The following is an 89907-nucleotide window of genomic DNA, read 5'->3' on the forward strand; positions in this document are numbered from 1 at the left end:
AGGGTACGTTCCGATATATTACTCACCCGTTCGCCACTCGCCACCAGAGCAAGCTCCGTGCTGCCGTTCGACTTGCATGTGTAAGGCATGCCGCCAGCGTTCAATCTGAGCCAGGATCAAACTCTTCAGTTTAATCTCTGTTTAATGTCATTTCTGACAGGTCGGACAGTATCACTACCATCCAAATCTTTTGCATTGCAAAAGATTTGCTCACTCAAAAAACTGACAGGCTACTTCCGAAGAAGTATCCTATTTCATTATTTCTTGTGAACATTTGATATTTTAAGTTAGACGCCAATCCGAAGATTGACGCTGCACTTACATCAAATGCCCACACTTATCGACTGTTAATTGTTAAAGAACGGTATTCGGTGCTACTTTCGCGCTATCGACAAAGCGTTGTGTTTGTCAGCTGCGAAGAAGGAAGAGTATGAAGCTTTTTCAGCATTTCGTCAACCTTCTTTTTTTCCCACTTTACTCAGCATTTGCATGCATCGTTCAGCGAGGGAGCGAATTATAGCCCTGCCCCGCGCGCGCCGCAAGGGCTATTTTTCTGCTGCGGCCTCCACTCGCCGCCCAGCAAGCCTGGTCTTCACTTCAAGCGCCTTTTTGTGCAGCCTGTCGCAATCGACTGGCGCACTTCGTGGTCTTTAGGCACAGTGGCAACATCAGACTCTGACGCTACTCAACAAGGGGTTAAACTTGCCCGCTGCGTCGATTAACTCTTGTACTTGAAAGTGCCCCCATGCTTCCGATTTCCAACCTGCCCCAATTGCTGAAAACCATCCTCGCTTGGGTGCAACGGGCATTCGACGCGACGACAACCTGGGTTACCCAACTGTCTTGGTGGAAATTTTTCCTGTTCGCGGCGCTGGCCCTGATCGCCGGCTCCATTTTGCAAGATGAACTGTTCTCGTCCAGCCCGGACGAAGAAGTGGTCATCAAGTCGCATAAACGCAGCAGCAAGGGTACGGGCGAAACCAATATCCTGATCGACGATACCGGCATCCATTTCAACCCTCGCAACAGCAAGAACCGGCGCAGCAGCGCGGCCGACGCGGCCAGCGAGCCGGCCGACGCCGCCGAGGCGGACGCCCAAGCCAGCGCCGTGCCACCGGCGCCACCCGAGCCGCCCGCCGCCCCGGCCAAGCCCAGCTATCCGGTGACCACCAATGCGTCAGGCGAAGAAGTCCATATTGAATTGCCACCGCAAATCGGCGAAGAGCTGTCGAATGCCATCGAAGAAGCGGTCGATGATGCTGCGGAGCAAAAAGTGTCACGCTACCACCAGCAGGCGTCCACCTGGTTCAAGAGTTTTGTATCCTTGCTGGTGCTGGCCCTGTTCGCCATGAAAGCCCTGGTGGGCGGCAAGAAACGCGCCGAAGCGGAAACGGTCACGGCGAATGAGGCGGCCGAACGCGAATCCATGCAGCGCCAGCTCAGCGAAGCGAAGATGCAGATGATGCAGGCGCAAGTCGAGCCGCACTTCCTGTTCAACACACTCGCCTCCGTCGAACACTTGATCCAGGTCGATCCGCCGCGCGCGGCCAAGATGCAGCGCAGCCTGATCCAGTATCTGCGCGCCGTGCTGCCGCAAATGCGCGACAACGCCCTGATTACCAACCTGGGCCGTGAAGCGGACATGGTGCAAGCGTACTTGAACCTGCTGAAAATGCGCATGGAAGAACGCCTGACCGTCGACTTCCAGATTCCCGACGGCCTGCGCAGCGCCGCGTTCCCGCCCATGATGCTGCAATCGATGGTGGAAAATGCCATCAAGCACGGGCTGGAAGTCAAGCCGGAAGGCGGCACCCTGCGCATCGTGGCCGAAGTGGCGCACAGCAAGCTGCGCGTGATCGTCACCGATGACGGCCTGGGCTTTGGCGTGGTGCCCAGCGATGGCACGGGTCTGGGTTTGCCCACCATCCGCGAACGCCTGAAGCTGCTGCATGGCGACCAGGGCAGCCTGACCATCACGCCCAACCAGCCCAGCGGTGTGTGCGCCGTGATCGAAGTGCCCTATCAGCTGTCTAAATAAGACAGTTGATAAAAACGCTAAATCATTGAATAATCAATCTTCGCCTGTTCACACTTGAGACCTATGCCTACCGCTATTATTGCCGACGACGAAAGACTGATGCGCGACCAGCTGCGCCTGCGCCTGGGCCAGGCCTGGCCTGAACTGGAAATCATTGGCGAAGCCAAGAATGGCGACGAAGCGATCGAACTGGTGGAGCAACTCAAACCGGACTTTGCCTTCCTCGATATCCGCATGCCGGGCAAGACGGGCATGGAAGCGGCGCAAGTGATAGGCAGCAAGACGCATATCGTCTTTGTCACGGCCTACGATACCCACGCCGTCGAAGCCTTCGAGCGGGGCGCCGTCGATTATGTGCTCAAGCCGCCCGAGCATGAGCGCTTGCTGGTGACGGTGGAGCGCCTGAAAACGCACTTGAACAAGCCTGCGCTGGACGTCAACAGCAGCGTGACGGCCATGCTGTCGCAACTGGCGGAGAAAATCACGGCCAAGCCCACCTATTTGCAATGGATACAGGCCAGCATCGGCCAGGACTTGCGCATGATCCCCGTGGAAGAGATATTATTTTTCCGTTCGGACGAGAAATACACCTGCGTGCAGACCGCCAAGTACGAGGCACTGATCCGCAAGCCCGTGCGCGATCTGGCCGAAGAGCTCGATCCTGCGCTGTTCTGGCAAATCCACCGCGCTACCCTGGTCAACGTGAATGCCATCGAAGGCGTGACGCGCGACATCCGCGGCCGCCACCTGGTACTCATCAAAGGCAAGTCCGACAAGCTCGAAGTGAGCCGCAGTTTCTTGCACCTGTTCAAGCAAATGTAAGGCCCTCGCCGCCGCCCGGCCCATGCCGGCGCGGCGCCTTGATCTCTTCCTCCCCCCTTCCTGCGCCACATCAAGCCGCGCTGCCCCAGCAGGCATAGGCTACATGAAGTCCCGTCCATCATTCCTGCCCTGCATTCGTTCACGTTCGCAAGGAGAAGCCCGTATGCCCGACCGAGGCAGTCCCACACTGCTGCGCATCCTGCCGCTGGGCATGGCGGCGGCGCTATTGCTGTGCTTGTTTCCTCCGCTGAAAGCCCGCCGGCAACGGCAGGCGCGCGGGCAAGCCATCATCGACAGCGCCAGCGACGCCATCATCAGCATCGATAGCGGGCAATTCATTCTGCATGCGAACGCGGCGGCAGCCAGATTGTTCGACGACACGCCGGCCGGCATGCGCGGCAGGCGCCTGGGCCAGTATATCCTGCGCGACTTGCGCACCCTGGGCAGTCTGGGCCAGCACGAAGGCGATCCGCCGTTTGGCGACATCAGCCAGGAGCTGCGCCTGACGGGCCGGCGCGCCACCGACTACACCCTGACGGGACGGCGCAGCGATGGCGCCATGTTTCCCCTCGAAGGCTCGCTCTCGGCCATGCAAGAAGACGGCCATAGCGTATTTACCATCATCGTGCGCGACATCAGTGCGCGCCAGCAGATGCATGAACAGCTGGCCCGCTCCTTTTCGCAATTGCGTGAATTGTCGAGCGCTCTGCAATCGATCCGCGAAGAAGAGCGCAAGCATATCGCGCGCGAACTGCATGATGACCTGGGGCAATTGCTGGCCACCCTGCGCGGCGACCTGACCCTGGTGCGCCAGCACTCGGACACCACCGGGTCCCTGCAAGCGTTGCTGCAAAGCATGGACGGCTTGCTGGTGACGGCCATCACTTCGCTGCGGCGCATCGCCAGCAACCTGCGTCCGCGCGCGCTCGATGAAGGAGGTTTGTATTTCGCGCTGCAAAAATTGCGCCACGACTTCCTGTTGCGCCGCGCCATCCATTTTGACCTGCTGGCCGACGAGGCCGACCTCGTGCTCGACGATGCGCGCAGCACGGCCATCTACCGCATCGTGCAAGAAGCGCTGACGAATATCGCGCGCCATGCCGAGGCCAGCCACATCACCATCGCCCTGCACCGCATCGATTCCTCGCTGGCGATCACCATCCAGGATGACGGCCGCGGCATTGCCGAACATGACCTGGAAAAAGCTGCGGCCCTGGGACTGCTGGGCATGCGCGAGCGGGTGTGGGGCTTGAACGGCAGCATCCATATCGGCGCCGATAGCGAGCTGGGCGGCACACGCATCGACATCTCGCTGCCCATGCATGCCGAGGCGGCAGAAGCCGCAACGCAATAAAAAAGGCGCCCGCAGGCGCCTCCACTCCATCACATGGAATGATGCTTAGAATTTGTGTGCCAGGCCGATCTGGTACGAAGTCAGCGACTTGACGCGCTCGCGGCCAGCGTAAGCGTACACGTCGGTACGCTTCGACAGGTGGTAATCGTAGCCGACGCCGAATTCCTTGATGGTGTCCTGATCCTTGACCTTGTTGTTGCTTTGCTCTTGCTTACCGTACGACACTTTGGCATCGCCGCCGCCAACCGTGTAGTTCAGGCCGATCAGGTAGGACTTGAATTCGCCGTTGGCAGCCACCTTGGTGTCGCCTTTCGAGTAGGCGGCCGTGATCTTGGCCGGGCCGAATTTATAGCCGCCACCGATGGACCACAGGTCAGGCTTGGCGGCCGTTGCCGTTGCTTGCACGGCTTTCTCGTAGCCGGCGTGCAAGCTGATCGGGCCATTGTCGTAGGTTGCCAGGCCGATGACGCCTGCGTCAGCGCTGTTGACTTCGCTCAGTACGTATTGCAGGCTGCCCACGAAACCTTCAAAGCTTGGGCTGTTGTAAGTCACGGCATTGTTGACGCGCGACGAGCCGACGCCCGAACGCAGCAGGGTTTCATTGTTCTTGCCGACCACGCCATAGGTGTTGAATGGGTCGACGCGGGCGATGGTGCCATCGACCAGATTCTTGGTGCGGCCCAGGATGGCGGTACCGAACGCGCCTTTCAAGCCCACATACGCTTGACGGTCGAACAACACGCCTTTTTGCGCGCCGGTGTCGGCCAGGAATTCACTTTCCAGGTTGAAAATTGCGGACAGGCCGCCACCCAGATCTTCCGTACCCTTGAAACCGAGGCGCGACGCATTGTTTTCGCGTTGTACCGTCGGCTGGCCAGTGGTCTTGGCGATACCAAGGTCAACCAGACCATACACGGTAACGTTCGATTGTGCTTGCGCCGTGGCTGCTGCGAAGGTACCGATGATCAATGCTGCCAGAGTAATTTTTTTCACTTGAGATTCTCTACATTAGGTTGGACAAGTTGAGCTGCTGCTGAGCTGCTTAGCTGCTGAACCGAATCATGCCCACGAAATACTTCAACAATATGACATCGACAAGATGTTGCTTTTTGGCACAACACCGTGTCACATAAAAACAACAGGCGAAAAAAAACCGCCCGCAGGCGGTTTGTCTTGCCGCGCCGGCCTTACTTCAGGCGGCAGCTCAGCAGCCAGTAGTATTCCAGGCGCTTCATGCGGATTTCACGGGCCGAGTGGGCAAACTTCTTGCGCAGATGACTATCCGACGGGAAATTCTTCAGCACTTCATAGCGCTCGCCCGCCTCCGTCGTGCGGAACTGGTGGGTATTGCCCAGCAAGTCAGTGCGCGCGATGACCGTGCTGCTGCCGTCGACATAGGAATTGTCGATCAGCACCAGCAGGATGTCCTTGCCCAGCTTGTTGCGCAATTGCTTCAGGTATTTGTCCTGGTCTTCGCGCTTGACGTGCGACCACCAGAAACCGGCGAACACGGCCGTGAACTTGCCCAGCAAGTCATCGGGCAAGTTGAATGCGTCGAGCTTGGCGAAGGTGACGTTGTCGGGCAAGCCGCGCGCTTGGGCCAGCGCCAGCATTTCATCGTTGATATCGGTGGCCAGCACGGACTCGGCCGACTCGGCGACCACGTCCGTCCAGTAACCGGTACCGCAGGCCAGTTCCAGCACGGTGTGGCCTTCGAGCACGTCGGCAACCTTGTCGCGCAACACTTCCAGGTCTTCCTGGCGTTCGGGCTTGTCATAGACGCGCTCGTACTGCTGCGCGATGGTGGCGTAATATTTGGCAAGCTGATCGGTAATCATTGTTTCTTCTCTTCTTAAATAATCTTGGCCAGGCACATCGCCCGGCCGACTTCATGCATTGTTATAGTTCGTAGTGCTCTTTATCACCGCTCATCGCCTGCTCAATGAGCTTGCGGTTCAGGGTCGGCGTCAGCAACTCGATAAAGGTATAAATATAGCTGCGCAAATACGCGCCCTGCTTGACGGCCACGCGCGACACATTCATGCCGAACAGGTGGCCGACAGGGATGGAGCGCAAGCCTTTGTCGCGTTCGGCATCAAAGGCCATACCCGCTATGATACCAATCCCCATGCCCAACTCGACATAAGTCTTGATGACGTCGGCATCGATGGCTTCCAGCAAGATGTCCGGCTTCAGGCCGCGCAGCACGAAAGCGTGGTCGATCTTGTTGCGTCCGGCAAACGCGCTGTCATAGGTAATCAGGGGGAAGGCAGCGATTTCTTCCAGGGTCACGGACTTCGATTTGAGCAGCGGATGGTCGACCGGCACCACCACCACGTGCTCCCATTGATAGCAGGGCAAGGTAATCAGGCCATCGATGGCGGCAATCGATTCCGTGGCGATGGCAAGATCGGCCTGGTCGCGCTGCACCATCTCGGCGATCTGGCGTGGGTTGCCTTGCAGCAAAGATAAGCGTACCTTGGGGAACTTCAGCATGAAGGCTTGCACCACCTTGGGCAAGGTGTAGCGCGCCTGCGTATGCGTGGTGGCAATGGTAAAGCTGCCGCTGTCCTGCGCCGCGAATTCCTTGCCGATGCGCTTCATGCTGTCGATTTCCTGCATGATCAGCTCGACCGATTCCAGCACCAGGCGGCCCGGCTCCGTCAAGCCGCGGATGCGCTTGCCGTGGCGTGTAAAAATATCCACGCCCAGCTCTTCCTCCAGCTCGATGATGGCTTTCGATACGCCCGGTTGCGACGTAAACAAGGCCTTGGCGGCATCCGTCAGGTTATAGTTCTGACGAACCGCTTCGCGCACGAAGCGCAGTTGATGGAGATTCATTGCTGGTTTGCCCTAGATTGCCGTAATTTACCGAGTTTCCGCCCTACCCATGATTTTGCGTTCATGCATATACGCATATCGCATATAAGCAAATGCGTACTAAGTAGTTTGGAATAAACACTAAGTTTATTACTATTGCGGGTACTTTGGGGGTGCAAGCATGACTTTGTCTTATATAGTCTCAGGATTTGCCGTAGGATTACTCGTAGGAATGACCGGCGTGGGCGGCGGCTCGCTGATGACGCCGCTGTTAACCCTGCTGTTTGGCGTACCGCCTTCCGTGGCGGTGGGCACCGACCTGGCGTTCGCCTCGATCACCAAGAGCGCCGGCACCCTGACGCACCGCCTGCGTGGCACCATCCGCTGGGATATCGTCAAGCGCCTGTGCATCGGCGCCCTGCCTGCCGCCGTCGTCGCGACCCTGGCGCTGAAATCATTCGGCACCCTGTCGCCGGAAATCGGCCAGATCATCCGTTACTCGATCGCCGCCTCCGTGCTGCTGACCGTCGTGGCGCTGATCTTCAAAGGCCGCATGCTGGCCTGGATCAACGCGCACCCGGAGAAACAATTACAAGGCAACAAACTTGCCGCCGCGACCATCATCGCCGGCGCCGTGCTGGGCGTGCTGGTAACGGTCTCGTCGATCGGCGCCGGCGCCATCGGCGCGACCTTGCTGGTGATGCTGTATCCACGCATGACCTCGGCCGAAGTGGCGGGCACCGATATCGCCTATGCCGTGCCCCTGACGGCCATCGCCGCCCTCGGCCACTGGTGGCTCGGTTCCATCCACTGGGAATTGCTGGCCTCGCTGCTGGTCGGCTCCCTGCCCGGCATCACGCTCGGCTCCTGGGTGGCCCGCTCCGTGCCGGAAAAGTTTTTAAGAGTGCTGCTGGCGATGACCTTGACCGGCGTGGCAATAAAGCTAATCTATTAAAGACAAGAGCAGTATCCAGAACATCATCCCAGGCAGTCTTCCAGTACCCCGGCTTTTTTAGGAATTGATATGTACCATTACGATCAGTACGACCACCTCATCATCAAAGAGCGCATCGCCCAGTACCGAGACCAGGTTGCGCGCCGTATCGCCAATGAACTGACGGAAGAGGAATTCATCCCGCTGCGCCTGCAAAACGGCCTGTACATGCAACGCCACGCCTACATGCTGCGCATCGCCGTGCCGTACGGCTTGCTGTCGTCGACGCAGATGCGCATGTTCGCGCACATCGCGCGCAAGTATGACCGCGGCTATGGCCACTTCACGACGCGCCAGAACATCCAGTTCAACTGGATTGAACTGGAACAGACTCCCGATATCCTGACCGACCTGGCTTCCGTGGAAATGCACGCGATCCAGACATCCGGCAACTGTATCCGTAATACAACATCGGACCCGTACGCCGGTGTCGCCGCCGATGAAATCATCGATCCGCGCCCGTACGCGGAAGTGTTGCGCCAGTGGAGCACCTTCCACCCCGAGTTCATCGCCCTGCCGCGTAAATTCAAGGTCGCCATCAATGGCGCCGAGGAAGACCGCGCCGCCATCGCCGTGCACGACATCGGCTTGACGGCCGTGCGCAACGCCGCTGGCGAGGTGGGCTTCAAGGTGATGGCCGGCGGCGGCATGGGCCGCACGCCGATTCTGGGCAGCGTCGTGCGCGACTTCCTGCCATGGCAGCATTTGCTGACCTACATCCAGGCCATCATGCGCGTGTATAACCTGCACGGCCGCCGCGACAACAAATACAAGGCGCGCATCAAGATTCTGTTGAAAGCCATCGGCGTGGAAGAATTCACGCGCCAGGTGGAAGCGGAGTGGGTCGACTTGAAAGATGGTCCGGAAACCTTGACCACTGAGGAAATGCAGCGCGTGGCGGACTTTTTCAATCCGCCCGCCTACCTTGCCCTGCCGGAACTCGACTACAAGGCCGAACACGCGGACAACAAGGCATATGTGAACTGGCTGGCGCGCAACGTCAAGCCACACCAGCGCCCCGGCTATGTGGCCGTGGTGCTGTCGCTGAAAAAGACGGGCGTGCCACCGGGCGACGCGACGGCCGAGCAGATCGACTTCGCGGCCGATCTCTCCGACCGCTACAGCTTTGGCGAACTGCGCGTGACGCATGAGCAAAACCTGGTGCTGGCCGACGTGGAGCAGTCAAAACTGTTCAAGCTGTGGCAGGAAGCCAAGGCGCACGGCCTGGCCACGCCGAACATCGGCTTGCTGACGGACATGATCTGCTGCCCCGGTGGCGATTTCTGCTCGCTGGCGAACGCCAAGTCGCTGCCGATCGCGGCCGCCATCGCGGAACGCTTCGACAGCATCGACTTCCAGCACGACATCGGCGAGATCGAACTCAATATTTCCGGCTGCATCAATGCCTGCGGCCACCATCACGTGGGCAGCATCGGCATCCTCGGCGTCGACAAGGATGGCAGCGAATGGTATCAAGTGTCGATCGGCGGCGCGCAAGGCAACAACGCGGCCATCGGCAAGATCATCGGACCATCGTTCTCTTCCCTGCAGATGCCTGAAGTCATCGGCCGCCTGCTGCACGTCTACGTGCGCGACCGCCACGAAGGCGAGCGCTTCGTCGACACGGCCCAGCGCCTGGGTCTGGCGCCGTTCAAGGAACATGTCTATGCAACGCCGATCACGGTCGGCAACCTGGTGGGAGAAGACGAATATGTTTGAAGTACGCGAAGAAATCATCAAGAACGCCGCCGTGGTGCCAAATACCTGGGGCTTGCTGCGCCTCGATGAAAACGACACGCCGGAAACGGTCGTCGTGCCTGCCGGCAAGGTCATCGTACCGCTGCCCGTGTGGCAAGCCCAGCGCGACACACTGGCCGCGCGCCTGCCCGACATCGGCGTCTGGCTGGCCAGCGACGAGCGCCCGGAAGAACTGGCCGCCGACGTGGCGCAACTGCCCGTCATCGGCGTGGACTTCCCGAAATTCACCGATGGCCGCGGCTATTCCATCGCCTTCAACTTGCGCGCCCGCCTGGGTTTCCAGGGTGAATTGCGCGCCATCGGCGACGTGCTGCGCGACCAGCTGTTTTCCATGCACAGGGTCGGCTTCGACGCGTATGCGACGCGTCCGGACCGCAGCATCCATGACGCCCTGAAAGGTTTATCGGTCTTTTCGGAAACCTACCAGGCCTCGTGGGATCAGAAATCGCCGCTGTTCCGCCGCCACCAGCGCGAAGGCCAGAATCCTGACCTCGACAACGCAGCTGGCATCTGAGGCCCCATCATGAGCGATTTGACTTCTTTGATTGACGCCACCGAGCAAACGCTGACACGCATCGCCGCGGAGTTTTCGCCGGCCGTGTTCGCGTCCAGCCTGGCAGCCGAAGACATGGTGCTGACCGACATGATTCTCAAGGCGAAGCTGCCCATCGGCATCTTTTCCCTGGAAACAGGCCGGCTGCACCAGGAAACCCTGGCCGTACTCGACAAGGTCAAGGCCCGCTACGACCACGACATCACCCTGTACCGCCCGCAACCGGAAGCGGTGGCGGCCTACGTGGAACAGAACGGCCTGAACGCGTTCTACAACAGCGTCGAGATGCGCCGCGAATGCTGCCGCATCCGCAAGGTCGAGCCCCTGGGCCGCGCCCTGGCCGGCAACAAGGCGTGGGTGACGGGACAACGCCGCGCCCAGTCCACCACGCGCGCCGAATTGCACGTGCAGGAAGACGACGCGGCACATGCGATGACGAAATTTAATCCGCTGGCCGACTGGTCCGAGCAGGATGTGTGGGACTATATCCGTGCCAACGACGTGCCCTACAACGCGCTGCACGACCAGGGCTACCCATCCATCGGCTGCGAACCGTGCACGCGGGCAGTGCAACCGGGCGAAGATGTGCGCGCCGGACGCTGGTGGTGGGAAAACCCGGACTCCAAGGAATGCGGCCTGCACATGGTGGACGGCAAACTCATACGCATCAAATCCGTGGCAGCCTGAACAGAAACAATAGACTCAGCAGAACAAGAAAGCACCCATATGAGCAATATTTTGAACCAGCGTCACCTCGACAGCCTTGAATCGGAAGCCATCCACATCCTGCGCGAAGTGGCGGCCGAATCGGCCAACCCCGCGCTGCTGTTTTCTGGCGGCAAGGATTCCGTCGTCCTGCTGCGTTTGGCCGAAAAAGCCTTCCGCCCAGGCAAATTTCCATTCCCCCTCGTGCACATCGACACGGGCCACAACTTCCCGGAAGTCATCACGTTCCGCGACAAGAAAGTGGCCGAACTGGGCGAGCGCCTGATCGTCGGCTCCGTGGAAGAGTCGATCCAGCGCGGCACCGTGCGCCTGCGCAACCCGGCCACGGATTCGCGCAATGCGGCGCAAGCCGTGACCTTGCTGGAAACGATTGCCGAATACAAATTTGACGCCTGCATCGGCGGCGCGCGCCGCGATGAAGAGAAGGCCCGCGCCAAGGAACGCATCTTTTCCTTCCGCGACGAATTCGGCGCCTGGGACCCGAAAGCCCAGCGCCCCGAATTGTGGGATTTGTATAACACGCGCGTGCATCCCGGCGAAAACATGCGCGTCTTCCCCATCTCGAACTGGACCGAACTGGACGTGTGGCAATACATCGCCCGCGAGCAACTGGAATTGCCGCCGATCTACTTTGCGCACGAGCGCCAGGTGATCCCGCGCAACGGTTTACTGGTGCCGCTGACCGATCTGACGCCGCCACGCGAAGGCGAAACGGTGGAAACGCAAGTCGTGCGCTTCCGCACCGTGGGCGATATCTCGTGCACCTGCCCCGTCTCGTCGGATGCGGCAACGGTCGACGCCATCATCGCCGAGACGGCAATCACGCAAATCACGGAACGGGGCGCCACCCGCATGGATGACCAGACTTCCGAAGCCTCGATGGAAAAACGCAAGAAAGCAGGGTATTTCTAATGAACGCAGCAATCTCCAACACCACTCTCACCGACAGCGTTGAACGCGGCATGTTGCGCTTCATCACGGCCGGTTCCGTCGATGACGGCAAGAGCACCCTGATCGGCCGTTTGCTGTTCGACAGCAAGGGCATCTTCGCCGACCAGCTCGACGCCATGTCGCGCTCCAAGCACAAGCGCACGGTGGGCGACACGGTCGACCTGTCGCTGCTGACGGACGGCCTGGAAGCGGAACGCGAGCAAGGCATCACCATCGACGTGGCCTATCGTTATTTCGCCACGCCGAAACGCAAGTTCATCATCGCCGACACGCCGGGCCATGAACAGTACACGCGCAACATGGTCACGGGGGCGTCCACCGCCGACGCCGTCATCATCCTGATCGACGTGTCGAAAGTCAAACTCGGTGACGATGGCAGCGTGGAATTGCTGATCCAGACCAAGCGCCACTCCACCATCGCGCACTTGCTGCAGATCGAGCACGTGGTCGTCGCCGTCAACAAGATGGACCTGGTCGACTACGATGAGACGGTATATAACCGCATCATCGCTGCCTACCGCACATTCGCCCAGTCGCTGGGCTTGAAGGACATCACGCCGATCCCGCTGTCGGCCCTCACCGGCGACAACGTCGTCGAACGCGGCGACAAGCTGGGCTGGTACACGGGCCCGACCCTGATCGAGCTGCTTGAATCGCTGTCCGTCTACGACGAATCGCACGACACGCCATTCCGTTTCCCGGTGCAGCTGGTGGCGCGCCACAATGGCCACGAAGCGAACGACTTCCGCGGCTACATGGGCCGCATCGAGGCGGGCAAGGTCAGCATCGGCGACACCCTGGTGGTGCAGCCATCGGGCCAGACGGCCACCGTCAAGGATATCGTCACCCTGGACGGCTCGCTGAGCACCGCCGTGGTGGGCCAGTCCGTCACCCTGCTGCTCAATGAATACCTCGATATTTCGCGCGGCGACCTGCTGGCCGGAGCGGACCGCCCCGCCACCCTGCTGAAACAGGTGGTGGCCGACGTGTGCTGGCTGTCCGAAGACGCGCTGGACCTGCGCCGCAAGTACTGGATCAAGCACGGCACGAAACAGACGGCGGCCAAAGTGACGGCGATCGAGTCGATCCTCGACATCAATACGCAGCAGCGCCATCCGGCCGAAGGCTTGAAGCTGAACGACATCGCCCGCATCAGCCTGAACGTGCAGCAGGCGCTGGCAGCCGACGCGTATGCCGATATCCGCGCCACGGGCGCGTTTATCCTGATCGATGAAGTGACCCACCAGACCGTCGCGGCGGGAATGATCCGTCTCGACTAAGGAAAGCAAGCACCATGAACAACTCCACATCTCTCCCCGGCAAGGTCTATTTGATCGGCGCCGGCCCCGGCGCGCAAGACCTGATGACCTTGCGCGGCGCGCGCCTGCTGGCGCAAGCGGACGTCGTGCTGCACGACGCGCTGGTGACAAGCGAGATGCTGGAGCTGTGCCCGCAGGCGCAAAAGATTCTGGTCGGCAAGCGCTGCGGCCAGTTGTCGACGGCGCAGGCCTTCATCAACAAGCAACTGGTCGACAACGCGCGCAAGCATGCGGTCGTGGTGCGGCTGAAAGGGGGCGACCCCATGCTGTTCGGCCGTGCCGACGAAGAGCTGCGGGCGCTGGAAGAAGCGGGCATCGCCGTCGAAGTGGTGCCCGGTATTACCACGGCCCTGGCGGCCGCCGCCGCCACCTTGCAGCCGCTGACCAAGCGGGGCGTGTCGCGCAGCGTGGCCTTCTTTACCTCCAGCACGGCGCCGGGCGAACCTGAGCAGACGCGCATTCCCGACTGCGATACCCTGGTGCAATACATGGGTGGGCGCGAAGCCATCGCCACGGCGCAGCGCCTGCTGGCGCAGGGCCGCCGTGCCGACACCCCGGTAGTGGTGATTGAAAACTGCAGCCGCCCGGACCAGCGCATCGTGCGCCTGCCGCTGAGCACCCTGGCGCATGGCCTGGGCGACACCCACGGCCCCGTGCTGGTGATGCTGGGCGACGCCATGGCCATGCGCGCGCACCAGGCGATCGAAGATGCGGCTGCTGTTCTGGCGCGCCATGCCTGAATAAATACACCGTATTTTACCGACTTTAAAGTCAGTAACCGACGTCTTCAAAAGAAACATGATACGATGCACCCGCATCTTTTCTCGAGAAGTTATTGCGTAATAGCAATGAAATTCCCGCTACACCCCGCCATAGCGCTTGCTGTGCGGCCTCCCCGCTGACGGGAACCGCGCAGCAGTCTCCCCGAAAAAAGCTGCGCCCGCAGGCTGCAATACCGCGCCGCGCAACTTTAGCCTTACGATCACACATGAATTTCACTTCCATGCGCGAAGCCCTGACTTCGCTCAGCCGCAGCAATGCCGGCGTCGCCAGCGCAGTACTCCTGAGCATGGCAGCCTCCATCGCCCTGTGGACGGTGTTCCCGAATATCGACGATGAAAACCATTTACTGGAATGGTTGCAGGCGCTGTTCCTGGCCCTGGCCTGTACGGTGCACGGCGTGCGCGCGTGGCAAGAGCCTGACCGCCAGTCCCTGCGTTTCCTCATGCATGCGGGCTTGTCGGCCCTGCTGTTCGGCTTCCTGCTGCGCGAACTCGATATCGACCAGTTCGGCACGGCGCCCGCGTGGGCGCAACTGGAAAAAGCCCTGCGCGTGGTGGAATTGCTGATCCTGATACGCGTGCTGATCTTTTTTGCGCCGCGCGCGCGCAAGGTGTTTGCCCTTGCGCCGCGGATTTTCAGCATGCGCATCACCATCCTGACGGCCATCGGCGGCTTGCTGATGGTCGCCGGCTGGCCCTTCGACAAGAAGGTATTTCATGGCATGCCGGACGCCTATGCGCTGCTCGGCGAAGAAGTGCTGGAACTGGGCGCCTATCTGCTGCTGTTCCTCGCTTCGCTGTCCGACACCACGGCCGCCGCCCGCATCAGCCTGGCGCCCCGGAAGAAAGCGGCTTAACCGTCTTCAGGTTTCAAACGAAGATGGCAGCGGCAGCAGCCGCTGCAAGGTCGCGGCCACGCGCTGCAGGCGCGGATCGTCATCGTCGGCCTCGTCGCAGGTATCGTTGATGCAGAAAAACGGCAAACGGCCGAAACGCGCCGCCAGCTCCTCAAGCTGCTGCGGCGCATCCACATCGCCGCTGGCGATATGCAGCGGGTCGAGCATGTGCGAGCGCGCCAGTCCCTGATGCACCATCCAGCGCGGCACCAGGTCGGGCAGCAGTGCCGGCACCTGCCAGGAACGGAACACCGTCGCGCGCACGCTGGCAAACATGGCCGGCGCCAGCCCTTCCAGTGCTTGCAGCGCGCTTTTCAGCATGGGCCGCGGCGCATGCGCATACAGGCGCGGTTCATGCCGGTAATCGGCGTACTGCGCCGACAGCCATTGCCGCGACAGGGTGGCGCAATTGACGGGCGCCGCCACGTCGGCGCGCAAGCCCTGCAAATCGGGCTGCAGCGCACTCTCCGTAAACACACTCAGACGCCCCTCCCCTTCCGCCCCGAACCAGAATGCGGGCTCGAACGGCGCGCCAAAAAATACGTCGTCGTTCAGGTACAGGAAGCGTTCGGACAAGCCGGGAATATGGTGCAGGTACGATTCGATATGGCCGGAGTCGAACACGGGCAGGGAGGCGCCGGGCATCAGGCTGGCATGGTCGATCACCGTCAGGCGCGGCGAGGCGCGCAGCCAGTGTGGCACTTGCCGGTCCGTCAGCAGGTAGATGTGTCCGTGGCCGGGGAAGAAGCGCTCGAGCGCGCGCAGGTTGTAGCGCAGTTCGCCGTTGTCGCGATAGCGCCCCGCCACGTTGCCATGCAGGGCCAGTTGGCCGGGATGCGCCTGCGCCCAGGCGGCATAGGCGTGCTGCCGGCGCGTGCGCCAGGCGGGATCGGCGCCGTCAACCCACAGGTAGACGATGTCGATGCCGCTCAAGGGAGAATGCTGGAGCCTGGCGCCGCGACGCAGTAATCGGCGATGGCGGCCAGTACGCTGGCGTTCTCGCCCACCGCCTCGACCACCTTCAGGCGTAGTGCCGGATGCTGCTGGCGCAGCTCTTCCAGCAACAGCGGCAAGTCGCGCAGCACATGCCCGCCCTGCCCCAGGAACACGGGCACCACGGTGATGTCCAGGATGGCGCCGGCGGGCAGCTCGGCCAGCAGGGTCGCCACCAGCTCGGGCAGGCGCGGCGTCATCAGCTCCAGGAAGGCCAGGTGCACGCTGGTGCCGGGCATGCGCGCCTGGGTCAGGTCGCGCAGGCGCTCGAAGGGCGCGGCCCACGATGCGGCGCGCGCGCCATGGGCAAACAAGATCAGTGCCTGTTGCACGTTCGTCTCCATTAGTGTCTTTCCACCCACCACAAGGCGCCCAGCGCCAGCAGCAGATACAGGGTGCTCGGCGCCACCGCCGTCAGGAAGGCCGGCCAGGTGCTGAGCAGCCCAAGATGCGAAAACAGCGTGTTGACCAGCATGAAGCTCACGCCGATCATGATGCCGATGAAGATCTTCAGGCTGATGCCGCCGCTGCGCGTGTGCATGTAGGCGAACGGCAGCGCCAGCGCCATCAACACGAAGATGGCCAGTGGATCGATCAGCTTTTTCCAGAAAGCGATGCGGAAACGCTCGGTTTCCTGCTTGTTCTCGGCCAGGTGGCGCGTGTACACGGCCAGTTCGCTGGCCGACATGCGCTCGGGATCGGAAGCCGACACCGTCAGGATCTTCGGCGTCACTTCCGACGTCATGTCCTTGCTGGCGCTCTGTACCGTACGCACCAGGCTCGTTTCCTGCCCAAAGTAGTTCGCCAGCTTCGGTTCGAAGCCGGGCGAGGTCGCCGCGCTGTTCGAGAACGAGGTTTCCGTCACATCGGTCAGGCGCCAGATATTATTGCCCTGATATGTCGCCCCCTTGGCCACGGTCAGGGTGCGCAAACGCATATCGGTATCAAATTCATACAGCTTGACGTTTTTCAGCTGGCCGTCCGGACGCGCTTCGCCCACATTGAAAAAGCGCGAACCGGTGACGGTGCCCGTCAGGCCGTCGCTCTTGACCATGTCCTTGGTCCACAGGCCCGAGCGAAACTCGCTCGACACGGCCGCACCGCGCGACGTCAGCTTGAGGCGTTCGGCCAGCGGCTCGGTGCGCGGCGTGATCAGCTCACCAAAGATGAAGGTGATGACGACGAAGACGATACCGATGCGGAACAGGAAACCGGCCGCCATCGCCGTCGACATGCTCGAGGCGCGCATGATGGTAAATTCGGAACTGGCCGCAAACTGCGCCATCGTGTAGATCGTGCCGATCAGTGCCGCGATCGGCATCACCTCGTACACATGCCCCGGCACCAGCACCAGCACATACAGGAAGGCATACTGGATGGTGTAGCCGTTGCGGCCCACCTTGGGCAGCTCGCCCGTCAGGTCGATGAAGGCTTGCAGTGCCAGGAAGGCCAGCAGCACGAACAGCACCGCCTGGAATATCGAGACCGCAAAATAGCGCTGTAAAATCTTCATTTCGATACCGCTTTACTTGGTTTGCCGGCGCGGCGCGCGCGCTTGAAGGACGCCAGCAGGACCAGCGGATGATAGCGGTGATTCACATTCAGGCGCCACGCAAACAGCGCCACCACGGCCAGTGCCGCCAGCAGGTGCAGCGGCCACCAGGCCAGACCGAAGGTCAGGCGCCCCTGTTTCACGCTCGCTTCGACGACCTTGATCAGATTGCTGTAGGTGAAGAAAATCAGCAGGGCCACGATCAGGTTGGCGGAACTGCCGGCGCGCGGATTGACAAAGCCCAGCGGAATGGCCAGCAGGATCAGCATCAGGCCGATCAGCGGCGCACTGACGCGCCACAGCAATTCAGCCATGGTGTAGGGATTCGGATCGGCGATGAGCGCCATGGTGCTCATCGCGCGCACGCCCAGTTCCGCGCCCAGTTCCTGCTGCTTGCTCTCGATGCGCATGATGTACTGTTCGAATTCCATGGTCTGGAAGTCCGCCTGCGTCGGTACGCCCTGGTAGCGGCGGCCGCTCTTGAGCACCAGGAAGCGTTCGCCCTTGGCGTCGGTATTGATCACGCCTTCTTTGGCGACGACGACGACGGCGCTGCCTTTTTCATCGACGGTATTGACGAAGACGTTTTGCACCACATTCTTCTCGCCGCTGACGCCCTCGACGAAGAAGATGCGGTTGCTGCCGGCCGATTCGCGGAACTGGCCCGGCGTGACTTTCTGCAGGTCTTCGCGCTTTTCAAAGCGCGCCACATATTCATCGCTTTTCTTTTGCGCCCACGGCGTGGCGTACAGGCTCAGGACGCCGGTGGCCAGCACCAGCGGCAGGCCGAAGCTGAGCACGGGCCAGATCCAGCGCGACAGGCTCAGGCCGGAGGCAAACCACACCACCATCTCCGACTCCTTGTAGCTGCGCGTGACGACCATCAGCACCGAAATGAAACCGGTAAGGATGATGATGGTGGGCAGCTGCATCAGGGCGGAAAAAACCATCAGCGACATGACGTCGGCCGACGCAATCTTGCCGCCCGCCGCCTTGCCGAGAATACCGATCAGCATCCAGGTGAGCAGGATGCTGAATAAAACAGTGAAGGTGGCCCCGGCGGCACTAGCCAATTCACGTCGAAGGGCACGTTGAAAGATCATTCGGAGTTTATAATTCGGGTCAGTTAGTTGAGTAACACGTTACTAGTAAATGAAAACGGAGAACCAAATGGACTTTAGCATAAAAGCATTCGATACCAAGAGCACCCTCGGCACGGCCAAAAGCGGATGCATCGCGGTTGCGGTATTCGAAAACAAAAAACTGTCGCCAGCGGCAAAATCGCTGGACAGCAAGGGTGCGATTTCGGCTGCGCTGAAGTCCGGCGACATCAGCGGCAAGCCAGGCAGCACCTTGCTGCTGCGCGCAGTCGATGGCGTCGCCGCCGAACGTGTTCTGCTGGTAGGCATGGGCAGCGATGAAACTGTCAGCGAAAAAAGCTTCGCTACCGGTGTACAAGCGGCCCTCAAGGCTTTCGGCTCGCTGGGCGCTGCGGACGCCATTATCGCATTACCGCTGACGGAAGTGAAAGAGCGCGACGTAAATTGGGCAATCCGTTGCGTGGTGCAAGCCGCCCACGACAGCGAATACCGCTGCGACTCGCAAAAAAGCAAAAAAGATCCGGCGCCAGCAGGCGTGCGCAAGATCGTCCTGGCGGCGCCGGCGACAAGCGCCACGCGCGGCGCGCTGGCGCAAGCCATCGCCATTGCCAACGGTTCCGACCTGACGCGCAAGCTGGGCGACCTGCCTGCCAACGTCGCCAACCCGACCTACCTGGCCAACACGGCCAAGCAGCTGGCCAAGGATTACAAGTTTGAAGTCGAAGTGCTGGACCGCAAACAGCTCGAAGCGCTGAAAATGGGCAGCTTCCTGTCCGTCACCAACGGCAGCGAACAGCCGCCAAAATTCATCGTCCTGAAGCACATGGGCGGCAAAGCCAAGGATGCGCCAGTGGTCCTGGTTGGCAAGGGCATCACCTTCGACACGGGCGGCATTTCGATCAAAGCCGGTCCTGGCATGGATGAAATGAAGTACGACATGTGCGGCGCCGCCTCGGTACTGGGCACCTTCCGCGCCATCGGCGAAATGAACCTGAAGCTGAACGTCATCGGCGTCATCGCCGCGTGCGAAAACATGCCATCGGGCCGCGCCACCAAGCCGGGCGACATCGTCACCTCGATGAACGGACTGACCATCGAAGTGCTCAATACCGACGCCGAAGGCCGTCTGGTGCTGTGCGACGCGCTGACCTACGCCGAACGCTTCAAGCCGGCAGCCGTGGTCGATATCGCCACCCTGACGGGCGCTTGCGTCGTCGCCCTGGGCCACCACAACAGCGGCCTGTTTACGCGCAGCGATGCGGCGCATGACCTGCTGGCCAATGAACTGCTGGCAGCGGGCAAACAGTCGAGCGACACGGCATGGCGCATGCCGATCGAAGAAGCCTACAACGAGCAGCTGAAGTCGAACTTCGCCGACCTGGCCAACATCGGCACGCCAGGCGGCGGTTCGGTGACGGCAGCGGCGTTCCTGGAAAACTTCACCAAGAAGTACACCTGGGCGCATCTGGACATCGCCGGCACGGCATGGAAATCGGGCGGCGCAAAAGGCGCGACCGGCCGTCCAGTGCCGCTCTTGACGACGTTCCTGATCAACCGGGTCTAAATTGATGCCTTGCCGGTAGCGCCCTGCGCTATCGGCGTCGCAAAAAAGCCGCCATGGTCACTGACCTGGCGGCTTTTTTATGTGTAAGTGAATCAGTAGACGACGGGATTGGGCAAAGGCGATGGCGCCACCTTCGGCTGCACCACCGTTTCCGGCACGGCGGCCGCCGGCGGCGGCGCGGAAACTGGCGCGGGCGGTGGCGCCAGGCGCGCCGGGTCTTGCATGACGATGGTCAAAATCGATGGATAGTCGAAGCCGGCGCCGGTGTTGCGGTCGACGAAATAGCCGACGCCCAGGGTCAGGATGACATTGCCCCAGACGCTGGCATTGAGCTTGGGGTCGATGTGGTCGTCCGTGGCGATGGCGGGTGAACCGTACTTGCGGCAATCGACCTTCAGCGGCTCCTGGCTCTTGCGGATGGTAATGCGCCCCGGCGTGGTGACGAACCACTTGCCCACGTCGTTACTGAGGATACAGCCGGCGCCATTGAGCTCGCGGTTGTCCTGAATGGTATGCACCAGCACCATCTGCTCGGTATTGCCGGTCAAGGTGGCGCAGCCGCCCAGAGCGAACAGCAGCGCCCCGGCGGCAAAGGCGGCAAGCGGGGCAGACAGCGGCACACGCATGGGTAGCTCGCTTAACGGACGGGAATCGGCTGGTCGCCGGGCACGGCGACGGCGGTGACGCTGTTTTTCGGGCTGCCCTCGATCAGGCGGTCGGAATACACGAGGTAGACCAGCGCATTGCGTTTGCTGTCGACCATGCGCACCACGCGCACATGCTTGAAGAAGATCGAGGCGCGCTCTGTAAACACTTCTTCCTGGCGCGGCAGCTTGCCCTTGAATTGCAGCGGCCCCACCTGGCGACAGGCGACGGCCGCATCGGCCTTGTCCTCAGCCAGGCCGACGGCGCCCTTGATGCCACCGGTCTTGGCGCGCGACAGATAGCAGCTCACGCCAGCGACACGCGGATCGTCGTAGGCTTCGACGACGATCTTGTGGTCAGGGCCGATCAGTTTGAACACCGTGTCGACCGAACCGATGGTTTCGGCATGCGCCGCGGTGCAGGCAAAGCCCAGCACCAACGCGGCAGGCAGCAGTTTACGCATGAAATAATCCCGGGCACGCACGCAGGCGGCCATCAGTTGATGGGAGCGAAACGCTGGACCATGACGCCGTCGACTTCGATCAGTTGAAAGAACACGTCTTTCGGCCGGGTCCAGATGGAACCGTCCGCGGCGCGATACACGATCATCGGCGTCAGATCCGCTTCCAGCGTGGCTTCGCACACCAGTTCATAAATACCGCCCTTGTAGTGTCGATAACGCATCGCCGTCCCCTCAAGCCGTTGAATCTTCGCTCTTGTCGTCGGCCAGTGCCTTCTGCTTCATCTTCAGGCCCTGGATCACTTTCAGTATGCCTTCCATGCCGGCAGCGCCATCGGCGCCGCTGAAGGCGTCGAGCACTTCATTGAGCACCTTGTTGCGCACGGTCGCCTCATCGGAGGACATTTCCAGCGCGCGCTGGGCTTTCGCCGCCTTTTCGGCCGCGCTCACGCGCGGCTTGGCCGCCGTCTTGCCATGCGTCAGAGCTGCCTGCCAGATAACCCAGCGACGCTGGGTTTCGAAAATCAGGTACTCATCCGGTTTGTCTTCTCTTCGCCGCACAATGTGGCCGTCACGCTGCGCCCACGCTTCAAATGCAGTTCGCATTTTCTTCCTTTGCAAATGCTACGCGCAAGTCTCACTATTAAAACTGCAACATTTCAAAATAGTACCATCTATTGATGTCGCAAAACAGTCTCATAGATATAGTACTGCAATTTATATAACAAGTCTGGCGGCGCCGGAAACGGAATTGACGCTCCGCCCCGGCACAGTGGTCATGTAATCGGAATAGCAATTACAACTAATTACAACTGCTTCCTGTTCGGTTCTCAACTTGGCTGCAACAAAGCCGTGTGACACAGTTGTTACATTGTGCCATTTTAGTAGTTTTTATCGCGTTTCAGCGAGAAACTTTACACCTTTGTCGCGTTAAACGGCGAGACGCAGCCTGCCACGCCAGCCATTTATGCCAAATCAAACATAGGGGTTGATCAATCATACACAAAAACATAATATTCATGCGCTACGATTGGCTAAAAATAAATACTTTATGAGCACTCTTTTTCCCTGTAGGAAAATAAGGTGCTTGCGCGACAAGCGGCGGGCAGCACGCCGGCGACACGCATGCGGTAAGATTCGCGCTTATCGATACCTATTCAAGCAAGGATTTTTCCCATGAAACTCGCCACCTGGAACGTCAACTCACTCAAAGTGCGCCTGCCGCAAGTGCTGCAGTGGCTGACCGACAATCCGGTCGACATACTCTGCTTGCAAGAGACCAAGCTCACGGATGACAAGTTCCCCGTCGCCGAGATCGAGGCGGCTGGTTACCAGGTGGTCTTCAGCGGCCAGAAAACCTACAACGGCGTGGCCATCCTGTCGAAGCTGCCGATCACCGACGTGGTGAAGAACAATCCCCGCTATGAAGATGCGCAGCAGCGCATCCTGGCCGCGACGATCGGTGGCGTCCGCGTCGTCTGCGCCTACGTGCCGAACGGCCAGAGCGTCGACTCGGACAAGTACGAGTACAAGCTGGGCTGGCTGGCCGCCCTGCACGACTGGCTGGCCGAAGAAGCGCTGCAGCACCCGCAGCTGGCCGTCGTCGGCGACTACAATATCGCCCCCGACGACCGCGACGTGCACGACCCTGTCGCCTGGGCCGGTCAGGTGCTGGTCTCGGACCAGGAACGCGCCGCGCTGCAGCGCCTGTTCGACATCGGCCTGACGGACGCCTTCCGCCTGTTCGAACAGGCGGAAAAATCGTTCAGCTGGTGGGACTACCGCCAGTTGGGCTTCCGCCTGAACAAGGGCCTGCGCATCGACCACATCCTGCTTTCGCCCGCCCTGGCTGGCCGCTGCACGGCGTGCGTGATCGACCGCGTGCCCCGTAAATGGGAACAGCCGTCCGACCATGCGCCGGTCGTGGCGACGATTGACTAACTAACGGCAAGCCGCTCCAGCAAGGCCTGCGCGTTCACGGCAGGTACGGGCGCGGAAAACAGATAGCCCTGCGCATAGCGGCAGCCGTTCGCCTGCAGCAGGGCGAACTGTTCTTCCGTCTCCACACCCTCGGCCACGGTCGACAATTGCAGGCTGTCGGCCAGCGCGATGATGGCCGCCACGATGGCGCGGTCTTCCGCGCTGTGTTCCAGGTCCTTGATGAAGGCACGGTCGATCTTGACCTTTTTCACGGGGAAGCGCTTCAGGTAAGCCAGGCTGGAATAGCCGGTGCCGAAATCGTCGATCGACAAGCGCAGGCCCATGCCATTGATCTGCCGCAAAATCTCCAGCGTATGCTCGCCGTGCTGCATCAGCGCCGTCTCGGTGATCTCGAATTCCAGCAGCGCCGGATCGATGCCCGTTTCCCGCACCACGTCGCCGATGGCCGCCACCAGGCCCTTGTGCATGAACTGGCGCGGCGACAAGTTCACCGCCAGGGGCACGGGCTGCAAGCCCTGGCGCTGCCAGGCCATGCTTTGCTCGCATGCCTGGCGCATGACCCATTCGCCCACCGGCACGATCAAGCCGTTTTCCTCCATGATGGGAATGAAGCGGTCCGGTAGCACCAGGCCTTGGCCAGGGCGGCGCCAGCGCAGCAGCACTTCCATGCCATGCAGGCGGCGCGTGGCGATATCGATGATGGGCTGGTAAAACAGTTCGAACTGCTGCAGCGCCAGCGCCGTGCGCAAGCTGCTTTCCAGGTCGAAGTGCAGGGCCGCCGCCTGGTTCATCGTCTGTGTGAAGAACTGGTAGTTATTGCGGCCATTGCCCTTGGCGTGGTACATGGCCGCATCGGCATGGCGCATCAGGGCGTCGACATCGCCGCCATCGTCCGGATACACGCAGATGCCGATGGACGGCGTCACGTGCAGCACGTGGCCATCGAGCGGAAAGGCGGGCGTCAGCGCCTCGATGACCTTCTCGGCCACGCGCGCCGCCTCGTCGGTGTCGCGGATGCCCGGCACCAGGACGACGAATTCATCGCCGCCCAGGCGCGCCACCGTGTCGCTGGCGCGCACCGCGCGGCACAGCCGGGCGGCCACGTCCTTGAGCAGCACGTCGCCCGTCATGTGGCCCAGCGAATCGTTGATGGTCTTGAAACGGTCCAGGTCGATGAACATCACGGCCAGCTTGCGCCCGGAGCGCTGCGCGGCCAGCATGGCCCGTTCCAGCCGGTCCGACAGCAGGGCGCGGTTCGGCAAGCCCGTCAGGTTGTCGTGGTAAGCCATGTGGTGCACGCGCGCCTCGGCCTGGCGCCGCTCGGCGATCTCGCCCTGCAGCAGCAGATTGGCACCGGCCAGTTCGGCCGTGCGTTCGTGCACGCGCAGTTCCAGTTCGTCGCGCGCGCGGCGAACCGCCTCGGCCGCCTCGCGGCGCGCCGTCACGTCGTCGACCAGCCACACGGAACGGCCATGCGCATGCGCCAGGTCGAACGGCCGGCCGGACAGGCGCGCCCAGAAGCGGCTGCCATCCTTGCGCACCAGCTGGTATTCCGACATGTGCACCCTGCCGGCCGCGAAGTCGCGCGCCGTCTCGCCGCGTGCCGTCTTCCACGCGGCCACGTCCGGATACAGGGCCTGCACCGACAGGCCGTTGATCTCGCCGGGTCCATAGCCGAACAGCTCCTCCATCTTGCTGTTGGCGCGCAAATTGTAGCCGCCCTCCACCACCGAGATGCCCAGCACGGCGCTGTCGAGGATGGCCTGGTTTTCCAGCAGCGCATTGCGCAAGGATTCTTCGGCGCGCTTCGCTTCCGTGCGGTCCTCGATGATCCAGATGGTGCCGGCGGCGGGATCGTCCGGATTGACGACATAGGCGATCAGCTGCGCCCACAAGGTCGTGCCGTCGCGGCGCATCATTTCCACTTCCGTCTGGAACGGCTTGGCCACCGACAGGAAGGGGAAGGCCGCCGCGCCGAGCAACTCGTAGGACTGCTGCGACACGTACAGCGCGCGCCCGGGCAGGCCCAGCGCCTCGTCGCCGCTGTAGCCGAACATCGCGGCAAAGCCCAGGTTGTAGCGCGTGATCTGGCGGTTCTTGGTATACAGGATGCTCACCGAGGCATTCGTCATGATGGCCGCCACTTCCATCTGCGCCTGGCGGCTGTCCGTGACGTCTTCGAGTATCCAGATGGTGCCCTGCTCGCTATGCTCCTGGTCGACGGCCTTGGCGCGGATGCGGCACCAGAACAGGCTGCCATCGCGGCGGCGGAACAACGCCTCATCGCGCTCGTACGGCAAGCCCTGCCCCAGCAGCGGCCTGGCTTGCACGCCAAATGCTGCGTAGGCGGCCGGTGAGGGAAACAGCTCGGCGGCGGGCAGGCCCGTCATCTCCTCCTGCGCGTAGCCGAACATTTCAGCGAAGCGGGGATTGCAGCGCAAGACCAGGCGCGAACGCGAAAACAGGATGCCGACGGACGCATTGTCGAGGATGGCCTGCTGCTCCAGCATCAGCTGGCGCGTGGCCTCCTCGGCCGCCTTCTGTGCGCTGCGATCGTCGAACAGCCAGATCGTGTCGCGCAAGCCGCGGTCGGTCTGGCTCTCCGGGTTCAGCACGTAGCCATACGCCAGCGCCCAGAACGTGGAGCCGTCGCGGCGGCGCATCTCCATCTCGCCCTGGAACGGCTGGCCGCGCCGCAGCAGAGGCGATGCTTGCCGCACCACGTTCTCGTAGGCCGCGCGCGACGGGTACAGGTCGGCGACGGCCAGGCCCACGCCGCTGTCGCCATCAAAGCCGAAGCATTCGGCGAAGCGGCGGTTGTAGCGCAGCACGCCCTTGTCGCGCTGGAAGCCGATGGCCAGCGGCGCGTTGTCCATCACGGCCTGCATTTCCAGCATGGCGCGGCGCAGCTGGTCTTCATCGCGCCGGTGGTCGCTGATATCTTCGATGATCCAGACCGTGCCGTCATGGGTATTCAAGGGATCGACGGCGCGCCCATGCAGCCGGCTCCAGAACAGCGTGCCATCCTGGCGCCGCAATTCCAGTTCGGTGCGGTATGGCTTGCCCTTGGAGAGCAACGGCGCCGCTTCCAGCCCCAGGATGCGGCAATGCTCGGCGGAACGGTACAGCACCGCGCCCGGCATACCCGTCAACTGGTGGCGCGCATAGCCGAGCATCTCGGCGGCGCGAATATTGCACTCCTCGATGAAGCCGCCCCTGGAAAACACGATACCGACGGCCGCGCTTTCCAGGATGGCCTGCTGTTCCAGCAAGGTCTTGCGCAAGGCTTGCTGGTCGCGCTGCTGCACGCGGATGTCGGCAAACACCAGGGTCGCGCCCGGCAAGCCATCGCCCACCGGCAGCGGCTTGGCCCACACCTGCACGGCGATGGCCGCATCGATTCCCTCCAGGCTGCTGTCCCAGTGCCGCTCGCGCCCGGCCGCACCCAGCGCGCCACGCAGCATGCTGGTACTCGACGCGCGGTAGGCATCCGTAAAACAGTCGGCCAGCAGGCGGCCCGACACATCCCTGCCCAGCAAGGCGCTCAAGGCGCCATTCACCGCGACCACCACGCCGCAGGCATCGCAGGCGCAGGCGGGCAAGGCGATCAGCTGCAAGGCATCGGCGATGAAATCGGGACTGCTCGGTACGCGGTTCATGGACACCATGGGTCGGTTGGTAGCGGTCGGAATGCACCTGAACAATATATTCGTCAGGCATCATAGTGCTGTTAGATCATAAACCAGTTTCCCGGGGTTTTTTCATATTCCTTATTGGCAATACCTGAAACACCACAGACCACTTGCAACACGCTCGTTGCACCGGCGTTGCATGGCAAGAAAATGAAACAAATCGTTTAGAATAAAGCATGCGCCGCCCTCCCCAACCTCCGCTCGACCACCGCGACAAACCCGTCATCTGGACCGTCTCCGTCTCGCGGTTGTTCGACCTGTTCCGCGACATCACGCTCGAATACGACGACCTTGCGACGATTGAACCGATCAACCTGGGCTTCGACGACGCCGTGCGCCACATCCGCGAACGCATGGCCACCGAGCGCTGCGACGCCGTCATCGCGGCCGGCTCGAACGGCGCCTACCTGAAAGGCCGGCTGTCGGTACCCGTCATCATCGCCAAGGCCAGCGGCTACGACGTGATGCAGGCGCTGGCGCGCGCGCGGCGCATCTCGCCGGACATCGGCGTCGTCACCTACCAGGACCCGATGCCGGAACTGGCCGAATTTGCCGCCACCTTCGGCTTCCAGATTGCCCAGCGCACCTACGCCACCGAGGAAGACGCGCGCGCGCAGATCAACGAACTGAAGGCGGCCGGCGTCAAAGCCGTCGTCGGCGCGGGCCTCGTCACCGACCTGGCCGAGGAGGCAGGACTGGCCGCCGTCTTCGTGTATTCGGCCACGGCCATCCGGCGCGCCTTCGACGACGCGCTGGAACTGGCCCGCCTGACGCAGATCGAATCGAACCGGGGACGGCGCGCGGTGGTGGCCGACACCCTGCGCGCGCGCCACGGCTTGCACGATTTGCGCGGCGAATCGGAAGCGATGGAAGCGCTGCGCCAGTCGGTGGTGCTATACGCCCGCTCGCCGGCGACGGTGCTGATCCAGGGCGAAACGGGCAGCGGCAAGGAGCTGGTGGCGCAGGCCATCCACCGCGAAAGCCCGCGCAGCCTGGGCGCGAACCGGCCCTTCATCGCCATCAATTGCGGCGCCATCGCCGAGTCATTGCTGGAATCGGAACTGTTCGGCCACGAGGACGGGGCCTTCACGGGCGCGCGCCGGGGCGGCCACGCGGGCCTGTTCGAGGCGGCCAACCACGGCACCCTGTTCCTCGATGAAATCGGCGAAATGCCGCTGGCCCTGCAAACGCGGCTGCTGCGCGTGCTTGAAGAGCGCGAAGTGGTGCGCGTGGGCGGCACGCGGCCCATCGCCATCAACGTGCGCATCATCAGCGCCACCCACTGCGACCTGGAGCAGCGCATCCGCGAAGGACGCTTCCGCGCCGACCTGTTCTACCGCCTGGCCGTGCTGCGCCTGCATTTGCCCGCCTTGCGCGAACGCGCCAGCGATATTCCGGGCCTGACCGAATGGTCGCTGAAAAACGCGCTGGCCGCGCTGGGCGCGCGGCCGCATCCCAACCTGCACGCGGAAATCCAGGCTTGCGCACCGCTGCTGCGCCGCTACGACTGGCCCGGCAACGTGCGCGAACTGCGCAACCTGGCCGAGCGCCTGGCGCTGTTCCTGGCCGCCGAACCGCTGCAGGCGCTGACGCCCGCCTTCGTGCTGGGCGTGGCGCCGGAACTGGCCCACGGCGCCACCGCGCCCACCGTGCTGGCGGCACCGGCTGCCGCCGCACCGCCGCCCCCGGAAGACGAAAGCGCCAGCGCCGTACTGGCGCGCTTCGGCGGGCGCCGCGACGCGGCCGCCCATTACCTCGGCATCAGCCGCACCACGCTGTGGCGCCGCCTGCGCGCCGGCTGAGGAGGGGAACAGGGCCGCTCATCCCTGTCTGCCGCCGCTCATCCCGCAGTGCTGGCGGCGGGCCGCCTGGCCCGCTAGCATCGTCGTCAAGGAGGAAACACACCATGAAAAAAATGATATCCGCATTGACCTTGCTTGCCATTGCACTGCTGACAGGCGCCGCCCACGCGGCCACGCCAACGGCGTTCACGGTCGACGTCACGGGACAAGGCCGCCCGTTGATCCTGATTCCCGGCCTGGCATCCTCGGGCGAAGTCTGGCAAGGCACGGTGGCGCGCCTGTGCGGACCGAAAACAGGCCGCGCCTGCCATGTGCTGACCCTGGCCGGCTTTGCCGGCGTGGCGCCCATCGAAGGCGACCTGCTGGCGCAGGCGGAGCAGCAACTGGCCGACTACATCAGCACCCAAAAACTGGGCCGGCCGGCCATCATCGGGCATAGCCTGGGCGGCTTCCTGGCGTTGAAAATGGCCATCGACCATCCGGCCCAGACGGGCAAGCTGCTGATCGTCGACTCGCTGCCGGCGCTCGGCGCGACGCAGATGCCAAACGCCACGCCGGAACAGCTGCAAGCCATGTCAAGCCAGATGCAATCGGCCATGCGCGCGCAGGATGCGGCCAGCTCCAGCGCCAGCCAGCGCCGCACCGTCGCCGGCATGGCCAGCGCGCCGGCCGACGTGGAGCGCATCATCGGCTGGGGCCAGCGCTCGGACCGCGAGACCGTGATCAAGGCCATGGGCACCTTGATGGCCAGCGATCTGCGCCAGGACGTGGCGAAAGTGCAGTCGCCCACGCTGGTGCTGGGCACCTGGATCGCCTACAAGGATTACGCGCCGCGCGCCGCCATCGAAGCGACCTTTCAGCAACAGTATGCACAGCTGCCGGGCGTAAAAGTCGCGCTGGCCGACACGGCGCGCCACTTCATCATGTATGACCAGCCGGACTGGATGTATGCGCGCATCGAACAGTTCCTGGACTAGGCAGTGAACGCGCCCTTGCATCGGCCGCCGCCGCTGGCCCGGATCAACTGGTACTGGGCCTTCCAGCTGGCCGGCTGGGGCGCGCTCACCTTGTTCAATAGCGTGTATGGCGGCTCCACACAGCTGCGCATCGTCGTGACGATTGCCAGCTGGGGTTCCCTGGGCGGCTTGCTGCTGTCGCACCTGTGGCATGGCGTCCTGCGCCGGCGCGGCTGGGCTGCGAACGGCTTGCGCTGGAAGCGCATCGTGCCGTCACTGATCGTGCTGGCCGCCATCCAGACGGCCAGCGTGACGGCAGCCTTCCACGTCATGTATCCTCCCGACGCCATCCGCGGCATCGCCTGGCTGCCCGGCGCGCTGCTGTTCTGGTTCGGGGTATTTCTGACCTGGACGGTGTTCTACTTCACCGCGCTGTCGCTGCGCCGCGCCAGCCGCTTCGAGGCCGAGGCGCTGCGCCTGGAAGTGCTGGCCAAGGACGCCCAGTTGCGCGCACTGCAAGCGCAAGTCAATCCGCATTTTTTCTTCAACAGCCTCAATAGCGTGCGCGCCCTGATCTTCGAAGACCGCGAGGCGGCCGCGCAGATGATCGACCAGTTGGCCAACCTGATGCGCCACGCGCTGCAGTCCAGCCAGCATGCGACGGTGCCGCTGTCGGCCGAACTGGACGCCGTGCGCGCCTACCTGGCGATCGAACAGAGTCGCTTCGAGGATCGGCTGCGCGTCAGCTTCGACATCCCCCCCGGCACCGATCACGTGCAAGTGCCGCCCATGGCCCTGCAAACGCTGGTGGAAAACGCCGTCAAATATGGCGTGGAAACAAGCGCCGATGGCGGCGACATCCGCATCACGGCGCAGCGCAGCGCTGGCATGAACGCGCTGCAGATCGAGGTGGCCAACACGGGCGAGCTGCGCAGCGCGTCCGGCTCCACCGGCATCGGCTTGCGCAATGCGCGCCAGCGTTTGCAGCTGGCCTGCGGCGAGCACGCCAGCCTGGAACTGCGCCAGCAGGCGGGCTGGGTATATGCCACCATCCATTTGCCGGAGAAAATATGAACGGCCAGCCGCTCAAGGTACTGCTGGTCGATGACGAGCGCCTGGCGCGCGCCGAGCTGCGGCGGCTGCTGGCGCCGCATGTGCAGCGCGGCGCCGTGGAGATCGTCGGCGAGGCGGCCAGCGCGGCCGACGCCATCGCGCAGATCGGCAAGCTGCGGCCCGACCTGCTGCTGCTCGACGTGCAGATGCCGGGCGGCTCCGGCTTCGACCTGCTGGCCGCGCTCGATGATGCACCCGACGTCATCTTTTGCACGGCCTTCGACCAGTACGCGCTGCAGGCGTTTGAAGTGAGCGCCCTCGACTACCTGCAAAAACCCGTGCAGGCGGCACGCCTGGCCACGGCCCTGGCGCGTGCCGGCGCGCGGGCGCAAGCCATGCCGACGCCCGCGCCGCGCAAGGTTTTCATCAAGGATGGGGACCGCTGCTGGTTTGTCGCATTTGACGATATCCGCCTGCTCGAATCGGAAGGCAACTACACGCGCGTGCATTTCGGCGCGCAGCAGCCGCTGATGCTGCGCACTCTGAACCAGCTGGAAGAAAAGCTCGACCCCACCCTGTTCTTGCGCGCCAACCTGCGCCAGATCGTCAACCTGGCGCAGGTGGCGCAAGTGGCGCCGAATGCGGCCGATGGCCTCGACCTGCACCTGCTGGACGGCAGCGTGGTGGAGGTATCACGCCGCCGCGCGCAGCAGTTCAAGGCCGTCACCGGACTGTAGCCCCCTGCTTCAGCGCGGGGATAGGCTGCGCCTGGAAGGCGGGACGCGGCTGCTCCTTGAGCTTTTTCGCCAGCATGTCGAGCGCCACTTCCAGCTGGCGGTCGGCGCCGGCGAAGGTGGCGTGCGGCGGGTTCTCCACCTCGACATCCGGCACCACGCCCACGCCTTCGATCAGCCACTGGCCATCGATGCCGAACTGGCCGTTTTCCGCCACGCGCGCCATGCCATTATCGGCCAGGCGCGTATTGTCGCTCAGCCAGACGCCGGCGCCGGCCGTGCGCTTGCCTACCAGCGGCGCCAGTTTCAATGCCTTGATGCCGGCGGCGAAAGTCTCGCCATCCGAATACGTGAGTTCATCGACCAGCACCACCAGGTGGCCGCGGAAGGTGTTCTGCATGTTCGACGATGGCTGCACGCCCGGCGGCGCCCAGTAGGCCCAGGCCTTGCGCAGCAGTTTTTCGATGATCCAGCTGTCGATATTGCCGCCGTTATTGCGCCGCACGTCGATGATCAGGCCTTCGCGGTTGACGTTGGCGTAAAAATCGCGCGCGAACGAGGCGATGTCGTTCGCGCCCATGGCGCGCAGGTGCAGGTAGCCGATGCGCCCTTGCGAGGCGGCAGCCACCTGCTCGGCGCGGCTCAATTCCCAGTCGCCATAGCGCAGCGCCGTCTGTTTCGCCATGTTGACGGGCGTGACGATGACGGCGCGCAGCGCACCTTTACCTCGCTGGACCTGCAGCAGCACCTGCTTGTCGGCCTGGTTCAGCAGCAGGTCGCTGATATCGCGCGCGGCCAAGACGTCCTTGCCGTTGACGGCCGTGATCACGTCGCCCGCCTTCACGTCCACCTCGGGACGCGACAGAGGCGCGCGCGCCGAGGGCAATTCCGCTTCGCTGCGGTAGACATGCTCGACCAGATAGCCCTCGTTTGTCCGCGCCAGCACGGCGCCCAGGCCGGCCGGCGTGCCTTCCTGTTCCGTGCGGCGCAACTCGCCGGGACGGATCTGCGAATGCAGGGCGCCCACTTCGGCCACCATCATGCCCAGCACGTCATTGAGTTCGGCGCGGTCCGTGACCCGCTCGACCAGCGGCGCATATTTGTCGCGCGCCGCCTTCCAGTTCACGCCGCGCATCTTCGCGTCGTACAGGAAATCGCGGTGCAAGCGCCAGGCGTCGTTGAACATCTGCTTCCATTCCAGGCGTGGATTCGACACAAACGTCCAGTCGTCGACTTTTACTTTCGCCTTCGACAGGTCGGATGGCAGCTTGGCGCCCGCCTCGATCACCAGCATCTCGCCCGGGCCGGTGGCCGCTGCAGTACGGTAGTACAAATGCTTTTTATCCTGCGCCAGGTCGAATTCGCGCACATTGGCCACCAGCAGTTCCGGCTTGGAGCCGGTATTGCCGATGGCCAAGGTCTTCAGGCTGGACTTGTTCTCGCCGCTGTCGCGCTCAAGGAAATACAGGCGCTTGTCATCCATGGCCAGCGCACTGTAATTGCCCGCCGCCAGCGGTACTTCATACAGGCGCTCGGCCAGTCCCTTGAAGACGACGTCCGGCAGCGCCGCCGGCGCTTTCTTCACGCTCGTCTTGCCGCCGGCTTTCTCCAGCGCCTTTTCCGCCGCCAGTTCGGCCGCCTTTTCATCGTCCGTCTCGGCCGGTTTCACTCCCGGACGGCTCAGCTCATCATCGGGCTGGAACGGGAAACGGTTGCCCGGCTGCAGCGCCAGCGCATACACGCCGATGCGCTTGTCGAACACGGGCCCCATGTTGCGGTCGCCCCACGGCGACCCGTTGGCCAGCTGGAAATTGCGCGCCGACATGAAGTACAGCCAGCGCCCGTCCGGCGAAAATACGGGCGAAGCGGACGTGTAGCGGTCGCTGGTGACGAATTGCAGCTGTTTCGAGGCGAGGTTGTACAAACCGATCTGCTCGCGCTGCTCGTTGCTGGCCACGCGCACGATGGCCAGGTTGCGGCTGTCGGGCGACCATTGCACTTCGTCGTGCTTGTCCACGCCCGCCTTGCCCGCGTCGTCGATCAATTGATTGCCCCTGGTGGCCAGGTCCAGCAGCCAGAAACGGCCCTTCTTGTCCGTGTGCGCCAGCCAGCGCCCGTCCGGCGATGGGTACAGCTTCCAGCGGTGGTTGTCGCCCTGCGTCGTCAGTTGCTCGCCCTTGCCCGAACCATCGGCGGCGTACTTCCAGATTTCGTTCTCGCCGCTCGTGTCGACGATGGCGAACACGGATTTTTCGTCGCTGGAAAAGACGGCATCGCGCGCCCGCGCCCCTTCGGGAATGGCGATATCGACGCGGCGCAGGCTGCCCGTGCCGGCGATGCTGACGCGGCCTCTTGCCGTGAGGATGATGCGCTCATCCTTGCCCGACAGCTGCACGTTGCTCAAGGTATCGAGCGGCGAGCGGATCTGGCGCGCACGCTGCTGGTCGAAGTCGGACACGAGGCTGATGGCCAGCGCCTGCGACTCGCCGGCGCCGGGCGCGTTCAGGTCCAGCACATGCAGATCGGCACCCAGCTGGTAGACGATGCGACCGTCGCCCAGCGAAGCGTTGCGTACGTCCCACTGCGTGTGGCTGGTCAGCGCGCGGCGATCGGAGCCGTCGGGCAGCATGCTCCACAGGTTGTCGCTGCCGCCAGCGTCGCTGATGTACACCACGCGGCCCTGCCACCACATGGGGCGCTTGTTGTTGCCCGCCAATACAGCAGGGTCCGTGTGCATGCGCACGGACTCGCCCTTGCCGTCCAGGTCATAGCGCCACAGCGTGGCGTGCGCACCGCCCCGGTAGTTGCGCACATTGTCGTTGGTCACAGCCAGGCCGAAACGCGTGAAAAACAGCGTCTTGCCCGCATCGTCGAGCACGGCGTCGTTGGCGTCGGCCACGGGAAACACGCGCCGCGTCTGTTTCACGGGGTCGATGGCGGCGACGATGCGGCGCGAAGCGGGACCGTCCGTATTTTGCGTGCTGACCAGCACTTCGCCCTGCGCCGTCCAGCCCAGCACCAGCACGCCGCCATTATCAAAGGAAATGCGGCGCGGCAAGCCGCCCGCCAGCGGCATCACATACGCTTCCTGCGCCCCTTCATAGGCGGCGGAAAAAGCCAGCCACAGGCCGTCGCGCGAAATCGCCGCGTTCGTTTCATAGCCGGGATGCGTGGTCAGGCGCTGCGCCGCGCCACCGCGCACGCTGCTTTTCCACAAATCGCCTTCGGCCGTGAAGACGACGGTGTCGCCGCGTACGGCGGGAAAACGGAAATAGCTGCCGGCAGGCGCGGTGGCGGCAGCGGCGCTCCCCAGCAAGCCGGCGGACAACAGGAGCAAGGAAAGATTGCGGGAAATTTTCATGTGAGCATCCAGATAGCGGTCAGGGCGATAGGACGGCATGGACATCATGTCGATACCGGACAGCAATTCTGGCATAACTACGACCAAAGAAAACCTTCTTTATCGCCCACAAAAACGTAAAAAAACCCGCGCCACTTGCGTGGGCGGGTTTTTCGTTGACGACAGGAAGCTTATTCGACTTCCACCGTTTCCGGCGCTGCCGTCGGTGCCGCGTCTGGCGGTTCCGGGAATTCCAGCAAGACCTGGTCCTTGTCGTCGAGGTCGACGGTGACCCGTCCGCCGCTGACCAGGCGGCCGAACAGCAGCTCGTCGGCCAGGGCCTTGCGGATCAGATCCTGGATCAGGCGCGCCATCGGCCGCGCGCCCATCAGCGGATCGAAGCCTTTCTTGCCGAGGAAAGCACGCAGCTTCTCGGTAAACACGGCTTCGACCTTTTTCTCGTGCAACTGCTCTTCCAGCTGCATCAGGAACTTGTCGACCACGCGCAGGATGATGTCCTGGTCCAGCGCGCGGAAGCTGATGGTCGCGTCGATGCGGTTACGGAATTCCGGCGTGAACATGCGCTTGATGTCGGCCATCTCGTCGCCTGCCTGCTTGGAGTTGGTGAACCCGATCGAGGTTTTCTGCAAGCTTTCCGCGCCCGCATTGGTGGTCATGATGATGATCACGTTGCGGAAATCGGCTTTGCGGCCATTGTTATCCGTCAAGGTGCCATGGTCCATCACTTGCAGCAGGATATTGAAAATGTCCGGATGGGCTTTTTCAATTTCATCGAGCAGCAAGACCGAATGCGGCTTCTTGGTGATCGCTTCCGTCAGCAAGCCACCCTGGTCGAAACCAACGTAGCCCGGCGGCGCGCCGATCAAGCGGCTGACGGCGTGGCGTTCCATGTATTCCGACATGTCGAAACGGATCAGCTCAATGCCGAGGATGAAGGCCAGTTGCTTGGCCACCTCGGTCTTGCCGACACCGGTCGGACCGGAGAACAGGAAGGAGCCGATCGGCTTGTCCGTCTTGCCCAGGCCGGCACGCGCCATCTTGATGGCCGACGCCAGCGCGTCGATGGCGGGATCTTGCCCGAAAACAACGTTGCGCAAGTCGCGGTCGATCGTCTGCAGCTTGCTGCGGTCGTCCTGGTTGACCGTTTGCGGCGGAATGCGGGCGATCTTGGCGATGATGTCCTCGATCTCGGCCTTGCCGATGGTTTTCTTTTGCTTCGACTTCGGCAGGATGCGCTGCGCCGCGCCCGCTTCATCGATGACGTCGATCGCTTTGTCGGGCAGATGGCGGTCGTTGATGAAGCGCGCCGCCAGTTCGGCCGCCGTCGACAGGGCCGAAGCCGAGTATTTCACGCCGTGATGTTCTTCGAAGCGCGACTTGAGGCCGCGCAGAATCTGGATGGTCTGCTCGACGGTCGGCTCGTTGACGTCCACTTTCTGGAAACGGCGGGAGAGCGCATGGTCTTTCTCGAACACGCCGCGGAATTCCGTGTACGTGGTCGCGCCGATGCATTTCAGCTGGCCATTCGCCAGTGCCGGTTTCAGCAAGTTGGAGGCGTCCAGCGTGCCGCCCGACGCCGAGCCGGCACCGATGATGGTGTGGATCTCGTCGATGAACAGGATGCCGTTCGGATTGTCCTTCAATTGCTTGAGCACGGCTTTCAGGCGCTGTTCGAAGTCACCGCGGTATTTGGTACCGGCCAGCAAGGCGCCCATGTCCAGCGAATACACGACGGCATTCTGCAGGATTTCCGGCACGTCGCTTTGCGTGATGCGATAGGCCAGGCCTTCGGCGATGGCCGTCTTGCCCACGCCCGCCTCGCCGACCAGCAGCGGATTGTTCTTGCGGCGGCGGCACAGGATCTGGATCACGCGGTCGACTTCTTCCTCGCGGCCGATCAGCGGGTCGATCTTGCCTTCGGCAGCGGCCTTGTTCAGGTTTTGCGTGAACTGGTCGAGCGGGCTTTCCTTCGGCTGGCCCTCGACGGGCGCGTCTTCCACCCCTTCGGAGGCTTTCGCGCTTTCCGTCGACTGGTCCTTGCGCACGCCGTGCGATATAAAATTGACCACATCGAGGCGCGTCACGCCCTGCTGGTGCAGGTAGTAGACCGCATGCGAATCCTTTTCGCCGAAGATGGCCACCAGCACATTGGCGCCAGTGACTTCCTTCTTGCCATTCGAGGCGGACTGGACGTGCATGATGGCGCGCTGGATCACGCGCTGGAAACCAAGCGTCGGCTGGGTGTCGACTTCGCCCGTGCCAGGCACGGTCGGCGTGTTATCGCCGATGAAATTGGTGAGGGTCTTGCGCAGGTCCTCAATATTGACCGCGCAGGCACGCAACACCTCGGCAGCGGAGGGATTGTCCAGCAGTGCCAGCAGTAAATGCTCAACCGTGATGAATTCATGCCGTGCCTGCCGAGCTTCGACAAACGCCATGTGCAAACTAACTTCTAATTCCTGCGCAATCATACTTCCTCCATCACGCACTGCAGGGGGTGCCCCGCCTTGCGCGCATGCGTTAAAACGAACTCCACTTTGGTACACGCTATATCTTTAGAGAACACGCCGCACACTCCTTTGCCGTAGCGATGAACACTGAGCATGATTTGCGTCGCCGTTTCACGGTCCTTGTTGAAATACTCCTCAATGATGGCCACCACAAATTCCATCGGGGTGTAGTCATCATTGAGCAAGGCTACCTGATAGAGCGGCGGCGGCTTCAGCACTTGCCGCTCCAGCAGGGTTTCTGAGTCATGCTTGGTTGCCATACGCTTATTCTAATGCTTTCACAGTGGTTGTCATGCGCAATATCTACGCCTTTCCAATTGTTTTCAATCTTACGCGTTTTCTTAATAGTGCGCAGATGGCGACCTTGCTGTCAAAATCAAGAGTTGCTTTTTTGGTTGCCGTGAAGAATTTGGCAATATCGATGGAAAAGCGCTTGACTTCATTATTTATTCCGCCAACAATGCTGTATCGACTGTTGCAGTAATGTACAGCTTGATAAGAAGTGAGACGTCGAGGAGGGGGCAAGAAGCTTCTTGCTTTTATGGCTCGTGTGATTTGTTTTAATTTTGAAAGTTCTTTTTATGGCAACAGGTACAGTTAAGTGGTTCAATGATTCCAAAGGTTTTGGCTTCATCACTCCAGATGATGGCGGCGAAGATTTGTTTGCTCATTTCTCCGCAATCAACATGAACGGTTTCAAGACCCTCAAAGAAGGTCAAAAAGTTCAATTCGAAGTCACGCAAGGCCCTAAAGGCAAGCAAGCTTCCAACATCCAGGCAGCCTAAGCATCGCCGGCCCTCAGATGTGAAAAACCCCGTTTTCGAACGGGGTTTTTTTTCGTCCGCAGGGTGCGCTGCACCCTGCCCTGCCCCGCGTGTTACATGTGCTCGATCATCACCTGGCCGAAACCGGAGCACGACACTTGCGTCGCGCCTTCCATCAGGCGGGCGAAATCGTAGGTGACGCGCTTCGAGGCGATCGATTTTTGCATGGAAGAAATGATCAGGTCGGCCGCTTCCAGCCAGCCCATGTGGCGCAGCATCATTTCCGCCGACAGGATCAGGGAACCGGGGTTCACATAATCCTTGCCTGCATACTTCGGCGCCGTGCCGTGCGTCGCTTCGAACATGGCCACGGAATCGGACAGATTGGCGCCGGGCGCGATGCCGATGCCGCCCACTTGCGCCGCCAGCGCGTCGGAAATGTAATCGCCGTTCAGATTCAAGGTGGCGATGACGCTGTATTCGGCCGGACGCAGCAGAATCTGTTGCAGGAACGCGTCAGCAATGGAATCCTTGACGATGATGTCGCGGCCCGTCTTCGGATTCTTGAACTTGCACCATGGACCGCCATCGATCAGCTCGGCGCCGAATTCCTTTTGCGCCAGTGCATACGCCCAGTCGCGGAAGCCGCCTTCCGTGTACTTCATGATGTTGCCTTTGTGCACGATCGTCACGGATGGCTTGTCATTGTCGATCGCGTACTGGATGGCCTTGCGCACCAGGCGCTCGGTGCCTTCGATGGAGACGGGCTTGATGCCCAGGCCGGACGTGGCCGGGAAGCGGATCTTCGTCACGCCCATTTCATTGATCAGGAAATCCATCAATTTCTTCGCTTCGGGCGAACCTTGCTGGTATTCGATGCCGGCGTAGATGTCTTCCGAATTTTCGCGGAAAATCACCATGTCCGTCTTTTCCGGCTCTTTCACGGGCGACGGCACGCCCGTGAAGTAGCGCACGGGACGCAGGCAGACATACAGATCGAGCTGCTGGCGCAGGGCCACGTTCAGCGAGCGGATGCCACCGCCGACGGGCGTGGTCAGCGGGCCCTTGATGGAGACGACGTAATCTTTCAGTACGGCCAGGGTTTCTTCCGGCAGCCACACATCGGGACCGTACACATTCGTCGATTTTTCGCCCGCGTAGATTTCCATCCAGCTGATCTTGCGCGCGCCGCCATAGGCCTTGGCCACGGCAGCGTCGATCACCTTGATCATGACCGGGCTGATATCGATGCCCGTGCCATCGCCTTCAATGAAGGGAACGATGGGATTATCTGGTACATTCAGCGAAAAATCGGCGTTGACGGTGATTTTTTGGCCGTCAGCAGGTACAGTGATATGTTGATACATCGTGATCTCCGAAGTGGGACACACCGCTGGCGGGCAACACGGGCCGGCGACGCGCTCTGCGGTTGCAGAGTTTACAAAAACAAGTCCGAACAGGGTGGCAACAACGCACTTTAGCAGGGAAAGAACAGCCGGGCCATCTGCGGCGCCAAAGAACCTCGTTGCCATACCGTTTATGTCTTCTATAAGACATAAGACTGTGTTTCACATTATGCACCACTATCTTACAGGGCGCCACGCTTTTGCGGCGCCGACCAACAGCCACCACCGCTTACCTCCATTCCCCGACCAGCATGCCACTCATCCTCTTCAATAAACCATTCCAGGTCTTGTGCCAGTTTTCGCCGCAGGACGGCCGCGCCACGCTGGCCGACCATTTGACCATTCCCGGCATCTACCCGGCCGGCCGGCTCGACGCCGACAGCGAAGGCTTGCTGCTGCTGACGGACGACGGCCGCCTGCAGCACGAGATCAGCCACCCCGACCGCAAGGAAGCGAAAACCTATTTGGTGCAGGTCGACGGCGTGCCCGATGCGGCCAGCCTGGCGCGCCTGCAGGCGCCGCTGGACCTGGGCGACTTCGTCACCAAGCCGTGCAAGGCCGTGCGCATCGCCGAGCCGGACTGGCTGTGGCCGCGCAACCCACCGATCCGCGCGCGCGCCGACAAGCCGACCTCATGGCTGGCGATCACGTTGAAAGAAGGAAAAAACCGGCAAGTGCGGCGCATGACGGCTGCCGTCGGCCTGCCCACCCTGCGCCTGGTGCGCAGCGCCATCGGCCCGTTCTCGCTGGCCAGCCACCCTCTGCTGCCCGGCGAATGGTGCGAAGTGCCAGCGGAGAACATTGGCAAAGCGTGAACAGGACAAGAAAAGTGGCTTCAGCACTGAAATTTTGCCAATAAGCACTATTTATTTTTAGATAATGCATTAAAATCATCTGACCTTAACATGACGGAAAAGGAAAGATGATGACAAAAGTAATACTGATGTTGGTCGCCTCCCTGCTTGCCGGCGCCGCACTGGCGCAATCGGGCGCCAAGGTGCACGCTTCCGCAGCGACCGATGCCGTCAAGCCGCCATCGGCATCGGCATCCAGCCATGCCTCGGCTGCCACCGATGCCGTCAAGCCGGCAGCGGCCTCGGTCAACGCCTCGGCCGCAACCGATGCACCGCGCCTGATTCCGCAGCCGCGCAAGACGAAGCAGCCGGCCGCTGAAACAGGCAAGCCGGTGAAGTAGGCGTCGTTCCCGGGGTGACGGCAGCGACCATGTTGCTGTAACCCCACGCTTTCGGTACGGCCAGGCAACATGCTTGACCAGGCAGCCGCCAGCATGGCTTAATCGCCGCTTCGCAGCCACCGTCCCGCGCCATGAAAACTTTCCTTCGCCGTCTCAGCCTGTCCATCGCCCTGCTGGCGTGTGCCAGCATTGCGCAAGCGCAAACACCGCAAGGCAAGAGCGTGCAGCTCTCGGCCGGCATGCACTTGATCCAGGCGGAAGTGGCCGCTACGGAAGAGCAACGCGAACAAGGCTTGATGTACCGTGACAAGATGCCGGCGAATGCAGGCATGCTGTTCGTCTTTGGCACCGCGTCCACGCAATGCATGTGGATGAAAAACACGCCGCTGCCCCTGTCCGTGGCCTTTATCGATGCCAGCGGCAAGATCGTCAACATCGAAGACATGCAAGCGCATACGCTCGACAGCCACTGCTCGACCAAAACCGTGCCCGTGCGCTATGCGCTGGAAATGAACCTGGGCTGGTTCAGGCAAAAAAACATCAAGCCAGGCATGAACATCGGCAACTTGCCCGCAGCGCGCTAGGCAGTCGCGGCCGCAGCCAGCCGCTGGCGGGCGCAGCCGCAAAAACCGCACAAAAAATGCCCAAAAAGAACGCGAAAAAACCCGCCAGAACGAATCTGCGGGTTTTTGCTTTTCAACCAGTGCCAGCGTACTGGCACAGGCAAGGCCACCGTGGTGGCTTGCCTGCTGGCGAATATTAAGCGGACAGTGCTTTCAAGGCAGCTGCCAGACGGCTCTTATGGCGAGCTGCCTTGTTTTTGTGGATGATCTTCTTGTCAGCGATACGGTCGATGGTCGACACGGATGCTTGGAAGATTGCAGCAGCAGCTGCCTTGTCGCCGCCCTGGATCGCTTTGCGAGCAGCTTTGATAGCCGTGCGCAAGGTCGAACGTTGGGACGAATTGTGTGCGTTTTGCTTAACTGCTTGACGAGCGCGTTTGCGCGCTTGTGCGGTATTTGCCATGGAATTTCCTAAAACAGGGTCAAAGTGCGTTTGCAAACATTAGTGTTTGCCAACCGGTGCGTTCTGTGCGTCTGCCGAACCATGTGTGCCAAACCAGTGCCTGTCAAACATTAGTGTCTGCGTAACAGAATTCTGTACAGCCTTCGATTATAGCGATATTTTCAAGCGGGGGCAAATCAAAAAACCGTGTGTGACACCAAAAACACCTGAAAATGGGCCTGGCAAGGGCGAATCGGCGGCGAATCGGCCGCAATTGTTACCATATTTTAAGCGTTTAACGGTAGCGCGCCCGGCTATAATCTGCCCCCATGAACTTGCTTAAAACCCTCGCCGCCATCTCCAGCATGACCATGCTGTCCCGTGTAACCGGATTATTGCGCGAAAGCCTGTTCGCGCGCGCCTTTGGCGCCGGCGCCTACACGGACGCCTTCATTGTTGCCTTCCGCATCCCCAACCTGTTGCGCCGCTTGTTTGCCGAAGGGGCGTTCTCGCAAGCCTTCGTACCGATCTTGTCGGAATACAAGAACCAGCATGGCCAGGAAGCGAGCAAGCAACTGGCCGACCACGTGGCCACCACTCTGGTCTGGGCCACTTTGCTCGTGTCCGCCATCGGCATCGTCGGCGCGCCGTGGTTCGTGTATGCGATCGCCACGGGCCTGACCAAGGACGCGGGCGCTTTTGACGCGGCCGTGTGGATGACGCGGCTGATGTTCCCTTATATTACTTGCATGTCCTTCGTGGCCCTGGCGGGCGGCATTCTGAATACCTGGCGCGAATTCAAGATTCCCGCCTTCACGCCGGTGCTGCTCAATTTATCGTTCATCGCCGCCTCGCTGTTCCTCGCGCCGCACCTGAAACAGCCGATCTACGCCATGGCCATTGCCGTGTTCGCCGGCGGCCTGCTGCAGGTGGCCCTCCAGATTCCCGCGCTGATCAAGATCGGCATGCTGCCACGCCTGTCGCTCAATCCCGCCATCGGCCTGTCCGACGGCGGCGTGCGCCGCGTGCTGAAAAAAATGGGACCGGCCGTGTTCGCCGTCTCGGCAGCCCAGATCAGCCTGATGATCAACACCAGCATCGCCTCGCGCCTGGCCGAAGGCAGCATTTCCTGGCTGTCGTATGCGGACCGCCTGATGGAGTTCCCGACAGCCATGCTGGGCGTGGCCCTGGGCACCATCTTGCTGCCCAGCCTGTCAAAGGCAAACGTGGATGGCGACAAGACGGAATACTCGGCCCTGCTGGACTGGGGCTTGCGCCTGACTTTCTTGCTGGCCCTGCCCGCCGCCGTCGGCATGGCGACCCTGGCCACGCCGCTGATCGCGACATTATTTCACTACGGCAAGTTCACGGCCGAATCGGTGGCCATGTCGACGCAGCCGCTGGTGGCCTACAGCCTGGGCCTGATCGGCATCATCCTCGTGAAAACCCTGGCGCCCGCGTTCTATGCGCGCCAGGACATCCGCACGCCCGTGAAAATCGCCATCGGCGTGCTGATCGCCACGCAGTTGATGAATCTGCTGTTCGTGCCCTACATCGCCGTGGCCGGCCTGGCGCTGTCGATCGGTCTGGGCGCCTGCCTGAACGCCTCTTTTCTCTACTGGGGCTTGCGCAAGCGCGGCATCTACCAGCCGAAACCGGGCTGGGCCAAGTTCTTCCTGCGCCTGTTGCCGGCACTCATCGTGATGGGCGGCGTGGCGTATGCTGGCGCCATGCGCATCGACTGGATCGCCATGCAAGCCCATCCGCTGCTGCGGGCCGGCGCGCTGGCCCTGCTGGTGAGCCTGTGTGGCGTGGCGTACTTTGCCACCTTGTTTTTAGTTGGCTTCCGCTTCCGCGACTTCAAGCGCAGCGCCTGACACGCGGCGCAGGCCCCGCTGCCTGCGCCTTGCCATCGGCAGGACGCCCGCGCAATGCGGCGGGGCGAAAAAAAAGGCTCTGTCATCGGTAAGTAGGGTAAATGCCGGAATCTTCCTTTGACAGTGCTGTCTGACTCTGCATACTCACCTGACAGGGAGCAGATCATGCAGGCAGCCGAATGGATCAGCTTTATCGCCCAGTTTGCGCAGTTGAACCGACGCCAGCGGCAGGCTGGAATGGCCCTGCTGCGTGGCAATGCCCCACACGACGCGACCGTCGCGCTGCTGGAAAGTGTGGCGCAGCCGCGATTGGCCTGTCCCGCCTGCCACTCGCCTCAGCTGCACCGGCATGGCCATGCGCACGGCTTGCAGCGCTACCGCTGCGTGCCGTGCGGGCGTACCTTCAATGCCTTGACGGGCACGCCGCTGGCCCGCTTGCGCCACAAGGCGCTATGGATCGAGTATGCCGATTGTCTGCTCGACTCCGCCTCGGTGCGCCAAGCCGCTCAGCAGCTGGGTGTGCACCGCAACACCACCTTTCGCTGGCGCCACCGTTTTTTAACGGTCGCCAGGACGGACCGGCCGCATGGCCTGCACGGCGTCGCCGAGGCCGACGAGTTATATCTGCTGGAATCGGAAAAGGGAGCCAGGCGAATGACGCGTCCGGCCCGCCACCGGGGCGGCCATGCGCGCCAACGCGGCATTTCCAATGAGCAGGTCTGCATCCTGGTGGCGCGCGACCGCACGGGACAAACCCTAGATTTTGTCACGGGCAAAGGGGCGCTGACGAAGGCGCAGTTACACCATTGTTTGTTGCCCGTCATCGACAGGGATGTTTTGCTGGTGACCGATGGCCATGCCGCCTACCGGGCCTTCGCCAGGGAGGCGGGCATCAGCCATCAGGCCGTCAACTTGCGCGCCGGCATCCGCGTGCGGGGCGCCGCGCATGTGCAGAACGTCAATGCGTATCACAGCCGCTTGCGCGAATGGCTACGGCCCTTTCACGGTGTGGCAACGCGTTACCTGCCGAATTACCTGGGGTGGCGCTGGATCCTTGACGCCCGGCGCATCCGTTCACCAGAAACATTACTGAAGGCAACCCTGGGAGCATTTCCACATCTGACGGTGACATAGCCAAAAAAAACCCGCCGAAAGGCGGGCGGGTTTGGCGATACGACAAGCCAGCGTGATCAGGCTGCCTTTTTTGCGGCACGGCGACGCGCCATGAAGCCCAACAGGCCCAGGCCGCCCAGCAGCATGCCATAGGTTGCTGGTTCAGGCACGGCGCTGACGCTGTACGTCCCCGAGTAATTGCCGCCAGCCAAGGCGTTACCGTACAGTTGCAGCTTGAACGGACCGACACCGGTGTATTCCACGCCAAAGAAGCGCAGGCTGCCAATCGATAATGATTCACCCAGCTTGCCGTTCAAATTCGATGTCAGCGCATCAAACGAAAGTTGCTGGCCGGTAATCGACAAGCCGATGTTGTACTTGCCAGCACCCAAGCCGTTGAGGAAGATTTCATCGAGGCCGCCCGACAGGATGCCATCGCCGATGACGGCGCTGAAGGCATGCGCGCTGCCATCAGCATTAACACTGATGACTTGATCACCTGCAGAAGCACTGAACGACGCCGCAGCCAGAATGCCGGCAGCGATAAATTTCAATTTCATAGTTTATCCCTTAGATAGTCATTTATGGCTGCGAAGCGCAGGCCACCAATAGTTTTAGTACTGAAAGTACTGAACAAGATAGTAGCATAAATGCATTTAATTAGTTGTAATTATTTTATCGAAGTTTCATCCGAGATAACCATTTACAGAGTGAACTATTTGCCTGCATCGAGCACTTTCCATAGGTAAATAGTTCCGCACGCATCGTCCCGCTGCCAGCCGCCCGCTAGCGGGGCACTGGCACTGCCGCTGCGTCGCCTGGCAGCTCGGCCGGAGCCAGAAGCTGGGGCGCTTCTGGCGGCACGTCTTCTTGCTGGGCAGAAATAGGTTGGGGAAATAACGATGGCGGCGGTGCGGCGGCGCCGCCTGGCGAAAGTGCGGCCGATGCATTTGCCAGGCCGGCTTCCCCAGCCTGCGCCGCCGGCTGGAGCGCTTGTGCGTCGACCATGAAATGCCATTCCGACAGCCGCGCCTTGCCGTCGAAACCGGCAAACCGGGCCTCGAAGTTTCCTACTTTCAACGCTGCGGCCGGCGACAGGCTATGCACGCCGATGATGCCATTGCTGCCTGGCTGGTACAGCAAGCCCCATTCGGCACGCCCCGTGATGGGGTCGACATACAGCTTGCGCAGATGGCGGCGCAGCTGCGGCACGCGGGGGTCGCGCAGCAAGGCGGAAAGCGTCGGCGGCTGTTGCGGCTGCCCCGGCGGCGTGGCGGCAGCATAACTGCGCAGGGCATCGGAAAACTGCGCACCGATGTCGAGCAGCTCCTGCTCGGCCGCCTGGCGCTGCAGCAGGGAACCCATCTTCAGGCCGGCCGCGCCCACCAAGCCCAGAATGGCCACCAGGATGATCAGCCCAAGGTAGGTGAAGCCGCGCTGGCGGTGCGCACGAGCATGCATCGCAGCTACCAGTCGGCAAACGGCGTGCCGTTGCGGTCCTTGCCAGGCGCGCCGCTCTTGACGTCATACACCTTGCCCGGCGTATCGTCGGGCGGCGCCACGATCAGCCATGTCGCTTCGCTCTCCGTGATGGGGTCGATGGGCATGGCGCGCAGGTATTTCTTCTCCACCAGTTGCTCCAGGGTATCGGGATAGCGGCCCGTATCGCCGTGGTACTGGTCGATGGTGATGCGCAGATTGCGCAAGTTATCCGCCAGCACGGTTTCCTTGGCCTTGTCCAGGCTGGGAAAATAGCGCGGCACGGCCAGGGTCAGCAGCAGCGCCACGATACCGAGCACCACCAGCAATTCGATCAGGGTAAAGCCGCGCGCGCGCGCAGCATGGTTATCGGCAGCCATGGTTCACCATACGCGGTAAGGCACATTGTTCAGGCCAGTCTTGCTGGACGTGCAATACACATCGTAGACGTCGTCCCCCTCGCGCGGCTCGGTCGCCTCGCTGGCGTAGCTGCGCCGGCCCCACGTCTGCGCATCGCTGAGGCTGGCATCGGCATTGAACGGGTCGCGCGGCACGCGGCGCAGGAAGTACATCTTGCTGCGCTTCGGGTTGCGCTGATCCGGCACGCCCTCGACCAGCACTTCCAGGATTTTCGGGTAGCCGCTGGCGTCCGTGGCACGCACGATGCGCCCTTCGTCGCCGGCGCGCTTGTAGGCATCCAGAGCCTGGCGGATATCGCGCAAGGCGCGCCGCAGTTCCTGCTCCTGGCGCCGCTGCATGGCCACCTGCGTGACGGGCACCACCAGCGTGGCCAGCACACCCAGGATGGCCAGGGTCACCAGCAGCTCGATCAGCGTAAAACCGCCGTGTCCGCGCCCCGGTCTCATTTGGCAACCGGCACCGGCTGGCTCGACGAGAACGGCAAGGGCGCCGCCTGCAACGGCACGGGCTGGCCGGCAGATATCGGCAAAGGCGCCGCGGCCGGCTCGGGCGACGGCGCCACTTCCGGCGCGGGCACGCTCTGCGGCAAGGTCGATGGCACCTGGCCCGGCACCATCAACGGCTGCGGCGGCGCCGCCTGCATGCCGACGGCCGACGCGCCGGAACGCACGATCACCGTACCCGGCATCTGCGTGGCTGCCTTGGCCGCCATGTCGGGACGGCGGCGAAAGCTGCCTTCCGTGCCGGCCGAGAATTCCGATTCCTTCGCTTCCGGACGCTGTACCGTGCGCACCAGGTGCGGCGTGATCGACAGCACGATCTCGGTCTTCTGGCTGTCATCCTTGCTGCTGCCGAACAGCCGCCCCAGCACGGGAATATCGCCCAGGCCCGGCACCTTGTTGCCCGAGCTGCGCTCTTCATTGTTGATCAGGCCCGCCAGCACCTGGTTTTCGCCATCCTTCAATTGCAGCATGGTCGAGGCCTGGCGCGTGCCGATCTGGTACAGGGTCGAGCCGCTCCGGGTGACGGTGGCCGCGCCCAGGTTGCTCACTTCGAGCGAAATGCGGATGCCCACCTCGTTATTCAGGTAGATGGTCGGTTCGGCGTTCACCGTCAGGCCCACGTCCAGGTAGCTGACGGATTCGGAAGCGAAGCCGCCCGTGCCCGGTGAAATGGTGGTGGTCACCACGGGCACCCTGTCGCCGATGACGAACTTCGCCTTTTCGCGGTTGCGCACGCGGATGCGCGGATTGGCCAGGATGTTGGCGTCGCCGTCCTTCTTGTTGATGTTGGCCGTCACGGACAGGTCGCTCACGCCGATGCTGCGCTGGTTCAGATTATTCAGGTCGCTGATGGTCAGCCCCGTGCCTCCCGAGGTGGAGAGCGGCGTCAGGGTCAGGCTCGTCGGCCAGGCCACGCCCAGTTCCAGCAGGCGGCTGCGCTTGACTTCGAGGATTTCCAGTTCCAGCACCACTTCCGCCTCGGGCACGTCCTGCAGCGCGATCAGGCGCTCGGCCAGGCGGATCGCCTCGGGCGTGTCGCGCACGATGACGAGGTTGAGTTTTTCATCGGCCACCACGTCGCGCGTCTTCAAAATGGTCTTGAGCGTGTTGGCTACCTGTTTGGCATCCGCGTTCGCCAGGAAGAAGGTTTTCACCAGCACTTCCTGGTATTCCTTCAGCTTGGCCGCCACGTTCGGGTAAATCAGGATGGTGTTCGCATCCATCACCTGCTGCTCCAGCTGGTTCGTCACCAGCAGGAAGTAGATGGCCGATTCCACCGTGCTGTTCTTCAGGAAGATCGAGGTTTTCGCGTCCGCCTTGACGTCCTTGTCGAAGACGAAATTGAGGCCCGAGCGGCGCGCAATCAGTTCGAACACCTGTTTTAATGGCGCATCGCGGAACTCGATGCTGATCGGCTGCTTGTACGATTTGGCCAGGCCCGATTCGACGATAGGTGGCGCCGTCTTTTCATCGACTTCGCGCAGCAGCGCGCGCGCGCCGGCGTGACCTGGCTGCTCCGTCAGGATGGCGTTCAGGCGCTGGCGCGCCGGGTCGTATTGTTTGGCATCGAACGCCGTGCGTGCATCGGCCAGCAATTTTCCCTGGCGCTGTTCGCGCTCTAGCGCGCGCAAGCCGCTGTTGGCGCGCTCGTTCTGCGCATCGATGTCCAGCACGCCCAGAAAGCCCGCGCGCGCCAGCTCGCCCTGCCCCGTTTGCGCCTGGCGCTCGGCCTGCTGCAGGCCGGTGCTGGTGGCCCGTTCGCGCGCCTGCAGGTACGCGCTGCGGTATTGCGCGTTGCCGGGGTCCTGCTGCAGCGCTTCCTGCAGCTTTTGCAAGCCGGCAGGCACCTGGTTTTGCGCGATCAGCTCGCGCCCGTCGCGGTAGGCCTGCTGCCCGGCGCAGCCGGACAGCAGCACCAGCAGCAGCGCCGATGAAAAGGAACGAGACATCACTCGAATACTCCAATGTTGAGCTGCTGAACCTGGTTCAACGGCAGATAAGTGAGCGTCATGACGGGCGGCGCGATGGCCACCACCTTGTAGGCGCCATCGATGACGGTATTGGCGCGCACGATATACGTCTTGTCGGCGCGCGACAAAAACACTTCCCAGGCGCCGTCGGCGGCCACCTTGCCCAGGTAGACGAAGGGCAGCGGCGGCGCCATCGGCGGTGGTGGCGGCGGCGCGGCGGCCACCGCCATTTTCGGCGGCGGTGGAGTCCAGTTCTGGCTCTGGAAGACGCCATCGGCGCCGCCAAAGGTGTCGCCGTCCTCGCCCGCCACTTCGCTGCGCGGCAGTAGCGCCAGGATGACCGGTGGCTCGGCTGGCGACCTGGCAGCGCGCTGGCGCGCGGGCGCCACGGCCCGCTCGACCGCCTCGGCCACCTCGGAGACGGGCTTGCGCTCGCCAAACAGCAGCAAGGCGCCCGCGCCCAAGACGCCGGCCAGCAGCAGGTAATGGCGCGGCGTCATGGTGCTTCTCCCGCGCTGTCAGCCAAATAAAAGGTCAGGCGCAAACGCGCTTCGAGCTGCGTGTCGGCGATCTGCTCGCGGCGAAAACTCAGTTCATCGAGCGAGGCGAACGGCATGGCGCGCAGCGCCTGCAGCGCGAACTGCCACACGGCCGCATAACTGCCCTTCAGCGGCAAAGTCACCTGGTACGTGGCGACCCTGCTGGCCTTGTCGTAACCGCTCTTGTACTCGCCCTGCGCCAGCTGCAAGCCGTTTTTCGCGGCCAGGTCGAACAGCAGCTTGACTTGCTGCTCGACGTGGCGCTGCTGGCCCAGCGTCGCATGGAAGCGCGCCAGATTCTCACCCGATGTCGCCACCGGTACCGCAGCCACTGCGACCAGCGAGGCCGCCGGCAATGGACGCGCTTCCAGCTGCGCGGCCACGGCGCGCTGCTGCCAGGCCCAGGCCCAGGCGGCCATGCCCAGCACCAGCAAGGCCACGGCGATACAGGCGGGCGCACCCAGGCGGCGCAGCAGCAGTTGCGCGCGCAGGCGCAGTATCGCGAGGTCGATGGCCATCATGGCGCCCCCCAGCGTGCTTCCAACTGGAAGCGCAAGGGTTTGTTCGGATCGAGCGCGTTGATTTCATGACGCAGCAGCTGCACACGGGTGCCGAACAATTCCTGCTGCTTCAATTGCGCCACATACGCCACCATGGCGTCGCTACTGGTGGTTTCGGCCGTGATCTTCAGCACGCGCTTGCGCGCATCCGGTTCCAGCGCCAGCAGCGCGATGGCGGGCGGCGTGGCGCTGGCCAGCGCATCCTGCAGGTCGCGCCACGGCAGATTCAATTGCAGGATGGCCGCATTCACGGCTGCCGCCTGCGCCGGCGCGATCAGCACTTGCGGTGCCGGCGCCGATCCCCGCGTGGCGGCCATCACGCGCTGCTGCGCCAGATGCCAGCGTGCCTCGCTTGCCTGCTGGCGCTGCAGCGCGGCGCAGCCAGCCCACGCCGCCGTGACGCTCAGCGCCACGCCCAGCGCCCCCGTGATCCATGCCCATGCGGGCACGCGGTGCAGGCTGCGGCGCCAGTTTGGCGGCGCGAAATCGATATCGAGGCGCGTCATGCCACGCCTCCGCTGCGCGCCAGCCGGCCAGCTGGCGAGCATGCGCCTTCCCCGTCCGGCGTGGCAAAGAGCTGGCACTGGAACGCTTGCGCCGGCGCCAGCCAGTTCGCTGGCGGCGCGCCGCACAGCTGCAGCAGCGCCGGTGTGGGCACGCCTTGCAGCAGCGCTTCGCGCATCAGCGTCTGCTCCAGCCAGCCATGGCCCGCGTCCAGGGGCACGGGCAGCGCGCGCACGGCGCGCAGGCGGCCATCGTGACGCACGCCCAGGGTCAAGGTGTTCTCCTGCAACTGGCCAAACCAGGCGCCCGGTTTCAGCGCGCCGTGCCAGCGGTTCCAGTGGCGCGCAAATTGCGGCGTGATGAAAATCAATGCCAGCTTGCGCTCCAGGGCCACGCGCGTCAGTTGCGCCAGCAGCGCGCGCGGCACGGCGCAGAAAAAAGGCGCGCGCGCGTCCCAGGCATGGCAGCTTTGCCACAGGCCGGGAGGATCGCCATACAGCGACTGGAAACGCAGCGCGGCGGCCGCCTCGATGTCGGCCAGGCGTGCGGCGCCCTGCGGCATGTCCACCTGCCACAGGCGCGCCAACGCATCGTCGAGCACCACGGACAAGGGCCAGCGCGCGTATTGCCCCGCCGGCAGCATCTGTTCCAGCGCCTGGCCCAGAGCGGCAAAGTCGCCATGCAGGCCCAGACCGGCGTCCGGCACATACGCCGCTTCGCCCAGCAAGGTCCAGGCGGGGGCGCGCCAGCGGCTGCTGCGCCACAGGCTCATGTGGCCCACCGCCACGCCCAGGCGCAAACCCATTCCAAAAGCTCTACGCATGCAGGGTGACCCTCTTGATTTCCGTGATGGTGGTGGCGCCCCGCTTGACCAGTTCCAGCGCCGCCAGGCGCAGGCTGCGCGTGCCATTCGCATACGCGGCCGCCTTGATCTGGCGGATCGGCTTTTTATCGACGATGAGTTCTCGGATTTCATCGGTCAGCACGAGAATTTCGGCGATCGAGCGGCGCCCCTTGTAGCCGGTGCCGCGGCAGTCGCCACAGCCCTTGCCTTGCTTGAATTGATATGCATCAACGTCGGCGCGCGCGAGGCCCACGCTGGCCAGCTCACCATCGTCCGGCGTATACGGCGTGGCGCAGTGGGGGCAATTGGTGCGGATCAGCCGCTGCGCCCAGATGCCGTTCAGGGCCGAGACGAACGCATACGGGTCGATGCCCATGTGGGTAAAACGGCCGAACACGTCGAACACATTATTCGCATGCACGGTGGTGAGCACCAGATGGCCCGTGAGGGCCGACTGCACGGCGATTTCCGCCGTCTCGCGGTCGCGGATCTCGCCCACCATGATTTTGTCGGGGTCGTGGCGCAGGATCGAGCGCAGGCCCTTGGCAAAGGTCAGCCCCTTCTTTTCATTCACGGGTATCTGCAAAATGCCGGGCAGCTGGTATTCGACGGGGTCTTCGATGGTGATGATCTTTTCGCGCCCGTTATGGATTTCCGTCAGCGCCGCGTACAGGGTCGTGGTCTTGCCCGACCCCGTGGGACCGGTGACGAGCAACATGCCGTAGGCTTCCTGCGCCAGCGCGCGCAACGCTTCCAGCGATGGGGCGTCAAAGCCCAGCGCTTCGAGCGTCAGGGCGCCATATGCCTCGATCATGGCGCGCTTGTCGAGGATGCGGATGACGGCGTCCTCGCCATGGATGCTGGGCATGATGGAGACGCGCAAATCGATTTCGCGCCCGCCCGATTCGACGCGGAAGCTGCCGTCCTGCGGCACGCGGCGCTCGGCGATATCGAGTTCGGCCAGCACTTTCAGGCGCGAGATGATGTGCTCGGCCACTTCGATGCCGTTGACGGCCGTGGCGTGATCGAGCACGCCGTCGACGCGGTACTTGACGGCCAGGCCGCCGGCCGTGCTTTCCAGGTGGATGTCCGAGGCGCCGGCCTTCAGCGCGTCATATAAGGTCGAGTTGACCAGCTTGACGGCGGGGCTGGCCGCTTCCGACACGCTGGCGAACGACAGCACGGCCGCCGTCTTGCCATCGCGCCGCGCGTCGGTGGCGGCGCCGGGCAGCAGGCTGTCGACGGCGCGCGCCGACTCTTCCTGCTTCGACAGGTAGGCGCCGATGTCGGCCTGCAGTGCCAGGCGCACAGTCAGGCTGGCCTGTCCCGCGCGCGCGCCCAGCCAGGTTTGCAGGTCGAGGTCGAACGGGTCGGCGATCACGCCCAGCAGCTGGCCATCGGCGGCGCGCAGCAGCACGCTTTGGCGCGCCAGCGCCTGCGACAGGGGCAGCAGGTCGAAGGCGGGAGACAACGCCAGCATGTCGACCGTTTCCAGCACGGCCAGGCCGAACGGGCGCGCCAGTTCGTGCACCACGGCGCGCGCCTCGATGCCGCTCAGTTGCTGCAATTCTTCGACCAGGCTGCGCTTCGATTGCCGGCACAGGGCGCGCGCGCGCTGCAGCAGCGCAGCGTCGATGGTCACGGTGGACGCAGAATCAGTGTGCATCATGAAATATCGCCGGCAAGGTCAAAGATGGGCATGTACAGCAGGATCACGATGGCGCCCACGATCAGGCCGATGGCGGCCATCAGCAAGGGTTCGAAGGTGCGCGTGAAGCGGTCGATCCAGCGGCTGATTTCACCGTCGTAAAAGGCCGCCGACTGCGTCAGCATGGGCCCCATGTCGCCCGTGCGCTCGCCCACGCGCAGCATGCGCAGGGAAATGGGCGTCGTCAGTTGATGCTGCTCGAAGGCCGAGGACAGGGGCTGGCCCGCCTCAATGGCGCCGCGCGCGCCCTGCAGGGACGCCTGCATGCGCGGCGAGACCATCGCCTGCACGGTGGAAATTGCCTGCACGATGGTGATGCCGCCTTCTGCCAGCATGCCCAGGGTCAGGTACAGGCGCGACAGTTCATAGATGCGTACGCGCTCGCCGATGCCGGGCAACTTCGCCAGCAGGCGCGCCACGCCGCCATGGCGCAGCACGCGCCGCACGGCCGTGAACACGACACTGCCGGTGATCAGCAGCCCGAGCAACAGCAGCACGCCGTGTTCGGTGACGAACTGGCCCCAGCTGAGCATGACTTGCGACATCCACGGCAGGTTGCGCCCGGCGCCCTGGTAGACCTCGGCGAAGCGCGGCACCACATAGCTGATCAGGAAGGCGCTGACGCCGCCGCCCACGGCCAGCAGGATGGCCGGATAAATGGCGGCGCTGACGATCTTGCCGCGCACCGTATCGATGCGCTGCTGGTAGTCGATGTAGCGCGACAAGGCGCGCGGCAAGTCGCTGGTGCCTTCGGCCGCCTTGACGATGCCGATGTACAAGGGGGGAAACAGTTCGGTCTGCTCCGCCAGCACGGCGGAAAAACGCTTGCCTTCGCGCAAGCCTTCCAGCAGGCGCGTGAGCACGCTGCGCGTGGCCGGCGACGCCTCCTTTTCCAGCAAGGCTTCCAGCGCTTCGACGATGCCCAGGCCCGCATTCAATAGCGCCAGCAATTCCTGGCTGAACAGCAACAGGGGCAAGGCCCGCGCGCGCTGGCGTCCGGCCGCGCTGAACGGCGTGGCCCGCAGCGGACGGATGGCGCTGACAAACAGGCCGCGCGCCTCGGCCTGGCGGCGCGCGTCCGCTTCGTCGCGCGCGTCAATCACGCAGGTGTGCAAGGTAGCGACGGCCTGGTCCGTGGAAAGCGCGCGTACTTCGAACTGCATGATGGCTTGTCCGTAGGAAAAAGAATGATGCTGGCGCTATTGCGCGCTGATGTCGGCGTTCTCGCCGCTGCCGCCGGGCTGGCCATCCTTGCCCATCGAGACGATGTCGTACTCGCCCTTGCTACCCGGTGCGCGGTATTGATAGGCATGGCCCCAGGGATCGAGCGGCACGGCCTTTTTCAGGTACGGTCCATTCCAGCGCGTGCCGGCGGCCGGCGGCGCGACCAGCAGCGCGCCCAGGCCTTCTTCCGTGGTGGGATAGCGCCCCACGTCGAGGCGGTAGGTATCGAGCGATTTTTCAAACGCCTCGATCTGCGCCTTGGCCACCGTCACTTCCGATTTGCCCAGCTGGGCAAAATACTTGGGGCCGACATACGCCGCCAGCAAGCCGATGATGACGATGACGACCAGCAATTCGAGCAAGGTAAAGCCGCGCGCATGGCGCGTTGCCGCAAGGTTCTGCCTGTGTGCTGCATGCATCCGGTCACTCCTTATTGCCTACCTTCAATACATTGCGTCGCCGCGCGCAACGGATGGCCACGCACGGGCGACACGCGCTTGCCTGATGCTTATCAGCCTACCATGCCGGTTATAGTTCATACAATCTTTTCTTTGCACTGTGAACAACAAATCGCCGAGGAAACGATCTGGCGCAATAAAGGGACGGTAGGCGCTTGCACTCTTCGCGCACGTGTCAGGAATCAACTATTTTCGCGTAGGAAACCTGTAACTATCGGTATTCAAATCATAGTATTACGTGAACTTTATTCATTCATTATTTGTAACTTTCAAATTAAATTTGAAAGAATATCGAACAATGGAATTGCCTATTTTGCTATAGTAAAAATCAATTTTCTGCGCATTGGTCTTATCCGGCCGCGCGGGAAAGAGCCTCCAAGACGCAAAACATATTGCATCCGACATAATCATCAAGGGAAAATTCATGACTCGTATCGTGCATTCGAAGGCAGCTTCCGCAGCAAGTCCCTACTCCGCCAAGCGCTTGACCGGCGCCGCCATCCTGGCCCTGTCCGCTGCCTGGACTCCCGCCGCCATGGCGGACGTGATCAACTTTGACAACATCGATAGCCAGTTCGTCGGCCACGGCGATGCCCTGGAATTCGGCAAATTCCTGCTGACGGGTGCCTCGAATGCCACCGGCGCCAGCTATGGCGACCTGGTCGGCGCCGTGTTCGACGGCACGGACCCGGCCGCCTGCGGCATGGCGTGCCCGACCAACAATACGAGCAATTACTATGCATCGCTCAACGACGGCATCGTCTACCTCGATCCGCTGAAGACGGGCGGCAGCGTCAGCCTGCAAGGTTTCGACGCCAGCTTCATCGGCTACGCCCAGGGCGTCACCTATCCGGCGGTGGCCGGCCTGCTGCGCGTGCAAGGCTTTTACGCCAACGGCTCGTCCATTTATGAAACCTACCAGCTGGGCGGCCCCATCGGTGGCAACTTCCAGTTCCAGCGCTACAACACCAGCGCCAGCTTTGGCAGCCAGCAATTCGCCTCGCTGGCCTTCTTCGGCTTCACGTGCAACACGGCCGGCAATTGCAACGCCTTCAGCACCAACAAGGGCCAGTTTGCGCTCGACAATATCGTCGCCTCGGTACCGGAGCCATCGACCTACGCGATGATGCTGCTGGGCCTGGCAGGCATCGGTTTCGCGGCGCGCCGCCGCCAGCAAGCCTGATCTTCCCTTTCGATTTCCGCTACCGTCACCAGGAAACCCTACATGATATTCCGCCCCACCTTGCGTCCCATTTCGCTCGCCGTGCTGAGCCTGTTTGCCAGCCTCAGCTTGCAGGCCCACGCCGACGACCTGCGCCGCCCCTACATCGTGCAGCTGACCGATAAACCGATCGCTTCCTACACCGGTTCGGTCGATGGCCTGGATGCCACCCAGCCTGCCGCCGGCAGCCGCCTCGACCTGGCAAGCACGCAAGTGCAGCTGTACGGCGACTACCTTGAACAGAAACAGGCCCGGGTACAAGCCCTGGTCGCCGCCGCCCCTGTGCAATACCAGTACAAGATCGTCCTCAACGGTTTTTCCGCCCTGCTGACCGACGCCGAAGTGCGCCAGCTGCAAGCGAGCAGCGACGTGGCCAACATCGCCCCCGACGAACCGCGCGCCCTGCAAACGAACTACACGCCCACCTTCCTGGGCCTGGATCAGCCGGGCGGCCTGTGGAGCCAGCTGGGCGGCAAGCAGCATGCGGGCGAAAACATCATCATCGGTATCGTCGATGGCGGCGTGTGGCCGGAAAACCTGTCGTATGCGGACAGGGTCGACGCCAACGGCAGCCCGACCTTCGACCCGAACGCCGCCCTGGCATACGGCGCCGCGCCGGCCGCCTGGAAAGGCAGCTGCCAGACCGGCGAAGGCTTTACGCCAGATCACTGCAACAACAAGCTGCTCGGCGCGCAATACTTCAACGCCGTACGCCTGACCGAGACGGACAAGATCCAGCACTGGAGCGAATTCACCTCGCCGCGCGATTCCATCGGCGACCCGAATGGCGAAGGCGGCCACGGCACGCATACCTCGTCCACCGCGGGCGGCAATGCGGGCGTGCCCGTCACCGTGAACGGCACGCCGCTGGGCGCCATTTCCGGCGTGGCGCCGCGCGCCCGCCTGTCCGTCTACAAGGTGTGCTGGTCGTACAACCTGGCCACCCAGCCGACCGGCGCGAAGAACGGCTGCTACGGCGGCGACAGCGTGGCGGCGATCGAAAAAGCCGTGCAGGATGGCGTCCACGTGATCAACTACTCCATCAGCGGTGGCGGCACCGTCAACGATCCCGTCGAGCAAGCCTTCCTGCATGCGTCGAATGCCGGCGTCTTCGTTGCCGCTTCGGCCGGCAATGCGGGTCCGGCCAATACCGTGGCCCACGTCAGCCCATGGATCACCACGGTGGCCGCCTCGACGCACAACCGCGCCAACCAGGCCACCGTGACCTTGGGCAATGGTGCCAAGTACACGGGTGCCTCGCTCAACTACAACCCGCTGCCAGCCACCACCCTGATCCGCGCGCAAGACGCGGGCTTGCCCGGCGCCGATGCGCAAAAACTGGCCCTGTGCTACCGCGCCGGCGACAACGGCGGCGTGGCCCTGCTGGATCCGGCCAAGGTTGCAGGCAAGGTCGTCAGCTGCCTGCGCGGCACCACGGCGCGCACCGACAAGGGTATCGCCGTGCTGGAAGCCGGTGGCGCCGGCATGGTGCTGGTCGACACGGGCATCGGCCTGGTGTCCGACCCGCACGTGCTGCCCGCCGTGCATGTGAGCGCCGCCGACGGCGCGCTGATCAACGCCCAGGCGCAAACGGGCGCGGCCACGGCCGCCATTTCACGCTTCGTCACCAACGGCAACGGCCCTGCCGCCCCCGTGGTGGCCGACTTCTCGTCGCGCGGCCCGAACCTGTACGACGCCAACCTGCTCAAGCCGGACGTCACCGCGCCTGGCGTGGACATCCTGGCCGGCGGCACACCCGCCCTGTCGCGCGCCCAGCGCGACGCCGTGCAAGATGGCAACCTGGTGCCGGCGCAAGCCTACATCTTCCTGCAAGGCACCTCGATGGCCAGCCCGCACGTGGCCGGCCTGGCCGCCCTGCTGCGCCAGCAGCATCCGGGCTGGAGCCCCGCCGCCATCAAATCGGCCCTGATGACGACCGGCAGCGCCACCTTGCCCGACGTTCAGGCGGGCGATGCGCGCGGCATCCTGCCATGGGGCCAGGGCGCTGGCCACGTGACGCCGAACAAGGCGACCGATCCCGGCCTCGTGTATGACGCCAGCCTGGCCGACTACAAGAAATACATGTGCGGCGTCGGCATGACGGCCGAATGCGCGGGCGGTACCCTGGCCGGCTACAACCTGAACATGCCGTCGATCACCATCGGTAACGTGCTGGGCACGCAATCGGTGACGCGCCGCGTCACCAACGTGGGCAGCGGCAACGCCACCTACACGGCAAGCGCCTCGGTCAGCGGCTACAGCGTGGCGGTGGCGCCCGCCAGCCTGGCGCTCGCGCCCGGCGAAACCAAGTCCTTCACCGTGACCCTGACGCGCACCACGGCGCCGGACAATGCCTGGCAGTATGGCGCCCTCGTGTGGAGCGACGGCGTGCACACGGTGCGCAGCCCCGTTACGGCCCGCTCGGGCCGCGCGGTGCAATCGCCGGCATTGCTGCGGGCCGACAAGGTCAGCGGCTTGCGTTCGCTGACCCTGTCCACCGGCTTTGCCGGCAAGGTCGGCGCGGCGACGGGCGGCCTGAAGGAAGTGGCGCGCAGCGAGCACACCATCAGCCAGGCCGCACAGGGCAGCGTCGACACGCTGGAGCAGATGGCTGCCGCGTGCAAGGCGGGCGGCAGCGGCGTGCGCGTCGTCAATGTCAGCATTCCCGCCAGCACGGTCGTGGCGCGCTTCGAAATCTTCGACCGCGACACGACCGAAGGCACGGGCAACGACCTTGACCTGCTGCTGCTCAACAGCGCCGGCGCGACCGTCGCCACCTCGGCCTCGGCCGGCTCGAACGAGGCCATCACCGTCACCACCCCGGCGGCAGGCAGCTACAAGGTGTGCGCGATCGGCTATGAAGTGGCAAATGGCGTGTCGACAAGCTTCGGCCTGTCGTCGGCCGTCGTCACGACAGCCGACAAGGGCGGCAACCTGAAAGCCACCCTGCCCACCAAGGTGTATGTGGGCGGCAGCGCCACGGCTGGCGTCAGCTGGTCTGGGCTGGAAACGGGCAAACGCTACCTGGGCGGTGTCGTATTCCTTGATGGCAACAACGCGGCAGCGTCCACCACCGTGCTGTCGGTGGAGACCAACAACCCGCTGCCGCTGGCCGTCCCCAGCCAGCGCAACGTGAGAGCGGACGCCAAGCTGTAACGGTATCGCTCCCGGCAGTACACGGCGCGCCCTGCGGGGCGCGTTTTTTTTGCGCGACGCGCGTACAATCGGCGCATGTCCCCATTTCGCCTCAGCATTGCCATCCTGGCCGGCATGGCCAGCATCCATGCACTGCCTGTCGCGGCGCAGGCCGCTGCGGCGCGGCTGTCCTATCTGGTGCAATTGCGCGCCCCGCCGCTGGCCTCACAAGCGGATGGCGTGCATGGACTCGATACGCACAGCGACGCCGCGCGGCGCTACACGGCCCAGTTGGAAGCGCAGCAGCGCGCAGTGCTGGCGCTGGTACCCGATGCCTCCGTGCAATACCGCTACACGGTGACTTTCAACGGCTTTGCCGCCATGCTGACACCCGCCGAAGTGACGCGCCTGCAGGCGAGCCCGGACGTGGTGCGGGTATCGCCCGGCAGCATCGAACACATGCAAGATGGCAATGAAAAGAGGCAGGCCAGGCCGCAGGACCAGCGCTAATGGCCGAGCAGGCGCTGGGTCCATTCTGGAAAGACTACGCGCGGGTGACAGGCTGGCGACGGCGCAGGGCAAAGCCGATCAGCGCCAGGCCCCCCGTCAGCATCATCCATTCCGATGCTTCCGGCACGGCCGAGATCGACGCGATGCTGGCATAGGTGCTGCCGGCGATGCTGGCGGGCAAGCCGCCGTTGAGCGGCGTCAGTTCGAACTGCACCAGGTTGCCATTCGCATTGCCCAGGTAAGCCATGCCGGTGTAGTCGAGCAAGCCCACGCCAAACGTCGTGCCCGCGTTGCCGGCCGTGTTCAGAAAGTCGCCGCCAAAGGCCACGTTGAAGGCGAACTTGCCGCCCAGGGTCACGTTGTGAAACCAGTCGTTGTAGGCGCCGCTATTGCCGAAGGTCAAGGTGCCCGGCACGCTGCCGCTGACATTGCCTTCCTGCGACGCCAGCGCGCCAAACGCGCCCGAGAAGTTGCTGAGCACGGCACTGGCGCCCGGCGCGGGGCGGTTGCCGGCGATAAAGGCAAAGTCGAGGAAGCCGGCGCCGGAAAACTGGCTCGTGTCGATTTCCACGCGGTAAGCGAGCGGGTCGGCCAGCGCCAGGCTGGAACTGCCAGCGAGCAAGGCGGCCAGCACCGCGCGGCGCAAGGTACGGTTGAGTGTCGTTGCAAACATGGTGATGTCCTTAGAAGTTGCCGGCGAAGATGCTGGCCGAGTAGTGGATCGTCACTTTCGACGGATTGCTGAAGCTGACGGCAAACGAAGCCGTCGCACCCGGCGCCAGGCTGGCCGCGTTGACGCTGACATACGCGGCGCCCGCATGGCTGCCCGTGGCGTTGGCCAGGGTCACGCCAGCCGGCAAGCCGCCAAACACCACCTGGAACGGGCCGCTGAGCGTGCTCGTGCCCGTATTGGTGAAGGCAAACGTCCCCGTGTATTTCTGCGTCACGCGGTTGACCGCCAGGCCCGAGCTGGCCTGCGCCACGGCGGCCGTGATGTCGCGGTAGGCGGGCTGCAAATCCAGGCTGACGACGACGGGGTCGTGGTCCGAGGCGCGGTACGGCAAGGCGTTGTACAAGTCTTGCGGCTTGGCCGCATCGATGTTGTAGTCGATCACTTCCGGCTCGTCGGCATTCACATGCCACTCGGCAACACCGGCCACTTGCGGGCTCAGCGCGGCGCTGGCCAGCGCATGGTCGAGGTAGCCGCTCTGGCCGCCAAACACATACGAATACGGCATCCCGGACGGGCGCACGAAACGTTCGAGTTCATTGACGAAGCCGGCGCCCGTGATGACCTGGATCGGGTCTTCCGCGCCATAGGAATTCAAGTCGCCGATGACCAGCACGTCCGCGTCGCCAGCGGCGGCTGCCACTTGCGGCACGAAACTGCCCACCAGCCGCTGCGCCTGCTGCACGCGCGTGGCGTTCCAGCAACTCTGGCTATCGTTGTTGTCCGCGTCCGGCCCGCCCGACGGGCAGCTGCCCTTCGATTTCAAGTGATTGACGATCAGCGAGAATTTCTCGCCATTGCCGGCGCGGAAGGTTTGCGCCATCGGCGGACGGTTGTTGATGGCATGGGCATCCGACAAGGCGCCGCCCACCAGGCCCAGCTTGGCCGGCTTGTAGATCATCGCCACGCGGATGGCATCCGTGCCGGTCGCGGCCGGTTTCGGCACCACGGCATAGCTCACGCCGCCGATGGCCGCATTCAGTTGCTCGACCAGGTAGGTGACGGCCGTCTCGCCATTGTTCTGGATTTCCATCAGGCCCACCACGTCGGCATCGATGGCTTTGAGTTCGGCGACGATCTTGTCGCGCTGGCGCACGAACTCAGCCAGGTTGTCGGCACCGCGGCAGTTGCTCTTGCTTGTCGACGTGCCCAGGGTACAGCCCTGTCCCGTCTGGCCAAACACGTTGCTGCCATTCGTAAAGGTCGTGAAGAAATTGAGCACATTGGCGCTGGCCACCTTGACGTTACCAGCAGGCAATTCCGGGCTGGCCGCACGCGGGTTGTCGCGCGAAAACTGCGGCGCTTGCGTCGGCTGCAGTTTGTAGGCGGCACCGCCACCGCCGATGGCGCCAAAGTCGACCACGCCCGTCAGGTCGGCCACCGTATCGCCGCTGCGCACGGTGCCATCCTGGCCGATATACGGTATCGTCGGCGGCGTCACGAAAATGCCATCATCGAGCACGATCAGGTTGTGCGCATTGGCCGCGATCAAGGCTTGCGCCTCGTTTGATACGGCTGGGTAGCGGTTGGTCGGCACTTCGCGCCGTCCGGCCGACAGGCTCAATTCGCCGCGCGCGCCCAGGTAGGCGTTCTGCGACACGGTCAACGGCTGCGTGAAGCGCACCAGCATGCCTTCCACCGCGGCCAGGTTCTCGTTCGGCAAGGTCACGTTCGTCGGCACGACGGCGTGGCCCGCGCTTTGCGTGAGGATGGCCGTCACATCCTTGAATTCCGTGTAGGAATTTTTCGCGCCCGTCGGCGTGTATTCGACCACCGTGCCCGTCACGCGCACCAGTTGGCCCGGCTGCACCGTGGTAACGGTATTGCCCGTGTAGACGAAGATGCCGTCCGAGGTCGACGGGTCGCCATCGCCGGCCGCGTCCTGGATGAAGAAGCCGGTGCCCACTTTCAGCGTCACCACGCCTTCGGTAGTCTGCACGGAATTGGCGTAGGGGCTGGCCGCGCCGCTGCCCTGGATTTGCGGGATCGTGTGGCTGATGGCGGCCAGGCCCTGCACGGCCACGTCCACCTTGCACGAGGCTGTCTGCTGCTGGTCGTTGCTGAAACTGACGATGACGGGGTAATTGCCCACCGGCACGCCAGCGGCCACCAGCAGGTTCACGCTGGCGCTTTCGCCAGCCACGCCGGCCGCGCTGAAGTTAGCCAGGCTGATGCCGGCCACGGCGGGCGAACTCACGATGGCGGCATGGACGACGCCATCGACGTCGGAAGCGCGCAGCACGGCGTTGCCGCCATTGCCCACGGCCAAGGCCAGGCTGGCGGGGCAGCTGGTGATGATCTGGTGCACCACGGGGCCGCCACAGGCATTGCGCGGCGAGGCCGTATTGCGCGGCGTTACGCTGCCGCTGGCAAAGTCGGCGCCGTTGTCGTCCGTGTCAACACAGCCGCCATTCGCGCGCAAGATAGCCACGCTATTCGACGGCGCGGGCGCCACATTGCCCTCAAAACCGTTGGCCGTGCCGAAGCCGACCAGGTCGATGACGGCCGCGCCCGTGGGGCTGGCGCCCACCTGGGCCGTCTTGCTATTGCTCAGCAATACTTTACCCGTCGTGCCCGACATGCTCAGACTGCCCGCGGCATCAGGCGTGGGCAAGTCCTGTGTGCCGCCCGCGCCCTTGGCTTGCTGGACCAGCAAATACTGGCCAGGTTGCAAATCGATAGCCGGCAAGGCCGTCACAGACCAGCTCGTATTGGCGGCGGCGCCGTATTGCACGCTCCAGTTGCTCAGATTCACGGGACTGGCGCCACGGTTGAACAATTCAATGAAATCGTTGCGGTACAGCGCACCCGTATTGCCGCCACCGCCATACACTTGGCTGATGACGATATCGGAAGCGGCCAGTGCCGGCATGCCCAGCGACGACAGCAAGCTGGCCATCAGGGTCAGGCGCCACGGCGCGGCGCGCAGGGACAGTCCGGGCAATGCAGGGCGAGCCGGAGTGTAACTATTTTTCATAAAAATTCCTGGTGGAAATTTAAAGTTCCGCCTGCCAATACAAGCAGGCGGCGTTGAATTTCAGGCAATAACATTGGTCAATCAAATAGTCTTTTTACTATCAATTCATAGTAATGTTCAAGCGTGACAGCTTGATGACAAAAGTTGACGGGAATGCATGCACTTTGCACGTACAGGAATGCCAAGCTGGACTATCACACAATATTTTGTTGCATAAAAGTATGCATAATTGTATGAAATGATAATAAAAATAAGCTATGGGAAATTGCGTAGAGTACAAGTATGCTACCATCTGTTTGCGCTAGATAAACATCCGGCGGCAAACAGCAGAGATAGGAAAGATTGATCATGAGAAAAAATAGTTACCCTTCATATTCAACACTGTTGCTTGCAGGATCTCTGCTGCTGCCCCTGCTGCCGGCCCAGGCGAATACCTACGCTGGTTACTATGTCAATCCGCAAGCCGTGCCGCCTGGCAAAAAACCGAATTGCGCGCAGTCCATGCAAGAGGGAAACACGAAAGCGCAGGGCCAGGGCGCATCCGGCGTCAGCATGGAAGGCGTGAACAGCCCGTGCAGCCTGTCCAATGGCGATATCAATTACGATGAATTCAAGAATGATGGCGTCGGTCCCGGCCCGGTCAGCAGCGTCGGTGACGATGCCGCCTACCACCGCAGCCTGCCCAGCGACGATGCCAAGACCGGCGTCAAACGCTTGCCATCGGATGCACTGGAGTTCACCAGCGTGAGCAGCCGTCCGCTCGCTTCCATCCCTGGCGCCTTGACCAGCACGGGCACAGACAGTTTCAATGCGGCGTCAACGTTGCAGCCATTCGCGCCGGCTGGCTGGGTCGGCTGGCCTGCGGCGAATGCCGGCGGCACCGAACGCCTGGCAGCGGCCAGCTTCGTCAGCCCCGGCGCCACCGGCGGCGCTTCCGGCGACCCTGGCGTGTTTGGCAGCAATCCGCCCGTCGCGGGCGTGGAGACGCCAGAGACGCCCGTCGTCACGCCACCCATCGTCACGCCACCGGTGGTGACGCCGGTCGATCCGAATATCCCGGCCATCCCGGAAGCGTCCACCTGGGCCATGCTGCTGGCCGGACTGGCCCTCGTCAGCCTGGCGCTGCGCCGCCGCAGCAGCTAATGTCTGTCAGCGTCGGTATGGCGTACTCAACGGTTCGCCGATGAAGATGCCCTGCGCCGGCCAGGCCACGCTCTTCCAGTAAGCCTCGATCGCCGTATCGCCGGACAGATAGCGCTGCAGCAGCACCGTCGGTTGCGGAAACTTCTGCCAGTAATTACACGGTTCGCTAACGCTACCATAACTGGCCGTGGCGCCCGCCTCGAGCCAGCGCAAGCTGCTCATCTGCCCCGTCCCCAACAAGTCGCCGCCATACGACGTCAAATGATCGGCCAGCGCGCCCGGTGCAAACTTGAGCGTGTCGAGCTTGGCCACGCGCGCCATGCCCGTCTGGTAGACCATGATGTCCGTTGCGCCGTCGAGCTCGTCGGCACGCAGGCGCTTGATGTTCAGTTTTTTTGTCGGCAAACGTCCTGCCGGCGGAAAAAACGGCGCACGGCTGTTGCGCGCCGTTTCACCGGTCGTCAAATAATACGCATTCGCTTCCTGCAGGCGAAAACCGGCGCTGACGCCACGATCGATCAGCTCGCGCGCCTGCGCCACCGATTCGGTGGGCAACAGCATGCTCAGGCGCATCTTGTATTGCGCATACGGCAGGCCGTGCGCGGCATTGAAATAGGGGCTGGGCTGGCCCGCGCCGCAGCTGCGTGCACACAGTCCCGCATCGACGCCCAAGGTGTAGGCGGCAGTGATGGAATTGCATTCGACGGCGTACGGCGCCGTCCAGACCATCAGCACGGCCTGGATTTCAGGGCTGAGCTGGCTGTCGATCCGCTTTTTCAGAGTGGCGAACTCGACGGCGCTGAGCTTATGCGGACGATTGGCGATGCGCACGTGAACGATATTGGCAGCCGGTATATTGCGCGCCTGCCGATAATAGTCGGCGATGGCCACGCTATTGGGCTCATCGTCGTTGACCACCAGCGCCAGCTGCCCGGCCGATAGCGCCGGCGACATGGCGGGGGCGACAAACTGGGCGCGGGCGTCGGCCGGCAGCAGAGCGCTGGCGAGCAAGGGTAAGAGCAGGTATTTCAAAGCGGAGAGACTGGCCTGTGCTGGTCGATGAAAACCTCGGAACGCCAGAACCGTCGCCCTGGCGTTGCATGTGCGCTTAGACGCGTTTGTAGACATCTTCGTAGCGCACGATATCGTCTTCGCCCAGGTAGCTGCCGGACTGCACTTCGATCAGGTGCAGCGGCAGGCGGCCGGGATTTTCCAGGCGATGCGTCATGCCGATAGGAATGTAGGTCGACTGGTTTTCACTCAGCAATTTGACTTCATCACCGCACGTCACCTGCGCCGTGCCGCTGACGACGATCCAGTGTTCGGCGCGGTGATGATGCATCTGCAGGGACAGCTTGCCGCCAGGATTGACCGTAATGCGCTTGACCTGGAAACGGTCGCCCACATCGATGCCTTCGTAGCACCCCCATGGGCGATACACCTTGGTGTGCTGCAAATGCTCGGTACGGCCCGTGCTTTGCAAATGGGAAACCACTTGCTTGACGCGCTGCACCTGGTCCTTGTGCACCACCAGCACGGCGTCCGAAGTTTCCACCACGACCACATCCTGCACGCCGATCAGCGCCACGATGCGGCTTTCTGCGCGCACCAGCGAATTGCTCACGTCGTCCAGGTACACATCGCCGCGCACGGCATTGCCGGCTGCATCGCGCGGCAAGACCTCGTGCAGCGCGGACCAGGAGCCCACGTCGCTCCAGCCGATATCGGCCGGTACGACCACGGCGCGGCTCGTGTGTTCCATCACGGCATAGTCGATGGAGTCGGCGGGACAGGCGGCGAACTCCTTCTCGCTCAGTCGGCAGAAATCGAGGTCGCGGTAAGCCAGGCGTACTGCCGCTTCGGTAGCATCGGCCATGGCTGGCTGGAATTGCGTCAATTCCTGCAAATAGCTGGCGGCGCTGAAGAGAAACATGCCGCTGTTCCAGAAGTAGTCGCCACTGGCGACAAAACCGGCCGCGCTCTGCGCATCGGGTTTTTCCACGAAACGATCGATCTGGTAGCACGCTTCGTTGCCCGCGATGGCGGCGCCACGACGGATGTAGCCATATCCCGTTTCCGGCGCCGTCGGCACGATGCCGAAGGTGGCCAGCGCGCCTTGCGAGGCGGCCTGGAGCGCATTGTCGATGGCCGCATGAAAGGCCGCCCGGTCTTCAATGACGTGATCGGCAGGCAACACCAGCATGATGGCTTGCGGGTCGAGCGCTTGCAAATACCAGGCGGCGGCGGCGACGGCCGGCGCCGTGTTGCGGCCCACCGATTCGAGCATGATGGCCAGCGGTGCGATGGCGATATCGCGCATCTGCTCGGCCACCAGGAAACGGTGCTCGTCGCCACAGATCAGCAGCGGTGCCATCATCTCCGGCCAGCCAGCCAGGCGCAGCGCCGTTTCCTGCAGCATGGTTTTGTCTGATACCAGCGGCAACAGCTGCTTGGGCAGCGCTGCGCGCGACAGGGGCCAGAGGCGGCTGCCGGCGCCGCCGGACAGGATGACGGGATAAATCTTCATGGTGGACGTCCTCTATTTATTTCAATAATGCAAGTTCAACGGCGCTGCGGCGCTTGCTGCGCCGGTCGCGCGCGTTCGACCATTGATCGGTCAGGCATTCGGACACGTGTTTCATGTCTCCGTTGCGGTCGACACTGTATTCCTTGAAGACGATAACTTCTTCCAGAGCAATGTTCTGCAGCACGCGCGTATATTCAAACAGCACGCTGCGCACCACGCGCGCACCGGAACAGATATGGCTGCCATGACCGATCCAGGTGGGGCCGATGATGGTGGCGCCCGCCTCGATCTTGCAGCCCGAGCCGATATACACGGGCCCTTCGATGTGCGTGCCTTCCCACTCTATGCTCGTATTCAAGCCCACCCAGATACCCTCTTCCAACTGTACCCCAGGCACGTCCATGTGGGCCACTTCCCCCATCATGACGCTTTGCGATACTTCCCAGTAATCCTTGATGTTGCCGATATCGATCCAGTTGAACGTGCGCGACTGGGCGTAGAAAGGCAAGCCTTTTTCTGCCAGCAAGGGAAACAAGTCCGAGCCGATGTCGAAGACCGTGTCCTTGGGTATCAAGTCCAGCACGGCAGGCTCGAAAATATAGATGCCGGTGCTGACATGGTTCGACAGGGCCGTTTCCTGGCTGGGCTTTTCCTGGAACGCCTTGATACGGCCATCCTTGTCGCTGACCACCACGCCATAGCTCGACACCTTGTCCCACGGCACTTCGCGCGTGATCACGCTGGCCAGCGCCCCCTTGCGGCGATGCTCGAACAGGGCCGACTGGATGTCGAGGTTGATCACCGCATCACCGCACAGGACGATGGTGGTATCGTCAAAAAAACCACCGAATTCCTGGATCTTCTTCATGCCGCCGGCCGAGCCTATCGGCTGCGGCACCACCACGCCGGCATCGGTCATATAGCCTTCGAACGAGTAGCCGATCTGCACGCCATACTGGTGGCCGTCGCCGAAATACTCTTCGATCTTTTCATGCAGGTAACTGACATTGACCATGATGTCGCGCACGCCATACTTGGCCAGATGCTCGATCAGATAGGCCATCACGGGCTTGCCCAGGATGGGGATCATGGGCTTGGGTAAGTCATAGGTCAGCGGGCGCACGCGCGTCCCCTTTCCTGCCGCCAAAATCATTGCTTTCATTTCACGCTCCAATGTCGATGGGGACGCCGAACTCTGCTTGCGCCTGCCCGAAGCCGTAGAATATCACCAATTTGGCAACACTATTACCTTTTTCATATTATATTTTGCGCAGTGCAACATGCCAGACTGTCATCTTTGCTGGCGACCGCGTCAACGGTACCTGGCGCATTCGCGCAGGAATACCAGAATGTCCCAGGTATAGCGTCGCAGCAGCCGGCGCGGCTCTTGCAGCAGACGGTAAAACCACTCCATGTGGATGCGCTGCACAAAAGCGGGCGCGCGCCGCTTGCCGCCGGACCAGAAGTCGAACAGCGCACCCACGCCCACCAGTACGTTGGCATCCAGGGCATCCTGATGTGCGAGTATCCAGCGCTCCTGGATAGGGTTGCCCATCGCCACGAGCACGACCTGGGCGCGCGTCGCATTGATTTGCTGCACCAGATCGGGCGCACTGCCGATGCCGGCATGGCCATCGCAACTGCCGACGACATCCTGCCCCAGCACCGTGCGCACATGCGTCACCGCCTTGGCCAGGATGTCCGGTTGCGCGCCCAGCATGAACACGCGCAGCGGCTGCACGCTTTGCGCGAACAAATACGGCGTGAAATCGGTGCCATTCAGATTCGCGGCGAAACGGCGCCCCTGCATCAGCCTGGCGGCGATATCCATGCCGACACCATCGTTGACGATGAGGTAGCGGCGCGCGGGATCCGCTTCCAGTACGAAGCGGTTCTTCACGATAAAGTTGGTATTGGCAAAAAACAGCGCCGTCTTTTCCCCACGCGCGATGACGCCCAGCAAGTGCTGCGCCAGCCACTCGCGCGTCGTGCTCAGCACGGGAAAGCGGCTGATGTTGATGGTTTCTGGTGCTTCCATGGTGCTTGTGCGCCTCCTTCAATCCGCGGCAGCGCCGCGGTGCTTCAAATTGCGTAATTGCCTGAGCAGTGACAATGGATCAAAGCCCCCTGCCGTGCCGCGCAGCGCGCGCCCCAGCAGCAGCATCGGCAGCAGATAGGCGATGGCGCCGGCAAACAGGGCCAGCACCAGCAGCACGATGGCGCTGCCCTGCCACCAGCGCGCCATCGCGTACAAGGTCAGCAACAGTGCCGCAGCGCCCGCCAGGACAGGCTGCAGCGCCACCAGGAAGGCAGTCCAGGGCAAGTCCATGGCCTTGCATGTCAGGTGCTGCGACCACGGCAACATCAGCAGGTAGGCGGCGGCAAACGACAAGCTCATCGCCAGCAAGCCATACTGGCTGAAGCAGGCGGCCAGGATCACTGCCAGGCTCAGCTGCAAGATACCGAGCAGTGGCGGCCAGCGGCTGTGCCCCAGGGCAAACAGCACATAGTTGTTCAGTTCGGCTACCGAAGAGAGGCAATACAGCAGTGCCAGCGCGGCGATGGTGCTACTGGCGGGCAACCATTTCTGGCCAAATACCGTTGCCACCAGCGGCTCGGCCAGGGCGGCCTGGAACAGCAGCATGGGCAGCATCAGGAACAGCATCATCGCCAGCAATTGCAGATAAGCCTGGCGCAGCTGCTCGGGCTTGCCGCTGGCGGCGGCGAACACGGGCAGCGACACGCGCAGCAGCGACGCCGTGATGACCAGGTACACGGCCGACGTCAGGCGCTTGGCCAGGTTGTACAGTCCGGTCGCATACGGCCCCAAAAAGATACTCACCAACAAGGAGTCGCCATTGCTGTTGGCAAAGGACAAGATGCCGGAGACGCTGACCTGGCGCACATCATGCCAGTAGCGGCTGGGCCGCGCGCGCCACGCCAGGCTGGGCAGCCAGCCGCTTTGCAGCACCACCAGCAGCAGCGCCAGCCCGGCCGCCATCACTTGCTGCACCACCAGCGACATGGCGCCCCAGCCATGGTAGGCCAGTGCAATGCCGAGCACGCCACCCAGCATGACGGACACGGTGGAGCGGATGGCCAGTTGCTTGAATTTCATCTGCCGCACCAACCGCGCTTCGTAGGAACGCACCATGCCGAAGAACAGGATGGAGAGGCTCATGCCTTGCAGCACGGGCGCCAGCGATGGTGCGCTGAACAGCGCCGAGACGGGGCCGGCGCTCAGGAACATGCAGGCGCACAGCAACAGGCCGGCTGCCGTGCAGCGCCAGAACAGCGCCGAATAGGCGCCGTCATCGGGTTCTTTCGCGCGTATCACGGGCATGGCCAGTGCGTCGAGCACGACCAGGCGCGAGAACAGGATGAACAGATGGGCAATCGTCAACAAGCCGAATTCGGCAGGGTTGAGCAGCCGCGCCAGGATGGCGAAGATGATGAAGGACAAGCCCTGCTGGGCCAGATTGTCGAGCACGGCCCAGAAGGAGCCGGACGCCATGCCAGGCGCCTTGACGTTGCCTTCGGCTTTGCTCTCGTTCATGCTGCTGCCCCGCTCACGGGCGTGCCTTGTAGCTGGCCACGGTCGCGCTGACGAAATCGCTGATGCGCGCGGCGATCGTGCCGATATCGAAGCGGTGCGAATGCTGCAGCGCATTGTGCGCCAGGCGCATGCGCGCAGGCTCGTCCGGTTCCAGCACGTCGCGTAGCAAGGTGATCAGTTCGTCGTGCTGGCCCGAGGCAAAGGTGTAGCCATTCTCGTTTTCACGGATACTCTCGGCGATGCCGCCGGAACGCGCGCAAATCACGGGCACGCCGTAGGCCAGCGCTTCGACGACGATGCGGCCAAACGGCTCCTTCCACTTCGACGGCACCACCAGCACGTCGAACAGCGGATAGACGTCATCGGGCTTGACCCAGCCCATGAACTCGACGTCGGCATCGCCGAATTTTTCACGCAGGCTGGCCACATACGCTTCGTCCTCGCCCGTGCCGCCGATCAGGAAGCGCACATTGCTGTTCGGTCCCATCAGGCGCGCCGCATCGGCCAGCACGTCGACGCCCTTGTGCGGCGCCAGCACCCCCATGTAGCCAACGACCAGCTTGCCGTCGCGCGCCTTGGGCACCCGCCCCGCGATGGGGAACACGGGACCGGGAATGACGGCCGAAGTGGCGTGCTTGAAGTAGCCCAGTTCCAGATGTTGATCGACAACAAAACGCGTTTCGCCAAAGACCCCGTCCACCAGGTGCGACATCGGTTTCTTTCCCACTGACAACACCTTGCAACTGCCGCACTGGCCCGTGCAATTGGCGCCGTTCTTGAACAGGCCGCCACGCCAGCAAGCCAGAAAGTAACTCTGGATGACGTGTACCACGGGCACCTTGTGCAAGCGCGCCAGCAACCAGGTTGCCACATTGATGTTTTCAATGCTGACCGTCATGACGACGTCGGGCCGGAAAGCCTTGACGTGCGGGCGCAAGCGCCAGTAGGCGCGCGGATTGAAATTTTCCAGCACATGCCACAACATCTTCAAGGCGGCCGGGCGTTTGGTAAAAAAGTAGTCCCAGTATACATTTGGCGAGCGCATGATATGCACTTCCACGCCCTTGTAGTGTTCCACGCCGGCGGCGTCACCGACAGTGACGACGCGCACCTCGTGTCCCTGGGCCAGCAAGCCGCTGGCGATCATGAACGAGCCTTCCGGCCCGCCCCCTTTGCCGCGGGGAGGAAAGGCGGCACACACAAGCAAAATTTTCAAGTCGGCGCTCGATCAGTAAAAAGAGAGGAAAAAGTGGACATGGCGTCAGCTGACGGCAGCCTTGTTCTTGACGCCCAGGCGCGTGAACATGCCCTCGATGCGTCCGGCGTACTTCTTGCCGAGGTTTTTCACGGCCAGCGCGCAATAGCGTTCCACCGTATAAAAGTACAGGGTTGCCAGCGCAATGATCAGCACGAAAGTCAGCGCGACGACGACGGGATGGGTAATCTCGTCCGGATACAGTTTCTTGACCCAGTACAGCACCGGCATGTGCAGCAGGTACAGTGAAAAACTCAGGCTTCCCATCAGCCGCAGCAAGGGATTTCCGAACAGCAAGCGCGCGCTGAGAGAGTCGAAGGAAAAGACGAAAATAAAGAAGGCCACCAGCACCGCCATCACCAGCGTGCTGAGGTTTTCATGGGTAATGCGCTCGCTGAGCTGGATGACGCCGGATTCGACGCCCAGGAAAATCAGCAACAAGCTCACATGGATGATATTGATCAACTGCGGCTGGTGAAATTCAATGTGCATCTTCCGGCGCACCACGCCTGCCAGCACGCCAAAGGCAAAGTAGTGCAGATTGGCCCCCACAAACGTGCCCGGCAGGCTGCGGCGCAGCATGATCAGCAGCACGCAGGCGAAAACGATAAAGATCAGTGGCATGGCATTCTTGGTCGACACATAGTGGGCCGTCGCGCTCCACAGCAGCAGGAACAGGACATAGAACTGCACTTGCGGGCCTATCGTCCAGAAGACAGACTCGTTACCGATGAACAACAGATGACGCAGCAAATTGTGCGTGCCGATCTGATACTCGAACTGCGGGTCGAAGCAAGTGAAGATGACGAAGGACGCAAGGATCGTGAACAGGTAGGCGGGCGCAATGCGCGTAAAGCGCGCCAGGCTGTAGGCAGTCACGTCCTCGGCACAGAATTTCTTGTCGATATACAGGTAGGACAAGAGAAAGCCGCTGAGCGAGAAAAAAATCATCACGCCCAGGTTATTGAAATGGTGCGACAGGTGCAAAAATCCTTCGCTCCCCATGTGGGCGTAAATCACCATCAGCGCGGCAAAACCGGCCAGACCGGAGATTGAATCGATTTTCTTGTTCACTGAGATAGCTCACCGGTCATGAAGGAAAAACATAGCCGTCTCGGCTGCTCCTGCGATCGGTGCATCAATACACCGCCGCACAGCACTATTATAATTAGATTAATTTTTATTGTCCGCACATTATGACATGCAGCTTGCAACAATTACCACTTACACCACAGTACCTATGACGATTCATCTTTGACGCCAGCTTATTTTCGCTTGCGCAGCAGCTCTTCATAGATTGCCACGTAGCGCCCGCCGATATGATTCCAGCTGTACTGCTCGGAAAAATGCTGCAACTGCATGCGCCGGGCCGCGTACGCATCCTGGTCTTGCGCATGCGCGGCGGCAATTGCCGCCACCGTTTGCGCCACGTCGCCAGTGTGCAAGATACCGAGCTGCGCCTTCTCCAGCAGCTTGCGAAATGGTGGAATGTCGCTGAGCACGGGCGTCAAGCCCGCGCTCATCGCTTCGATGGCGGCGATGCCAAAGCCTTCATGACGCGACAGGCAAATATAGTAGCTCGACTGCGACATCAGCTCGGCCAGTTGCGCATCGCTGGGATTGGCGACGATGCTGACGCGTTCGGCAATCCCCTTCTCGCGCGCCAGCGCTTCCAGGTCGGCGCGGCTGAGGTCATACTCGCGCCCGGCAATCACCAGGCGCCATTCAGGATGGCGCGCGGCCAGTCCGGCAAACAGGTCCAGCGTTTCCTTCAATCCCTTGTTCGACGACCAGCGCCCGAAATACATGATGCACGGCAACTTCGTGGCGGAACCCTGATCCTGGTACTTTTCCACATTGACGCCGTTTTCAATCACCGTCAGGCGCGGCGCCTTGATGATCTTGCCGAACAGATTGCCGTCATTGTCGCTGGTGCCGACCACGCGCGCATAGGCGTGCGAGGTGGCGCGCGTGACGGTATGGAAGAAGATCGTCTTCAGGCGCGAAGCAAAGCTGGTATGAAAGAAGCCGCCATGGGTGGAGGCAAGCAGCGGACGTCGGTGCAGCCACTTGGTGGCTGCCAGGAAATCATAGGCAAAATCGACGCCATGCACGTGCACCACGTCATAGTCGCCCAGCAGCCGCACCACGCTGGGCGAGAACGGATAGCGTGTGGAGCCCGAGTAGGGAATGCGGATCACGCGCACGCCATTGACCACCTCTTCTGCCGGCAGGATGTCGGCCGGGTTCACGAATACGCGGTTCAGCGTGATGATGGTGGGAATGTGGCCGTGGCAACGGGCTTGGTAATGGGCAATATTTTGTACGACATCTTCCATGCCACCGATCGATGGATAGTACTGGCGAACAACATGTGCAACTTTAATCGGCATAATGGGCTTTCCCGGCAACAAATTGGCCGGAGCGCAGCGGAGAGGCCAGCCATTTCTTGTCGCGCACGGCGCAACAGCCGAGCAAGAACCAGAGGACGCCGGCCGACTTCAGCGCGAACAGGGAGGTACCGCTGATGCACAGGATCAGCGACATATAGATAACGATATAGGTACGGAAGCGCTCGCCGTGTTCGTCGCGCATCTTGATCATCCACAGGCCGATCCACAGCACCGCGCAGCCAAACAGGCCAAAGCGCGTCAGGATGATGGAATAGCCCATATCGCCGAAGTTGATGTTGTAGCCGGCCAGTCCGAAAATTTCAGCCGGGCCAAAACGCACCATGGTAATGCCGCTCGAATACAGGCGGCCAGGAATATTGTCGCTGTAGCGCCCATCGTAGTACAGGCCGAACAGGATCAGGATGACGGCGCACACAAAAGGCAGGATCATCACCAGGCGATTGCCGCGTCCCGAAAAAAGCAGGCGCATCAGCACCATCACGCCCACAGTCACCAGGCCATAGCGCGAATCGGCCAGGGTGATCATGATGGCGGCGGCGCCGAGAAAAAAGGCCATCGAACGCCATTGCTCGCGGCCCTTGGACAAGCCCCATGCGGCCACGATCACGGCAAAGTTACCGAGCGAGACAGGTTCGAGAAATACGGACGAGACGCGATGGCTGCCCAGCAGGAAAGGCAGGATGGTGCGGCCGATACCGGCCGGGCGGATGCCGTTCAGCGCCAGGGTACTGCCTTCAGCCCAGTTGGTACTGGTGGTTATATTACCTTGCGCCAGGTAATACGAATACACATTGAACAGCTTGGAATACACATCGACCAGCAGCAACTCGAAAAAGCCCACCGCCAGCACGATATAGATAATGATTTTCAACAGACGGTCGGCGTATTTCTCGTCACCAAAATTGCGCCCAAGAAAATAGAAGAGCACCAGGATGATAATGTCGCGGAAACCCTTGGGATCGAGCGAACTGCGCAGCAAGGCCAGCAGCAGTAAATACGAGGCGATCAGGGTCAGGATGGCCACGAAAGACAATTCGATGCGGCGCAACAGCAGCACGGCACAAGTGACGTAGATGCACAGCTCGGAAAACGCCACCAGCGCCGTCGATGCCTTGAAGAAATGCGTGTGCACAAAGCACAGCACGGCCTGGTAAACCGTGGCGGCGATCAGGATGGCCAGCAACAAATGGCGCTTGTTGCTCTCCTCGCCAGCGTCGGGCAGGCTGGCGTGAGCGGGGCGGGCGTAGAGTGTCATGCTTGTTTCATCATCGGTTAATAAGACAGATTGGTCAGGCTGCACGCCGTGGTATTGCTAAGTAACCCCCAATAAATTCTTGTGATTTCTGACTTCCATAACCGGCGCTCTACTGCGTTGCCAACTGCTAGCAGTGCTCGCACTGCGTCGCAGTCGGCGCCTTGTATAGCATCCGGTTCTGTTTGTCTTAAATTCACAATAATTTCCTGACGATTACTTAGTCATCGAACTTGCCGGCGAGTTTTTCCGTCGGCGCCTTGCCGATATGGGTAAACAGGGCATTGACGAACTGATCCTGCAACGCATATGCCGCCGTCTTGTCGGCCTGGATGCTCGAGACGCGGAACAGCAAGCCATCGGGCACCTTGCCGCCCAGGCCATAGAACAGCTGGAGCAGCTTGCGCCCCACGCCGGGCAAGGTGGCGCGGTCGCCAACGGTCACCCAGTAGGTAATCGGCTCATTGCGGCTGCCACTGACTGCCACCAGGCGGCGCACGGGAATGTTGCGTTCGGCCGCCTTCAGCGTGCCAACGTCGTTGCTGGTGATGGCAAAGCCTTGCGCCGTATAGCAAATTTCGGGGCGGTGTGCCTGCGTCGCTTCGCCGCGCTGGTCATCGCCATAAGCGACCGACAGCAAGATGCGTTGGCCAGCGGCGTTTACGTAGGTGCGCGCCAGCGTTTGCGTGTAAATCTTCGCCAGCGCAGCCTCGGCTTCCGGGTTGACCACGGCGGCTGCCGCATCGCGCTCTTCATGCCACTCGCCAAACTCGGCCGGCACCAGTGCCGTCAGATCCAGCATGGGCTTGCCTTCGGACATCTTGACCGTGGGCGTCACTATCTTCGTCAGCACCGAGGTCGAGACCATCAGCACGCCCAGCAGCAGGCCAGCGAACAGCGTCTTGCGCTGCATACCTTGCAGTGTATCAAGCATGTTTTGTCTCCCGCCGCTGCACATACGACTGCAACAGCCAATCAACGCCCAGGATCAGCAACAGGGCGGATATGAACAGCACCATGCCGGCAAAACCATGCAGGAAGCCCTGCCCTGCCGCGTCGCCGAAATAATACGTAATCAGGGTCAAGGTCATCACGCGGATCACATTGGCCGTAAAGGAAATCGGCACGATCAGTACGGCCAGCACGCCGTTGCGCAGAGCAGACGTATGGCGCACCAGATTGAGGTAGAACAAACCCAGGGCTTCGAGCGTAAACAGCGTGTGCAAACCGGCGCAGGCATCTGCTACCATCAACTGATATTGGCCCATCTGCAAAATCACGCCACTGCGGGCGATCGGATAACCAAGGAAAAACAGCACATGTTCAGTGACATACGACACAGCCGTCTTCATCGGCATCGTCAACATCGCCACCAGGATGCCGGGCAAGGGAATCATGAACAGCATGAAGAACAGGGGGAACCACATGATGCGCAAGGCCAGGGTGCCGCGCTTGATCAACAGCACTGCCGCCAGCAGGACGATGTAGGAGCCGATTTCAAAGATGGAAAACTGTTGCGAGCGGCCCAGCACATACATGACCAGGCCCACCACGGCGACGGTCCAGCCGGCCTTGGACGTAGGTTGGCCTTCGGTTTTTGCCATCATTTCCGGCCACTTGCGGTACAGCAGCCAGGTCGACAGCACGAGGATGATCGGGCCATGCGCCTGCTCCTCGCTCATCCACAAGCCAGTGATCAAGTCATAAAAGGACGGGACGTACAGGGCCAGCAAACCGACCACGACCGGTCCCCATTCGGGAATGGCGGCCTTCCACCACGGTATCACGGCGTCGCGCGAGCTTAAGGAAGAGGTTTGCATCACTACCCCATGAATGACTGTCGTATCAAAAGCGCCTGCCTTACCGAATGGTACAGCACCGCATCGTTGGCATCGGCTAAACCTCGGCCTATCGTATTTGCAAGATAGCTCCCCAAGAAACCTTTAAAGGATAAGAAACTATTTTAACAAAACATTAAGATTATAACGGAGCCGCGACGCTGGTCAAGCTGAAATACTGCATTTGGGCAGGCTATTTTTTCGTCCACGCGAAAATATTGGCAAAAGAGACAAATCCCTGTGCAATCAATCACTTGCCATACGGAAAAATGATTCTCTTGGCCAACTTTAACCTGCCGCAGCCGCCACGACGGAAACGGATTGACACGAACGGCAAGACGCGCACTTCAGCAGCAAGCCACACGATAAAACGGGGCGCATGACCGCGCCAACTGGCGCGGCCATGCGTGCGCAACAAGCGACGTGGCACGCTACGCCACAGTCTATTTTTGCCACTCGACCTGGAGCAGGGACAGGGAATTGCGCGTCACGCCCACGACCGGCTGCACACTGAAGATATAATTCTTGCCCCACCACGCGCCCGCTGACCAGTACGTCCAACCGGCCCATGGCGCGTTACGCATCGACGTCAGCGCCGCCTGCAAGGTGGGCCGGCACTCTAGCGTGTCGGCAACGCCAAATTCGCCCATGAACACTCTTTGCTTGTTGGCCACGGCCCAGACCCTGACCTTTTCGAGGATATCAGTCAGCTTCGCCGGTGAGATGCAATCGGCCTTGGTTCCCGAGTAATTCGAGTCGACATACTGGTGCACCTCGATCAGGGTGCGCCCCAGCGGGTCTTTCACGCTAGCAAAAGTCGTGGCGTTGGACACGCCGTCGCGCGGCGTGGCCCAGTCATGCGCGCCACTATAGGTACCGCCAGCAATGACGACCAGGTGTTTCGCGTCATTTTCACGCAATTTTGCCAGCGTGGCCTTGGACGTTTCGCCCCATTGCCTCAGGCTCGTCAGCACCGGCTCGTTCATGAGTCCAAGCGCGACCGCATCAACATCAGGGAAGGCTGCACTCACGCGTACCCAGAAATCGGCGAAGTCCTCGGTCGTGGCGCCAGGCCTGCCCAATGGAATATTGTTGTAGGCACCATAGTTATGCGCATCGAGCAGCACACACATGCCGTGCGATTTCGCCGTCTCTACCACCTTGGCCATAAACCTGAGCTGTGTCGGGTCGAGCGGGCCGCCCACGACCGGCTGCAAGCGTTCCCAGCGGAACGGCAGGCGCAGCATGTTCGCGCCCAGATTGGCAAAGTAGCTGATATCGCTCGCGCTCGGATACATGAAATCCTTGAATACGGTACCGGGAATCTTGCCACCATTGAATTCTGCTCCGGCCAGATTGACGCCGCGCAAGGGCGCCTTGTCCAGGCAAGTGGCGCCGGCAGGCACGGCAACGGCCATCGCTGCGGCCAGCAAGACGCCCAGCGCGCCCCGGCGCAAACGTCCTGCGCCCGCCATGGCGCTGCCGGCATCTGCCGCCCCGTGATCGCCGCTCAATTGTCGGACTGTTTCGAACAGAAATTTCATGTTGCCATCCCTCCGTTGTGGAAATACATCGTTTGCCACTATACATTTCCCATCCTTGCTGGCGCAATACAAACCAGGCCTGGCTTGATATTGAGCATGGCCTGGCCTCGTCAATACGTGCATCGTGTTGCCACCGGCAGGCATTCCCCCTATCCGACCGCAAGCGGCCACCTTTGCCGAGCGACGGCCCGCTCAACGAGCGATAGTTCAATCATAAGCGGTAATTGCGACGACGCCAGGACAAGCTGCTCTATTTCATCACGGAAAGAATTCGTGTGCCGCGTGTGCACATCATGAAAATGGCCGCACAGGGCGGCCAGGCAAGTTCGGGCAGAGGAAGCGTGCATATCATGCCTGCTTAGGCACGATATGCGCAGGGGCAGCAACAATGTGAGGTTAAAACTCTTGCATAACGGTACCGACAATTTCAACACCGTTACGCTCCAGCTGTTCGGCGAAGGTTGCCAGATCGGCCAGTCCAGTGGCATTCTTGCGCGCCACCAGCAAGGCCCCGCCCGCGCGCGCAGCAACGGCCAGCGCGTCCGAGCCGCTGGAGAATGGCGCGACGTCGTACAGCACCACGTCATAGCGCGAGGCGACTTGCTCGTTGAGTGTGGCAAATGAAGTGCGGCTAAGCAATTCCTGCGGATTCGGCGGCAAGGTGCCCGCGCTCATGACCGACAGGGCAACAAACGAATCGATCTTGGCGATCGCGTCCAGGTCGCCGCGGCCAGCCAGCAGGTCCGACAGGCCCTGGCGCCCTTTCAGGCCGAAGAATTCCTGCTGTTGCGGCGCGCGCAAGTTCGCATCGACCAGCAAGGTTTGCTCGCCGAGCTGGGAAAAGACCACGGCCAGGTTGGCGGCAAAGATGGCTGCGCCATCGTCCGCATTGATACTCACCACCACCAGCGCCTTGTGGCCACGTGCGAACCAGCGCAGCATCAGCTGGCTGCGGATGGCGCGCAAGGTTTCGACTTGCTGGCCAAATGGCTCGTACGCGGCAAGCAGCTTGTCCGAAAAGTTGCCGGTGCCGCGCGGCAGGTAGGGATAATTGAACTGGCGCGCGAGTACCTGCTCGATATCGGCTTCGGTGATCAGGCCCAGGCGCTGCGCCGCTTCACCGAAACGGATGCCCAGTTCCTTCTGCATGCGCAGCACGCGTTCGGCATTTTCCGGCGTGATCTTGCCCGACTCCAGCAGCAAGCCGCCGATGCTGGAATCGCCAACGTGCGCCGTGTGGGCGGCAGGTGCTGGTACATGCCCAGCCAGTGCAGGATGATTCATTGTGTTTCCTATCGAATTAATTCAAACGCAAGCGGCTCGACAACACCGACTTCAGGGACTTGAAGCGGCGGCGCTTCGGCGCTTGCCAGGCGATCACGCCCAGCACCGGAATTTGCAGCGCATCGAACAGATCGCGTTCGGAGCGCACGCGGCGGTCCAGCATTTCCAGCAGAATACTCAAGCCCAGGCCCAGCAAGCCGCCAAAGAAGAAGGCCAGCACGGTGTTGAGGACGACTTTCGGCCCCGCCGGCGCGACCGGCGGCACGGCAGGATTGAGGATCGAGATATCGGACTGTTCGGCCTGGCCTTCGATGCTGGTCTGCGAAAAACGCTGCGACGTGGCGTCGTAGGCGCGCTGGGCGCTTTCGACATCCTTCATCAGCACGCCCATTTCATCGCGCGTGCGGTTCAGTTCCAGCACTTTGCTTTTTTGCGCCGCCATGGCGCTACGGATGGCACCTTCGCGCTGCTGCAAAATCTGCGCATTGTTGCTCACGCTGCCTGCAGTGACACGGATAGCCGCTGCCAGGTCGCTGCGCAATTTATCGAGTTCCGCCTTGGCGCTGATGTATTGCGGGTGGTTCTGCGACAGGCGCTGTGAAATCTCGGCAAACTTCGATTCGGCCGTGCCCAGGGCAATCTTCAAATTCTGGATCATCGGATTTTGCGCCACATCGGGCGATTCCAGCGACGATGCGCCTTGCGCCATGCGCTGGCGCGAGGTCGCTTCCATCGACTGCGACTGCGCCATCACCAGTTGCTGCGACAAATCGTTCAGGCGGTTCGATTCCACGTCGACGCGGTTATCCAGGCTGACGATGCCATTTTCCTGCTGGTACTTGGACAAACGGCTTTGCGTTGCTTCCAGTACATCGCGCATCTGACGCGTCTGATCGTTGAAATAGGCCGAGGCTTTTTTCAAAGGCTCGACTTTCAGCTGGATGCTGACGCGCTGGTACTCTTCGGCAAAGGCATTCGCGATGGCAGCCACGAAACTCGGGTCCGAACCGCTGAAACTGATTTCTACAACGCTACTTTCACGCGAAGGGACGACCTCGAGTTTTTTCAGCAACAGATCGGCCAGCCAGTCACGCACCGCGCCCTCGCCGCCCGTGGCAGCGTTGAACTGGGCGATGACGGCAGGATTTTGCGCCAGCTTCAGAGAATCGACGACATGCAGGGCAACGTTCTTGCTGCTGATGATATCGATTTGCGTCGCCATGTAGCCGGCCATCAGTTGACCCGGCATTGCCAGGCCCGTGACGGTATCGACGCCCTTGTAATTGAGCAACACGGATGCCGTGCCCTTGTACGTCTTGGGCAGGAGCAGGCTGATCGCCAGCGTTGTCGCCACCACAATCACCAGGGTGATCCAGATGACGCGCTGGCGAGCGCGCAATATCAGTAAAAACTGGGAGAAATTCATAGAAACCGTCTCATATCATCGCAAAACAATCGGTACAAAATAGGCAGCAACGCTGCCACCATCATTAGAGCTTATCCCAGCAGAAGACGCTCACTGCTGGAATCGGCTCTTAAAACCAGCTTTCCTTCACATACACCACGTCGTCGCTGAGCAGCAGGTCATCGTGATTGGCATCGAGGATCTGCAACTTGCCATCCGGACCCCGGCGCTTGATGCGGATGTTGCGCTCGGTGCCGCGCTGGGTCAGGCCACCACCGGCCGACAGCGCCTGCAGCACCGTCATCGAGCGCTCCAGGCGCATGGGGCCTGGACGTTGCACTTCACCATAAATATAGATGCGTGGCGCGCGTTCTACAAATACAACATCGTTGGCGGCCAGGTCAAAATCGCGGTTCAGGTCGGAAGTACGCACCATTTCCACGACATCGACGACATCGGTAGTGGTCTTGCCATCGCGTTTGCGGATCAGGCTGACCGTATCGCCGCCCTCGGGACCGATGCCACCGGCCAGCGCCAGCAAGTCAAGCAGGCTGCGGCGCCCATCGACCGGATAACGGCCCGGCCGGTTCACCTGGCCCAGCACCGACACTTGCTGACTTTGCAACAAGGTAACGATGATATTGACTTGCGGCTTTTTCACAAAGCCGCCCGTTTCGAGCTTGTTGGCAATCTTCTTTTCCGCCTCGGCGACGGGCATTTTCATGACGTTGACCTGGCCGATCAGGGGGAACGTGATGTCGCCCGCTTCGCTGACGCGCGTCTCCACGCCCAGATCCGGGTTGCCGTAGACGGAAATCTTCAGCACGTCGCCCGCGCCGAGCACGACTTCTCCGGCATTGGCACTGCCCAGCGTGAAGGCCAGCAGTGAGGTCATTATCAAAAGTATCAGTCGTTTCATCATCAGCTCGATCTCGTCGGTCATTACGGTTGGTTATGCAAAATATCAATGGTGCCAGGCATGCTTATTTCAGGCCAGCAACGCCCCGTGCGGTAGCCGCAGCGCTGGCGCTCGCCGAGGCCGCGGAAGCCGCACCCGATGCCGCAGTGGCAGCTGCAGGCTGGTTCAGATACTCGATCTTGGCCGCTGCGCGCAGGCGCTCCATTTCTTGCTTGGCGGCATCCTTGGCCCTGGTATTGACCAGGTACTGCTCGATCTGCGGCGCGGCGGCGGCCAGCTTGACCGGCACCTCCTTGATGTCGACGATCGTCATCAGCATCGCGCGTTCACCTTCATTGATGATGAACAGCTGGCCTTTCGGCATGGATTGCAACTTGGCAACCAGTTCCGGCGCCAGATCCGTCGTCGTGCGCGACACCTGGGCACGCGCAAAACCGATCTTGTTGCTCTCCATCCAGGCCGCTACCTCATCGAGCGACTTGCTCTTGTCGATCACTTGCTTGAGCGCATCGTTCATATCCTTGCTGGCGATCAGCAACTGGCGCATGTCGAACTGCTTGCGATTGCTGAACAACTCAGGGTGCTTGTTGAAGTAATCTTCCACTTCCACCTTGCTCGGAGGCGCCATGCCGCTCAATTTCTTTTGCATGTAGGCCTGGCTGATGATCAGCGCCTTGGCCCGCTCGACGGCTTGCATGACCTTCGGATCGCGGTCGATCTTTTCTTTCAACGCAACATTCTCGACCACTTGGCGGTCGATCAGCGCTTCGAGCAATTGTTTGCTGGCCGCTTCCTGCTGCGCCGCCGGCACGCCGGCGCGCTGCAATTCCTCATTCAGCTGCAGCGCCGTGATTTCTTCGCCATTCACGCTGGCGAGCGCCTGACCCACCTTCTTCTGCTTGTCGCCACCACAGGCGGCCAGGCCGGCCACTGTCAACAGGATAACGCCAGCGGTCAGGATGCGTTGCGGTACATTCATTCGTTTCATTTTCATCGGACTCGCCATCTCAGAGGGTTCAACATGTTTTCAAGCGCTGCCACGCTTTCGGGCAGGCGGATCAAAACGATGCATGCGCTACATTGTTTCAGCACGTTATCTTACAGGCTCTACAATCACTTTAGCATGCAACAGGTACAAATTATGCAATAGAATTATAGAAATCACAAATGATGCAACTAATTTTCTTTGGTCAACATAAAAGCCAGACGCCGGGCAAGCTCTGAGTTGTCGCCACGCCACAATGCTTGGCTATGCGGCAATCTTCTTGATAGTCTGTCGCACCGTCAATGGGCATTTTCCCGTTTCAGCACCACTTGCACCGTGCGCACCACGATCCACAGGTCCAGCCACAGCGACCAGTTACGCAGATAGTCCAGGTCGAAGTGCACGCGCGCTTCCATCTTGTCGAGGGTTTCCGTCTCGCCCCGCAAGCCATTGACCTGCGCCCAGCCGGTAATGCCCGGCTTGGCCTTGTGGCGCAACATGTAGCCCTTGATCAACTTGCGATACTGCTCATTGTGTGCCACTGCGTGCGGTCGCGGGCCAACAATACTCATGCGCCCTTGCAACACATTGATAAACTGCGGCAATTCATCGAGCGAACTGCGGCGCAGGAAAGCGCCGATGCGCGTCAGGCGCTGGTCATCCTTGGTGGCCTGCACCACCTTGGCACCGTCTTCCGACACCGTCATCGAACGGAATTTATAGACGATAATTTCTTCGCCATACAGGCCGTAGCGACGCTGCTTGAAAATGACGGGACCGGGCGAGGTCACTTTCACGGCGATGGCAATCATCAGCATCAGCGGCAACAGGCACAACTGGATCAGGCAGGCGAGCACCAGGTCGCTCATGCGCTTGATCGTGCTGTTCCAGCCAGTAAATGGCGATTCGCAGATGGCGATGACAGGCATGCCGCACACATTGTCAAAACGCGCCTGCATCAGGTCAAATACATAAATATCCGGCAGGAAATACACCGAGGTGGTGGTGTCCTGCAATTCATCGAGCAACTTGCGGATGCGCGGCTGCGCCGAGATGGGCTGGCTGATGAAAATCATCTTGGTCTGCTTGCTGCGCACGTATGCGGCAATCTCATCCATTCGGCCCAGCATCGGGTGATACATGCCCTCTGGCCAGCGCTCTTCTTCCCGGTCGTCAAAGTAGCCGTCCACCTGCATGAACAGGTTCGGGTGCTTGCTGATGGCGTCGGCAAAGCGCACGCTGACATTGTTGGCGCCGATGATGGCGACAGAGCGCACTTCGTCGCCGTTGCCCTGGATGGAATGCGCGCGGCGCACCGCCAGTTGCAGGAAAATCAGCAGCAACGGCGTGATGACAAACCAGGCATACACGGCCTTGACATGATAATGCTGCGCCAGGCCGCTGACCACGCCGAGCATGACGAGGATCAGCGCAGTGACGGCCCAGCCGACGATCACGTCGCGCGCATAGGCCCACATGCGCCCGGCACGCCAGGCGCGATACGGATCGATATGCTGATAGATGGTCGATGAAATGAAAAACGCCAGTATCATCAATATCAGGGCATAACCGTCGAAGGAAGAACCGAGTACGATCGAGCATACATACAGCGTGACCATGATGACCAGGGGGTCGAGCACACGCTGAAAAAAGGAAATCAGGGGTATATCGTTAATCGTCATTTTACTTTTCAGAATTGAACATTGGCGGAGAACGAAACCCCTTGGGATCGGTAACTATTGCTGCCCACGAGAGGATTGCCGCTGCGCCTGCTGCGAAATGCGTCCGCTTCCAGCGTGATGTTGCGCAGTGGCGTGTAAGTCAGGCCCAGTGAACTGCTGGTGCTCGCATCGGACAGGCCATTCAAGGCCGTGAAGCCATTGATGGTGCTGAAATCACGCTTCTCGTGCTGCAGTTGGGCATTGACACCCACCTTGGCCGTAGCGCTCCAGAAGGCCGCCACGCTGGCGCCCTTGTTCAGGCTGCTACCGACGATGCCGCCTTCCACCACCTGGAATTCGCGCCACAGCGCCGCATTGAATCGCAATTTTCCCGTCGCCACCCAATCGGCAATCAGGCGGCCGTTGGCGCCGCTGCTGCTGCCCGAACCCGACAGCGGATGCGTACGCCGCACCCAGCCGCCGAGGAACGACAGCTTGGTCGGTCCGCTGACGAGCCACAGCACATTGGCCTTGATTTCATCCTGCGTGTAATCGTTATCGGGAAAACCCGTCCCTGCGCCGCCCTTGAATTGATAGTCCGACTGCAGGCGGCGCAGCTGCACGCCCACCTTGCTGCCGCTGGCGGCGAGATAGTCGAGACCGAGTTCGGTCGCGTCTTCCGAGCGGTTGTTGATCTTTTGCGCGAGCAATTCATAGTCCGCATCGAAGCGCGAAAAACCTGCGCGCACCTGCCAGCTGGGATGGAACAGCCAGGTCACATCCGCATAATGGCGGCGCTGCGTGCGCAAATTGCGCTCCTTGGAATTGGTATCGGCAAATGGCGTCAGCGTTTCAAGGTAGCTGGTACCCAGATGGCCCTGTACGTGGTTGCCCAACTGCCAGGCCCAATCGACCAGCGCGTCCTTGCCGTTGTAATCGAGTTCCGTGTAGCGGTTGAAGGTCACGCGGCTCAGCTTGGCGTAGCCCGTGAACAACTGCCGGCCGATGGGACGTTCGAACAGGAAGCCGCCTTGCACCGTCCGGCTGGTATCGCTCAGATCCGGCGTTTGCCCCGGAAACTCGCTCAGGCGCAGCAAGTTGTCGTCATAGGCAATCGACGTCCGGAGGAACGGATGGATGGTGTCGCTGATTTCGGCATGGACGGCCGTGCTGAAGGCAGCGCCGATCAGCAGCGACAGCGCGCCCAGGCGCGGCGTGCGAAAAACAGCTCGTGCCGCATCACGCGCAGCGCACTTTTTTTCAGTCAAGCTCAACATTTTTTTTCATCTTTGTGATTACTGCATTAACTAATGGCGCCGATGACGCGATTACCAATAAGCCCATTGCCCAGTCATGAGTACCCAGACACCCAGCAAGCCATTCGTCACGCCATGCGCGATGATGGCCGACCACAGGGTGCGAAAACGCACGTAGAGCCACCCATATGCTAAGCCGGCAAGAATGCCCGCAAACCACAAATTATGTTCAAAGCCGAACAGTATCGCCGTAATAAGAATATAGCGAAATCTCAGCAGTGACGGTTCAACGGCCAGAAAATTCGGCGATTGTAACCAACGCAATAGAAAGGAGCGCCAGAACAACTCTTCCATCACGGGCACCACCAACGCGGCACCGGCGATGCGCGCCACCAGCAGCGGCCAGTCGTAGCCATTCCCGGAGCGCGGATCGAAACCGGCCGACGCGCCGATGACCATCCAGGACGCGCCCAGGTTGAGCCACAGCACCAGCACCACGATGCCCGCCAGCACGGCCCAGACAATGGCACGCCATCCCATGAGCGCCGGACCGGGCCAGGCCAGCTCCGTATAGTGCCGGCGATATCGCCATAGCAGCGCCAGAACGACGCCAATTTTCACCACATACAAATAGCGTAGTTGCTCCTGAGCATAGCCCGCCCATATTAACACATCAGCAATAAGAATAAAAAATAGATAAGTAAAAAAAGGCAGCACGCGTGGCAGCGCGAGTCGGTCAAACATGAAGGCGCTCCCCCGTTTCCGGTCTGGTGATGGCTGGCAAATACAGATTGCTTGCGGCTGGCGCCGCTACAGTAAGAACACGGGGAATAATATCAGCAATATTGTCTTTGATGCATCAACAAGACGCAATGCCGCTCCGGGGTCTGTAACGGAGAGTATGTTGCCGCCCGACACGCTACACGCGTCGGGCGGCAACACCCGCTTCAGCCAGAGTTTATCACTACAGTATCAATTTTGATATTAATTGCCGCAGGCGGCAATCAATGACAGGCAACTCAGCCTTTGGCGCGCGCTTCGATCGCTTCCCACTTTTCCAGCGCTGCCAGCAACTCTTTCTCGATTTCCGCCACGCGCGCATTGAGGCGCTTGCCTTCGGCCGGCGTTTTCTTGTAGAAATCGGGATGCGACAATTGTCCTGCCAGCACGGCTTGCTCATCTTCCAGCGCGGCCATGATGTTCGGCAGTTCGTCGAGTTCGCGCTGTTCCTTGTAGCTGAGCTTTTTCTGCTTGGCCGCCGGTGCGGCAGCCTCGACCTTCACGGCCGGCTTGCTCGCTGGCGCCGTGGCGATCGGCAAGGTGCGCACGCGCTCCCAGTCCGTGTAGCCGCCGACGAACTCGCGCCACTTGCCCTCGCCTTCGGCGACGATCACCTGCGTGACCACGTTGTCGAGGAAGGTACGGTCATGGCTGACGAGGAAGACGGTGCCGGTGTATTCTTCCAGCAACTCTTCCAGCAATTCCAGGGTATCGATATCCAAGTCATTGGTCGGCTCATCGAGCACCAGCACGTTGGCCGGCTTGGCGAACAGGCGCGCCAGCAGCAAACGGTTGCGCTCGCCACCGGACAGCGACTTGACGGGCGAACGGGCGCGTTCCGGCGCGAACAGGAAATCGTTCAGATACGTCATCACGTGGCGGCGCTGGCCATTGATCTCGACCCAGTCGCTACCCGGCGCGATGGTTTCCATCAGGTTCGCTTCCTCGTTCAGCTGCGTGCGCATCTGGTCGAAATACGCCACTTGCAGCTTGGTGCCCAGGCGGATGGTGCCCGTATCGGACTCTTCCTGGCCCAGGATCATCTTCAGCAAGGTGGTCTTGCCGGCGCCGTTGGCACCGATCAGGCCGACCTTATCACCGCGCAAGATGGTGGCACTGAAATCCTTGACGATGACCTTGTCGCCATAGATCTTCGAGACGTTTTCCAGGTCCGCCACGATCTTGCCCGAGCGTTCGCCGGCCGACACGTCCAGCTTGACTTGTCCCTGCTGGTCGCGGCGCGCATTGCGCGTCAGGCGCAGCGCTTCCAGGCGGCGCACGCGGCCTTCGTCGCGCACGCGGCGCGCCTTGACGCCCTTGCGTATCCACACTTCTTCCTGCGCCAGGAACTTGTCGAACTTGGCGTTTTCCACGTCTTCGATTTCCAGCTGCTCGGCCTTGCGTACCTGGTACGCCGTGAAGTTGCCCGGGTACGACAGCAAGCGGCCGCGGTCGAGTTCGATGATGCGCGTGGCAACGTTGTCGAGGAAGGAGCGATCATGGGTAATGAACAGCACGCTGCCCTTGAAATCGCGCAACAGGCCTTCCAGCCACAGGATGGAGCTGAAATCCAGATGGTTGGTGGGCTCATCGAGCAGCAGCACGTCGGGCGCGGAGACCAGCGCGCGCGCCAGCGCGACGCGCTTTTGCATCCCGCCGGACAGGGTTTTCATCAGCATGTCGCCCGTCAGGTTCAGACGGTCGAGTACGGTTTCCACCTTGTTCGGCAAGCTCCACGCATCGGCCGCATCGAGTTTGACCTGGATGTCGTGCATGCGTTCCATCAATTCGTCGTCATTGCCCTGGCCAAACTGGCCCGTCAACTCGTCGTATTCCTTCAGCCAGGCTTGCGATTCGCCCATGCCGGAAGCGACGGCGTCGAACACGGACATGTCCGGGTCGAATTGCGGCTCTTGCTCCACATACGCGATCTTGATGCCTTGCTGCATGACCAGCAAGCCGTCATCGAGCTTGAACTTGCCCGAAATGACCTTCAACAGAGAGGATTTACCGGTGCCGTTGCGGCCGATCAAGCCCACCCGTTCCGAGTTTTCCAGTGAAAATTCCGCGTGATCGAGCAGCGCGACGTGACCGAACGCAAGTTGCGCCGATGAAAGAGAAATGACAGCCATAATGAGTTAGAGTGCTCGGGCGCCGTTTCCTGCACACCGCATGGTGCGCAAAACAGCTGCCGATTAGATGAATGAAGCACGCATTGTACCGATACTCGCGCAAGCATAGGCATATCTTGCAAACTGTCGGCTATAATTGCGCTCGATTCGCGACACATGGGACGTCTTGCACGCCCCCTGCCGCCGGATCCGGCATGGCATCCAGCCACGCCTGAGCGTCCTCCCCGTAGCACAATGGATAGTGCACATGCCTCCTAAGCGTGGGATACTGGTTCGATTCCAGTCGGGGGGACCACCACTACATCGCGGCGTGCCGCCAGCATCACGGCGCGACAAGAGACACTAGGCATCAGCCTGTGGGGGGGGGGGGGGGGGGGGGGGGGGGGGGGGGGGGGGGGGGGGGGGCGGGGGGCCGGCGGGCGGGGCGCGCGCGCGCC

At 61.8% G+C, this 89907-nt stretch carries 78 protein-coding genes, 1 tRNA gene and 1 rRNA gene; 28 read left to right on the plus strand and 52 right to left on the minus strand.

Features of this window, described 5'->3' with window-relative positions; all coding sequences use genetic code 11:
• A 16S ribosomal RNA gene (locus ACP7DW_RS06470) occupies nt 1–132 on the minus strand; the annotation flags it as partial.
• Nucleotides 133–745: 613 nt separating this feature from the next.
• Between ACP7DW_RS06470 and ACP7DW_RS06475 the strand changes: the two genes are divergently transcribed.
• The 3 genes from ACP7DW_RS06475 to ACP7DW_RS06485 all read left to right on the plus strand — a co-directional run bounded on the left by ACP7DW_RS06475 (nt 746) and on the right by ACP7DW_RS06485 (nt 4214).
• The gene (locus ACP7DW_RS06475; RefSeq protein WP_426054850.1) at nt 746–2038 is read left to right on the plus strand and encodes a sensor histidine kinase; all 1293 of its coding nucleotides are present in this window, start codon (nt 746–748) and stop codon (nt 2036–2038) included.
• 63 nt (nt 2039–2101) lie between these two features.
• A complete protein-coding gene (locus ACP7DW_RS06480) occupies nt 2102–2860 on the plus strand; it encodes a LytR/AlgR family response regulator transcription factor (RefSeq protein ID WP_096234411.1) in 759 nt (252 codons plus the stop codon).
• Nucleotides 2861–3023: 163 nt separating this feature from the next.
• Nucleotides 3024–4214 carry a PAS domain-containing sensor histidine kinase gene (locus ACP7DW_RS06485; protein WP_426054849.1) on the plus strand — a complete coding sequence of 397 codons (1191 nt, stop codon included), beginning with the start codon at nt 3024–3026 and terminating at the stop codon, nt 4212–4214.
• 45 nt (nt 4215–4259) lie between these two features.
• Here ACP7DW_RS06485 and ACP7DW_RS06490 read toward each other — a convergent pair whose 3' ends face one another.
• The 3 genes from ACP7DW_RS06490 to ACP7DW_RS06500 all read right to left on the minus strand — a co-directional run bounded on the left by ACP7DW_RS06490 (nt 4260) and on the right by ACP7DW_RS06500 (nt 7055).
• The gene (locus ACP7DW_RS06490; RefSeq protein WP_141172201.1) at nt 4260–5207 is read right to left on the minus strand and encodes a porin; all 948 of its coding nucleotides are present in this window, start codon (nt 5205–5207) and stop codon (nt 4260–4262) included.
• 194 nt (nt 5208–5401) lie between these two features.
• A complete protein-coding gene (locus ACP7DW_RS06495) occupies nt 5402–6052 on the minus strand; it encodes a class I SAM-dependent methyltransferase (protein WP_426054848.1) in 651 nt (216 codons plus the stop codon).
• A gap of 61 nt (nt 6053–6113) precedes the next feature.
• The gene (locus ACP7DW_RS06500; RefSeq protein ID WP_071078844.1) at nt 6114–7055 is read right to left on the minus strand and encodes a CysB family HTH-type transcriptional regulator; all 942 of its coding nucleotides are present in this window, start codon (nt 7053–7055) and stop codon (nt 6114–6116) included.
• A 160-nt stretch (nt 7056–7215) separates the two neighbouring features.
• Between ACP7DW_RS06500 and ACP7DW_RS06505 the strand changes: the two genes are divergently transcribed.
• From ACP7DW_RS06505 to ACP7DW_RS06540, 8 genes are all read left to right on the plus strand, one after another.
• A complete protein-coding gene (locus ACP7DW_RS06505; protein WP_096234406.1) occupies nt 7216–7989 on the plus strand; it encodes a sulfite exporter TauE/SafE family protein in 774 nt (257 codons plus the stop codon).
• Between the two features lie 69 nt (nt 7990–8058).
• Entirely contained in the window at nt 8059–9747 is a 1689-nt protein-coding gene (locus tag ACP7DW_RS06510) for a nitrite/sulfite reductase (protein WP_096234405.1), read from the plus strand.
• The gene (locus ACP7DW_RS06515) at nt 9740–10300 is read left to right on the plus strand and encodes a DUF934 domain-containing protein (protein ID WP_141172198.1); all 561 of its coding nucleotides are present in this window, start codon (nt 9740–9742) and stop codon (nt 10298–10300) included. Before ACP7DW_RS06510 ends, ACP7DW_RS06515 begins: the two co-directional genes overlap by 8 nt.
• Before the next feature lie 9 nt (nt 10301–10309).
• Nucleotides 10310–11026: a phosphoadenylyl-sulfate reductase gene (locus ACP7DW_RS06520; protein ID WP_426054847.1), complete on the plus strand. Its 717-nt coding sequence runs from the start codon at nt 10310–10312 to the stop codon at nt 11024–11026.
• A 9-nt stretch (nt 11027–11035) separates the two neighbouring features.
• On the plus strand, nt 11036–11977 hold the full coding sequence (gene cysD / locus ACP7DW_RS06525; RefSeq protein ID WP_426054858.1) for a sulfate adenylyltransferase subunit CysD: 942 nt from the start codon (nt 11036–11038) through the stop codon (nt 11975–11977).
• Nucleotides 11977–13296, plus strand: coding sequence for a sulfate adenylyltransferase subunit 1 (locus tag ACP7DW_RS06530; RefSeq protein ID WP_426054846.1), 1320 nt, complete (start codon nt 11977–11979; stop codon nt 13294–13296). Before cysD ends, ACP7DW_RS06530 begins: the two co-directional genes overlap by 1 nt.
• Nucleotides 13297–13310: 14 nt before the next feature.
• Nucleotides 13311–14075, plus strand: coding sequence for a uroporphyrinogen-III C-methyltransferase (cobA, locus tag ACP7DW_RS06535; RefSeq protein ID WP_426054845.1), 765 nt, complete (start codon nt 13311–13313; stop codon nt 14073–14075).
• A 248-nt stretch (nt 14076–14323) separates the two neighbouring features.
• Complete coding sequence (locus ACP7DW_RS06540) at nt 14324–14974, plus strand: hypothetical protein (protein ID WP_426054844.1); 651 nt, start codon at nt 14324–14326, stop codon at nt 14972–14974.
• A gap of 6 nt (nt 14975–14980) precedes the next feature.
• On the opposite strand, the gene ACP7DW_RS06545 is transcribed toward ACP7DW_RS06540, so the two are convergent.
• Genes ACP7DW_RS06545 through lptF form a run of 4 tightly spaced genes read right to left on the minus strand, consistent with a single transcriptional unit; the run spans nt 14981 to nt 18661 of the window.
• Nucleotides 14981–15946, minus strand: coding sequence for a stealth family protein (locus ACP7DW_RS06545; protein ID WP_426054843.1), 966 nt, complete (start codon nt 15944–15946; stop codon nt 14981–14983).
• Nucleotides 15943–16350, minus strand: coding sequence for a sirohydrochlorin chelatase (locus ACP7DW_RS06550; RefSeq protein ID WP_282406248.1), 408 nt, complete (start codon nt 16348–16350; stop codon nt 15943–15945). Before ACP7DW_RS06550 ends, ACP7DW_RS06545 begins: the two co-directional genes overlap by 4 nt.
• Nucleotides 16350–17519, minus strand: coding sequence for an LPS export ABC transporter permease LptG (gene lptG / locus ACP7DW_RS06555; RefSeq protein ID WP_096234398.1), 1170 nt, complete (start codon nt 17517–17519; stop codon nt 16350–16352). Before lptG ends, ACP7DW_RS06550 begins: the two co-directional genes overlap by 1 nt.
• Nucleotides 17516–18661 (minus strand): LPS export ABC transporter permease LptF, encoded by a 1146-nt coding sequence (gene lptF, locus ACP7DW_RS06560; RefSeq protein ID WP_426054842.1) that lies wholly within the window; start codon nt 18659–18661, stop codon nt 17516–17518. The genes lptG and lptF overlap by 4 nt, the downstream gene beginning before the upstream one ends.
• Before the next feature lie 67 nt (nt 18662–18728).
• On the opposite strand from lptF, the gene ACP7DW_RS06565 reads away from it, so the two are divergent.
• Nucleotides 18729–20222, plus strand: coding sequence for a leucyl aminopeptidase (locus ACP7DW_RS06565; RefSeq protein WP_298413756.1), 1494 nt, complete (start codon nt 18729–18731; stop codon nt 20220–20222).
• Nucleotides 20223–20314: 92 nt separating this feature from the next.
• Here the strand turns inward: ACP7DW_RS06565 and ACP7DW_RS06570 are convergent, their stop codons facing one another.
• Genes ACP7DW_RS06570 through ACP7DW_RS06585 form a run of 4 tightly spaced genes read right to left on the minus strand, consistent with a single transcriptional unit; the run spans nt 20315 to nt 21933 of the window.
• Nucleotides 20315–20848 (minus strand): hypothetical protein, encoded by a 534-nt coding sequence (locus ACP7DW_RS06570; RefSeq protein ID WP_426054841.1) that lies wholly within the window; start codon nt 20846–20848, stop codon nt 20315–20317.
• Between the two features lie 11 nt (nt 20849–20859).
• Nucleotides 20860–21330, minus strand: a complete 471-nt coding sequence (locus tag ACP7DW_RS06575; protein ID WP_071079295.1) for a CreA family protein — start codon at nt 21328–21330, stop codon at nt 20860–20862.
• A gap of 32 nt (nt 21331–21362) precedes the next feature.
• The gene (locus tag ACP7DW_RS06580; protein WP_071078859.1) at nt 21363–21551 is read right to left on the minus strand and encodes a DUF1653 domain-containing protein; all 189 of its coding nucleotides are present in this window, start codon (nt 21549–21551) and stop codon (nt 21363–21365) included.
• Nucleotides 21552–21561: 10 nt separating this feature from the next.
• Nucleotides 21562–21933 carry a hypothetical protein gene (locus ACP7DW_RS06585; RefSeq protein ID WP_096234395.1) on the minus strand — a complete coding sequence of 124 codons (372 nt, stop codon included), beginning with the start codon at nt 21931–21933 and terminating at the stop codon, nt 21562–21564.
• Between the two features lie 570 nt (nt 21934–22503).
• Between ACP7DW_RS06585 and xth the strand changes: the two genes are divergently transcribed.
• Nucleotides 22504–23268, plus strand: a complete 765-nt coding sequence (gene xth, locus ACP7DW_RS06590) for an exodeoxyribonuclease III (RefSeq protein ID WP_426054840.1) — start codon at nt 22504–22506, stop codon at nt 23266–23268.
• Here xth and ACP7DW_RS06595 read toward each other — a convergent pair.
• On the minus strand, nt 23265–26927 hold the full coding sequence (locus ACP7DW_RS06595) for a sensor domain-containing protein (protein WP_426054839.1): 3663 nt from the start codon (nt 26925–26927) through the stop codon (nt 23265–23267). The two genes, xth and ACP7DW_RS06595, sit on opposite strands and share 4 nt — an antisense overlap.
• Before the next feature lie 209 nt (nt 26928–27136).
• On the opposite strand from ACP7DW_RS06595, the gene prpR reads away from it, so the two are divergent.
• The 4 genes from prpR (at nt 27137) to ACP7DW_RS06615 (ending at nt 31508) form a co-directional block, all read left to right on the plus strand.
• Nucleotides 27137–28762, plus strand: coding sequence for a propionate catabolism operon regulatory protein PrpR (gene prpR / locus ACP7DW_RS06600; RefSeq protein ID WP_426054838.1), 1626 nt, complete (start codon nt 27137–27139; stop codon nt 28760–28762).
• A gap of 104 nt (nt 28763–28866) precedes the next feature.
• Entirely contained in the window at nt 28867–29739 is an 873-nt protein-coding gene (locus ACP7DW_RS06605) for an alpha/beta fold hydrolase (protein ID WP_426054837.1), read from the plus strand.
• Nucleotides 29740–29742: 3 nt separating this feature from the next.
• The gene (locus ACP7DW_RS06610; protein ID WP_426054836.1) at nt 29743–30792 is read left to right on the plus strand and encodes a sensor histidine kinase; all 1050 of its coding nucleotides are present in this window, start codon (nt 29743–29745) and stop codon (nt 30790–30792) included.
• The gene (locus ACP7DW_RS06615) at nt 30789–31508 is read left to right on the plus strand and encodes a LytR/AlgR family response regulator transcription factor (RefSeq protein ID WP_426054835.1); all 720 of its coding nucleotides are present in this window, start codon (nt 30789–30791) and stop codon (nt 31506–31508) included. Before ACP7DW_RS06610 ends, ACP7DW_RS06615 begins: the two co-directional genes overlap by 4 nt.
• Here ACP7DW_RS06615 and ACP7DW_RS06620 read toward each other — a convergent pair.
• The 3 genes from ACP7DW_RS06620 to clpS all read right to left on the minus strand — a co-directional run bounded on the left by ACP7DW_RS06620 (nt 31495) and on the right by clpS (nt 37636).
• The gene (locus ACP7DW_RS06620) at nt 31495–34866 is read right to left on the minus strand and encodes a S41 family peptidase (protein ID WP_426054834.1); all 3372 of its coding nucleotides are present in this window, start codon (nt 34864–34866) and stop codon (nt 31495–31497) included. The genes ACP7DW_RS06615 and ACP7DW_RS06620 overlap by 14 nt on opposite strands.
• A gap of 170 nt (nt 34867–35036) precedes the next feature.
• Complete coding sequence (gene clpA, locus ACP7DW_RS06625) at nt 35037–37337, minus strand: ATP-dependent Clp protease ATP-binding subunit ClpA (RefSeq protein ID WP_426054832.1); 2301 nt, start codon at nt 37335–37337, stop codon at nt 35037–35039.
• Nucleotides 37334–37636, minus strand: a complete 303-nt coding sequence (gene clpS, locus ACP7DW_RS06630; protein WP_071078868.1) for an ATP-dependent Clp protease adapter ClpS — start codon at nt 37634–37636, stop codon at nt 37334–37336. The genes clpA and clpS overlap by 4 nt, the downstream gene beginning before the upstream one ends.
• A gap of 321 nt (nt 37637–37957) precedes the next feature.
• Between clpS and cspE the strand changes: the two genes are divergently transcribed.
• The gene (cspE, locus tag ACP7DW_RS06635; RefSeq protein ID WP_010395943.1) at nt 37958–38161 is read left to right on the plus strand and encodes a transcription antiterminator/RNA stability regulator CspE; all 204 of its coding nucleotides are present in this window, start codon (nt 37958–37960) and stop codon (nt 38159–38161) included.
• A gap of 92 nt (nt 38162–38253) precedes the next feature.
• On the opposite strand, the gene icd is transcribed toward cspE, so the two are convergent.
• Entirely contained in the window at nt 38254–39507 is a 1254-nt protein-coding gene (gene icd, locus ACP7DW_RS06640) for an NADP-dependent isocitrate dehydrogenase (protein WP_101484375.1), read from the minus strand.
• A gap of 290 nt (nt 39508–39797) precedes the next feature.
• On the opposite strand from icd, the gene ACP7DW_RS06645 reads away from it, so the two are divergent.
• The 3 genes from ACP7DW_RS06645 (at nt 39798) to ACP7DW_RS06655 (ending at nt 41325) form a co-directional block, all read left to right on the plus strand.
• A complete protein-coding gene (locus tag ACP7DW_RS06645; protein ID WP_426054831.1) occupies nt 39798–40361 on the plus strand; it encodes a pseudouridine synthase in 564 nt (187 codons plus the stop codon).
• 110 nt (nt 40362–40471) lie between these two features.
• On the plus strand, nt 40472–40741 hold the full coding sequence (locus ACP7DW_RS06650) for a hypothetical protein (RefSeq protein ID WP_426054830.1): 270 nt from the start codon (nt 40472–40474) through the stop codon (nt 40739–40741).
• Between the two features lie 131 nt (nt 40742–40872).
• Nucleotides 40873–41325 (plus strand): DUF192 domain-containing protein, encoded by a 453-nt coding sequence (locus ACP7DW_RS06655; RefSeq protein WP_426054829.1) that lies wholly within the window; start codon nt 40873–40875, stop codon nt 41323–41325.
• Nucleotides 41326–41500: 175 nt separating this feature from the next.
• On the opposite strand, the gene rpsT is transcribed toward ACP7DW_RS06655, so the two are convergent.
• The gene (gene rpsT, locus ACP7DW_RS06660; RefSeq protein WP_010395935.1) at nt 41501–41767 is read right to left on the minus strand and encodes a 30S ribosomal protein S20; all 267 of its coding nucleotides are present in this window, start codon (nt 41765–41767) and stop codon (nt 41501–41503) included.
• Between the two features lie 308 nt (nt 41768–42075).
• Here rpsT and murJ point away from each other — a divergent pair, with 308 nt between their 5' ends.
• Both murJ and ACP7DW_RS06670 read left to right on the plus strand, forming a co-directional pair.
• Nucleotides 42076–43623: a murein biosynthesis integral membrane protein MurJ gene (gene murJ / locus ACP7DW_RS06665; protein ID WP_426054828.1), complete on the plus strand. Its 1548-nt coding sequence runs from the start codon at nt 42076–42078 to the stop codon at nt 43621–43623.
• 165 nt (nt 43624–43788) lie between these two features.
• On the plus strand, nt 43789–44757 hold the full coding sequence (locus tag ACP7DW_RS06670; protein ID WP_426054827.1) for an IS1595 family transposase: 969 nt from the start codon (nt 43789–43791) through the stop codon (nt 44755–44757).
• Nucleotides 44758–44813: 56 nt separating this feature from the next.
• Here the strand turns inward: ACP7DW_RS06670 and ACP7DW_RS06675 are convergent, their stop codons facing one another.
• The 12 genes from ACP7DW_RS06675 to gspG form a co-directional block, all read right to left on the minus strand.
• Nucleotides 44814–45296 carry an FxDxF family PEP-CTERM protein gene (locus tag ACP7DW_RS06675; protein WP_426054826.1) on the minus strand — a complete coding sequence of 161 codons (483 nt, stop codon included), beginning with the start codon at nt 45294–45296 and terminating at the stop codon, nt 44814–44816.
• A 226-nt stretch (nt 45297–45522) separates the two neighbouring features.
• Complete coding sequence (locus ACP7DW_RS06680) at nt 45523–46197, minus strand: type II secretion system protein (RefSeq protein WP_426054825.1); 675 nt, start codon at nt 46195–46197, stop codon at nt 45523–45525.
• A gap of 5 nt (nt 46198–46202) precedes the next feature.
• The gene (locus ACP7DW_RS06685) at nt 46203–46595 is read right to left on the minus strand and encodes a type II secretion system protein (RefSeq protein ID WP_426054824.1); all 393 of its coding nucleotides are present in this window, start codon (nt 46593–46595) and stop codon (nt 46203–46205) included.
• A gap of 3 nt (nt 46596–46598) precedes the next feature.
• Nucleotides 46599–47081, minus strand: coding sequence for a type II secretion system protein (locus ACP7DW_RS06690; protein ID WP_426054823.1), 483 nt, complete (start codon nt 47079–47081; stop codon nt 46599–46601).
• Nucleotides 47078–49087 (minus strand): secretin N-terminal domain-containing protein, encoded by a 2010-nt coding sequence (locus tag ACP7DW_RS06695; RefSeq protein ID WP_426054857.1) that lies wholly within the window; start codon nt 49085–49087, stop codon nt 47078–47080. Before ACP7DW_RS06695 ends, ACP7DW_RS06690 begins: the two co-directional genes overlap by 4 nt.
• Nucleotides 49087–49608 carry a hypothetical protein gene (locus ACP7DW_RS06700; protein WP_426054822.1) on the minus strand — a complete coding sequence of 174 codons (522 nt, stop codon included), beginning with the start codon at nt 49606–49608 and terminating at the stop codon, nt 49087–49089. The genes ACP7DW_RS06695 and ACP7DW_RS06700 overlap by 1 nt, the downstream gene beginning before the upstream one ends.
• Nucleotides 49605–50168 (minus strand): hypothetical protein, encoded by a 564-nt coding sequence (locus ACP7DW_RS06705; protein ID WP_426054821.1) that lies wholly within the window; start codon nt 50166–50168, stop codon nt 49605–49607. The genes ACP7DW_RS06700 and ACP7DW_RS06705 overlap by 4 nt, the downstream gene beginning before the upstream one ends.
• Nucleotides 50165–50713, minus strand: a complete 549-nt coding sequence (locus ACP7DW_RS06710; protein ID WP_426054820.1) for a hypothetical protein — start codon at nt 50711–50713, stop codon at nt 50165–50167. Before ACP7DW_RS06710 ends, ACP7DW_RS06705 begins: the two co-directional genes overlap by 4 nt.
• Nucleotides 50710–51534, minus strand: a complete 825-nt coding sequence (locus tag ACP7DW_RS06715) for a hypothetical protein (protein WP_426054819.1) — start codon at nt 51532–51534, stop codon at nt 50710–50712. Before ACP7DW_RS06715 ends, ACP7DW_RS06710 begins: the two co-directional genes overlap by 4 nt.
• Entirely contained in the window at nt 51527–53221 is a 1695-nt protein-coding gene (locus tag ACP7DW_RS06720) for a GspE/PulE family protein (RefSeq protein WP_426054856.1), read from the minus strand. Before ACP7DW_RS06720 ends, ACP7DW_RS06715 begins: the two co-directional genes overlap by 8 nt.
• The gene (locus tag ACP7DW_RS06725; protein WP_426054818.1) at nt 53221–54426 is read right to left on the minus strand and encodes a type II secretion system F family protein; all 1206 of its coding nucleotides are present in this window, start codon (nt 54424–54426) and stop codon (nt 53221–53223) included. Before ACP7DW_RS06725 ends, ACP7DW_RS06720 begins: the two co-directional genes overlap by 1 nt.
• Before the next feature lie 36 nt (nt 54427–54462).
• Nucleotides 54463–54906, minus strand: a complete 444-nt coding sequence (gene gspG / locus ACP7DW_RS06730) for a type II secretion system major pseudopilin GspG (RefSeq protein WP_426054817.1) — start codon at nt 54904–54906, stop codon at nt 54463–54465.
• 463 nt (nt 54907–55369) lie between these two features.
• Between gspG and ACP7DW_RS06735 the strand changes: the two genes are divergently transcribed.
• From ACP7DW_RS06735 to ACP7DW_RS06745, 3 genes are all read left to right on the plus strand, one after another.
• Nucleotides 55370–56128 (plus strand): NF038120 family PEP-CTERM protein, encoded by a 759-nt coding sequence (locus ACP7DW_RS06735; RefSeq protein WP_426054816.1) that lies wholly within the window; start codon nt 55370–55372, stop codon nt 56126–56128.
• Between the two features lie 42 nt (nt 56129–56170).
• Entirely contained in the window at nt 56171–59323 is a 3153-nt protein-coding gene (locus tag ACP7DW_RS06740; RefSeq protein WP_426054815.1) for a S8 family peptidase, read from the plus strand.
• A 75-nt stretch (nt 59324–59398) separates the two neighbouring features.
• The gene (locus ACP7DW_RS06745) at nt 59399–59812 is read left to right on the plus strand and encodes a protease inhibitor I9 family protein (RefSeq protein ID WP_426054814.1); all 414 of its coding nucleotides are present in this window, start codon (nt 59399–59401) and stop codon (nt 59810–59812) included.
• A gap of 34 nt (nt 59813–59846) precedes the next feature.
• Here ACP7DW_RS06745 and ACP7DW_RS06750 read toward each other — a convergent pair whose 3' ends face one another.
• A complete protein-coding gene (locus ACP7DW_RS06750) occupies nt 59847–60485 on the minus strand; it encodes an NF038129 family PEP-CTERM protein (protein ID WP_426054813.1) in 639 nt (212 codons plus the stop codon).
• A gap of 10 nt (nt 60486–60495) precedes the next feature.
• On the minus strand, nt 60496–63519 hold the full coding sequence (locus ACP7DW_RS06755) for an ExeM/NucH family extracellular endonuclease (RefSeq protein ID WP_426054812.1): 3024 nt from the start codon (nt 63517–63519) through the stop codon (nt 60496–60498).
• Between the two features lie 384 nt (nt 63520–63903).
• Between ACP7DW_RS06755 and ACP7DW_RS06760 the strand changes: the two genes are divergently transcribed.
• Nucleotides 63904–64662: a PEP-CTERM sorting domain-containing protein gene (locus ACP7DW_RS06760; protein WP_426054811.1), complete on the plus strand. Its 759-nt coding sequence runs from the start codon at nt 63904–63906 to the stop codon at nt 64660–64662.
• A 6-nt stretch (nt 64663–64668) separates the two neighbouring features.
• On the opposite strand, the gene ACP7DW_RS06765 is transcribed toward ACP7DW_RS06760, so the two are convergent.
• The 20 genes from ACP7DW_RS06765 to ACP7DW_RS06860 form a co-directional block, all read right to left on the minus strand.
• Nucleotides 64669–65694 (minus strand): TIGR03790 family protein, encoded by a 1026-nt coding sequence (locus tag ACP7DW_RS06765; protein ID WP_426085148.1) that lies wholly within the window; start codon nt 65692–65694, stop codon nt 64669–64671.
• Between the two features lie 76 nt (nt 65695–65770).
• Entirely contained in the window at nt 65771–67189 is a 1419-nt protein-coding gene (locus tag ACP7DW_RS06770) for a mannose-1-phosphate guanylyltransferase/mannose-6-phosphate isomerase (protein ID WP_426054809.1), read from the minus strand.
• Between the two features lie 16 nt (nt 67190–67205).
• Nucleotides 67206–68351, minus strand: coding sequence for a sugar phosphate nucleotidyltransferase (locus ACP7DW_RS06775; protein WP_426054807.1), 1146 nt, complete (start codon nt 68349–68351; stop codon nt 67206–67208).
• A gap of 150 nt (nt 68352–68501) precedes the next feature.
• The gene (locus ACP7DW_RS06780) at nt 68502–69227 is read right to left on the minus strand and encodes a WecB/TagA/CpsF family glycosyltransferase (protein ID WP_426054806.1); all 726 of its coding nucleotides are present in this window, start codon (nt 69225–69227) and stop codon (nt 68502–68504) included.
• 18 nt (nt 69228–69245) lie between these two features.
• Nucleotides 69246–70745: a lipopolysaccharide biosynthesis protein gene (locus ACP7DW_RS06785; RefSeq protein WP_426054805.1), complete on the minus strand. Its 1500-nt coding sequence runs from the start codon at nt 70743–70745 to the stop codon at nt 69246–69248.
• A 13-nt stretch (nt 70746–70758) separates the two neighbouring features.
• Nucleotides 70759–71961 (minus strand): glycosyltransferase, encoded by a 1203-nt coding sequence (locus ACP7DW_RS06790; protein WP_426054804.1) that lies wholly within the window; start codon nt 71959–71961, stop codon nt 70759–70761.
• Between the two features lie 45 nt (nt 71962–72006).
• Nucleotides 72007–73074, minus strand: coding sequence for an acyltransferase family protein (locus ACP7DW_RS06795; protein WP_426054803.1), 1068 nt, complete (start codon nt 73072–73074; stop codon nt 72007–72009).
• Nucleotides 73075–73265: 191 nt separating this feature from the next.
• The gene (locus ACP7DW_RS06800; RefSeq protein WP_426085147.1) at nt 73266–74393 is read right to left on the minus strand and encodes a glycosyltransferase family 4 protein; all 1128 of its coding nucleotides are present in this window, start codon (nt 74391–74393) and stop codon (nt 73266–73268) included.
• Complete coding sequence (locus tag ACP7DW_RS06805) at nt 74383–75669, minus strand: polysaccharide polymerase (protein WP_426054801.1); 1287 nt, start codon at nt 75667–75669, stop codon at nt 74383–74385. The genes ACP7DW_RS06800 and ACP7DW_RS06805 overlap by 11 nt, the downstream gene beginning before the upstream one ends.
• A 217-nt stretch (nt 75670–75886) precedes the next feature.
• The gene (gene epsI / locus ACP7DW_RS06810) at nt 75887–76600 is read right to left on the minus strand and encodes an exosortase-associated protein EpsI, B-type (RefSeq protein WP_426054800.1); all 714 of its coding nucleotides are present in this window, start codon (nt 76598–76600) and stop codon (nt 75887–75889) included.
• Nucleotides 76593–77486 (minus strand): exosortase B, encoded by an 894-nt coding sequence (gene xrtB / locus ACP7DW_RS06815; RefSeq protein ID WP_426054799.1) that lies wholly within the window; start codon nt 77484–77486, stop codon nt 76593–76595. The genes epsI and xrtB overlap by 8 nt, the downstream gene beginning before the upstream one ends.
• A 461-nt stretch (nt 77487–77947) precedes the next feature.
• Nucleotides 77948–79171 (minus strand): glycoside hydrolase family 5 protein, encoded by a 1224-nt coding sequence (locus ACP7DW_RS06820; RefSeq protein WP_426085196.1) that lies wholly within the window; start codon nt 79169–79171, stop codon nt 77948–77950.
• A gap of 273 nt (nt 79172–79444) precedes the next feature.
• Nucleotides 79445–80332, minus strand: a complete 888-nt coding sequence (epsG, locus tag ACP7DW_RS06825; RefSeq protein ID WP_298408382.1) for a chain length determinant protein tyrosine kinase EpsG — start codon at nt 80330–80332, stop codon at nt 79445–79447.
• Between the two features lie 16 nt (nt 80333–80348).
• A complete protein-coding gene (gene epsF / locus ACP7DW_RS06830) occupies nt 80349–81758 on the minus strand; it encodes a chain length determinant protein EpsF (RefSeq protein WP_426054797.1) in 1410 nt (469 codons plus the stop codon).
• 109 nt (nt 81759–81867) lie between these two features.
• Nucleotides 81868–82632 carry a polysaccharide export protein EpsE gene (epsE, locus tag ACP7DW_RS06835; RefSeq protein WP_298408387.1) on the minus strand — a complete coding sequence of 255 codons (765 nt, stop codon included), beginning with the start codon at nt 82630–82632 and terminating at the stop codon, nt 81868–81870.
• A gap of 88 nt (nt 82633–82720) precedes the next feature.
• Nucleotides 82721–83650: an EpsD family peptidyl-prolyl cis-trans isomerase gene (locus tag ACP7DW_RS06840; RefSeq protein ID WP_426054796.1), complete on the minus strand. Its 930-nt coding sequence runs from the start codon at nt 83648–83650 to the stop codon at nt 82721–82723.
• Nucleotides 83651–83940: 290 nt separating this feature from the next.
• Complete coding sequence (locus tag ACP7DW_RS06845; protein WP_426054795.1) at nt 83941–85323, minus strand: undecaprenyl-phosphate glucose phosphotransferase; 1383 nt, start codon at nt 85321–85323, stop codon at nt 83941–83943.
• Nucleotides 85324–85331: 8 nt separating this feature from the next.
• A complete protein-coding gene (gene epsL, locus ACP7DW_RS06850; protein ID WP_426054794.1) occupies nt 85332–86579 on the minus strand; it encodes an XrtB/PEP-CTERM-associated polysaccharide biosynthesis outer membrane protein EpsL in 1248 nt (415 codons plus the stop codon).
• 51 nt (nt 86580–86630) lie between these two features.
• Nucleotides 86631–87302 carry a CAAX prenyl protease-related protein gene (locus ACP7DW_RS06855; RefSeq protein WP_426054793.1) on the minus strand — a complete coding sequence of 224 codons (672 nt, stop codon included), beginning with the start codon at nt 87300–87302 and terminating at the stop codon, nt 86631–86633.
• Between the two features lie 275 nt (nt 87303–87577).
• Nucleotides 87578–89470 (minus strand): ATP-binding cassette domain-containing protein, encoded by a 1893-nt coding sequence (locus tag ACP7DW_RS06860; protein ID WP_071078904.1) that lies wholly within the window; start codon nt 89468–89470, stop codon nt 87578–87580.
• Nucleotides 89471–89690: 220 nt separating this feature from the next.
• On the opposite strand from ACP7DW_RS06860, the gene ACP7DW_RS06865 reads away from it, so the two are divergent.
• Nucleotides 89691–89765 (plus strand) — tRNA-Arg (locus tag ACP7DW_RS06865).
• Nucleotides 89766–89907 lie beyond the last annotated feature (142 nt).

Source organism: Janthinobacterium sp. PSRC1-1, from assembly GCF_049897525.1.
Taxonomy (GTDB): domain Bacteria; phylum Pseudomonadota; class Gammaproteobacteria; order Burkholderiales; family Burkholderiaceae_D; genus Janthinobacterium; species Janthinobacterium tructae.

Bases quoted from the DNA above. Each gene is read 5' to 3' on its own strand.
- ACP7DW_RS06840 (WP_426054796.1), bottom strand. From the start codon at position 83,650: ATGAAAATGAAACGAATGAATGTACCGCAACGCATCCTGACCGCTGGC.
- ACP7DW_RS06855 (WP_426054793.1), bottom strand. From the start codon at position 87,302: ATGTTTGACCGACTCGCGCTGCCACGCGTGCTGCCTTTTTTTACTTAT.
- ACP7DW_RS06495 (WP_426054848.1), bottom strand. From the start codon at position 6,052: ATGATTACCGATCAGCTTGCCAAATATTACGCCACCATCGCGCAGCAG.
- ACP7DW_RS06520 (WP_426054847.1), top strand. From the start codon at position 10,310: ATGAGCGATTTGACTTCTTTGATTGACGCCACCGAGCAAACGCTGACA.
- ACP7DW_RS06705 (WP_426054821.1), bottom strand. From the start codon at position 50,168: ATGATGGCCATCGACCTCGCGATACTGCGCCTGCGCGCGCAACTGCTG.
- ACP7DW_RS06550 (WP_282406248.1), bottom strand. From the start codon at position 16,350: ATGGAGACGAACGTGCAACAGGCACTGATCTTGTTTGCCCATGGCGCG.
- ACP7DW_RS06575 (WP_071079295.1), bottom strand. From the start codon at position 21,330: ATGCGTAAACTGCTGCCTGCCGCGTTGGTGCTGGGCTTTGCCTGCACC.
- cobA (WP_426054845.1), top strand. From the start codon at position 13,311: ATGAACAACTCCACATCTCTCCCCGGCAAGGTCTATTTGATCGGCGCC.
- ACP7DW_RS06595 (WP_426054839.1), bottom strand. From the start codon at position 26,927: ATGAACCGCGTACCGAGCAGTCCCGATTTCATCGCCGATGCCTTGCAG.
- epsL (WP_426054794.1), bottom strand. From the start codon at position 86,579: ATGTTGAGCTTGACTGAAAAAAAGTGCGCTGCGCGTGATGCGGCACGA.
- murJ (WP_426054828.1), top strand. From the start codon at position 42,076: ATGAACTTGCTTAAAACCCTCGCCGCCATCTCCAGCATGACCATGCTG.
- ACP7DW_RS06820 (WP_426085196.1), bottom strand. From the start codon at position 79,171: ATGCACGTATTGACGAGGCCAGGCCATGCTCAATATCAAGCCAGGCCT.
- xth (WP_426054840.1), top strand. From the start codon at position 22,504: ATGAAACTCGCCACCTGGAACGTCAACTCACTCAAAGTGCGCCTGCCG.
- rpsT (WP_010395935.1), bottom strand. From the start codon at position 41,767: ATGGCAAATACCGCACAAGCGCGCAAACGCGCTCGTCAAGCAGTTAAG.
- ACP7DW_RS06655 (WP_426054829.1), top strand. From the start codon at position 40,873: ATGAAAACTTTCCTTCGCCGTCTCAGCCTGTCCATCGCCCTGCTGGCG.
- ACP7DW_RS06745 (WP_426054814.1), top strand. From the start codon at position 59,399: ATGTCCCCATTTCGCCTCAGCATTGCCATCCTGGCCGGCATGGCCAGC.
- ACP7DW_RS06480 (WP_096234411.1), top strand. From the start codon at position 2,102: ATGCCTACCGCTATTATTGCCGACGACGAAAGACTGATGCGCGACCAG.
- ACP7DW_RS06780 (WP_426054806.1), bottom strand. From the start codon at position 69,227: ATGGAAGCACCAGAAACCATCAACATCAGCCGCTTTCCCGTGCTGAGC.
- clpS (WP_071078868.1), bottom strand. From the start codon at position 37,636: ATGGCAACCAAGCATGACTCAGAAACCCTGCTGGAGCGGCAAGTGCTG.
- ACP7DW_RS06740 (WP_426054815.1), top strand. From the start codon at position 56,171: ATGATATTCCGCCCCACCTTGCGTCCCATTTCGCTCGCCGTGCTGAGC.
- ACP7DW_RS06540 (WP_426054844.1), top strand. From the start codon at position 14,324: ATGAATTTCACTTCCATGCGCGAAGCCCTGACTTCGCTCAGCCGCAGC.
- ACP7DW_RS06475 (WP_426054850.1), top strand. From the start codon at position 746: ATGCTTCCGATTTCCAACCTGCCCCAATTGCTGAAAACCATCCTCGCT.
- lptF (WP_426054842.1), bottom strand. From the start codon at position 18,661: ATGATCTTTCAACGTGCCCTTCGACGTGAATTGGCTAGTGCCGCCGGG.
- ACP7DW_RS06565 (WP_298413756.1), top strand. From the start codon at position 18,729: ATGGACTTTAGCATAAAAGCATTCGATACCAAGAGCACCCTCGGCACG.
- ACP7DW_RS06770 (WP_426054809.1), bottom strand. From the start codon at position 67,189: ATGAAGATTTATCCCGTCATCCTGTCCGGCGGCGCCGGCAGCCGCCTC.
- ACP7DW_RS06860 (WP_071078904.1), bottom strand. From the start codon at position 89,470: ATGGCTGTCATTTCTCTTTCATCGGCGCAACTTGCGTTCGGTCACGTC.
- ACP7DW_RS06680 (WP_426054825.1), bottom strand. From the start codon at position 46,197: ATGCATGCTCGTGCGCACCGCCAGCGCGGCTTCACCTACCTTGGGCTG.
- ACP7DW_RS06785 (WP_426054805.1), bottom strand. From the start codon at position 70,745: ATGAACGAGAGCAAAGCCGAAGGCAACGTCAAGGCGCCTGGCATGGCG.
- ACP7DW_RS06505 (WP_096234406.1), top strand. From the start codon at position 7,216: ATGACTTTGTCTTATATAGTCTCAGGATTTGCCGTAGGATTACTCGTA.
- epsF (WP_426054797.1), bottom strand. From the start codon at position 81,758: ATGAATTTCTCCCAGTTTTTACTGATATTGCGCGCTCGCCAGCGCGTC.
- ACP7DW_RS06720 (WP_426054856.1), bottom strand. From the start codon at position 53,221: ATGCACACTGATTCTGCGTCCACCGTGACCATCGACGCTGCGCTGCTG.
- ACP7DW_RS06650 (WP_426054830.1), top strand. From the start codon at position 40,472: ATGACAAAAGTAATACTGATGTTGGTCGCCTCCCTGCTTGCCGGCGCC.
- ACP7DW_RS06845 (WP_426054795.1), bottom strand. From the start codon at position 85,323: ATGACGATTAACGATATACCCCTGATTTCCTTTTTTCAGCGTGTGCTC.
- ACP7DW_RS06530 (WP_426054846.1), top strand. From the start codon at position 11,977: ATGAACGCAGCAATCTCCAACACCACTCTCACCGACAGCGTTGAACGC.
- epsI (WP_426054800.1), bottom strand. From the start codon at position 76,600: ATGCTTGATACACTGCAAGGTATGCAGCGCAAGACGCTGTTCGCTGGC.
- ACP7DW_RS06485 (WP_426054849.1), top strand. From the start codon at position 3,024: ATGCCCGACCGAGGCAGTCCCACACTGCTGCGCATCCTGCCGCTGGGC.
- ACP7DW_RS06725 (WP_426054818.1), bottom strand. From the start codon at position 54,426: ATGCAGTTCGAAGTACGCGCGCTTTCCACGGACCAGGCCGTCGCTACC.
- ACP7DW_RS06700 (WP_426054822.1), bottom strand. From the start codon at position 49,608: ATGACGCCGCGCCATTACCTGCTGCTGGCCGGCGTCTTGGGCGCGGGC.
- ACP7DW_RS06570 (WP_426054841.1), bottom strand. From the start codon at position 20,848: ATGCGTGTGCCGCTGTCTGCCCCGCTTGCCGCCTTTGCCGCCGGGGCG.
- clpA (WP_426054832.1), bottom strand. From the start codon at position 37,337: ATGATTGCGCAGGAATTAGAAGTTAGTTTGCACATGGCGTTTGTCGAA.
- gspG (WP_426054817.1), bottom strand. From the start codon at position 54,906: ATGCATGCAGCACACAGGCAGAACCTTGCGGCAACGCGCCATGCGCGC.
- icd (WP_101484375.1), bottom strand. From the start codon at position 39,507: ATGTATCAACATATCACTGTACCTGCTGACGGCCAAAAAATCACCGTC.
- epsE (WP_298408387.1), bottom strand. From the start codon at position 82,632: ATGACCTCACTGCTGGCCTTCACGCTGGGCAGTGCCAATGCCGGAGAA.
- ACP7DW_RS06755 (WP_426054812.1), bottom strand. From the start codon at position 63,519: ATGAAAAATAGTTACACTCCGGCTCGCCCTGCATTGCCCGGACTGTCC.
- cspE (WP_010395943.1), top strand. From the start codon at position 37,958: ATGGCAACAGGTACAGTTAAGTGGTTCAATGATTCCAAAGGTTTTGGC.
- ACP7DW_RS06515 (WP_141172198.1), top strand. From the start codon at position 9,740: ATGTTTGAAGTACGCGAAGAAATCATCAAGAACGCCGCCGTGGTGCCA.
- xrtB (WP_426054799.1), bottom strand. From the start codon at position 77,486: ATGCAAACCTCTTCCTTAAGCTCGCGCGACGCCGTGATACCGTGGTGG.
- ACP7DW_RS06585 (WP_096234395.1), bottom strand. From the start codon at position 21,933: ATGCGAACTGCATTTGAAGCGTGGGCGCAGCGTGACGGCCACATTGTG.
- ACP7DW_RS06510 (WP_096234405.1), top strand. From the start codon at position 8,059: ATGTACCATTACGATCAGTACGACCACCTCATCATCAAAGAGCGCATC.
- ACP7DW_RS06710 (WP_426054820.1), bottom strand. From the start codon at position 50,713: ATGACGCGCCTCGATATCGATTTCGCGCCGCCAAACTGGCGCCGCAGC.
- ACP7DW_RS06670 (WP_426054827.1), top strand. From the start codon at position 43,789: ATGCAGGCAGCCGAATGGATCAGCTTTATCGCCCAGTTTGCGCAGTTG.
- ACP7DW_RS06695 (WP_426054857.1), bottom strand. From the start codon at position 49,087: ATGTCTCGTTCCTTTTCATCGGCGCTGCTGCTGGTGCTGCTGTCCGGC.
- prpR (WP_426054838.1), top strand. From the start codon at position 27,137: ATGCGCCGCCCTCCCCAACCTCCGCTCGACCACCGCGACAAACCCGTC.
- ACP7DW_RS06715 (WP_426054819.1), bottom strand. From the start codon at position 51,534: ATGCGTAGAGCTTTTGGAATGGGTTTGCGCCTGGGCGTGGCGGTGGGC.
- ACP7DW_RS06775 (WP_426054807.1), bottom strand. From the start codon at position 68,351: ATGAAAGCAATGATTTTGGCGGCAGGAAAGGGGACGCGCGTGCGCCCG.
- ACP7DW_RS06750 (WP_426054813.1), bottom strand. From the start codon at position 60,485: ATGTTTGCAACGACACTCAACCGTACCTTGCGCCGCGCGGTGCTGGCC.
- ACP7DW_RS06645 (WP_426054831.1), top strand. From the start codon at position 39,798: ATGCCACTCATCCTCTTCAATAAACCATTCCAGGTCTTGTGCCAGTTT.
- epsG (WP_298408382.1), bottom strand. From the start codon at position 80,332: ATGAATCATCCTGCACTGGCTGGGCATGTACCAGCACCTGCCGCCCAC.
- ACP7DW_RS06615 (WP_426054835.1), top strand. From the start codon at position 30,789: ATGAACGGCCAGCCGCTCAAGGTACTGCTGGTCGATGACGAGCGCCTG.
- ACP7DW_RS06735 (WP_426054816.1), top strand. From the start codon at position 55,370: ATGACTCGTATCGTGCATTCGAAGGCAGCTTCCGCAGCAAGTCCCTAC.
- ACP7DW_RS06675 (WP_426054826.1), bottom strand. From the start codon at position 45,296: ATGAAATTGAAATTTATCGCTGCCGGCATTCTGGCTGCGGCGTCGTTC.
- ACP7DW_RS06620 (WP_426054834.1), bottom strand. From the start codon at position 34,866: ATGAAAATTTCCCGCAATCTTTCCTTGCTCCTGTTGTCCGCCGGCTTG.
- ACP7DW_RS06805 (WP_426054801.1), bottom strand. From the start codon at position 75,669: ATGACACTCTACGCCCGCCCCGCTCACGCCAGCCTGCCCGACGCTGGC.
- ACP7DW_RS06800 (WP_426085147.1), bottom strand. From the start codon at position 74,393: ATGCCGATTAAAGTTGCACATGTTGTTCGCCAGTACTATCCATCGATC.
- ACP7DW_RS06690 (WP_426054823.1), bottom strand. From the start codon at position 47,081: ATGAGACCGGGGCGCGGACACGGCGGTTTTACGCTGATCGAGCTGCTG.
- lptG (WP_096234398.1), bottom strand. From the start codon at position 17,519: ATGAAGATTTTACAGCGCTATTTTGCGGTCTCGATATTCCAGGCGGTG.
- ACP7DW_RS06580 (WP_071078859.1), bottom strand. From the start codon at position 21,551: ATGCGTTATCGACACTACAAGGGCGGTATTTATGAACTGGTGTGCGAA.
- ACP7DW_RS06685 (WP_426054824.1), bottom strand. From the start codon at position 46,595: ATGGCTGCCGATAACCATGCTGCGCGCGCGCGCGGCTTTACCCTGATC.
- ACP7DW_RS06605 (WP_426054837.1), top strand. From the start codon at position 28,867: ATGAAAAAAATGATATCCGCATTGACCTTGCTTGCCATTGCACTGCTG.
- ACP7DW_RS06500 (WP_071078844.1), bottom strand. From the start codon at position 7,055: ATGAATCTCCATCAACTGCGCTTCGTGCGCGAAGCGGTTCGTCAGAAC.